This window comes from Specibacter cremeus, assembly GCF_003946885.1.
GTDB lineage: Bacteria > Actinomycetota > Actinomycetes > Actinomycetales > Micrococcaceae > Specibacter > Specibacter cremeus.
This window is the reverse complement of the sequence record NZ_RWKQ01000010.1, coordinates 1-100,149: the sequence shown is the minus strand read 5'-3', so window position 1 is coordinate 100,149 and position 100,149 is coordinate 1. Positions and strand designations below refer to the sequence as shown.

The window sequence follows — 100,149 nt, the reverse complement described above, 5'->3', positions numbered from 1 at the left end:
GCCGCCCGCCCGGCTCCAAAAACAGACACCAGGCAGTCATCCACCCCGTCGGCAAGCAACGGCAGGAGGTTAAATAGCAAGCTCAGGAGTTACGGGTCCCTGAAGGAAACGCCTACATGCTGGGCAGCCCAGAGAACGCCCGGCGCCTGCCGTCGGCCATCGACAACCTGGAGGCCGGCCACGGCCGTAAGACCCACAGGATCCCAGGTGGCAAGGTACGCTCAAGTTTCATAAGATTCACAAGTTTCATAGGTTTCATAGAGGTTCACAGGAGGTCGGGTGCAGAATCCCTTTCGGGCAACCGCGGGAGCGCCACCGCCCCAAGTCATCGGTCGTATAGGGGTGCTCGACGAGTTCGACTATGGACTCACCCTTGGCTCTGGCGCACCTAGCCTATTGACGATTTTCACGGGTGCACGAGGTATCGGCAAGACGGTGATGCTCGGTGAGGCCGGTGCCGTCGCCGAGTCGCACGGGTGGGTGGTCATCTCTGAAACCGCGACCGCAGGTTTCATGGGCCGCATCGGTGCCCAGATGCAGCGTCACCTGCAAGAACTGGGGGAGGGGCCCGCGCGCCGGCGAATCACGGGTGTTTCTGCGGCGGGGTTCAGCATCACCACCCAGCTCCCGCCTGAGCAACAGGTCGGCTGGCGAGAAACGGGAGAGGCACTGCTTCGGCTCTTGGCGTCCAACGGTACCGGGCTTGTGGTCGCTGTCGATGAGATTCATGCTGCCGACCGTGCGGAGATTTCGCAACTGGCCGCCGTCATCCAGCACTTCATCACGGACAGTCTGCCGATCGGAATGCTCTTTGCAGGTTTGCCGGCCGCCGTCTCGGATCTGCTCAACGAGGGCGTTGCCACGTTCTTGCGGCGTGCGGACCGGATCGACTTGCATGCGGTGGCCGTCGGCGAAGTCGAAAGGTCGTTTGCCGAACTCTTTGCCCAAGGAGGGTTCGAGGTTTCGTCCGCGCTCCTAACTCAAGCGGCGGCGGCCACTGATGGGTACCCGTTCCTGATACAGCTGGTTGGGTACTTCTTATGGCGAGAAGCTGAGAAGTCCTCGGGTGTTGTTGACCAAGCGGCGACGACCAACGCCATCACGGCCGCTCTGAGGCGCAACGAGCGGGTTGTTCTCGAGGCGGCGCTGTCGACTGCGTCTGGCCGTGACGTGGACTTCCTCTGCGCCATGGCCCAAGATGAAGGTTCCTCGATAATAGGCGACGTGGCCGAACGAACTGGCATGTCCCCGAGTGCAGCAAGCAACTATCGCCGCCGACTGATCGAAGAGGGCTTGATCCAACCGGCCGGGTACGGGCGAGTCGCATTCGCTATCCCTGGTCTTCGCCAGCACATGCGCGCTGCACAGTGACGTGACTTTGCGGAAGGGTGCAGAATCGCTCCGACCCTGCCGAGCTGACGGCCTCGGCCCACCCCGTGCCACACTGGAAACGATCTGTCCCTGACGTGAGGAAACACGTTGAAGGACCTGCTCGCCGCCTTCGCCTGACCGCTGTGGCCGTCCCGGCGGGTTACCTGCGCCAGCGGCTCGACGCCGGGCTGAGCGATGACGCGACCGTGCTGGATACGGTGCGTTCAGCTGCCTCCTTCCGTGCCGCCGGCGGACGTCCGGGAGCGGCTGGCCTGCTTCCACTTCCGCGGCGCCACCATGGACAAGCCGGCGGGGGCGCCATCCGGTGGCGAACGGTTCCGGTTGGCGTTGGCGCGCATCCTGCTCGCCGACCCGGCTCCGCAGCTGTTGTTGCTGGACGAGCCGACGAACAATCTGGACTTGGACTCGGTGGCCCAGCTCGTCACGGCGCTGGCCGGCTACCGGGGCGCGTTCGTCGTCGTCAGCCACGACGATGCGTTCCTGCCCGAGCTGGGACCGCTGCGCGAGTGGTCGCTGGGCCGGTTCCAGGACAGGGTGGGTGCCGGTGGCTGGGCCCACGACGGCGAGGGCCTCGATGCGAGCTTGCGACCGGTGGGTGCCGTTGGGGACTACGTGTCCACGTCCACTTCCACGTCCACCAGATCGTCGTAGAAGGCAATGAAGCCGGCCAGATCGGCGGCGTCCGTGAATGGCGTCTCGTAGCTCCACGCCACGTCGACGGATGGGTCCGAGGCCAGCGCCCAGTAGCTGGCCCGGCCCTTGTACTGGCAGATCGTGGTGGAATCCGTGCGAACCAGCGTGTCGAAGTCGACGTCGTCCGGCGGCAGGTAGATGCGTGTCTGCAGGCTTGTTTCAAAGACCAGCTTCGGCGACACGCTTTCGGCAAGGCGCAGCCCGTCCTTGTGGATGCGAACATGCTCGCTGCCTTGCCTGACGTCGACGCGGTGGAACGGGTCGCGCGGGTGGCCAATGACCGGTTCGTCCTCCTCGAGCCAGTCGAAGGCGTCGAAATCGAACAGGATGTGGCCGGCCAGGTCGGGGTCGTCAAGGCGGAAAGCCCCGTCGGCTGCCTGGTTGTCCCCGGCGGCGACATCCAGTGACGTGCCGGGGGACATGTGCACGGCGAACGGGATTCCGGCGTGCAGGACGAAGCCCGCCGGCGGTGGCGGCGGCTCACCGGGCGACGGCGCCAGGGTTGCGACGACGTCGTCCACCGGCACGGCGTAGTTGAGAAGCACGCGGCGCGGTTCCCAGACGAGGACGGCGCGCCGCGAGTCGAGGACGACGGCGGGACCCAGCAGGGCCCTGATCCTTTTGGCGGTCGGTTCGAAGCGCAATTCGCGAAGGTGTGAGTTCAACACGGTGGAGAGCTTGGTGGCCATGGTGCAAGCGTAGGCTGATTTCGCCCCGGTGTACCCTTACGTGCATGCCCGAGATTCCATACCCGCTGGTGACCGAACGGCTCGTGCTGCGGCGCTTCACGGCCGACGACCTGGACGCGTACTACGCGTACCAGAAGCTGCCGGACACGGCCCGGTTCCTGCTCAACGAGGCCCGCAGCTACACGGAATGCATGGCCAGGATCGCCCGTTTTGTCGACGCGCCCTTTGCCGGGCCGGGGGACTGGGCCACTTTCGCCGTCGAGTGGCGCCATGCCCCCGGGTTCATTGGCGAGATCGCGTTGAAGTGGGGCGTCGGTGGCCGGGAGGCCGCCGACGGGCAGCCCGTGGAGCGGGTGGGGGAAATCGGCTGGACGGTGGCCCCGGGGGTTCGCGGCCGCGGCGTGGCCACGGAGGCGGCCCGCGCCGTGTTGGATCTGGCCTTCGGCGGGTTGGGGTTCCGCCGCATCGAGGCCCGGCTGGACGCCCGCAACGACGCGTCGGCCGCGATCTGCCAACGGCTCGGCATGAAGCTGGAGGCCGTCATGACGGACAACATGTACCTCAAGGGCGAATGGACGTCCGAGGCCGTGTACGCGATCATCCGGGAGGCCGCCCGGGCGGAGGTGTGACCGCTGCATCACCGTCTGTGTCAGAGGCGGCTCCTATGATTCGAGCAGGGGGAAGGAGTGATTAGGAGCAAGCCATGGAGAACCTCAAGCGCACGACGTGGTTCGGCGCCGTGCCCGAAGACCACGATGCCGAGACACCGGATGGCGCGCCGCCGCGGTACCGGCCGGACCCGGAACCCGAACGCGCCTGGACCCGGGCCGAGCAGGTGGTGCTGCTGGACGTGTACGCGAACGGCGCGGACATCGACGACATCGAGGAGCGGCTGGGCTTCGACCGGCGGGACGTCGCCGTCCGGCTGGTGCGCCTGCTCTTCGAGTTCGACGGGGAGATCGACTGCGCAGCCGCGGCCCCGCGCTTCGGGGAAACGTACTCGCTGCGCGACGACGGTGCCCTCGACGCCATGTTCCAGGCCGGGTGCCAGCTGGAGGAGATGGCCACCACGCTCGGGCGCACCCCGCTGGGCGTGGGCTGGCGGCTGATCGACACCCGCCGGCCTGCCGTCCCGCCCGAGGTCTGGCACCGGCTGCAGCAGTGACCCTCAGGCCGTGGCCATGCCGAGCAACCAGTATGCGGAGCCAGCCACGGCCACTGCGATGACCACGGCGAACGCCGCCAGCCACAGCACGGCCGGGATGGAGGTGGAACGGGCCAGGATGAACGCGTCCGAGGTTGCGAGCCGGTTCCGGTGCCGGGCATGGACGGCGGCCACCTTGAACCAGTCGCGGACGGAACCCACCAGCAGGGCGGCACCCAGGGCCAGGACGATGTAGCCAACGGCCGGCGGCGGGGCGAACACCACCAGCGCCTGCGCGATCGCCGCACTGCACAGGGCCACGGCAATCCCGGCCAGATTGCGCAGGAAGACCAACGTGACGAGCAGCACCAGTGCGCCGATCGACAGCGCCGCGCCGGCCCAGCCGGCGGAGACGGACCACACCAGCGCGGCGCCAACCACGGCCGGCGCCGGGTAGCCCCAGAAACCAGACCATACCGCGCCTCGTCCGCCCCGGCCGCTGCTGGTCAACTGGCCGGAATGATCCAACGCGATCCGCAGTCCGTGCACCACCCGCCCGGTCATCAGCGCGGCGAACGCGTGCCCGAGCTCGTGGACAAAGGTCACGTACAGGCCGAACCACCGCCACGTGGCCCGGGGGATGGTCAGCACCACCACGGCCGCGAGGACGCCGAGCAGAACCGGAGTCGAGACGTGCAGGCCGTCCTGCCGGGCGAAGCCCGCCACCAGGGCGTGCCACCACGCGGCGGCGGCCGCTTCGGGTTGCCCCGCCACATTCATCACGTGGGAAGCCTACGCGACGGGCCTGTGACGCGCCGCTACTCCTCCTCGCTGCCCGGGGCGTCGCTCGGATCATTACGGGACCAGCGGCGCGTGACGCCCAGCCGGCGCAGAACCCGCAGTGGGGTGCGGGCGGCGTCTCCGTTCCGGGAGTTCTTGTGTGGACTGCAGATGGCGCAGCCCTTCTGCCGCTTGTGGGATGAGTGGGCCATGGACCTTCCTTCCGTGACCTGCCCGAGGGCAAGAGAGCCACGTTAGCCGCTGCCATCGAATCGGGCAAGGAATGAGGCCGCGCGCCACCACGGCTGGCGACGCAGGCCGGCCATGCCCCTGCGCCCTGCGTGAAAGTGATTGCACGGGACCGGGCCCACGGCGTTGGCTGGACCCATCGCGAACATCCTCATCCTCGGTGGCACCGGCTGGCTGGGTCGAACGCTTGCCGGCCACGCCCTCGCCGCCGGTCACGCCGTCACCTGCCTGGCCCGCGGCGAATCCGGCGCGTTCGCGCCACGGGCCCGTGCCGTCGTCGTCGATCGCGACGAACCCGGCGCCTATGGTGACGTTGCCGGCCCGTGGGACCTCGTCGTCGAGCTCACCAGTCGACCCGCGCACGCCCGCGGCGCGCTCGGGGCGGTGTCCGCCGCGCACTGGACGTTCGTGTCCTCGTGCTCCGTGTACGCGGACCACTCGGTCCCGGGAGGGGACGAGTACACGGCCCTGCTGCCGGCGAATGCCGGATCGGAGGACTATGGCGAGGCGAAGTCCGCCTGCGAGCGTCTCACGCGTGAGGCGTTCGGCGGTGCCTTGGTGGTGCGCCCCGGCCTGATCGGCGGCCCCGGCGATCCGTCAGGCCGGACCACGTACTGGCCGCTGCGCTTCGCCGACCCACGCGAGCCGGTACTCGTCCCGGTCGCCGACCAGCATGTGCAGCTGATCGACGTGCGCGACCTGGCCGCGTTCATCCTCGCCGCCGGGCGGGCCGGGGCGTCGGGTGCTGTGAACGTGGTCGGCGCCGCCGTGCCGCTGGCCGAGGCGCTGTCGGTCGCCGGGCGGCGTCGGGCCGGACCCCGCGCGTGGTCGACTACCCGCCGGCGCGGATGGACGACGACGGCGTGGCGCCCTGGAGCGGTCCGCGCTCGCTGCCGCTGGTGTTGCCGTTGGGTGACGACTACGCCGGGTTCGCGCAGCGCTCGGACGCGCTGGCCCTGGCGTTGGGCCTGGCCCGGCGGCCGCTGCTGGACACGTTCCGCGACATCATTGCCGCCGAGGCGCCACTGGGCAACCGGGTGCTCGGCGCCGGGCTGAGCCCGGAGGAGGAGGCTGCGTTGGTGGAGGCGGTGCGGTAGCGGACATGCCAAGACACTAGTGGTACAATATTCGGTACCACTAGGAGGTTTGTCATGGCCATCACGGCATCGGAGGCGCGTGCCCGTCTTTTCCCCTTGATTGAACAGGTCAATAGTGATCACGCGCCGGTGGAGATCATTTCCAAGAAGGGCAGTGCCGTCCTCATGTCCCTGGCCGACTATGAGGCGTTGGAGGAGACCGCCTACCTGTTGCGCACGCCGGCCAATGCGGCACACCTCTTGGAGAGCATCGCCCAGCACCGAGCCGGCACCGTTGCCACCCATGAACTGGCCGAATGATCACGGCGTTCACCCCCAACGGCTGGGCTGACTACCAGTATTGGATCAAGACGGACAAGGCCATGCTCCGGCGCATCAACAGCCTGATCGCCGACTGTCTCAGGACGCCGTTCGAGGGCATCGGGAAACCGGAGCCGCTCAAGCACCAGCTGGCCGGATATTGGTCGCGGCGCATCACCGACGAACACCGGCTGATCTACACCGTCGATGACGACCAATTGGTCATCATCACCGCGAGACACCACTATTAGCCGGGGACTTGTCGCGACGAATACCGGGGACAGGTTCATTTCCAGCGCGGTATTGGGCCGTAAAGGACGAGGAATATGCGGTACTGGGGTATCTATCTTGCCGGGTGGGTTTCGCTGGGGACGTGGCCGCCTGGAGTGGGCCGCGCTTGCTGGCGCTGGGAAACCGAGTCTTGGGCGCCGGGTTGAGCCCGGAGGAGAAGGCCTCGCTCGTGGCGGCCATCGACCCGACGTCCTATTTGTCGGGCACACCGGCCAATGCGGACCATCCGGTGGAGGGCATCGTCCAGCACCGGGCCGGGATCGTAGGCTGACACGAACTGAACGAATGCCCCAGGCGCCGGTAGTTTATTTCTGCGTAACGTTGGGTGCCGGCGTTGCGCCACTCGACAAGTGGCGCAACGCCACGGGTCAAACGCTGCGCAGAAGAGCGGGGGTCTCGACGGGCTCGACCACCGGGGTCTCGACGGGCTCGACCACCGGGGTCTCGACGGGCTCGACCACCGGGATTTCGACAGGCTCAATCACCGACCACCTCCGTCGCCCCGAGCGCATCGGCCAGGAACGCGTAGTCCCACGCCCGCGTCTTCCAGCCCTCGTACCGGCCGGACGCGCCGCCGTGGCCCGCATCCATCTCGATCTTGAGCACGACCGGCGCCCCGGACGTCGACGAAGCACGCAATGCCTGCACCCACTTGGCCGGTTCCACATACAGCACCCGGGTGTCGTTGAAGCTGGTCACGGCGGCGATCCTCGGGTACGGCGCCGCGTGGACGTTCTCGTACGGCGAGTACGACTTCATGTACGCGTACACGTCGGGGTCCGTGATCGGGTTGCCCCATTCCTCCCACTCCAGCGCCGACAACGGCAATTCCGGGTCCAGAATGGTGGTCAGCGCGTCCACGAACGGCACCTGGGCCAGGATCGCCGCGTACTTCTGCGGCGCCAGGTTCGCCACGGCGCCCATCAGCAGCCCGCCGGCCGACCCGCCCAGGGCGCCGATCCGGGCCGGGTCCACCCAGCCGGAGCCGGCCAGCCAGTCCGTGGCCGCGACGAAGTCCGTGAACGTGTTCTTCTTGGCCAGCTTCTTCCCGTCGTCGTACCAGCGCCGGCCCAGCTCGCCGCCGCCACGCACGTGCGCGATCACGTACACGATGCCGCGGTCCAGCAGCGACAGCCGGGCGATGCCGAACTCCGGGTCCATGCTGACCTCGTACGACCCGTACCCGTACACCAGCCCGGCGTTCGAGCCGTCCCGGGCCAGCCCCGCGCGGTGCAGCACCGACAGCGGCACCCGTGTGCCGTCGTCGGCCGTCGCCCATTCGCGGGTCGCCACGTAGCCGGACGGGTCGTAGCCGCCGAGCACGGGGGTCTCCTTGCGCAGGAACAGCTCGCCGGCGGTACCCTCTGCCGGCAGCGCGTAGTCGTAGACGCGCGGCGGCGTGAAATACGACGTGTAGATCAGGCGGATCAGCGGCGCCTCGTAGTCGGTGCCGCCCATGGAGGCCGTGTACAGTTCTTCGCCGAAGACGGGTCCGACGGCGGTGCCCTGGTCCGCGGTGCCCAAGCCTGCCAGCGGGGTCACCTGGACGCGCTCGATGGTGTCCTTGCGCAGCGAGACGACCAGGTGGGTCTTGGTGACCGTGGCGCCGTTGATGCGCACGTCGTCGCTGTGCCCCACGACCGTGCGCCACGCCTGCTCGGTCAATGGCTTGGCAAATTCGGCGGGGTCCGCCAGGGAGACCATCGAGTTCACGGCGTCCCGGTTGTGCGTGAGCAGGATCGTCTCGGCGCCGTCCAACAGGAACGGTTCGGCGTCGTAGAGCACGCGTTCGCTGCGCGGGATCAGCGTGACAAGTCCGGCATCAGGGTGGGCGAAGTCCAGCAGCCGGGTCTCGCTGTACTCGGAGCAGCCGATGCCCACGACCAGGTGGCGGCGGTCGGCGGACAGCTCGAAGCCCGTCCACATGGCGACGTCGTCCTCCTGGTGCACGAGAGCGTCGTCGTCCACCGGGGTGCCGAGCACGTGCGCCTTGAGCTGGAACGGGCGCCACGACTCGTCCGCGACCATGTAGTACAGGGTGCCGCCGTCGGGGGAGAAGGCCAGGCCGTAGAACGCCTTTTCGATGACGTCGGGGAGCAGCGCGCCGGTGCGCAGGTCCTTGACCCGCACGGTGAAGACCTCGTCGCCGGCGTTGTCCACGGCGTACGCGTACAGGTTCCCGTCACGCGTGACGGCGGCGCCGCCCAACGCGAAGAACGGGTGGCCCTCCGCCTCGGCGTTGCCGTCGAGGATGACCTGCTCGCCGGGCACATCAACGCCGGGGTCAATGACCGGGGGGCTCCAGTGGGCCAGCCCGTCGCCCGTGGCGGGCACCCGGCAGTGGATGCCGTAGGCCCGGCCCTCCACCATGCGCGAGTAGTACCACCAGCCGTCCTTGCGGTTCGGCACCGACAGGTCGGTCTCCTGCGTGCGGTTCTTGATCTCGTTGAAGATGGCCTGGCGCAGCGGTTCCTGGCCCGCGGTGACGGCGTCCGTGTAGGCCTGTTCCGCGTTGAGGTGGGCCAGCACCGCCGGGTTGTCCTTCTCGCGCAGCCACTCGTAGTCGTCGGTGAACGTGTCACCGTGCTGGGTGCGGTTGACGGGGATCTTCTTGGCGGCGGGCGGCTGGGGGACGGCTGGCTGTGCGGCGGAGGTCATGGGTCCACTGTATTGAATGCCGTGGGCGGTTGTGGACGCGTCCGGGGTGTCGGATCCGGCCCGCCATTGAATCCTACACACCGATGGAATGCGTGTTCCGGGGCCCGCGGGCCCTCAAACGAGCGCTGTTTCGGCCGGGTGAGCCCTGGATTGGTCCCCGCCCCGCGACGCGTTGCGGTTGACCGGTGTCACACACCGTGGAATATTTATAGAACGAACGGTCGGTAATTGGCCGTGGGGCCCGATCGATCAGGGTCGAATCCAGCAGGGTCGAATCCAGCAAAGGGGATGTCCATGGCCGCAGGATCACCGCAGGCTTTTCTCGTGGGCGGGGTGCGCACCCCCGTGGGCCGCTACGGCGGGGCGCTGAGCTCCGTCCGCCCGGACGACCTGGCCGCGCTCGCCGTCAGGGAGGCCGTCACGCGCGCCGGCATCGACCCGGCCGACGTCGACGAGGTCATCCTCGGCAACGCCAACGGCGCGGGCGAGGAAAACCGCAACGTGGCGCGCATGGCGTGGCTGCTCGCCGGGTTCCCGGACACTGTCCCCGGCATCACCGTCAACCGGCTGTGCGCGTCCGGCATGAGCGCCATCACCCAGGCGTCGCACATGGTCAAGGCGGGCGCCGCGGACCTGGTCGTGGCCGGCGGCGTCGAATCCATGTCCCGCGCGCCCTGGGTCATGGCCAAGCCGGAGAAGGCGTTCGCGAAGCCTGGCGCCAGCTACGACACGTCCATCGGCTGGCGCTTCCCCAACCCGCACTTCCTGTCCGGCGAATTCGCCCGCGACGGCAAGATGACGTACTCCATGCCGGAAACCGCCGAGGAGGTCGCCCGCGTCTTCAACACCTCGCGCGAGGACTGCGACGCGTTCGCCGTCCGCTCGCACGAGCGTGCCCTGGCCGCCATCGCGGCCGGCCGGTTCGCGGGCGAGATCGTGCCCGTCACGGTCCGGGGCCGCAAGGGTGACACCATCGTGGACACCGACGAGGGCCCGCGCCCCGGCACCACCCTGGACGTGCTCGCCAGCCTGCGCCCCGTCGTCAAGGGCGGCACGGTCGTCACGGCCGGCAACGCGTCCACGTTGAACGACGGCGCCTCGGCCATCCTCGTCGCCTCCGAACGCGCCGTCGAGAAGTACGGCCTCACCCCCCGCGCCCGCATCCTTGACGGCGCCGCGGCCGGCCTCGCCCCCGAAATCATGGGCATGGGCCCGGTCCCCGCCAGCCGCAAGGTCCTCGAACGGTGCGGCATCGACGTCGGCCAACTCGCCGCCGTCGAACTCAATGAGGCGTTCGCCTCGCAATCGCTGGCATGCATGCGCGAGCTCGGCCTCGACACCGGCACAGTGAACAACGACGGCGGCGCCATCGCGCTCGGCCACCCGCTCGGCTCGTCCGGCTCACGCATCGTCATCACGCTGCTGGGCCGGCTCGAGCGCGAGGCCCACGGCGGCCTTGGGCTCGCCACGATGTGCGTGGGCGTGGGCCAGGGCGCGGCGCTGCTGGTGGAGGGACTGTGATGGCGCCGGATTCAAAGCACGACGCCGGCGCGCGCCTCGATCCCGCCGCGTTCGCCACCCTGCTGGTCACCGAGGCGGACGACCGGGTCGCCGTGCAGTTGAACCGGCCGGCCGTGCGCAACGCCATCGACGCGGCCATGGTCGACGAGCTGCACCGGGTCTGCGCGTACCTGGAGGCCACACCCAAGGTGTTGATCCTCTCCGGGGTCCCCGCCGACGAGGCGGCCGGCACGAAGGGGATCTTCGCCTCCGGCGCGGACATCGCCGAGCTGCGCGAACGACGCCGCGACGACGCGCTCGCGGGCATCAACTCGTCCCTGTTCGACCGCATCGCGAAGCTGCCCATGCCCGTCATCGCCGCACTGGACGGGTATGCGCTCGGCGGCGGCGCCGAACTGGCCTATGCGGCGGACTTCCGGATCGGCACGCGCGCGCTGCGCATGGGCCAGCCCGAGGCCGGCCTGGGCATCATGGCCGCGGCCGGCGCCACGTGGCGGTTGAAGGAACTCGTGGGGGAGCCGGTCGCCAAGGAGATCCTGCTGGCCGGGCGCATCCTCACCGGCGAGGGCTGCCTGTCCGTCGGGCTGATCACGGAGCTCGTGGAATCGGCCGACCTGATGGCCACGGCCCACGAGCTCGCCGACAAGATCGCCGCCCAGGACCCGCTCGCCGTGCGCACCACCAAGGAGGTGTTCCACGCCCCGCGCGAGGCGCACCCGGACGTGGACAACCGGGCCCAGGCGGTGCTGTTTGAATCGCCGGCCAAGTTCGAGCGCATGCAGGCGTTCCTGGATCGTAAAAAGAAGTGACCGGAAGAGGAAATGACCATGGCTGAAACTCCCGGCGTGCTGCCGTCCCGCATCGGTGTCCTCGGCGGCGGCCGCATGGGCGCCGGCATCGCGCACGCGTTCCTCATCAAGGGCTGCGACGTCCTGATCGTGGAGCGCGACGACGACGCCGCCGTCGGGGCCCGCTCCCGCGTCGAGTCGGCGCTGCTGGCGTCGATCGCCCGGGGGCTGAACGGGCCGGCGGAAAGCCACCTGGGCCGGCTGGCCGTCTCCACGTCCTACGCCGACTTCGCGGACCGCGATCTGGTGGTGGAGGCCGTGCCCGAGGTCTGGGACCTGAAGGTCGCCTCGCTCACGGCCGTGGAACGCGAATTGCGCCCCGGCGCCGTGCTCGCATCCAACACGTCCTCGCTGTCACTGTCCGGCCTGGCCGCCGCATTGACCCGGCCGGAGGACTTCCTCGGCCTGCACTTCTTCAACCCCGTGCCCGCCTCGGCGCTCATCGAGGTCGTCATCGCCGAGCGCACACGCCCCGACCTGGCGGCCGCCGCGCAGGGCTGGACGACGGCGTTGGGCAAGACCGCCGTCGTCGTCAAGGACGCGCCGGGGTTCGCCTCCTCACGGCTGGGCGTGGCGATCGCGCTCGAGGCCATGCGCATGGTCGAGGAGGGCGTGGCCGGCGCCGAGGACATCGACAACGCCATGGTCCTCGGCTACCGGCACCCCACCGGTCCGCTGCGCACCACCGACATCGTGGGGCTCGATGTGCGCCTGGGCATCGCCGAATACCTTGCCTCGACGCTGGGGGAGCGGTTCGAGCCGCCGCAGATCCTGCGCGACAAGGTGGCCCGCGGCGAACTGGGCCGGAAGAGCGGCAAGGGCTTCTTCGACTGGGCCTGAGCGTCCGGGGTCAGGCGCGCGCCAGCCCCAGCCTTTCCACGAACGGGAGGAAGTCCCGATCGGAGAACAAGAGGCTGTGCCCGTGCTCAATGCAGAACGAGGCAATGATCACGTCCGCCGTCTTTCGCACCGTGACGCCCTGCTTGCGCAGCTCGCGGTAATTTTCCGCCGCCCGAACCGCCGCGTCCGGCCCGAGTAACGGAAATACCGTCAACGAGAGCAGCGCGTTGCGGGCCTTGGCAAAGTCCCGATCCGATCGAAACCCCTGGAGGACCTCGGTCACGATCAGATCACCGACGGCGATCGGCTCGGCGGCCAGAAGCGAGTAGAGGCGTCCGGTTTCCGTTGAATCACGGCCATTGAAGAAGTCAATCCAGACGCTGGAATCGACGACGATCACGGGTTCACGAGGCGTCGCGCCGCATTGCGTCGAGGTCGCCGTCCCAGCGCAGCTGGCCCCGCAAGGCCCGCAGCTCGGTTTGGCGCCCGAGGCGAACCAGCAGCTCCAGGCCCCGCGTGACCGTCTCCTTCTTCGTCGCCGCACCGGTTACGGCCTGGGCCTCGGTAAGCAGGGCGTCGTCGATGTCAATGTTCGTGCGCATCATGACCTCCTGATGTGTATTATACCGCCGGAACGTACACACGAGTTTGGTCCGGTCGCCGCCTCCCCAGTCCTCGTCACCACGCCGTCGCGAGGAGTTCACCGAGCAGTTCGCCGGCGTCCATCGGCAGCCCGCGTGCGGTGAACCAGTCGCACATGTTCTTGCAGTCACGGGCCAGCAGGTCGCTCGCCTGCAGGTTCCCGGCCAGGTCCACGAGCTGCGGCAGGTCGATCACGACGAGCCGGTCGCCGGCGGCCAGCACGTTGTAGGGGGACAGGTCGCCGTGCGCGAAGCCCATCCGGGCAAACGCGTGCATGGCGTCCACGAGCTGGTCCCGGTAGCCGGCCAGGCGGTCCGGGTCGGGGTGGAGTTGCTGCAGCCGCGGCGCGGCCGCGCCCGGATGGTCCGGGTCCTCGATGAACTCCATCATGATCTCGGTGCCCGAATTCTGCACCGGATACGGGACCGGGACGCCGTGCTCCCACGCCATGCGCAGGTACGTCCACTCGGCCGAGGCCCACTGCATGGCCTCGAACGCGCGGCCGTACGTGCTGCCCTTGGAGATGGCGCGGGCGTCGCGGGAACGCCGGACGCTGCGCCCCTCATTGTAGATGGACGACCGGTGGAACAGCCGGTGCTCGTCCGTGCGGTAGCGCTTGGCCGCGAACAGGGTCCGGCGTTTGCCGGCGGCGCGCTCGATGAGGTACACGTCAGCCTCCTTGCCGGTCTTCAGGACGCCGAGGTCGGTGTCGACGGCGCCGGCGTCCTCGATGATGTACGGCGGGTAGGGCTGCGGCCCGCGCATGAGCTTCTCCAGCTCCGGCCAGGCGGACCAGCGCTGGCCGGGCTCAAGGGTTTCGTCGAGGACGTTCCAGTCCGGGGGACGGTCGAAAGATTCGTGGTGCTGGTGGTCAGCGGGGAACTTCATGGGTGGTACGACTCCTGAGGAGGAACTGACGGGTGTTTTGGGCGTTGAAAGCTGCAATGACACTCATTGGGTCCTCCTTCGGGTCGTTCCACGGGCGCTCCACGGATGATGCGGGCGCGGATTCCATCGCACCACATGACGGCTGTGGCCGTCAATGGGGTCCGGTGTCAGTCCTTGGCGGCGGCGAGGGCCGCGGCCGCGCCGGCGCGCAGGAACGCCAGGTCCGAGTCGACGGCAAGCAGGTGAACCCCCGCCAGGGCGGCCAGCCGCGGGTTGCCGCTGTAGAGCCCGGTCATCTTGCCCAGGCCTCGCGCCGCGCTCAGGGCGGCGTCGATCGCGGCCAAGGTTGCCGGGCCGGCGGCCCCGCCGGGCGCGCCGATGGACAGCGAGAGGTCGTAGGGCCCGACGAAGATCCCGTCTACCCCGTCGACGGCCGCGATCGCCTCCGCGTGGGCCAGGCCGGCGGCGCTTTCCACCATGGGCAGGCACAGCACGTCCTCGCCGGCTGCGCTTGCGCGGAACGACTCGCGGGAAGCCCCCGAGCTGCGGACGCCGCGCGGTGGAACCCGGCACGCGGCGGCGATGTGGGCGGCCTGCTCGGCCGATTCGACCATGGGGACGATGACGCCGGCCGCGCCGGCGTCGAGGGCCCGGCCGATGTCCGCTGTGCCGTGCCCGGCCGTCCTGACCAGTCCGGGGAGGCCCATGAGGTCGCAGGTGCGCAGCAGGGCCGGCAGGTCGGCGCCGCCGATGTTGCCATGCTGGGCGTCGATCCCCACCCAGTCGAAGCCCACGGGGCCGAGCGCCTCCAGGGCGTAGGAGTCGGCGAACGTCAGCCACGCACCGAAGAGCGTGCCGCGTGCGGCCGCCGCCCGAAGAGCATTCGTTGTCACGCTGTTCCTCCGTCCACTGATTGCGGCCGAGCCTACATGACGCGACCCGTTCCCGGTCCGCAACCCGGTCATGTACGCTGTCTTTATTACTGAACGCACGGTCGGTATTTCAAGCGTGGCGCGAGACGCGTCCCGCGGCCGGTCCGGTGCGTCGGCGACGGCTTGAAGGGACGGGTCAGACGATGACCACTGCAACGGCAATTGAAACTGTTCCCAGCTACGTCCAGGACTCCTGGTGGACACCGGATCCCGCGGCCCGCGGCGTGGACGCCCGGGACGCGAGTACGGGCGAACTGCTGGCGAGGGTCTCCACGGACGGACTGGACCTTGCCGCCGTCGTCCATCATGCCCGCACCACCGGCCAACGCGAGCTGGGCAGGCTCACCATCCACCGGCGCGCGCTCATCCTCAAGGAACTGGCCCAATACCTCAACGACCGGCGCGAGCCGCTGTACGAGGTGTCCGCGCGCACCGGGGCGACCCGCACCGACTCCATGGTCGACATCGACGGCGGCATCGGCGTGCTGTTCACGTTCAGCTCCAAGGCCCGGCGCGAACTGCCCAACGCCAACGTGGTCATCGACGGCGCCGCCGAGGTCCTCTCGCGTGACGGGTCGTTCCTGGGCGAGCACATCTACACCCGCATCCCGGGTGTCGCCGTGCAGATCAACGCGTTCAACTTCCCCGTGTGGGGCATGCTGGAGAAGTTCGCGCCGGCGTTCATCGCGGGCGTGCCCACCATCGTCAAGCCGGCCACGCCCAGCGGCTACCTGGCCGCCGCCATGGTGCGCGAGATCATCGACTCCGGCCTGCTGCCGGCCGGGTCGCTGCAGCTGATCTCCGGCTCGGCACGCACCCTGCTCGACGAACTCGACTACCGCGACATGGTCTCCTTCACCGGCTCCGCGGCGACCGCCCGCACGCTCAAGAGCCACCCGAACGTGGTGTTCGGCGGCGTCCGGTTCACCTCCGAGACCGACTCCCTGAACGCCGCCATCCTCGGCCCGGACGCCGTCCCCGGCACGCCGGAGTTCGACGCGTTCATCCGCTCCGTGGTCACCGAGATGACCGTCAAGGCCGGGCAGAAATGCACCAGCATCCGCCGCACCATCGTGCCGAACGGGCTGCGCCAGGCCGTCATCGACGCCATCGGCGCGCGCATCCGCGACCGCGTCGTCGTCGGGGACCCGCGCGCCGAGGGCGTGACCATGGGCGCGCTCGCCTCGCTCGAGCAGCTCGCCGATGTGCGCGCGGCCGTGCAGGCCATGATCGACGCCGGCGGCGAGCTCGCGTACGGGTCCCTGGACGCGCCCCCGGTGACGCGCGCGGACGGCTCCGTGGCCGCCGTCGTCGATGGCGCGTTCATGGCGCCGGTGCTGCTGAGCTGGGCCGACGCCGAGGCGCCGGAGGTGCATTCGCTCGAGGCGTTCGGGCCGGTGTCCAGCGTGATCGGCTATGAGACGCACGACGGCGATGTCGCCGACGCCGTCAGGCTCGCCGCGCTGGGGTCGGGTTCGCTCGTGGCCACCGTGTGCACGAACGACCCCGCCGTCGCCTCGCAGCTGGTGACGGGCATTGCCGCGCACCACGGCCGCGTGCTGGTGCTCAACCGGGAGGACGCGCGGTCCTCGACCGGTCATGGCTCACCCGTGCCACACCTGGTGCACGGGGGGCCGGGCCGGGCCGGCGGCGGCGAGGAACTCGGCGGCATCCGCTCCGTCAAGCACCACATGCAGCGGACCGCCATCCAAGGCTCGCCCAACATGCTCACCGCGGTCACGGGGGTGTGGCACACCGGCGCCGACCGCGTCATTGCCGGCGACCCGGAATTCGGGGCAGTGGCCGGCACCGTCCACCCGTTCCGCAAGTCGCTCGCGGAGCTGCGCATCGGTGACGCCTATGCGTCCGGCCTGCGCCAGGTCACGCTGGCGGACATCACGGCCTTTGCCAACACCACGGGCGACACGTTCTACGCCCATACGAACGCCGCGGCGGCCGAGGCGAACCCGTTCTTCCCGGGCATCGTGGCCCACGGCTACCTGCTGGTGTCCTGGGCGGCCGGGCTGTTCGTGGAGCCGGCGCCGGGGCCCGTGCTGGCGAACTACGGGCTGGAGAACCTGCGCTTCATCACGCCCGTGGCCGCGGGGGATTCGATCCGGGTGACGTTGACGGCCAAGAAAATCACCCCGCGCGTCACCGACGAGTACGGCGAGGTGTGCTGGGACGCCATCCTGCACAACCAGAACGGCGAGATCGTGGCGACGTACGACGTGCTCACGCTCGTGGAGAAGGAGGACACGCTCTACGCGTGACTCTCGCGGAACCGGTGCCGCGCCCCCCTACGGCGCCGGCCGGCAATCGACGATGAATTTCATCAGCGCGGTCGCGTCGGCGTCCAGGTACAGGGTGATCAGGTGCTCGTTGAACTCGAGCCGGCGCAGGTATGGGATGGAGATGGCGTCCCGCCCTGCCATCATCAACTGGCCGTTCATCATGAGCCGGGACGTCCGTTTGTTGCCATCGAAATAGAACTGGTGCCGGGTTCCAAAGCAAAAGTACGCCACGGCCCGTTCGACGGGGTGTTCCAGTGCTGACAGGAGATTTGTTCCCTGCCGGTATTCGGTGCGGAGGGCCGCTCCGGAGTCCTCGCAGCCGGTCGCTGTGAAGACGCCGTATTCGCCCAGGTTCACCGTGCCGCCACCGCGGGCCCGACCCTCCCCGCGAAAGTGCCCGGCCTCGATTGCCTCATGCGGTGCGACGATGCCGTGCAGGCGGTCGGAGATTTCCTTGCCGACCGTGTAGCCGCCGTCCCGCACCAGATCACGCACCGTTCGAGTCGATTCGGCCAGTGCCAGCACCTGGCGCTCGTCCTCGAGCCTGTGGCCGCCCACGGTCACGCCGTCCAGCAACGTTTGGACCTCGGGAAGGGTGTACGGGTTCCCTTCCAAAGCGGCCGCGTCCCAGACATGGCCGGCGAGTTGGCCCTCGAACCGGGCCACGGCCCGGGGAACGGGCATGGTGGGCAGCAGGTTCCAGTCGATCGCGGCGGAATCCCAGCTGAATCCCACTCGTGCCAGACGCTGGGCAGCTGACGGTTCCAGACCCTTTTGCGGTGATGCCGACTTCCTGGCACGGCCGGGCCGTTTCTTGTATCGATCGGGGTCAACGCCCCAGCCAGGCGGGTGGGTCATGCGGCACGTTCCCAATCCGTGGTGAGGGCCTCCGCCTGCCGCACGCACGCGTTCAAGCCAAAGCAGTCGATGATGACTTGGATCGGATCGGCCCACACGATGCCGCCGTCGTTCCAGGCCCCCGATTCGCTGAACCCGTCAAACGGCAGCACTATGACGTCCTGCGAACCGGTGTCGGTGTGGTTGACCGTGGCGGACAGGCGTGCGGCTTCTTCCGCATACAGGACTACCGGACCCGCCCCCGCCGACGCTCCGATCCTTGCCGCCGCCGGAGCGCCGCTGACAGCCCAGCCCTTGCGGGTGGCGGCGGCCGCCGAGAACAGCCGCAGCGGCTCCCAGGCGGTGGCGAATCGGATGGCGCCGGGACGGCACGGCGGCGGTGCCGCGGCGCCGGCCTCGCGCGCCAACGATCTCGGTCTTGGCGCGCCGTCCGGGCTGGCCCAGCGCATGAGCGTTTTCACCCACGCCTCGTCGTCGGCGCCGGCGGGAGCGCCGCCGAGGATGCTGCGAGCCGCGCGAACCGCGGCCGGGTCGCACAGCGGTGCCGGCGTGTCCGGGAGCTGGAGCCCGGCGGCCGACAGGATTCGGGCTGCCGTGCCCATGGTTGGATCCATGACGCCCTGCTCGATGCGCGTGATCGTGGACGCGGATACGCCGGCACGTTGCGCCAACTCCCGGCGGCTCAGCTGTGATGTCCGCAAGGCGATCCGAACAATATTTTGCATATACGCAATTATGTTCCTTGATTTGCGGATACGCAATGGGAGATCGTCAATCGGCCCGGCGCATACCGGGCCATCGGCGTCTGCGCGGCGTAAAATATTCGGGGTAGGAGGTGGCGCCATGACCCTGGCACTAATGAAAGCCACAACCATCCTGCCCGTCGATGACGCAGCCCGCGCCCGCACGTTTTATGCGGACCAGCTCGGGCTTCCCCGCATCGGCACGGCATCCGATGGAAGCGATTGTTTCGGCACCGAAGGCGGCCCCATGCTGCAGTTGATGCCCGTCAGTGACGGTGTGCATTCCGAGCACACGGCCATCAGTTTCGAGGTCGATGACATCGAAGGCGCGGTCCGGGACATGGAGGCCCATGGCATCCGGTTCCAGGACTACGACCTGCCGGATTTGAAGACCGATCATCACATCTGCACGACCGATTCCGAAAAATGTGCCTGGTTTATGGACACGGAGAACAACATCCTGTGTGTCCATGAGAGCCTCGGCGCACGCGTGGAGTACACCCTGTAGGGGCTCCCGCGTTTTTTCATGCACGACGACGGCGCCCGGTTGGCCTTGAAGGTCACCGGGCGCCGTTGTCGTGTTGGGCTCACCCGCTGGGCGCCCTGTCCTCCACAGATTAGAACACATATCGTGGATAGATCTGTGGATATCTCGGTCGATGATCAGCTAAAACACTGGGTAGAACGGGATTCATCGACAGAATTGATGAAACAATTTTGTTCGATACTATTGACACGATTTTGCGCATCAATGAGAATAGGTGTATGAGTATCCCGGTGATCGACCCCGGGGGTCGCGACTGTGACGGGCCGGCAATCGCCGGCCTGGCGGTCCTGGACGCCGCCGTCCGGGCGGTTCGGGTGGGGCGGTTCCGATCACCATGATCCCCGCCGCCACCGACACCGAGGAGTGCCCGCCGCCGCTGCTGGATGAGAACGGGGTCCGCGAGGCGCTGGAGGACGTCCTGCGGGAGGTCGATCCTCGCGGCCCCACCCCACCCGAGTTCGCGGACCGGCTGGCCGCGGCCCGCGACGCGTACGACGCCACGGTGGCGGCCCTGGGGGACCTGCGCCGGGTCGAGGACGCGGTGGCGGCGCTGAGGGTGGACTTGGTGGAGCGGCTGGATGCCGCCGGCCACGCGGAAGCCTACGCCGAGGGGCTGGACCCGTGGCAGGCCAAACTGGCCGGGGTCGGCACCCGCAGCGAACTCGCCGCCGTGCTGCACCTGCCGGCGCAGACCGCCGCGGCCTTGACCGACCGGTGCACGGCGCTGGTCCGGGAACGGCCCCGGCTGCACGCCGCCTTGCGGGAGGGCCGGATGGACTGGGCCCAGACCGTGGCCGTCCTGGACCAGGTCCGTCTGGCCGGGTGCCGCGGGCCGGAACGGGTCGCCGACGTGGACGCGCTGGAAGCGCACCTGATGCGGGTGGCCGCCTCCGGGGTGACGGCCGCGAAACTGGACCGGCTGGCCAGGGTCGAACGCGCCCGCCGCTTCCCCGAGACCGTGGAGGCCGCCGCGCGCCGCGCCCGGGCGACTCGCCGGCTGAGCCTGCGCACCCTGGACGACGGCATGTCCTATCTCGGGCTCTGCGTCCCCTCGGCCACGGCCGAGGCCATCCACAACCGGCATACCGCGATCGCCCGGGCCCTGGCGCACCCGGACGAGAAACGCACCCTGGCCCAGCGCCGCGCCGACTCGGCCACCCAGGCCCTGCTGGGCCAGGGCGTGCCCCGGCGCATCGGCGGCGACCCGGCCCCGTTCGATCCCGGGCACCTGGCCCACAACGGGAAAGAGACCGTCTCCGAGAACGCCGCCTCCCCGGACCCGGCCACCGACCCGGGTCCCGGGGAGGGCTGGTTCACGGACCCGGACGCCGAAGAGGCCGCCCCGGCAGATCACCGCCGGTTCGGGCCCGAACCGTTCTGGGCCACCGACCCCGCCGGCGGCAGGGAACCGTGGGAGCAACGGTTCGACGAACACACGAAGGGCGAGGACGCCGGCGGCGGCAGCGTGGTCGCCACCGGCGACGGCACCGTGGTCGACCCGGACCTGGGACCGCTGCCGCGAGCCGACATCCTGGTCACCGTGCCGCTGCTGACCCTGCTCGGGGCAGGCGAGGAGCCCGGCCGGATCGGTGGCGGCGGGCCGATCCCGGCCTCGATCGCGCGCCGGCTGGCCGCCGAGGCGCCGAGCTTCCTACGCGTCCTCACCGACCCCGTCACCGGGGAGGTGCTGGACCTGCACCCGGACCGCTACCGGGTCTCCACCGTGATGCGGGCCTGGTTGCGGGCCCGGGACGGCACCTGCGCGTTCAAGGGGTGCTCGGCCGCGGCCACCGTCACCGAGATCGACCACATTGTCGCCTGGGAGGACGGCGGGGCGACCGTCATCGAGAATTTGCACTGTCTGTGCACAGCCCACCACCTACTCAAACACCTGGCCGACCGCAAGGACAACCACGGCCACCGCCCGCCCGGCGCCGCCGACCAACCCGCCATCCGCGCCTGGACCCCGGACCCTGCACCGGGAGGGCACACGAAACCCGGCTGGACCGCACCCTCCGGACGGCACTACCCGCCAGACCCGCCCGAAACCAGCCCGCCCCTGGTCCCGGGCTGGGTGCTGGACGCCCTCAACCACCAAGACCAGGACGAGGCCGGCACCCCGCCGGTGGCGGGCGAAGACGACGTGAACCAGGTCAATGTCACCGAACACGACGACGACATCCTCGGCCGCATTCGCCACGCGACCATCGACGGCATCGACGTCAGCGTCCTCGAGGACACCATCATCGAGTACCGCCCCGGCGGCACTGTCGAGGTGGAACCTGGTCGGTAGATCTACCGGTGCAGGCCGTGGAAGGCCAACGCGACCACGTCGTCGGCCAATTTGACGGCTGATAGCACACCGCCGGGCTTGTACCACTCGACGATCGAGTTGATCGTGCCAAACAGCAGCCGGGTGATGGTACCGGGGTCGATGTCGGAACGCATCGAGCCGGACTCCTGCGCGGCGGCGACCAATTGCGCCACATTCCGGTCGAACGCGCGGCGGCGCACCAGGGCGTCGCGTTCCATCTGGGTGTTCCCGCGCAGCCGCAACAGCAGCGTCACGAACGGCAACCGCTCGACCAGGACGCCGATCGTGCCCCTGACTACGAACTCAAGGCGGGCGTCGGGCGCGCCGTGCGTGGCGCCGTCGTCCGTCAGCACCTCCTCCAACCCGCCCAGGGCCTCCTCCAGTGCCAGCCGGAGCAGTTCCTCCTTGGACGGCACGTGGTGATAGATGGCCGACTTCGAAATGCCCAGGTTCTCCGCCAGGATGCCCATCGACGTGGCCTCGTAGCCGTGCCGGTTGAAGACCTCCACCGCGATGCGCAGCACCGATTGCTGGTCGTAACCGGGGCGGCCGCGCTTCACGGGGGTCTTCTGGGAGGTGGGCATGGGTCCTAGTTTCTCACGGGGTCCGGGTCGGGGATTTCGACAGGCTCAATCACCGAGGATTTCGACAAGCTCAATCACCGACAGGCTCGGTCTCGACAGGCTCGACCACCGACCGGCTCAATCACCGGCGGTCGTAGATGCGCCGCAGCTTGCCGCTGGAGCGTTCCAGCGACCCGGGTTCCGCAAGGTGCACGGCGCAGCTCGAGCCGATGTGGATCTTGATCTGCGATTTCAGCTCCGCGGCGGCGGCGGCGCGGGCTTCCGCGGACGTGTTCTCGCGCGGTTCGATGTGGATGGTCAGCGAGTCCATGCGGCCGGACCGGGTGAGCTCCAGCTGGAAATGCGGGCTCAGCACCGGGATGCGCAGCGCGATCTCCTCGATCTGCGACGGGAACATGTTCACGCCGCGCAGGATGATCATGTCGTCGCTGCGCCCCGTGATCCGGCCCATGCGCCGGTGTGCCGGGCGCGCCGTGCCGGGCAGCAGCCGGGTCAGGTCCTTGGTGCGGTACCGGATGATCGGCAGCGCCTCCTTCGTCAGGGCCGTGAACACGAGCTCACCGGGCTCGCCGTCGGGCATGACCGTCGTATGGTCGAACGGGTCGATGATCTCGGGCCGGAAGTGGTCCTCCCAGATCGTGTTGCCGTCCTGGGTCTCCACGCTTTCACCGGCGACGCCCGGGCCCATGACCTCGGAGAGCCCGTAGATGTCACAGGCCTTGATGCCCAGGCCCGCCTCGAGTTCGTGCCGCATCTCCTCCGTCCACGGCTCCGCACCGAGCACGCCGAACTTCAGCGACGTGGCACGCGGGTCGATGCCGCGCTGCGCCATGGCGTCCATGAGCGTGAGCAGGTAGGACGGCGTGCACATGATGACGTCCGGCTCGAAGTCCTGGATCAGCTGGATCTGCTTCTCGGTCTGCCCGCCGGACATCGGGATGACGGTGGTGCCCAGCGCCTCGGCGCCGTAGTGGGCGCCCAGCCCGCCGGTGAACAGCCCGTAACCGTAGGCGACGTGCACCTTCATGCCGGGGCGCACGCCGGAGAGCCGCATGCACCGGGCCACGAGCGAGGCCCACACGTCCAGGTCGTGCTTCGTGTAGCCGACGACGGTGGGCCGGCCGGTGGTGCCGGAGCTGGCGTGGATGCGCGCGATCTTCTCCTGCGGCACGGCGAACATGCCGAACGGGTACTCCTGCCGCAGGTCCTCCTTCGTCGTGTACGGGAATTTCGCCAGATCGGCCAGCTCCCTGAGGTCGCTCGGGTGGACGCCGGCGTCGTCGAACTTCCGCGTGTACAGCGGAACGCGCTCATACGCGTAGGCGACCGTCTGCCGGAGTCGGGCCAGTTGCAGGGCCTCCAGCTCGTCGCGGCTCATCAGTTCCGCGGCGTCCGGCTGCGACGGGTCCTGTGGTGTCGGTTCGGTCGTCATCGAAGGGTCTCCCTTAGTGGTTCTTGTGGCTCTTGTTGCGAATGGTCCGGCTGCGCCCGCGAAACTCGGCCACGACTTCGGTCCTGCCATCCTCGCCCGGCAGCAGGACTTGGACGTCGTAGATGCCGCTGCGGCCCTGCTGGCTGCGCCGGTTCGCGACCGCCGTGATGCGCTGGCCGGCGTGTGTGGCCCGCAGGAAGTCGGCGTCCGCGCCGGAGGCGACGGTGATGGTGCTGCCGTCCCCGTCGACCGGGTTGCAGGCGAGCGCGAACGCGGTGTCCGCGAACGCGAAGATCATGCCGCCGTGCGTGATCCCGAACCCGTTCATCATCTCCGGGCGCAGCGTCATGGCGACCGTCGCATGGCCGTCGGCCAGCCGGAGGACCTCCAGCCCCAGCCACTCGGAGGCCGGATCGTTGGCCAGCATGGGATGCGGCTCACCCGTTTCCGTCGCACTCATGTGTCGCCCTTCACTTTTCCAACCGAATGTTCATTAGGTAATACCGTCCGGGGGTGTTCTGTCAACACGGGGGAGTGATTGACGGCACTGTGCCCCGGCGATATCCTGAACGAACGGTCGGTAATTAATGCGAAGGAGCAATCATGGGCCAGAACGTGCCGGACCAGGCTGCCAGACCCGCGGACGCATCTGACGATGATGTTGCGGGGGAGGCATATTTCGATGCCGTCATCGCCCAGGATTCGCGCATCGAGCCGCGCGACTGGATGCCTGCGGCGTACCGCAAGACGCTGCTGCGCCAGGTCTCCCAGCATGCGCATTCGGAGATCATCGGCATGCAGCCGGAGGCGAACTGGATCACGCGGGCACCGAGCCTGAAACGCAAGTCCATCCTGATGGCCAAGGTGCAGGACGAGGCCGGCCACGGGCTGTACCTCTACTCCGCGGCGGAGACGCTGGGCATGTCCCGGGACGAGATGACGGAGCAGCTGATCGCCGGCAAGGCCCGCTACTCGTCGATCTTCAACTACCCCACGGTGTCGTGGGCGGACATGGGCGCCATCGGCTGGCTCGTGGACGGCGCCGCGATCTGCAACCAGGTGCCGCTGTGCCGCGCCTCCTACGGCCCGTACGGCCGGGCGATGGTGCGCATCTGCAAGGAGGAATCGTTCCACCAGCGGCAGGGCTTCGAGATCCTGCTCGAACTCGCCAACGGCACCCCCGGGCAGAAGCAGATGGCCCAGGACGCGATCAACCGCTGGTACGCGCCGTCGCTGATGATGTTCGGCCCGCCCGATGACGACTCGCCCAACTCCAAGCAGTCCATGGCCTGGAACATCAAGCGGTTCAGCAACGACGAGCTGCGGTCCCGCTTCGTCGGCATGATCGCCGAACAGGTCAAGGTCCTGGGCCTGACCCTGCCGGACCCGGAGGTGCGCTTCAACGACGAGACGCAGAAATGGGAGCACGGCCCGCTCGACTGGGACGAGTTCAAGGACGTCCTGGCCGGGCGCGGGCCCTGCAACGCCCAGCGCATGGAACGCCGCCGCGCCGCCCACGAGGACGGCGCCTGGGTGCGCGAGGCCGCAACGGCCTACCAGGCAAAGCAGGCTGCGAAGCAGCGCGCCCGCATGGAGGTGGCCGCATGAGTGAGGAAGCGAAGGAACCGATGGACAGCACGACGCCGGCACGCACCGACACCGACCAGGTCGCCGCCGCGCCGGCGGACGGTGGCGGCTGGGCACTGTGGGAGGTATTCGTCCGCTCCAGCCGCGGCCTGAGCCACGTGCACGCCGGCTCGCTGCACGCCCCCGACGCCGCCATGGCCTTGCGCAACGCCCGCGACCTGTACACGCGCCGCAACGAGGGAGTGTCCATCTGGGTGGTCCCGGCCGACGCCATCGCCGCCTCCGATCCCGACGCGAAGGGATCGTTCTTCGAGTCCCCGCAGGGCAAGGACTACCGGCACGCCACCTACTACACGAAGAGCGAAGGGGTGAAACACCTGTGATCCCCACCGGCTCCCAACCCTCGCAAGCTCGGGTCGGGTCCCTCGCCGTCGGGGCCCCAGAACAGTCCGCATCCGCCACGCGCATCACGCCCGGCAACGCCCTCCGTCCCGAGGACATCGCGCTCGCCGCGGCCCGCGGGGCGGCGAAACCGTCGCAGGACGTGGCCGAATACGCGCTGCGCCTCGGCGACGACGGGCTCATCCTGGCCCAGCGCCTGGGCCACTGGATCTCCCGGGCCCCCGAGCTCGAGGAGGATGTGGCGCTCGGCAACATCGGCCTCGACCAGCTCGGCCACGCCCGCTCCTTCCTCACCTACGCCGGCAGCGCCTGGGGCAAGACCGAGGACGACCTGGCCTACTTCCGCCGGGAGCACGAGTTCCGCTCCGCCCACCTGTTCGAGCAGCCCAACGGCGACTTCGCCGTCACCATCGCCCGGCAGTTCGTGGCCAGCCACTACCAGTTCGAGCTGTACCGCCGGCTCGTTCATTCCACCGATGAGACGCTGGCGGCCATCGCGGCGAAGGCCGTCAAGGAGGTCGACTACCACCGCGACCACAGCGTCCAGTGGGTGTTGCGGCTGGCCGGCGGCACGGACGAGTCCCGCCGGCGCATGATCGCCGGGCTGGCCCTCATCTGGCCCTACGTGGGCGAGCTGTTCGTGGACGACGCGCTGACCGCCCGACTCGGGGACGCCGCCGTCGTGCCTTCCACGCTGCGGGCAGACTTCGACGCCGTGACCGGCGCCGTCCTCGCCGAGGCGGAACTGGACGTGCCCGCCGTGCCGCCGGCCGTCGGCGGCGGCCGGGAAGGGCGGCACTCGGAGCACCTGGGGCCGCTGCTGGCGGAGATGCAGGTGCTGGCGCGCGAATTCCCGGGGGCGAGCTGGTGACCGCCGTGCTGAGCGAGGTGGACGAGGTGGCGTGGGCCGTCGCGTCCACCGTCGCCGACCCCGAGATCCCGGTCCTGTCCATCGCGGACCTGGGCATCCTGCGCGACGTGCACACGTACGACGACGGCGGGCCGCTGCCGGCTGTGAGCGTCACCATCACGCCGACCTATTCGGGCTGCCCGGCCATGGACGCCATCCGCGAAGACCTGGGGCACGCGTTCACGGCGGCCGGCTACGGCACGGTCGGCGTGAACATGGTGCTCGCCCCGGCCTGGACCACCGACTGGATGACGGCGGACGGCAAGGCCAAACTGGCCGAGTACGGCATCGCCGCGCCCGCGGCCCGGGCCGGCGGCAAGGTCACACTGGCGTTGAGCGTCAAGTGCCCGCGCTGCGATTCGCTGAACACGCGGGAGATCACCCGGTTCGGCTCCACGTCCTGCAAGGCGCTGTACACGTGCCGGGACTGCCTGGAACCCTTCGACTACTTCAAGGTGCACTGATGAGCGTTCCCGTCGATGCCGCCGCCCGCCGCCGGGCCGCGTTCCACCACCTCGAGGTCTCCGCCGTGCGGCGGCTGACCGAGGACGCCATCGAGGTCACGTTCGGCGTGCCCGCCGAGCTGGCCGGCCACTACGACTACCTGCCCGGGCAGTACGTGGCGTTGCGCATGAACATGCCCGACGACGCCGGGGTGGAGCGGGAGGTGCGGCGCAGCTACTCCATCTGCGCGGCGCCCATGGCGTTCGAGGACGGCAGCTCCGAGATCAAGGTCGCCATCAAACGCGACCTCGGCGGCGAGTTCTCCACCTGGGCGAACGCCGAATTGACCGCGGGCATGAGCATGGACGTCATGAGCCCCATGGGCGCGTTCATCTCCAAGCACGGACGGAACGGGGACGCCGGCATGCACAACGTGCTCGCCAGCATGAACCACCCGGAGGAGCTGGCCGGCCGGGCCGGCACGTTCGTGGCCATCGCCGCCGGGTCCGGCATCACGCCCGTCATGGCCATCGCCCGGACGCTGCTGGCCGGCAACCAGGACACCCGGCTCGACCTGATCTACGCGAACAAGGCGTCCATGGACGTCATGTTCCTGGAGGAACTGGCCGACCTGAAGGACAGGTACCCGGCCCGGCTGGCATTGCACCATGTGCTGTCCCGCGAGCAGCGCATCGCCCCGCTGCTCAGCGGCCGGATCGACGCCGCCAAGCTCGAGACGCTGCTCAATACGGCCATCCACACCGACGACGTCGACGAGTGGTTCCTGTGCGGCCCGTTCGAACTCGTCCAGCTGTGCCGCGACGTGCTGGCCGCCCGCGGCGTGCCGAAGGACAGGATCCGCTTCGAGCTGTTCTCGACCGGCCTCCCGGACCGCCCGGAGGGGCAGGCCGGCCGCGTCGTCGTGGCCGACGAGTCGGCGGAGTCGTACAAGATCACGTTCACGCTGGACGGGCTCAAGGGCGAGGTCGCCAGCCCCACGCACGCCCGCGAGTCCATCCTCAACGCCGCGCTGCGGGTGCGCCCCGACGTGCCGTTCGCGTGCGCCGGCGGCGTGTGCGGCACCTGCCGGGCCAAGCTGGTCTCCGGCTCCGTGGACATGGAGGAGAACTACGCGCTGGAACCGGACGAGCTGGAAAAGGGGTACGTGCTCACCTGCCAGGCGCACCCCACGACGCCGGCCGTCACCGTGGATTACGACGTGTGATCCGGTGGTCGAGCCTGTCGNGCTTGTCGAGACCCGACGGTGGTCGAGCTTGTCGAGACCCGACGGTGGTCGAGCTTGTCGAGACCCGACGAGCTCAATCACCGACAAGCTCGACCACCGACCTCTTCTAGGAGCAGCCATGATTGACCTTTCCATCGCCGATTCCGTCGCCGAGGTGGTGCTGGACGCACCGCAGAAACTCAACGCACTCGATGAGCGTGCGTTGGGCGAGCTGGCGGCCGCGTACGACGACGCCGCTGCCGCCGCCGCCGCCGGCAGCGTCCGGGCGCTGCTGCTGAGAGGAACGGGACGGGCGTTCTGCGCTGGGCGGGACATCGCCGGGATCGAGGGTGCGAACGGCTCCGCTGACCCGGGGGCGCGCGCCTACCTGGAGGACCTGCTCGCCCCGCTGCTGCGCAGCATGTCCGGGTTTCCGGCACCCACGTTCGCGGCCGCCCAGGGTGCCTGCCTCGGCGTGGGGTTGGGGCTGCTGATCGCCACGGACGTCGTGTACGTGGCGGAGAACGCGAAGATCGGCTCCCCGTTCGCGAACCTGGGCGCCACGCTCGATTCCGGCGGGCACTGGCTGTTCACCGAACGGCTGGGCCCGCACCGGACCCTCGACCTGATCTACACGGCCGAGCTGATGAGCGGGGCGGAGGCCGTGCGGTCCGGCCTGTTCAGCCGGGCACTGCCCGCCGAAACCCTGCTCGAGACCACCCGGGCGGCGGCCGTGAAGGCCGCGACCGGCCCCACCCGGGCGTTCAACGCCAGCAAGGGCCTTGTCGCGGCGATCCGGGACCGCCGGCTGGGACTGTGGGACGCCGTCGTCCGTGAAAACCAGGCCCAGGCAGACCTGTCCGGCACGGCCGACTATGCCGAGGGATTTGCGGCGTTCAAGGCCAAGCGGAAGCCGGACTTCACGGGTCGCTGAGCATGGGTTCGAGTCCCACCTCGGGCACGGTGTTTGTGCCGGTCAGAAGAGGTTATTAAGCGATTTACCCGCTGTGGACAGTGACCGCACTATCTATGCAGTGGCTTGGGTGGTCATCCAGCGCTGGCTTGGGGCTGTGGCGGTGGCCGCTCCTGTTCTGCCCGGCTGGCTGGTCCAGTCGTTGCTTCCTTCACTTGTTCATCGGTGGCCGGGCAGCTTGCGAAATGAGCGGATCTGGGCGTCGTCGTGCCGTGTACCCGATCATCGGAATTTTCGTCCGTGACGGCCGACCGGCCCCAGTGATGACCCGCTCCGGGGGTTCTCTGGTGACGTTTGTGGGGGAGTGGGCTGCGTCACGACACCGGCTTGGGCCGAGTGTGGTCATGACCTGGGTGTCCCCGCACGGCCGGCGGGTACCACTTCGCCCCGCTCACGGAGGTGCATCCGCCACGCGTACTGCATCCGTTCCGTGAGGTCCGTGGGCCGAGCGGGACGGTAGTGTCCACGCCGGGTGGCCTGCTCTTGCATATTCGGGCCGAGTGCGAGGACTTCGGTTTCGAGTTCGAACGGCTGCTATTGGACGCCCTCGGCGACGCGATCACGATGGCCGACGAGGTGAGCGGCTTCCGCTGCTTCGATTCGCACGACCTACTCGGTTTCGTGGACGGAATGTCGAACCCCACCGGTGGCGACGTGTGCGGCGCCGCTACACACGCCAGTTGTGGGTGATCGAGCGGATGATCCAACGGATGTTCGTCGGTGAACGGGAGGGCAGCCATGACCGCCTCCTTGACGTATCCACCGCGGCGACTGGGACCGTCCTCTTCGCCCCAACCGGCAAGTTCCTGGAGTCCGTGGCCGGCTGAACGCCGCCGACTCCTGAAAAGGACAGTGAACACGTTGAGGAGTGTCTTGTGAACGCACGTTATTGTTCATTGATTCCGGGCCGGTGTGCCGGGTAACCCTTGCTGCCGTCCAGCACACCGGCATCCTTGGCGGCCCGGGTCAGCCTGTGATGGCGGGATCCAGTCCTTCTTCGATTGCGTCGGGGCTCTGCGAGGAATCAATGAACTGCGGGGGTGAGAGCTTGTAGGCCCCGTAGTACAGGGCGGCCGCCAGGACCATGGTGATCACGGGTGTCAGTTGGGAGATGACCGGCAGGGCCGTCTGCTCCGTCAATGCGATTCCAATGCCCGACGCCAGCACCCAGGCAATGGCTCCCGGGCTGATGGCCTTCAGCCTGGCGGGCCGGATGTCCGGGACAAGGTGCGTCTTCTTCCAGTTCAGCGCGATGTAGACCAGGGCGATGGCCACCCAGGCGGTGACGAAGACGCCCTGCCAGGCCAGCGCCTTGAGCAGGTAGCTGAGGACGTCGGTGAGCATGAGCAGGAATGCCAAGACTCCACAGACAATGACCCACACGAAGCGGGGCAGATTGAGGCGGAACACCCTGCTGGCAAAGGCGGAAAGGTTTTCTGATGCCAGGAAGTAGTTCGCTGAGTTGATGCGTGTCTGCGATACGAGGATGACCAGGACGCCGCCGAGACCCAGGGAGGAGATGAATGCCTGGACCACCCCGGTTTCGGACGCTGCTAGTTTCCAGGCGCTCATAATGTAGATGCCAATCAGGCCGTTCAGGCCAAAGGTGAAGGCATAGAAGACCCAACCGAAAGTCACGGTTCCGAGGAACTTTTTGTCTTTTTGCTGGCCCAGGCGTGCATAGTCGAATGTGTACATCATCATGATGTACACGCCCATGTAGATAAGGTACGAGGTCAGCCATCCCGGCAGCGTTGACGCGGCCGCAGCGTGGCCGAGCCAGTCTGTCGGCACGCCCCGGATGAGGGTGGCGGCGATAATCACGGCGATGAGGCCGGCCACATAAAACGGGAGGAGAAAGCCATTGAGTTTGTCCAGCCAGTTCTGTACGCTACCCATGGCCAGGGGGATGGCGTAGAGGACGACGACGGCGTACCAGAGCACCATGGTGCCGCCGAAGAACTCGTGGAAGGCGACGGCGATGATCGACCCTTCAAAGACCGCATAGTAGATGGCCGTGGCCGCGAAGATCAGGGAGGCAAGGGCCGAGCCAACCAACCCGAAGAGTGTTCGGGAGAACAGGCTCACGGTCAGCCCGGTCCTTGCCGCGTAGCGGGACAGGGCAAGGTTGATGGCGCCGTACGTGGCGACGGTCAGTGCCATGCCGATCACGGTGTTGACGACACCGACGGCCCCGGCCGATGCGACTGCCACGTAGATCCAGAACATGGCCGAGAAAAGCGCCCACCAGGCCATCGTGAGGGACCATTTACCGGCACGTTTTGTAGCGGGTAGGACATAATTTGAGTACGACAAAGTTCCACCTCTTAGGTGTTGCAAATAAATGAACGGAACCGGCGACCGATGCCGCCGGCAATTTGCCCTAGTTGCCCCAAAGCCGATGGCGGAGGGCCTTGAGGTCGGCCCGCGCACGGAGCGCGTCTTTCATGGTGACCGCACGGAACCGTGTTTGTGTTCCGGGGGCGCTACGGGCCAGCAGATCCATGTCGGCACTGATGACCGTTGCCACCATGGCGTAGCCACCCCCGGAAACGGCGTCCCGGTGCAGGGCGATGGGTTCATTGCCGCCGGGAATCTGGATGGAACCCACCGCGTACCCGGCATCGACGATGTTGGAGGGGTCGGAGCCGGCGCCGAAGGGTTGTTGGCGCGGTTTCCATTCGATGGCGGGGCCCGAGTAGCGCAGGCCCGTCCTGTCGGCCACCGGTGTGAGGGTCCAGGTGGAGGACAGCAGTGTGTTCATTCCTGCCTCGGTGAGCCGGTGGTCGTAGAGGCCGCAGACCACGCGGATGTCCAGCTCCCGGGTGTAGGTGGGCCGCAACGCCGGATCGATGCCGCCCAGGCCCTTGTTTCCCGCGGCGGAAGGACCAACCGGCACTACATCGCCGGCTTCAAGCTTGCGGCCCTTGAATCCGCCCAGCGACCCGAGGGTGTAGGTCGAGCGGCTGCCCAGCACGAGCGGGACATCGATGCCGCCGCGCACGGCGATGTAGAACCGTGTCCCGCCCTGCAGGAAACCGAACGAAACCTCGTCTCCCGCGGCCAGCTCAAGCCTGGTCCATTGTTCCCTGTTCTCGCCGTTGACCTTGACGTCCACAGGTGCACCACCGACAGCAATGACGGCGGCCTCCGTGGTCCGGAAGCGCGGCCCGAGGTACGTGCATTCGAGGACCGCTTCCGCGGCGGTGTTGCCCGCCACGGCGTTGGCCAGCTCGGCCGACCACTGGTCCATCGAACCGCCCTGGGGAATGCCGACGTTGTAGTAGCCAAGCCGGCCACGGTCCTGGACCGTGGTGGAGAGCCCGGGTTCCAAAATTTCAAACGACATTGAGGCGCTCCAGAATCTCTTGGTTGTACCGCTGCGGATCTTCCAGCGCTTCGGCGAGGTCAAAGGTCACAGGGGCCTGGCGGTAGACGAAGGTGCCGTCCTCGACCTGCCGTTGGATCCGCTCATACTCGTCTTGGTCAATGGGCCGGAAGGTGACGATGTCGCCGGGTTTGAAGAAGATCATGAAGTCCGTGAAGTCCTCAAGCCGCTGCGCGGGGTCGAAGATGGGAGCTGCGGCGAGGCCGAACATCTGGTAGCCGCCGGCACCCCGGACCGAGTAAATGCAGGCGAAACAGCCGCCGTGTCCGACCGTCAAGGGTGGTGTGTCGGTCCGAGGGCTCAGATACTTGGGGACCTCCAGCTGCTGCTCCCGGGGAACCATCTGGAACATGAAGGGCAGGCCCGCCACGAAGCCGACCATGGACACCAGCCACGGGCTGCCGTGGTGGCGGCTGATGAATTCCGCCGCGGAGGCCAGTCCGTTGCTCTCGGCGGCGAAGTCGAGATCTGTGCCGTCCGGGCTCTGGTGTCCGCTGCGGAACCGTGCCCCCGTCTCGCGGGTGAAAGGATCGTCGTACCAAACGGGAACCTCCACGATTCGGGTTTCAAGGGTCTGGTGTTCCGCGGCGTCGACCTCCACCTCGATGGCTCGGGCCACGGCTTCGAGTTCCTCCGGGTCTAGAACGTCCGGATTGAACCGGATCAGCAGGGAGGCGTTGGCCGGGCAGACGTCGGAGATCCCGGACAGTGCCCGGGCCGAGAGCATGCCGGCCATGGAGTTGGCCTTGAAGTTCGCGGCCAGGCTCATCGCTTCGTCGATCTCGATGAACAGAAATTCATCGCCGCCCCAGGTGTAGCGGGCCTTTCCCTTCAGCCGCTCGCTCTCGGCGCTGTGCGCACTCATGCTGGCAGACCAAGCAGTTCGGGCGCGGTTTCGATGAACTTGGAATGGTGTTCGACGGCGCGTAGCTCGGGCCGCTGGCTCAGGGCCATGAGCAACGGAATCGTTGTCGTGACACCCTCGACGGTGATCTCATCGAGGGCGCGTCCCGAACGGACGATGGCCTGGTCGCGGGTCTCGTCCCAGACGATCAGCTTGGCCAGAAGAGAGTCGTAGAAGGGCGCCACGGTGGAGCCGCTGACGAAGCCGGAGTCGACGCGGATGCCCGGGCCGCCGGGCCAGTCGAGGCGCTTGATCACCCCGGGGCTCGGCATGAAACCGTTGGCCGGGTCTTCGGCGTTGATGCGGAATTCGAAGGCATGGCCGCGGAAGACGATATCTTCCTGCCTTAGTCTCAGTTCCGCGCCGTCGGCCACCAGCAGCTGTTCCCGGACCAGGTCCAGGCCCGTGATCATTTCGGTCACGGGATGCTCCACCTGGAGGCGGGTGTTCATCTCGATGAAGGCAACCTCGTGGTTGCGCGGGTCGTAGAGGAATTCGATAGTGCCGAGCCCGGAGTAGCCGCACTTCTGCCCGAGGTGCACGGAAGACTCCAGCATCTGCCGGCGCACCTCCTCGGGGAGGTCCGGGGCGGGCGCCTCCTCCATGACTTTCTGCTGCCGGCGTTGCATGGAGCAGTCGCGGTCCCCCAAGTGGATGACGTTGTGCCCGTCGCCCAGAATCTGGACCTCAACGTGCCGGGCACGTTCGACAAAGCGTTCCAGATAGACCGCGGAGCTGCCGAAGGCGGCGGCCGCCTCGGCCTGGGCGACCTCGACGGTGGCGAGTAGCTCCGCCTCCGTCACGATGAGACGGATGCCGCGGCCGCCACCGCCCGCGGCGGCCTTGACCACCAACGGATAGCCGATGTCCCGGGCGATCGTCACAATGTCTGCGCCCTCGGGGACGGCGCCGTCGGTGCCGCGCAGCGTCGGGACGCCGGCGTCCATGGCTGCCTGTCGGGCGCGGGCCTTATCGCCCATGAGTTCGATCGATTCCGGGGCCGGACCCACCCAGATCAGCCCGGCATCGCGCACGGCCCGGGCGAAAACCGCATTCTCGGACAGGAACCCATAACCGGGGTGGACGGCATCGCAGCCGTGGTCTAGGGCCGCCTTGAGCACTGCCTCGTGGTCGAGGTAGCTGCGGCTCGCTGGCGCCGGGCCGACGACGGCGCATTCGTCGGCGAGTTGGGCGGCGAAGGAATGGGCGTCGGGTTCACTGGCCACGACAACCGTAGTGATGCCGAGTTCGCGTGCCGTACGGATGATGCGGACGGCGATTTCGCCGCGGTTGGCAATCAGCAGTTTCTTCACGGTCCCACCTCGATGACAGCGATCACGTCGCCGGGGTTGACGGCACCGAAATCTTCGACCGCAAAGCTGGTCAGGGTGCCGGCGACGTCGGAGCGGATTTCGCTGAACTGCTTCATGATTTCGATGACGCCGATGGTCTGGCCGGACTCGACGCGGTCGCCTTCGGAAATATAGGCGTCCTTGCCGGGACCGGGCTTTCGGTAGAACAGGCCGGGGAGTGGGGAAACGATGTTATGGGACACAGTGGACCTTTCGCAGTGGTTGTCTCAGGTGCAGCGGGTTAGGAACCGGCGGCCTGCCGGACGGCCGCAGCTACGGCTGGGGAATTCGGGGCGTCGGAGTGTACGCAGATGCTGTCGAAGTCAATGGTGATCAGGGAGCCATCGGAGGCTTCGACAACGCCTTCGCTGCGCACCCTGCGCACGCGTTCGGCCGCCGCGGCGGGATCCGTGGGTTCGGGGCGCCGCTGGATGAGCAGCTGCCCCTCGGGGCCGTAGTTCAGATCCACGTACAGTTCGCCGAGGAAGGGAACGCCCATCTCCTGGCACACGCTTTGGTGTGCGGTGCCAGCCAATCCATAGATGGGCACGTCGTAGAGTTTGGCGACGTTGGCTGCACCCCTCATCAGCTCGGGGTCGCGCGCCAGCATTCCGTACAGGGATCCGTGGGGTTTGATGTGGTTCAGTTCCAGTCCCACCTTGTTCAGGAAACCGGTCAGGGCACCCACCTGGTAGAGGATCAGGGACTCGACCTCCGCCGGCGTCAGTTTCATCTCCCGGCGGCCAAAGCCCACGATGTCCGGCAGTCCCGGATGGGCGCCGACCTTCACGCCGTGGTCCTTGGCGGCCTGCACCGTCACCTCCATGGTGTCCGGGTCTCCGGAATGGAATCCACACGCGACGTTTGCGACGTCGATGATCTGCATGAGCTCCAGATCGTTCCCAAAGGTGTGCAGCCCCAAGGCTTCACCCATGTCCGAGTTGATCTCAATTCCGCTCGTGACGCCGTTCACATTGTCTTGTTGCATGTGTGAAACCCTACGGAGACTTCAGGTCACATCCCAGTGTGCGTTTGCCCACTACATTGGTGTCTAATTGTCGTAGTTGCACACTGGGATGCGATCCAGACCAGGCCGTCAAGAGGGAGAGCATGAAAGTCGCCGATTTGCTGGCCGAGGATACTTTGCAGTTGCGTTTGCACACACCCTCTTCGAGGCAACGATTGGCCCGATCCATCAGCTTCTGCGCCCAGGCAGAGTTCCTGGACCCAACACCCTTTCTCAGCGCCAGCTGCCTCCTGATCACCAATGGCATCGGATTCAACTTTTCGGACGACCGCATCTGGGACGCCTACGTCGAGCGGCTTGCGGACGTTCCGGTGGCCGCCCTCGCGTTCGTCACCGGCGCCGCCCACCGGCTGATCCCACCGGGCCTGGTCAGAGCCGCCACGAACCATAACGTCCCACTCCTGGAAGTACCGCACGTTGTGCCCGCACTCCAAGTACAGCGTTTCGTCACCAGCGTCTTGGAGGCGGAACGCTTCGCACTGACCAAACAGTCGTGGGCACTGGCCGACCGGTGCGCAAGAATCGCCGGGGCCGGGGGCGCCTTGCGCGGGTTGCTGGCCGAGATTGCCGACGCCACCAAAGGCCAAGTCGCGATCTTCGATGCCATCGGCGACGTGGTGGCTTCCTGGCCGAAGGGCTCGGGCTGGACCCACGAAGACCTACGCCGGGCCGCTGCGGGAACCCAGGCTTCGTCCTTCGAACTGCCCATGGGCGGGACGGAGACCTTCCATCTTGTTGCCCGCGGGGGACTCTCCCGCGAGCCGCTGACAACGCTGCTCGGTCCAGCCTCATCCATCCTCGCCGTTCAACTCAACAACGTGCTCAAGGCCTCGGGGCAAAAAGCGGCACGAATGACGGCACTGCTGCAACAATTCGGCGATTGGGAGGGAGTCGCCACCGACGAACTCACCCGGACCTTTCGGGCGGCGGGGCTCGACCCCCAGGCGGCGACGTATCTGGTGGTCGCCCGCCCAGGTCCCGACGACTCAACCCATCCGTGGAAAATCCGTCTGGCGGTTCAGGAGTTGTTCAGCCGTGTCCAGATGCACTCCTGGCAAGGCAACCTCTTCGCCTTTGCCCAATCCAGCTCGCTCACCGGGGAGCCCCCGGAGTCGATCACACAACAGTTGCTGGAATCATGCCGCCAAGTGGCCGGGACGGTGCCGATTATCGTCAAAGGACCGGCCGACAGTGTGGACGAATTGCGGCTGGGCGTCGCGGACGCACGACACAAGGTCTTACACGTTTCGGAGCCGGTGATTCCAGCGCCGCTCAATCTCCAATCACTGATCGCGGCCACCGCCGGCGGCGGCGCCCGCGCGGCAGCCCACAAGCTCCTTGCTCCAGTGCTCGCGTACGACCATGACCACGACAGCGCGCTCCTGCAGACCCTGAAAACCTATCTGAAACACAACGCACAGCCGTCCCAAACATCCCGAGACCTCTATATTCACCGCAACACCCTGAGCAAACGCCTGCGACTGCTCTCGGAGCTAATGCGGCTGCCCCTGGACACCCTGGACGGACAGGCAACCTGTCTAATGGCCCTGAGAATTACGGACCTCTAGACCCAGACCCTGACCTGCGCCGCAAGGTGACGGCCGGGCAGAACAAGGGCCAAGCGCGCGACACCTGCGGGTGAGTCAGAACGGGGTGTCGCGCATCGAGCACGGTGATATTGAACGTGCCCAGGTAGGACACCCTGCGGAAGTATGTCGAGGCCGTCGGCGAACGGCTTCGCGTGGTGGTTGAGTTCGGGTACGAGCGCATCCACATGGCCTAAGGCCGCCGACGTGCAGCGGGAACTACCGGTGGCCGCGAAGCGACTGGTGATGGCCATGCTGCGGTGCCCTGGACGGGTGTGGACATTATCCACACTTTTGCCGTTGGACTGGGCCGGGCTGCGGCTTTCGGGCCCCGGATTCCGCACGTTTCCGCGGGTGCCCAGTGTTTGTGCGGGTGAATATCCGGTTCGGGCCCGGTCACGCGGCGCCGGGAATCGTTGCCTCCTCCTCGACCACCACGGTGTTGATCATGTTGCTGATTTCGTCGGCCGACAAGGCGACATGGACCGCCCAGTAGTAGATGATGGCACTGAAAACCGCCGTGGCCAGGATGTCCCAATAGAGCGGGAACCAGGGGTGCGCCAGCGGCCCGAAATCGCTGAGAAACACGATCAGGCCCATGCCGACCAGGTAGACGGGCAGCCACTGGGCGGCCTTCCAGTCCATCTGGGGTTTGGTCGGGTTCAGGTTGAACAGCCGGTTGCCGACAAGGATCACGTAGCCGATCAGGATGGCAAGTCCCAGCTTCCAGTCCGTGCTCCAACCCGACCACAGGATCAGCAGGTTGGCGACGACAAACGCCAAGGGTGACATGACCGTGGCCGCGGGGAGTCGGTACGGGCGGTCTTCATGGGGCAGCCTGTTGCGGAACACGCCCAGGGCCAGCGGGGCGCCGGCGTACATGAGCACGCTTGCGCTGGTGATCAGGCCGACGATCGACTGCCACGTCGGGAAGGGCAGGAAGCAGATGCAGCCGATGATGAACGCCGTGATCAGCCCAACCCAGGGGACGCCGGCCTTGTTGGTCCGTTCAAACACCACGGGGACGTAGCCGTTGCGGCTGAGCCCGTAGGACACCCGGGACGATGCCGTGATGTAGATCAGCGCGGTTCCCCCGGGGGAGATGATGGCGTCGATGTAGAGAACCGCGGCCAGCCAGCCAAAGCCCGCCAGGGTGGCGATGTCAGCAAAGGGGCCCGTCATGGCGGTGTACAGGCCGTTCTTCCAGGTGGTGCCGAGCTGCGACGCCGGCAGTGCCACCAGGAAGGCGAACTGCAGCAATAGATAGATGAACACGCCAATGATGGTCGATCCGATGACGGCCCGCGGAATGTCCTTTTTCGGGTTGCTGCTTTCACCGGCCAGCTGGTCGGCCTGCTCAAAGCCCAGCAGCGCGAACACGATGCCGCCGGTGGAAACGGCGGACAGGATGCCCTTGACCCCGTCCGGATCAAAGCCGTTGGCGGCCGTGAAATTGCCCGGATGGAAGTTGAAGACCGCGAGCATGAAGATGGTCAGCAGCGGCACGCCGACCTTCCACCACGTGGCGGCACTGTTGACGTTGGCCAGCTTCTTGATGCTCAGGAAATTGATGGCCGTGACGGCTGCCATGAGCAGGATGGCGACCGTCAGGCCGCTGCCGGTCAGCGTGGGCTGCGGCCCGGCCGCGGTCTGCTTGATCACCAGCCAGGACTTGGCAAATGTGTAGTGGCCCGCATAGTTGATCATCGCCTGGACCTCGATGGGGGCGACCGTCGCGGCCTGCAGCCAGGAGAACCAGCCGAACGACGCGCCCACGGCGCCACCGAACGCGTAGTGCGGGAAACGGGCGGTGCCGCCCGAAACCGGGTACATGCCGCCCAGCTCGGCGTGCGGCAGGGCCAGAATCAAGATGCAAATGCCGCCAACCACCCAGGAGATGATGACGGCGGGGCCGGCAATCTGCAGGGCGTCCTTGGCCCCGAAAAGCCACCCCGATCCGATGATGGAACCGGTTGAGGCCCAGAGAAGCCCGATAAACCCGATTTCACGTTTCAAACCGGGTTTGGTGCTTTTGGGCGGAACAGGTACCTGCACGTTTGTCATGATGTGCTCCCATGCTCTCAATCCTCCGCACCAGAATGCGCCCGGTCCGGAAGAACGTCAATGGGGCACGGATTCACCGGGTGTCCAGGTCCTCGAAGATCAGGAACGTCTGGGTGTCCAGCACGCCGGGCATGGATTGCAGCTGGTCGAAGATGACCCGGCGCAGGCCCACGTTGTCCTCGGCCCGGACCAGCAGGATGACATCGAAGTCCCCGCCCACCAGGGCGATGTGCTGCACTTCCGGGATCCGTGAGAGGTCCTCCTTCAGCTGGCGCCACGAGTGCTGGCTGACCTTCAGGGTGACGTAGGCGGAGGACCGCAACCCCGCCTTCACGGGGTCCACCACGGCCGTGAACCGTGTCAGCACCCCATCGCCGGTGAGCCGGGCAATCCGCGAATAGGCGTGCGCCCGGGAGATGTGCACGTTCGCCGCCACCGTGGTCACCGACATGCGCCCGTCGCGGGTCAGCTCGGCGATGATGCGCCGGTCCGTCTCGTCCAACGGCACCGGCTGGTGGTCGCTCATGCGGGTTCCCTTCCGGACGGTTCGTGCAACTGTCGCCGTAACGTGGCTCACACAGCATTTCTGTCTTCAAGACTACGGAAACTGGTTCCAAAATTCCAGATTTTGCCGAAGGTCTGGATACAAAACGAGCACCGAATCCATACTGAAGTGACGGAACATCTTTCAACTTTGGAGGGGCGCAGGCTCATGACGGAACACCCCGAGCGGTCGGCCCAGGCGGGCGGACGCGGCACCACCTTCCTGCTGCCGTCGGTCGACGTCGTGCAGCTCATCACCGCCGACGGCGCTGCCGCACCGGCGGGCGACCACAAGGCCGACTACCCGATGCCCAATCTGGAAACCCTGTTGGCCGGTTACGAACAACTCGTGATCGGGCGCCGCGTCAACGATCAGGCCGGGGCGCTCGTCCGGCAGGGGCGGCTGGCCGTATACCCGTCGTCGCACGGCCAGGAGGCGTGCGAGGTGGCCGCCGCCATGTGCCTGCAACCGCGCGACTGGCTGTTCCCCACGTACCGCGACATGGTCGCCGTGCTGGCCCGCGGCGTCGACCCGCTCGAGGCGTTCGCGTCGCTGCGCGGGGACTGGCACAGCGGCTACGACCCGCACGAACACAACGTCGCCACGCAATCGACACCGCTGGCCACCCAGCTGCTGCACGCCGTCGGCGTGGCGCACGCGGCGAAACTGCGCGGCGAGGACACCGTGGCGTTGGCCATCTGCGGCGACGGCGCCACCAGCGAGGGCGACTTCCACGAGGCACTGAACTTCGCCGCCGTGTTCCACGTCCCGGTCGTCTTCCTCGTCCAGAACAACCAGTACGCCATCTCGACCCCCCTGGTCCACCAGAGCGTGGCGCCGTCGCTGGCGCACAAGGCGATCGGCTACGGCATGGCCGGCGAACGCGTGGACGGCAACGACCTGGCCGCGTTGCTGGCCGTGCTCGGGCAGGCGGCCGAGCGCGCACGCAACGGCGGCGGCCCGGCGCTCGTCGAGGCGCACACGTACCGCATGCAATCGCACACGAACGCCGACGACGCCACCCGCTACCGGTCCGACGGCGAGGTGGCGCAGTGGGTGCTCCGGGATCCGCTGGTGCGGCTGGAGAAATACCTGTCCGACGCCGGAGCGCTGGGCGCCGCCGACAAGGACCGGATCGCGGCGGCCGCCGAGACGCTCGCGAAGACGCTGCGCGACGGCCTGAACGCCACCACCACCCCCGACCCGCAGGACCTCTTCCGGTTCGTCTACAGCACCCCGACACCGCAACTGGACGAACAAGGCCGGTCCCTGGCCGCCGAACTGGCCGCCACCCCCACAGGAGCCACATCATGACCACCGTGTCCCAGACGCCGCACGGCGTGACATCCCGCAACGAGTTCGCCGAGCTGCACGGCGTCCAGACGCTCACGTTCGCGAAGGCGCTGACGCTGGCCATGGCGGATGCCATGGCCGCCGACCCGTCCGTCGTCGTGTTCGGGGAGGACGTCGGCACGCTCGGCGGCGTCTTCCGCGTCACCGACGGGCTGACCCGCACGTTCGGCGAGGACCGCTGCTTCGACACGCCGCTGGCCGAATCCGGCATCGTCGGCATGGCGACCGGCATGGCCATGAACGGCATGCGCCCGGTCGTCGAAATGCAGTTCGACTCGTTCGCGTACCCGGCGTTCGAGCAGATCACCAGCCACGTGGCCAAGATGGGCAATCGCACCCGCGGCCGGGTCCGGCTGCCACTGGTGATCCGGGTCCCCTACGCGGGCGGGATCGGCGGCGTCGAGCACCACTGCGACTCCTCCGAGGCCTACTACGTGCACACGCCCGGGCTGACCGTCCTCACGCCGTCGACCGTGGCCGACGCGTACACCATGCTGCGCGACGCCATCGCGTCACCGGACCCCGTCGTGTTCCTGGAACCGAAGAAGCTGTACTTCGCCAAGGACACGGTGGACCTGGACGCCCTGCGCGCCCGGCACACGGCCGCGGCGCCGTCGACGATCGGCCGGGCCGTCATCGCCCGGGACGGCACCGACGCGACCCTGATCGCCTACGGCCCGTCCGTCGCCCCCGCGCTCGCGGCCGCCGCGACGGCCGAGGCGGAGGGCCGGTCGCTGCAGGTCATCGACGTGCGCTCGCTGGTGCCGTTCGACGATACGACCGTGTGCGCGGCCGTGCGCCGCACCGGGCGGGCCGTGGTCGTCGCCGAGGCGCCCGGTTTCGCGTCCATGGCGTCCGAGATCGCCGCTCGAATCCAGGAACGCTGCTTCCATTCGCTCGCCGCGCCCGTGCTGCGCGTGACCGGCTTCGACATCCCCTACCCGGCGCCGAACCTGGAGAAGTACCACCTGCCGGGCGTGGACCGCATCCTCGACGCCGTGGACGAGCTGCAGTGGGAGGACGCATGAGCCTGCAAGTCTTCATGTTGCCGGACCTGGGCGAGGGACTCACCGAGGCCGAGCTCGTCACGTGGCTGGTCGGGGTCGGCGACGCCGTCCACGTGGACCAGCCCGTTGCCGAGCTGGAGACCGCAAAGTCCGTGGTCGAAGTGCCGTCCCCGTTCGAGGGCGTCGTGGCCACGTTGCACGGGGCCGAGGGGGAGACCCTGGCCGTCGGGAAGCCGCTGATCTCCATCCGGGCCGAGACCCCGGTGGTCGAGCCCGTCGAGACCCAGACCCCGGTGGTCGAGCCCGTCGAGACCGATTTCGACAAGCTCAATCACCGCGAGCCCGTCGAGACCGATTTCGACAAGCTCAATCACCGCGAGTCCGGTCACGTGCTGATCGGCTACGGCACCTCGGGCGAGGCGGGGCCCGGCCGCACGCGGGCGCCGCGGAAGCCCGTCCCGGCGGCACCGGCCAACCATGCGCCGGAACCCGCCGCGCCCCTGGTGGTCTCGCCGATCGTGCGCAAGCTCGCCCACGATCACGGCCTGGCCCTGGCGGCCATCCGCGGCACGGGGCCCGACGGACTGATCCTGCGCAGCGACGTCGACGCCGCCATCCGCGCAACCGAACGCGAGCCGGGCACCCGGGGCGGGGACGTCGTCGTCGTCCATCCACCCACGGGAATCGACCAACGCACCGGGCTGGGCGTGCGCGCCCGCACCCCGTTGACCGGCATGCAACGGGCAGCGGTCGCCGCGTTCTCGCGCAGCCGGCGGGAGATCCCGGAGGCCACCGTCTGGGTCGACGTGGATGCCACGAAACTGCTCAACCTGCGCCGCAAGCTCAAGGAGCGCGACGGCACCGCACCCGGTCTGCTGGCGTTCGTGGCGCGCTTCGCGACGGCCGGACTGGCCCGGTACCCGCAGCTCAACCGGCAGTTCACGGACACCGCCGACGGCGGCGAGCTCACCGAGTTCGACGGCGTGAATCTCGGCTTCGCCGCCCAGACCGATCGGGGCCTGGTGGTGCCCGTGCTGCGCGGCGTGCAGGGGTTGGGTGCCCGGGAACTGGACGCGCGGATCCGCGAGCTGGCCGGGACGGCGCGTGCGGGCAAGGCCGGCCCGGCGCTGCTGTCCGGCGGCACGTTTACCATCAACAACTACGGCGTGTTCGGCGTCGACGGGTCGGCCGCCATCATCAACCACCCCGAGGCCGCCATGCTCGGCCTGGGCCGCATCATGCCCCGGCCGTGGGTGGTCGGCGGCCGGCTGCGCGTGCGCCAGGTGGCCGAGTTGACGCTCGCGTTCGACCACCGGGTCTGCGACGGTGAGGTGGCGGCCGGGTTCCTGCGCTTCGTCGCCGACGCGATGGAGAACCCCACGGCGATGCTGGCAGAATTGTAGTGCCGCCGGGCGGTAGGGTTCTGGCATGGAATGGCGTGATCTGGGTGGCAACACGTATGTGCTCGGCAGCCAGGGCGTGCCCGGCGTCCGGCTGAACACCGGGCTGGTCGTCGGCGCCGAGCGGGCCATGGTCGTCGACACCGGGTGCGGGCCGCGGCACGGGGCGCAGATCCTGACCGCCGTGCGCGAGCTGACGGAGCTGCCGCTGGTGGTTGCCACCACGCACGCGCACTGGGACCACTTCTTCGGCAATGCCGTGTTCAGGCACGACGGCGCCACCGAGTTCTGGGCGCACGCCGCCGCCGCGCGGGCGATGGCCGCCACGGGTGAGTCGCAGCGTGCCTTCGTTGGCGGCACCGAACCGGAGATGGCTGCCGGCACCGGGGCGCTCACGGAGATCGTGCCGCCGACGGCGCTCGTCGAGGACCGGCCGGTGCTCGTGGACCTGGGCGGGGTGAGCGTGACGCTGTTCTGGCTGGGCCGGGCGCACACCGACGGCGACCTGCTCGTCGGCACGCCCTCCACGCTGTTCGCCGGTGACATCGTCGAGGAGGGCGCCGACCCGTCGTTCGAGGATTCGTTCCCCGCCGACTGGGCGGATGTGCTGCGCCAGCTGGTGGGGTTGCGCGACCGCTACGACTTCCTGGTCCCGGGCCACGGGAAGCCGGCCTCGAGCGGGTTCGTGGCCGGCATGGCCGACACCATGACCCATGCCGTCCGGCAGGCGTCCGACGCGCTGGCCGACATGCCGGACCTGGCCACGAAGGCCATCCCGATGCTGCCCTACGGGCCGGACGAGGCGCGGCTGTTCCTGTCCCGATTGCGGGCGACACAGCACTGACCCCCGGTGGTCGAGCTTGTCAGACCCGGGGTTTCGACAGGCTCAACCACCGATGGTCGAGCTTGACAGACCGGGGTTTCGACAGGCTCAACCACCGGTGGTCGAGCTTGTCGAGACCCGGGCGCTACAGTGGTGCGAGTGAGCAATCCCGCCCCTCCCACGATGCGAGCCATCGCCGTCCCGGTCTTCGGGCCGACACTGCTGTTCGGGGTCGCGCAGGGCGCCATCCTGCCGGTGATTCCCCTAACGGCCCGGGACATGGGTGCGTCCCTGGCCGCGGCCGCCCTGGTCGTGACGCTCATGGGGCTCGGCTCGCTGGTCAGCAACATCCCCGCCTCGCTGCTGACGGCCCGGTTCGGCGAGCGCATGGGGCTCGTGGGCGCCTCGGTGCTGACACTCGTGGCGTTGCTGTTGTGCATCCTTGCCCACGACCTGTGGCTCTTCGCGCTTGGCGTGCTGCTGATCGGTGCGGCCAGCGCCGAGTTCAACCTGGCCCGGCAGAGCTACCTGACGGCCGCCGTCCCGCCCACGCTGCGCGCCCGGGCCATGTCGACGCTGGGCGGGGTGGGCCGGATCGGCATCTTCGCCGGACCGTTCGTGGGCGCCCTGGCCATCCACCTGGCCGGGCTGGCCGGCGCGTACTGGGTGGCCGCCGTCGCCGTGGCCGCGGCCGGCGTGGTGGTGTGGACGCTGCCCGACCTGGAGTCCCGACCGGGCCGCGCGGGGGCGGCGGCGGGGCCGGCTCCCACGGTACGGCACCTGCTGGGCAGCTACGGCCGGCTGTTCGCGACCCTGGGCGTGGGTGTGGTCCTGGTCAGTGCCGTCAGGTCCGCCCGGCAAGTGGTGATTCCCCTGTGGGCCGACAACCTGGGCCTGGACGCCACAACCACATCACTGATCTACGGGCTCTCCGGCGCCGTCGACATGCTCGTGTTCTACCCGGCCGGGAAGGTCATGGACCAGAAGGGCCGCAGTGCCGTGGCCGTGCCATCCATGGCGTTGATGGGGCTCGGCCTGCTGGCCATGCCGTTCACGCACGGGGCGGGTTCGTTGTTGCTCGTCGCGCTGCTGGTGGGCCTCGGCAACGGGATCGGTTCGGGGCTCATCATGACGCTCGGCGCGGACCATTCACCCGCGCTGGGGCGGCCCCAGTTCCTGGGTATCTGGCGGTTCCTGTCCGACGTCGGCAACTCCGGCGGGCCGGCCCTGTTGTCCGCCATCACGGCCGTGGCGACGCTGTCGGTGGGGATCGGGGCCACCGGGGCGCTCGGCCTCGTCGCGGCCGCCGTGCTCTGGTACTGGATCCCGCGCAGCGCGCCGGCGGCGCGCACCTAGACGACGCCGCTGGCACCCAGCCACGATCCGACCAGGAACGTGGCGAGCAGGGCCACGGCGCCGCCGACGACCACCCGGACCGTGGCTCGCGGAACCGGCGCCCCGCCGATCCGCGCGCCCGTCGCCCCGGTCAGCGCCAGCGCGACCAGCACCACGAGGAACGTCACGGGAACACGCCACTGCGGGGGCGGCAGCAGGATGGCCAGCATGGGCAGGATCGCCCCGATGACGAAGCTGACGGCGGAGGCCAGGGCCGCGTGCCACGGGCTCACGATGTCGTCCGGGTCGATGTTCAGCTCGGCCGACAGGTGCGCGGCCAGGTCGTCGTGGGCGGTGAGCTCCGCGGCGACCAGGGCGGCCGTCTCGGTGGAGAGTCCCTTCGCCTCATACAGGGCGGTGAGTTCCGCCAACTCCTCCTCGGGCATGTGCGCCAGCTCCCAGCGCTCCTTCTCGATCAGCGACCTCTGGCTGTCGCTCTGGCTGCTGACCGAGACGTATTCCCCCAGGGCCATGGACACGGCGCCGCCGACAAGGGCGGCCAGGCCCGCGGTCAGGATGGTCGGGAGGTGGCCGGTGGCGCCGGCCACGCCGACAACGACGGCGGCCACGGAGACGATCCCGTCGTTGGCGCCCAGCACCCCGGCGCGCAGCCAGTTCAGCCGCACTGCCAATCCTCCGTTGTGCGGCTCGTCGTCGTGGAACGGGGACTCGGCGGGCCCGTCAGCGTCCATGGGACCAGCGAACCACAGTTGCGGGCCCTCGGCTAGCGGGCCCGGCGTCGTGCCTGCGAACCGAGCAGCAGCGCGCCGAACATGGTCAGCGCGTAGCCGCACGCGGCGATCAGCGCGGCGCCGGCCAGGAAATAGGTGATCCGGCTCGTCTGCGGGTGGGCGGCCACGGACGCCACCGCCGTGTATGCGCCGACGATGGTCAGCACGGCCAAGCCGGCGGCCCCGATGGTCCACCACGCGGAAGACGCCCAGTGTTCGCGCGGGCCAGCCCACACGTTCCAGGCGTTGCCGGTGCGCATCACGGCCAGCGCGGCCAGCGCGCCCCAGAACGCGACGACAAAGAACGCCGCCAACACGTCGGCGGGCCGGTGCCACTGGTTGACCAGCGTCGAGACGCCCGACACGACCGCGTACGTGCCGCCCAGGAATCCGGCGGCCGGCCGCCATCGCGGCGACACCACCAGGAACACGGCGACGGCGGCCGAGGCGGCCAGCGTGCTGTGCCCGGACGGCAGCGAGTTCAGCGACAGGGTGTCCACACCCAGGTCCGGCCGGTTGGGCAGCGCGGCCTTGATCAACTGGGTGCTCAGGTTCGCCGCGCCCATGGCAAGCAGGGCGATGCCGGCCGCCTTCCAGCGGCGGCGCGCCAGCGTGACGAACAGCACGACGAAGGCGGCGATCACCACGCTCGTGAGCGGTAGGGCATCCAGCCATTGAGACGCCTGGACGCCGAGATAGTGGCGTGCCACGGCGGCCTCGGTCAGCGCGGACTCGTCGATGAACTGGCCCTCGGTGCGGTTCACGAACAGCTGGTACGTGGCCACGACCCCGGCCAGGGCGATCAGCGCGGCAAGGATGAACGGCAACGCGTGGGGGGCGGCGGCCCGGCGGCGTGCATGCCCGGATCGGCTCCCGTACGTAGTCATCCCGTCTAGGTTGCCACACAAACTTGGGAAGAACCCTAGAGTGGGGCGCATGGACTCCGTTCCCGCGCTCGACGACCTGCTGGCCCGCGCCCATGTGGTGACCGTTCCGATGCGGGTGACGTTCCGCGGGGTCCTGGACCGCGAGGTGTTGCTGCTGGACGGCCCGGCCGGGTGGGCCGAGTTCTCCCCGTTCGTCGAGTACGACGACGCCGAGTCCTCCCGTTGGCTGGCCGGTGCCATCGAGGCGGGCTGGGACGGATTCCCCGCCCCCGTCCGGGATGTGGTGCCCGTCAACGCGACCGTGCCCGCCGTGCCGGCCGCCCGGGTGCCGGAGGTGCTCGCCGCCTTCGACGCCGTCCACACCGTGAAGATCAAGGTGGCCGAGCCCGGCCAGTCGCTGGCCGACGACGCCGCCCGGGTGGGGGCCGTACGGCACCTGCTGCCGGAGGCGCGCATTCGCATCGACGCCAACGGCGGCTGGGACGTGCCGCAGGCCGTGAAGGCGGTGCGCATGTTGTCCGTTTTCGGACTCGAATACGCCGAACAGCCCGTGCCCGGCGTCGACGGGCTCGCCGCCGTGCGCCGCGCCCTGGACGGTTCCGTGCTGGTCGCGGCGGACGAAAGCGTGCGCAAGGCCACCGACCCGCTCGCCGTGGCCCGGGCCGGCGCCGCGGACCTGATCATCGTGAAGGCCGCACCCCTGGGTGGGGTGCGCCGGGCGCTGGCGATCGTCGCGGAGGCGGGGCTGCCCGCCGTCGTCAGTTCCGCGCTGGACACCTCAGTGGGCATACGGGCCGGCGTGGCACTGGCCGCGGCGCTGCCCGAACTGCCCTACGCGTGCGGGCTTGGGACGGTCTCGCTCATGGCCGGGGACGTCGTCGCCGAGTCGCTGGTGGCAGTCGACGGCGGCATCCGGGTCCGCGACATCGTCGCCGATCCGGGGCTGCTGGCGCGGCACGCCGCCCCGCCCGGCCGGCGCCAATGGTGGCTGGACCGGCTCGCCCGGTGCCACGCCGTGCTGGCCGCCGGGAACGACGTCGAGCGCCCGTCCTGAGTCCCTGTTTCTGGGCTGGCGGTCCGTGTAATGTCGGGACTAAGCCGCCTCACTGTCTCGTGGCGGCGCACCTGCCGGGCGGCAGGGAACCGTGAGGGAGGGCGCGATCCATGTTGCACATCGATATCCCGGGCAAGGCCGAGATCCAGGCCCTTGCGGCCGCGAGGGACGGGCTGGCCGTCACGATCTACCTGCCGACGAGCCCGGTCCCTGCGGACACCGAGAAGAGCCGGATCGACCTGAAGAACCTGGTGGCGGAGGCCGCCACCCAATGGACCGCCTCCGGGGGCGAGGCGCGCGCGTTCGAGCCGATCAGCACCGCCATCGCCGAACTGGTTGACGACCGGGTGTTCTGGTCGCACCAGTCGAACACGCTGGCGATCTTCGCCACGACAGGCTCGCTGGCCACGTTCCGGCTGCCGAACCGGCTCAGCCGGCACGTCCAGGTCGCGGACCGGTTCAAGGTCAAGCCGCTGATGCGGGCCACGACGTTCCCGCAGGCCTCGTATGTGCTGGCCCTGGCGCAGAACTCGGTCCGCCTGATCGAGGTCGCCGCCGACGCCGAACCGCAGGAGGTCCAGCTCCCGGACATGCCGGCCGACGCCGCGGAATCCGTGGGCCTGGACGCCGTCACGCGCCGGGACCCGTCCGGACGGCTGCACGGCTCCGAGGGGCAGAAGGTGCGTCTGCGCCAGTACGCGCGCGCCGTCAACCAGGCCATGCGCCCGTTCCTGGCCGGCCAGGCGCTGCCGTTGATCCTCGCGGCCACGGAGCCGCTGGCCGGCATCTTCCGGTCCGTGAACACCTACCCCCACCTGGCCGCCGAGGGGATCGCCGGCAACCCGGAGGAGACCAGCAACGGCGACCTGGCCGCGGCCGCGCGGCTCGTCCTGAACGGGCTGTACGCCGGTGAACTGGCCGCGCTGACGGAGGAGTTCGAGCGGTTGCGCACCGCCGGGCGGGCGGTCAGCGACCTCAGCGACGTGGCCCGGGCCGCGACGTTCGGGGCGGTTGGGACGTTGTTCGTGGACATCGATCACAGCGTGCCCGGCACCGTCGACGCGGACAGTGGCGTCATCACCGTGGACGGCACGGCCGACGCCAACAACTACGGCGTGGTCGATGAGGTGCTGCGCCGGTCGTTCCTGGCCGACGCCCGGATCCTGGCCGTGCGCGCCGAGGACGTGCCCGGCGGGGGACCGGTGGCGGCCATGCTGCGCTTCGCCGTCTGAGGGTGCCCAGACTACGAGGTGGGTTGCCGGTTGATGAATGCCGCCATGCCGGGCACCGTGAAGGCGATGACGCCGTGCTCTGGTGCGTACACGAGGCCCTTGGCAATCAGGTTTGCCCGGATCGGGCCAAAGCTGGTTGCGCGGCGGCCGAGCCGGTTGGCGATCTCACCCGAGGAACTGCCGTCGTCGCCGTCTTCGGCCATCGCGCGCAGGTACTTTTGTTCGGCGCGGGTTGCACGGTCCCATCGAACGCGGAAGAACCCGGTGTCGAGCGCGCCCCTGCCGGTGGCCACGCCGACGCGGGCGTCGTCGTACGTGATGCGCGAACCGCTGGCGGCGTTCCACGTGTCTTGCCCGAACTGCTGGAGAAAATACGGGTAGCCGGCGCTTTCCTCGACAACAAGTCCCACGGCCGCCCCGTCCCAGGCGACACCGTCGTCTGCTGCGGGCTTGGTCAGCGCATCCGCGGCCACCGAGCCGCGAAGTTCTTTGACCAAGTGGTAGTTGAACCGCTCGGCGTATGACTTCGCCTCGGTCAGCACCCGTGGAAGACTTGGCAGGCCGGCCACGGCAAAAAGCACGTGCCAGTCGTCCTGCGCTGCCGCGTGGGCAATGGCACAAAGAGCCACCAGTTCCGCTGGGTCAAGGTCCTGCGCCTCGTCGATCAAGATAGCCAGTCCGACGCCCTCTTCGTCGGCGGCGGCAGCCAAGTCGTGGACGAGCTTGCGCAGATCAGTTTCGAGGACGCCGGTGTCAGCGCCGCCACCGGGGGCGCCGGCCACATCGACCCCGAAGTTCCACGTTCCTGCAGGGTCATAGGATGCCTTGAAGCTGAGCGCGGTCTTGAGGGCACTTGCAAGGCGACGTCCCGCGGAGGGACGGGCGAGGTCAGCCAAGGGAGCGTGCAGTGTCTCGCCCAGCGCCTGCCGCAGTGACTTTCCGGCGCCGGCCTCCACTTGGGCCACAATCCACCCACGGTCAGCGGCCGCTCGCCGGAAGTCCGAAAGCAGAACCGTCTTGCCGACGCCGCGTAGCCCGTACAAGACGAACGGCTGGGCAGACCTGCCTATTTCCACGCGGTCCAACGCGACCTGCCAATCGGTGCGTGGTTGGTCTCGTCCGACCAACGCCGCCGGTTTACGGCCGGCCCCAGGCGAGTAGGGGTTGAGAACCGGATCCAACGCTTCCTCAATTCTACGAATATCTAGGTATATATAGCAGAATACTAGGCTTGTCTATACTTTTGTAGATGCCCGGGTGATTAGATGGAGGCGTGACTTTTCTGAGCTCCATGGACGCCGCCCGACGCGTGGTTGACGCGCTGGAATCGGCCGGCGTCCGCAACGTCGTCGTCGCCCCCGGTTCGCGCAGCGCCCCCATGGTCTACGCCCTGGCCGAGGCGCAGGGGGACGGCCGGCTGGACGTCGATGTTCGCGTCGACGAGCGCGTGGCCGGGTTCACGGCCCTCGGCATGGCGCTTGGCGCGGGAGCCCCGGCGGCCGTGCTGACCACCTCGGGCACGGCAGTGGGGAACCTGCTGCCGGCCGTCATGGAGGCCAACCATGCGGGCAAGCCGCTGATCGTGCTATCCGCGGACCGGCCGGAGGAGCTGCGCGGAACGGGCGCCAACCAGACCACCAGCCAGTTGGATCTCTTCGGCGAGCACGTCCGTTTCGCCACCGACATCGCGGCCGGCACGGACCCGTCCGGCGCCGTCGCCACGGCGTTGAGTGCCGCGCAGGGCCGGCTGCCGGGGATCCCGGCCGGACCCGTGCAGTTGAACCTGGCGTTTCGCGAGCCGCTCACCCCGGAGCTGGACGGGAGCGGGTGGCTCACCCGCCCGGGAACCGAGGCGGTGGCCGAGCCTAGGCCGGTGGTCGAGCTTGTCGAGCCTGTCGAGACCCAGGCCTCGACAAGCTCGACCACCGATCACCTGCCGTCCAACGAGCACCGGACCGTGGTCGTGGCCGGGCACGACGCCGGTCCCGCGGCGGAGTACTTTGCCCGTCTGCTGGGCCTGCCGCTGCTGGCCGAGCCGTCGTCGAACGCCCGCTTCGGGCCCAACGCAATCGGCCCGTACCGGCTGCTGCTGGACCACTTCGGCCCCGTCACGGCACGGCCCATCGAGCGGGTGGTCGTGTTTGGCCGGCCCACGCTGTCCCGGCCGGTCGCCCGACTACTGGCCTGCCCCGAGCTGGAACGGGCCCTGTACGTGCCGCGTCCCGTCGCCTGGTTCGAGCCGGGCCGGCGCCCCGAGCTGGTGCTGACCCAGTGGGAGCAGCTCGTCGGCTTTGCCGGTCGCGGTCCGGACGGCTGGCTGGCCGCGTGGCAGGAGCGGGCGGCGATCGCCGAGCGAGAACTGGAGGCGGTGCTCGCGGATGGCACGGACGCCACCGGTGTGGCGCTGGCGCGCGACCTGTGGCTCGCCGGCAGGAACCATCCGGGCACCAATCTGGTACTCGGTTCGTCGAATCCGGTCCGCGACGTCGACTTGGCCGGCCGGCCCGGCGCGGGCCACCACTACGCCCGGGTGTTCGCCAACCGCGGTCTGGCCGGGATCGACGGAACCGTGGCCACGGCCACGGGCATAGCGCTGGCCACGGGCCGCCCGACGCGCGTGCTGCTCGGCGACCTGACCCTGCTCCACGACGCCGGTGCGCTGCTCACCGGGCCCGGGGAACGCGCCGCGGATCTGCAGGTCGTCGTGCTCAACGACGACGGCGGCGGCATCTTCACGACCCTTGAGCACGGGCGGCTCGGCGAGACACCCGTGTACCGGGCCGCCGTCGAACGCTTCTTCGGCACGCCCCACCAGGTCAACCTGTCCGCACTGGCGGTCGCGTACGGTTGGGCGCACCGGGCCGTCACGCCGGGGGCGGAGCTCAGTGCCATCCTTGACGCACCCGTCACGGGCCGCAGCATCGTCGAGGTGCGTGCGAAACGCACCGACCTGCGTGCCCTCCACGCCCGCCTCGCGGAGGCGTTGGCCCCGTAACGAGAACCGGTGGTCGAGCTTGTCGAAATCATCGGTCTCGACAAGCTCGACCACCGGTTCGGTGATTGAGCCTGTCAGTAATCAACCGGAGTCTCGACAGGCTCGACCACCGGGGGACAAGCTCGACCACCGGGGATCAGAGGACGCGGGAGAGGAATTCCTTGGTCCGGCGGTGTTGCGGGTTGGCGATGATCTCGCGGGGGTTGCCGCTTTCGACGACGACGCCGCCGTCCATGAACGTCAACGTGTCGCCGACCTCGCGGGCGAAACCGATCTCGTGGGTGACCACGATCATGGTCATGCCCGACTTCGCCAGGTCCTTCATGACGTTCAGCACGTCGCCGACGAGTTCCGGGTCCAGCGCGGACGTGGGCTCGTCGAACAGCATGAGCTCCGGTTCCATGGCCAGCGCCCGGGCGATCGCCACGCGCTGCTGCTGACCACCGGAGAGCTGCGACGGGTAGTGGTTGGCGTGGTCGCTCAGCCCCACCATTTCCAGCAGTTCCAGCGCCCGGACGCGCGCGGCCGCCTTGGACTGCCGTTTCACCTGGGTAGGTGCCTCGATGATGTTGTACAGCGCCGTCTTGTGCGGGAACAGGTTGAAGCGCTGGAACACCATGCCGATCTCCCGGCGCTGGGCCGCGATCTGCTTGGCGTTCAGGTCGTGGAGCCTGCCGTTGACCTCCCGGTAGCCGATCAGCTCGTCGCGGACGCTGATGCGCCCGGCGCTGATGGTCTCAAGCAGGTTCACGCAGCGCAGCAGCGTCGACTTGCCCGACCCGGACGGGCCGATGATCACCGAGACCTCGCCCTCCTTGATGGTCATGTCGATGCCGCGCAACACGTGGTGTTCGCCGAAGTACTTGTGCACGCCCTCGATCCGCACCAGCGGCTGGACGAGGGTGCCCTGTTGCGCTGCCTGCTTGGCTGTCTCGGTCATAGCTTGCCCGTCGTTTCAGTGTTTCCGTCGGTCGGTTTCGGGTCGCCTGCGTGCGCCGCGGCTACTGCGGCCGTGGCCTTGACGGGGGCCTTGGTCACATTGTCCACGCCCTTGCCGAAGTGCCGTTCGATGTAGTACTGGCCCACCATCAGCACCGACGTGATGAACAGGTACCACGCGGCGGCGACCATGAGCAGGGGGATGGGCTGGAACGTCCGGCTCGCAAGTGTGTTCGTCACGAACGTCAGGTCCAGCGTGAATGGTACGGCCAGCACCAGCGACGTTGTTTTCAGCATGCCGATCGTCTCGTTGCCGGTCGGTGGGACGATCACGCGCATGGCCTGCGGCAGGATGATCCGCCACATGATCTTGGACCTGCGCATGCCCAGCGCCTCGGCGGCCTCCATCTGGCCCGTGTCCACGGACTTCAGGCCGGCGCGGAAGATCTCTGCCAGGTAGGCGGATTCGTTCAGGCCCAGTCCCACGATCGCCGCCACCGTGTACGTGATGACCTTTTGCGTATCCAGGGCGAACCACGCGGGACCGAAGGGGACGCCCACGACGATTTGCGGATACAGGACAGCCACCGAACCCCAGAAGAGCAGCTGGGTGTAGACGGGAGTGCCCCGGAAGAACCACACCCACGTCCATGAAACGTACCGGAACAGCGGATTGTCGGACTGTCGCATAAACGCCAGCAGGATGGCCAGCACGATGGCGATGATCATCGATGTGACCGTCAGGATCAGGGTCCACCCGACACCTTGGACCACCAGGACGTCGAACAGGTAGGTCCGGAAAACGTCCCAATGGAAGTTCTGGTTGGTCACCACTGATTGTCCGGCGATGGCCAGGGCCAGGAAGATGATGACGGCGCCCGCCCACCGGCCCGGGTGCCGGACCGGAACCGCGCGGATCAGTTCCGGCTCGGCATCCCTGCCGGCCGCGGGTGCGCTGGTGGCTGTCCTGCTCAACTGCCGGCCGCCGGGTTCATGACGGCCTTCGGCAGGGCGCCTTCGGAGTTGTTCCAGTCCTTGAGGATCTTGCCGTAGGTTCCGTCCTGGATGAGCTTGTTCATGACCTTCTCGATGACTTGGGCGAACTGGGTGTCAGCTTTGGCAATGGCGATGCCTTGCTGCGCCGAGTCGTAGACGGCACCGAGCGTCTCCAGTTGGCCGTTGGTCTTGGCCAATGCGTTGCGGGTGATCGGCGAGTCAGCGCTCATCGCGTCGATGGTGCCTCCCACGAGCCGGGTGGTGACATCGGTCTGGTTCTTCAGCGACACGATCGTGATGGCGGGCTTGCCCGCCTTGACGCAGGCAGCCGACCGGCCCGACACATCCGGGTTCTCCTCAACGGTGCCCGTCTGCACGCCGACCGTCTTGCCGCACAGGTCGTCGAGGCTGATCTTCTTCGGGTTGCCCTTCTGCACCGCCCAGAGCACGCCGGCATTGAAGTAGCTGACGAAGTTCACGGCCTTGGAACGTTCCGGGTTGATCGTGAAGGATGAAATGCCCAGATCGTAGAGGCTGCCGAGCTTGGGCAGGATCGTGGAGAAGTCCGCGGTATGGACCGCTGCCTTCTTGCCCAAGGTGGCGGCGATGGCCTTCGCCAAGTCGACATCGTAGCCGATGGGGGTCTGGCCGTCGGTGGCCAGGAATTCAGCAGGCTCGTACGACGTGTCAGAGCCGACGTCGAGCGTGGCCTTGGACTTGAGCGCCGCCGGGAGCATGGCGATGAGGGCGTCGTCCTTGGCGACGGATGACGGGTCGAAGGTGGCGGACTCGGTTGAGCCCGCGCCGGCCCCTGTCTGTTGCGATGCATTGGTGCAGCCGGTCAGTGCCAGTGCGCCCACGGCGGCGACGGCCGCGAGCCGGACGGTCAGCCTTGTCGAGATATGCATTTCCTACCCTTTGGTTTGAACGGGAGTGGTTGAAAGCCAAGTGTATAACCGCTGTGATTTGCATCACGGTAAACTACGTTTCACTATTGAACAACTTTTGCGGGAGATGTTCAAGGCCCCGTTTCCACCCCCAGTCTGGGATGCCGGATTCTGTCGCGGGGTGTCCGGGGTGCCGTGCGGCGTCAGCCGCGCAGCCCCAGCGCCTGCAGCATGGGACGGAACTTGGCCCACGTCTCGGCCAGCTCGGCGGCCGGATCGGACGCGGCCACGATGCCGGCCCCGGCATACAACCGCACGGTGGTGGGGTCCTCGATGACGGCGCCGCGCAGCGCGATGCCCCACTCGCCGTTGCCCGCGCCGTCCAGCCAGCCGACCGGCCCGGCGTAGGGGCCACGATCCATGTGCTCAAGCTCCAGGATGAGTTTCCCCGCGGATTCCCGCGGTGTACCGCACACGGCGGCCGTGGGATGCAGCGCCTCGACGAGGGCCAGCGAGGTCGGCAGGTGCCCGTCGTTGTCCGCCAGGCGGGCATGGACGTCGGAGGCCAGGTGCCACACATTGGGCAGTTCCAGGATGAACGGTTCGGGTGGGAAGGACAGGTCCGTGGCGAACGGCGCCAGCTGCCGGGTGAGCGACCTGACGGCGAAGTCGTGCTCACGCCGCTGCTTGTCGGAACCGGCCAGCACGGTGGCGGCGAAGTCGGGCACGCCGTCGGGCGCGTCCTCGCGATCCAGGGTGCCGGCGAGCACGCGCGCCTTCGCCATGTCGCCGTCCACCTTGATCAGCATCTCGGGTGTGGCGCCGACGAGCCCGTCGACCCCGTACGTCCAGCACTCGCTGTATTGGGCGCTCAATCGTTGCAGAATCGATACCCGGCAGACCGGTGCGGCCAGCCGGGCAACCACGTCGCGGGCCAGCACGATCTTCTCCAGCCCGGCGTGGTCCAGCCCGCCCGTCGCGATCGCGGCCACGCCGGCGGCCACGGACTCCTTCCAGGCCGCCTCATCCAGCGCACCCGCTTCCACCACACCGGTGACGGTCCGCGCGGAGCCGGGCCCCGCCGTCGTGAATTCACCGGAAGCGGGGGCGAGGAAGGCACGCAGCTGGCGGTGCGCGTCGCCGGCCGTCGGCGCGGCGCCGTTCATGGTGAGCTGGGTCAGCCACGCGGTGCCGTCGCGGAAGCCGACCAGCAGGGACGGGACGATGAGCGTGGACGCGTGCGCGCTCGTCTTGGAGAACGCGAACGACCCGAACGCGGCGGCGCCCGTGCCCGGCAGCCGCAACGGGTCGGTGACACGGGCGGCGGCCAGCACGTCCCGCCACCACTGCTCGGCGTCGGCGAATCGGTCCGGGCCGGTGCCGGTGAAGCGGGCGGCCTCGCCCAGGCCCACCAGGCCCTGGCCGCGGCGGATCCAGCACAGCGGCTCGGCTGTGCCATCCATGCTGTCTCCTGCTCGGGCAAGGACATCGGCCGGTCCGGTGAGGGAAAGTCCGCCCAATGCCGCGGCATCCAGGACCGTGGTGAGGGCGCGCAGGGTTGCAGTCATGATGGATCAAGATTACTCGCCCGCACCCACTGCCCGCGGGGTGTCCTGGCCCACAGGGGCGCGGGTGTTTGGGACGCCGACGGCAAAGTTTGAGACACTGGGGACGTGAACCGTGCATCCTTGGAGAAGCGTCCGGACGAAGTCGCCGCCATGTTCGACGACGTCGCCGCGAAATACGACATCGTCAACGACATCCTGTCCATGGGACAGACGCGCCGGTGGCGCCGGGTCGTCGTCGATGCCGTGGGCGCCGTGCCCGGCCAGCGCGTGCTGGACCTGGCCGCCGGAACGGGCACCTCGAGCGAACCGTACGCGGACGCCGGCATCTCCGTCGTCGCCTGCGACTTCTCCGTCGGCATGCTCAAGGTCGGCAAGCGCCGCCGCCCGGACATCGACTTCATCGCCGGTGACGCCACCAACCTGCCGTTCGCGGACAACTCCTTCGACGCCTCCACCATCTCCTTCGGCCTGCGCAACGTCATCGACCCGAAGAAGGCGCTGGCCGAGATGCTGCGCGTGACGAAGCCCGGCGGCAAGCTGGTGGTGGCCGAGTTCTCGCATCCCACGTTCGCGCCGTGGCGGACCGTCTACACCGAATACCTGATGCGGGCGCTGCCGGCCATCGCCACGAAGGTGGCCTCCAACCCGGACGCGTACGTGTACCTGGCCGAGTCCATCCGGGCGTGGCCGAACCAGGACGCGCTGTCCGCATGGCTCACCGGGGCCGGCTGGACGGACGTGGCGTACCGCAATCTCAGCGGCGGCATCGTGGCTGTGCACCGCGCTGTCAAGCCCGGTGCGGCTAAGCCCAGTGCCGTGAAACCGGCGCTCTAGCTGACGTGAAAGTCCTCGTAGTCGGGGCCGGCCCGGCCGGATCCACCGCCGCCTATTACCTGGCCAGTGCCGGGATCGACGTCACGGTCCTGGAGAAGACCGCATTCCCGCGCGAGAAGGTGTGCGGTGACGGCCTGACCCCGCGCGCCGTGCGCGAGATGCGGCTCATGGGCCTGCCGCACGAGGCCGCCGACGGCTGGCGGCGCAACAAGGGCCTGCGGCTGATCGCCGGCGGGCGAACCGTCGAGGTGCCGTGGCCGTCGCTGGGCGCGTTCCCCGACTACGGGCTGATCCGCACCCGGCTCGGCTTCGACGAGGCGCTGGCCCGGCACGCGCAGGCCGCCGGTGCCAGGATCCTGGAACGGCACTCCGTGACGAGTGCGTTGACGGACGACGCCGGTCGCGTCGTGGGTGCCCGGGCGGCACTGGTGGACGGGGCCGGGCGCAAGACCGGTGAAACGGTCGACTTCCACGCCGACCTGGTGCTGGCCGCGGATGGCAACTCGACGCGCACGGCCGTCTCGCTCGGGCACGAGAAGCGCGACGACCGTCCGCTCGGCGTGGCCTACCGGACGTACTTCGCCTCGCCCCGGCACGACGACGACTGGATGGAGGGCTGGCTGGAACTGCCCGATAAATCAGGCAACCCGCTGCCCGGCTACGGTTGGGTGTTCGGCGTGGGCGACGGCACCGCCAACGTGGGCCTGGGCATCCTGAACTCGTCGAAGGAGTTCGGCAAGCTCGACTACCGCCAGGTGCTGCGCGACTGGACGGCGGCCATGCCGGCCGAGTGGGGCTTCGCGCCGGAGAACCAGGTGGGGCCCATCCGTGGCGCGGCACTGCCCATGGGCTTCAACCGCACCCCGCACGCCTCGCCCGGACTGCTGCTGCTCGGCGACGCCGGCGGCATGGTCAGCCCCTTCAACGGGGAAGGCATCTCCTACGCCATGGAGTCGGGACGGTACGCGGCCGAGTTCATCGAACGCGCCGCGGCGGCCGGTTCCGCCCGCGCCGCCGACCACGCACTGGCCGGCTACGCGGACCATGTGCGCGCCGCGTGGGGCGGCCACTTCACGCTGGGCAGCGTGTTCGCCGGGCTGATCGGCAAGCCGCAGGTCATGAAGGTGGCGCTGCGCACCGGCATGCCCATCCCGGTGCTGATGCGCTTCGTGGTGCGCCTGATGGCCAACCTCGCCGAACCCGGCGGAGCGGGATTTGAGGATAGAGTAATTCATCTATTGGAGCGGCTCGTCCCTGCCGCAACCAACCAGGGCAGCACCGCAGGTCAACCGTCCACGCCGACAGTAAAGTGTTAATTCGTGACTTCTTCCGCAGACCACAGCTGGACCCATGCCGGCCACGGCCTTCCGCCCTCCACCGACCCGAACCCCAGCACCATGGCCATCGCCACCGGCCTGCAGCTGCCCAAGGGATTCTCCGCCATTGCCGAGGACTCGGAGCTGGGTCCGTCGATCGCCATGAGCCTGGCCAGGGTGGAGAAGGAACTGCGCCTGGCCATCGCCAATTCCGACCCGTTGGCCGATGCGACGAGCCGGCACCTGGTCGAGGCCGGTGGGAAGCGCATCCGCCCGTTGCTGACCCTGCTGGCCGCCCACCTCGGTGACGCGAGCAACCCGGAGGTGGTGCGTGCCGCCGTCGTTGTTGAGCTGACGCACCTGGCCACGCTGTACCACGACGACGTCATGGATTCGGCACCCTTCCGTCGCGGCGCCCCGACCGCGCACGAGGTGTGGGGGAATTCGGTGGCGATCCTGACCGGCGACCTGATCTTCGCCCGGGCGTCCATCCTGGTCTCCGAGCTCGGTGCGCGGGCGCTGGGCATCCAGGCGCGAACGTTCGAGCGGCTGTGCCTGGGCCAGTTGCACGAGACCGTGGGGCCGCGCCCGGACGAGGACCCGGTGGAGCACTACCTGTCCGTGATCGCGGACAAGACCGGGTCCCTGGTGGCGGCGTCCGGCCAGTTGGGCGCCATCTTCGCCGGGGTGGAGGACGGGCTCGTGGACGTGCTGATCGAGTACGGCGAGAAGGTCGGCGTCGCGTTCCAGCTGGCCGACGACGTCATCGACGTGACCGGGTTGAAGCAGGTGTCCGGCAAGTCCCCGGGAACCGACCTGCGCGAGGGCGTGCCGACGCTGCCCGTGCTGCTGCTGCGCAAGGCCGCGGCGGACGGCGACGCATCCGCGGCCCGCGTGCTGGCCCTGGTGGATGGCGACTTGACCAGCGACGAGGCCCTGGCTGAGGCCGTGGCCGCGCTGCGCGAGCATCCCGTCACGGCGGAGTCGTGGGCCGTGGCCCGGCAGTGGGCGGCCGACGCGGCCGCCGCCCTGGCGCCACTGCCCGAGGGCATGGTCAAGACGGCGCTCGCCAGCTTCGCCGAGGCGGTCGTCGCCCGCGACGTGTAACGGCCCCGGTGATCGAGCTTGTCGGTGATCGAGCTTGTCGGTGATCGAGCTTGTCGAGATCCCGGGGTTTCGGCAGGCTCAACCAGCGGCTGGTCCGGTGATCGAGCTTGTTGAGATCCCGGGGTTTCGGCTGGTGTCCCATGTGGTTCAGCCGGGGAGTCTGTCCCGGCGAATCCCGGACCTCGCCGAGTCAGTCATCAGGTCGAACATGGTCGCCGCTCTCCGCTTCCGCCAAGTCCGCCAGGATGCCGTCCTCAATGCTGACCATGACGCTGCTGTCGCGAGCGTCGAAAAAGTGGATGGTGACCCGCCGGCCGTTCACGGTCCAGATACACGGCGGGGTCTTTTCGCCGTGCCACGGCTCGGTGGGCTCGCCGTACAGCGTCGTCAGGAGAAATCTGACCTCGTCATAGCCGCGGCGAGTGTCCGGATTGCGCGGTGTCGGCGCGTTGTATACGTGCACGCAAACGCCCATGAACCGCTCGCGGTAGCTGTCCCACGAGCCGAAGACGCCGCCGTGCAGGGCCGTCTCCATCCGGAAGAGCGTCGTCGGGCCGCCAGCCGGCTGCTCGACCGCGCCCTTGGACACAAGTTTGAGGCGCTGGAACAACTCGACGCGGTCGGCTTCCGTCCGGGGCCACGGCCCCTCGACCAGGTTCTTCACCAGTACCACGACCGCTGCGGGGTCTGGCAGCAGATCGGCCCGGGGGTTCTCGGTGGACATGGGGCTACGCTATCGTCTCAGGCCGCACGGGACCCCCGGGGTCTCGACAGGCTCGACCCCCGGGGTCTCGACAGGCTCGACCCCCGGGGTCTCGACAGGCTCGACCACCGGGGTCTCGACAGGCTCGACCACCGGGGTCTCGGCAGGCTCGACCCCCGGCTAGTCCTTGTCTTCGTCTTCCTCCGTGAACACCCAGTCGAGCATGTCCAGCACGAACTCGCTGAACGTGCCCTCCTCGCAGATCCAGTTGCCCTTGGCGTTGTTGCGCCGCCACACGATCGGATCCGGGACGTCCAGCTGGTCGGCGCGCAGGCCCCACGTGTAGGCCTCGTCCGCGTCCTCGAGGAACAGCAGGTAGCCGTCCTCGATCTCCAGCTCCTCCGGATCCCAGAAGTAGTAGTAGGCTTCCATGAGCTCCTCGCAGTTGGCGAGGGCCAGGAAGAAATCGCGCATGGCCAGCGGGATGCTGACCTGCTGCTCGACGAGGATCGCGTCCAGTTCGTCGGCGGCGATGCCGTCCGCCTCCTGCCACGGCTCATCCAGGTACAGCTGTACCAGGGCCTTGAACTTGTCCACGAACACGTCGCTCATCTGACTCTCCCCGGTAGGTTGCGGCTCGCCTTCAATCCTAGTCGCGGCGGAAGGCCCGGCGGCGCCGGGACAAGATCCAGGACCGGGCGGCCAGCGGCGAATGCCAGCCGAAGCGCAGGGCCAGCATCCGCAACATGAACACGGCGACCACCACCACCGGCCCCGTCACCAGGTTCAGCCAGCCCAGCGACCACAACCCGGCCGTCAGCACGGCACCCACCATGGCCGGGATCGCGTACAGATCGTGCGGGTCGAACAGGCGGGGCACCTCGTTGGCGGTGATGTCGCGCAGGACGCCGCCGCCCACCGCCGTGGTGACGCCCAGCAGCACGGCCGCCACCGGGTTCATGCCGGCTTCGAGCGCCTTGCGCGTGCCGGTGAGGCAGAACAAGGCCAGCCCGCTGGCGTCGAACGTCAACAGCAGCCGGCTGCCGCGCTCCACGCTGCGCGGCAGGAAATACACCAGCGCCGCAGCCAGCAGCGGCGGCAGCAGGTACAACGGGTTGGAGAACGCGGCGGGTGGCCCGGCCGCGAGGATCACATCGCGGACCACCCCGCCGCCCAGCCCCACCATGGAACCGAGCAGCAGCGACCCGATCATGTCGAAGCCCTTACGGGCGGCCAGCAGCGAGCCGGACACGGCAAAGAAGAACACGCCGACAAGGTCGAGCAGCACGGCAAGGTCAAGGTTCACGGTGCGATCCCCTGTAAGGTCGACGACGGCGCGGGCTAGAAGCCTAGCAGCCTCCCCAAACTCGCTTCGCTCGTTTGGGGCCCCTCGGCCGTTAGGCTTGGTGCCATGACTTCCGTCACGGGGTCCGCCGGGCCGCTGATACACATCAAGGATTTCAGGATGCGGTTCGGCGACCAAACGGTCATCGACGACCTGTCCTTCGACGTCATGCGAGGGGAGACGTTCGGGTTCCTCGGCAGCAATGGCAGTGGCAAGACCACCACCATCCGGGCGCTGCTGGGCATCTACCGCCCCACGGCCGGGACGCTGCACGTGGGCGGCCGCGTGTTCAGCGACGACTACGGCGCCCGGCTCGGCTACCTGCCGGAGGAGCGCGGGCTGTACAAGAAGGAATCCGTGCTCGACGTCATGACCTACTTCGGCCGGCTCAAGGGGCTGGCCAAGCCCGCGGCCCGCGCGTTCTCCCTCGACTACCTCGACCGGGTCGAGCTGGCTGGCAAGGCCGACACCCGGCTGGACAAGCTTTCCGCCGGCGAACAGCAGAAGATCCAGCTCGGCGTGACCATCATGAACGACCCCGAGCTGCTGATCCTGGACGAGCCCACGAAGGGATTCGACCCCGTCAACCGGCGCCTGCTCATGGACCTCATCGAGGAACGCAAGACCGCCGGCGCCACCGTCATGATGGTGACGCACCAGATGGAGGAGGTCGAACGGCTCTGCGACCGGATCGTGCTGCTCAAGGACGGCCGGGCGGAGGCGTACGGCACCATCGACGAGGTGCAGAACCAGTACGGCGGGCGCACCGTGCGCCTGCGCCACACCGGCCGCGTCCCGGACTCGCCGCTCTACCGTGTCATCACCCGGGAGACGAACTACGCCGAACTGGTGCTGGCCGACGACGTCGACGAGGCGGACGTACTGCGCTCGCTGGTGTCCGCCGGCGTGGCCGTGCGCGGATTCACGGCATCCAAGCGCAGCATGGAGGACATCTTCATCCAGGTGTACGGGGCCGCCGCGCTGGACGGGAAGGCGGCATAGCCATGGCCCGGCACAATCTTGGCACGGTGGTCGAATTCGAGTTCGTCCGCACCGTGAAGAAGCGGAGGTTCTGGATCGCCACGCTGGCCATTCCCGTGCTGTTGGCCGTCGTGTTCGGGCTGGTGTTCCTGAGCAGTTCCGCCACGAAGAACACGGCCTCGGAACAGAAGAACGATCGCATCCCGTTCAGCTACACGGACGCCTCCGGGCTGGTGAACCCCGCCGTCGCCGCCGCGCTGGGCGGCACCGTGGAGACCGACCCGGCGACCGCCGTCGCACGCGTGCGCGACGGCAGGCTGCAGGCTTTCTTCGCCTACCCGGCGCACCCGGCCACCGAACCGGTACGCGTGTACGGGGCCGACCAGGGCATCTTCAAGAACGGCGCGTACACGGCCGTGGCCACCCAGGTGCTGGCCCTGTCCGCGGAGAAGGCGATCGGTTCGCCGGCGCTGTCCGCCGCCGTGCAGGGCAACATCCAAACCGACGCCGCCACATTCAGGGATGGGCAGGAATCGGGCGGCATCGGCACCCTGGTGCCGCCACTGTTCTTCCTCGTGATCTTCTACGTGGTCATCATCCTGCTGGCCAACCAGATGCTCAACTCGACACTGGAGGAGAAGGAGAACCGGGTCACCGAGATGATCCTGACCACGCTCAACCCGACCACGCTGGTGGTGGGGAAGGTCATCTCACTGTTCCTCGTGGGCCTGGTGCAGATGCTCGTGTTCGCCACCCCGATCGCGTTCGGTTACACGTTCTTCCGGGACAAGTTGAACCTGCCGGCGTTCGACCTGTCCCACCTGACCTTCCAATTCTGGCCCATGCTCGTCGGCGCACTGCTGCTGGTGGGCGGGTTCGTGCTGTTCACCGGCGTGCTGGTGGGGATCGGCGCCGTCATGCCCACGGCCAAGGAGGCCGGCACCGTGTTCGGGCCCATGATGGCGCTGATCTTCGTGCCGTTCTACGCGGTGGCACTGGTGGTCAGTGACCCGCAGGCGCTGATCGTGCAGATCTTCACGTATTTCCCGCTGTCCGCGCCGGTCACGGCCATGCTGCGCAACGCGTTCGGTTCGCTCAGCCCGGCCGCCGCCGTGATCGTCATCGTGGAACTGTTCGGATTCGGGTTCCTTGCGCTGCGCGTGGCCGTGTACCTGTTCCGCTACGGCTCCATCGAGTATTCGCGCAAACTGTCGCTGCGGAACGCATTCTCGCGGAAAGGCTGACGCCATGGAGCTTACGGGCAGCGGGCTGCAACGGCGTGTGCTGTGGGTGGCCATCCTCGCCTCCTTCGTGGCCTTCCTGGACGGCGCCATCGTCAACGTCGCCCTGCCCGCCATGACGGCCGAACTGGGCGGGGGACTGGCCACGGCGCAATGGGTCGTCGACGCGTACCTGCTCACCCTGGGCTCGTTGATCCTGCTTGCCGGGTCCATCTCCGATTCGTTCGGCCGCATCCGGATCCTGCGCGCCGGCCTGCTACTCTTCGGGGCTGCGTCGCTGGCCTGCGCCCTGGCCCCCACCGGCCTGCTGCTCATCGCCGCCCGGGCCGTGCAAGGGGCGGGCGCCGCGCTGCTGGTGCCCAGCTCGCTGGCCCTGATCACGGCGACGTTCAGCGGCCCGGCCCAGGCCAAGGCGATCGGGACGTGGACGGGCTGGACCGGGACTGCCTTCATCGCCGGCCCGCTGATCGGCGGCCTGCTGGTCGAGTTCGGCAGCTGGCGGTACGTGTTCGCCATCAACGTCATCCCGATCGCCGGGACGCTGGTGCTGCTGTCCCCGCTCAGGCTGGAGAGTCCCGACGCCACCCCGCGACCGCGCATCGATGTCCCCGGCGCGGCGCTGGCCGCGGCCGGCCTGGGCGGCACGGTGTTCGCGCTGATCGAGCAGCAGCGGCTGGGCTGGGCGAGTCCCGCCGTGTTCGCACCCTTCGTCCTGGGCGTCGCCGCCTTGGCCGTCTTCCTGTGGTGGGAGGCACGGACACCGCAGCCCATGATGCCGCTGCACCTGTTCCGGGCCCGCAACTTCGGCGTGGGCAACCTGGCCACCGTGGCCGTCTACGCCGGCGTCTCGCTGGGGCCGCTCATGGTGGTGTTGTTCCTGCAGGAGGTGGCCGGGTTCACCGCCGCCGAGGCGGGATTGGCCACGCTGCCGGTCGCCTTGCTGTCGCTGCTGCTGGCGGGGGTGTTCGGCGGGCTCGCGGGGCGGCACGGTCCGCGGTGGTTCATGGCGGCGGGACCCGTGGTGGCCGGGTGCGGCTACCTGTACATGGGCCTGTTCACCGGCGCCCCGTTCAACTTCTGGACCCAGCTGCTCCCCGGGCTGCTCCTGTTCGGACTGGGCTTGGCCATCACGGTGGCCCCGCTGACCGCGGCCATCCTCGGGGCCGTGCCGGCGGCGCAGAGCGGGATCGGATCGGCCATCAACAACGCCGTCGCCCGCGTTGCCGGGCTGGTCGCCGTGGCCCTGGCCGGCATCATCGTCGGCAGCGGCGGTGTCCTTGACACCGACTCGTTCCGCCGCATCGTCCAGGTCGTGGCGTTGCTGCTCATCGCCGGCGGCGTCATCTCCGCGGTGGGGATCAGCAACGCGGACGCGTCCAGCACGCAGGCCACGGCCGACGCCGTGGCGAATTGCCAGGACCGGCCCGCCGGGGCCGGTGTCCGGCCACACGAGTGAGCACCGTTCCCGGCAACGGCTATCCGGCGGAGAGCAGGGCATCCCAGGCGAAGCTGGCCAACCAGTGGCTGGACATGAACTCCTCGGTCATGACGGACTCCATGCCGGCGGCCAGCAGCGGCCCCAACGCGTCCCCCAGAACGTCGACGACGGCGCCCGTGGCAGCCGTGTCCGCGGCGGCGCAGAGGGCCTTGCGGATGCGGATGATCTGCCCGGCCCGGGTCAGGTTCAGACCGTTCAGGTGGGCCAGGTAACCGTCGGATTCGTCCGTGACGGTGGCCTTGGCCAGGATGCGGGCATCCACGGCCAGGCCCGGCAGGAACCCGGCAAACCAGGCGGCAAACGCCTCTGCGCCAAGTATGCGGGCCATGAGGTCTGCTTCGCTGAGGCCGGGGGAGAGGAAGTCCTGGCCGCTCATTTCCCACTGGCCCGGCCATCCGGCGTCGTTGTTGAACCAGCCCAGGGCCGCCTTCTCGCAGACCGCCGCGGCCTCGACCCGGCCCAGCACGCGGAATGCGTCCAGCATCATGCCCAGGCCGAAGGCGGCGTTGGTGTGCAGTCCGTGGCGGACAGGGAACTCGGCCTTGGCGGTCCAGCCGGCCACCAGCGACGCGACGACGTCCACGAGAGGGACCAGGGACGCGCCCCAGCCGCGGATCTGCCCATCCCTTGACGTGCCGGCGGCGGCGGCCAGGCGCGCCAGCCAACCCCAGCCGTACGGGCGCTCCCAGCTGGGGTTGGCCAGCAGGTAGGCGCCTTCCACGGCCAGGTTGTCCGCCGTCAGGTTGGCGTCCAGGGCGGCACGCAGGGCCGCGTCCCGGCCGGCGTCGAGCCCGTGCTCCAGCAGGCTCACGCCCAGCCAGGTCATGTGTACGCAAGAGTGCCAGTCGAAGGACGTGTGGAAGGCCGGGTGCAGCTCCTGCGGGCTCGGCCGGTCCTGGAGCGACGTCTCCACGTGGTGGGAGGCGTAGGGGTAGGGCCGGGACAGGTTGTCCAGGACGATGTCCGCGTACCGGTTGGCCAGTGCGTCCATCTGGGCGGCGTCGAATGCCGTGGCGTTCATGGGGTCTCCTTGCAGTTCTCGAATGCCGGCTAGTGGAAGGCCAGGAAGTACATCAGGACAATGTTGGCGCCCAGCAGCGGAACCCCCGTGGCCATCTGGGCCTTGATCACGCCGTACTTGTTCTTCATCTCCAGCAGCGCGGCCGGGACCAGATTGAAGTTGGCGGCCATGGGCGTGCAGAGCGTTCCGCAGAAGCCGGCCAGCATGCCGATCGCGAAGACGATGGCGGGGTTGCCGTGGAATGTCTGCACCAGCACCGGCCAGCCGATGGCGGCGGTCATGATCGGGAAGGCGGCAAAACCGTTGCCCATCAGCACGGTGAACAGGAACATGCCCACGCAGTAGACCACCACCGCGGCCAGCAGCGATCCGGCGGGCAGCACGCCCTTGGCCAGGATGCCGACGGCGGTCCCCACGCCGGCCTTGGTGAACAGGATGCCCAGCGTGGAGAGCATTTGCGGCAGCAGCGCGGCCCAGCCGATGGATTCCAGGATGCGGCGGCCCTCGAACACGGGGGCCAGCTTCTGCTTGGGGCGCAGGATCAGCACGGCGACGACGGCGGCCGCCACGGCGCCGATGGCCAGCGCCACCAGCGTGGTGTTGGCGGGGTCGATGAGGGGTTTCCCGCCGATGGCCAGCACCGGTGCCAGCAGTACGACGACGACGGTCACCACGGGGATGGTCAGCGCCGGAATGAACAGCTTGTTGCCGAACTTGGCGGCGAATTCGGTGCGCTTTTCCACGCTGGTGGTCTTGGACTTGCCGTCCCCGAGCATGCCGGTGCTGGCCAGCGCCACCAGAACCAGAACGGCGATGCCCAGAATCCACGCCGGAGCGGTCTTGGCCTGGACCCAGGTGCCGTAGAAGAAGCACAGGCCCAGCAGGCCCCAGAAGGCGGAACTGCCCCAGCGCTTGGGGTGGGTGGTCTCGCGGGCGATCAGGAACGCCCAGGCCACGAAGAGGATGCCAATCAGCCAGAAGACGGCTTCAACCTTGATCATGCGTTGCCTCCGGTGGTGGCGGTCTGTGCGTGCTTCTCTTCTTCCAGGGCGGCCTTGACGTCATTGTCCAGCTGGCGGTCAAGGCGCAGCAGGCGGAACCCGTGGATCAGGAAGGCGATGACGGCCGTGGGGATGGCCCAGATGGCCAGTTCCAGCGGCTCCAGGTGCAGGCCGTAGGTGGTGTCCACAAAGGTGGTGATCAGCAGGATGGAGCCGACGGCCACAAAGATGTCCTCGCCGAAGAAGACGCCCACGTTGTCCGCCGCGGCCGAGTGGCCCTTGATCTTTTCCTTGACCCTTTCCGGGACACTGCCGTAGCGGCGCAGCGCGGCGCCCTCGGCCATCGGGAATACCAGCGGGCGCACGGTCTGCGCATGCCCGCCGATGCTGGTCAGGCCCAGGGCGGCGGTGGCCTGGCGGACCAGCAGGTAGCCCAGCAGCACGCGGCCGGCGGTCAGCTTGGCCAGCTTGGAGATCAGCGTCTTGGCCTGCTCCTGCAGGCCGAAGCGCTCAATGATGCCGATCACCGGCAGCACCACCACAAAGATGGTCACTGAGCGGCTGCTGGCAAAGCCGGAGCCGAAGGCGTTGAGGATTTCCACCGGTGAAAGACCGCCCAGCAGGGCCGTGACGATGCCGGAGACTGTGACAACAATCAGTGGGTTCAGGCGGATGGCGAAGCCAACAATCACCAGCAAGACCCCGATGAGTACGAGCATGATTATCCATTCCCGCGTGGACCAGGACTGGTCTGCGGACGTGTGTGGTTGTTCAGGCACGGCCAACGGCCTGGGATGGAGTGGGTATCCCCGGACAGTGGTGCCCATCACTGTGAGTCACAGCATATACTTTTGTTCAACAATCTGGCAAGACTTGGGGGGCGCCAATGGCGGCGGCCTTCGCCGTCGTCCACGGTCGGACCGGAGTCGGACCAGTCTAGTGGGCCGTTGGGGCCGGCCTTTGGGCGGCCATTGCCTCCAGCAGCTGGGCCTCGGCGCGGTCAAGGTAGCCCCGCATGAACTCCGCCGCAGTGGCATTGTCCCCGGCCGCCACCAGCTCGATCAGCTGCAGGTTGTCGGCCACATAGGGCTCATGGAAGGCCGGGTCGGACCCCATGGCGTGGAACACCAGCCGCATCTCGGCCAGCACCTGGGCCATGAGCGCGTCCAGCCGCTCGCTGGCCGCCCGGGCCACCACGGCGCGGTGGAATTCCTGGTTGGCGGCGGCCATGCGGTCGATGTCCCCGCGGGACCGGGCCAGCTGGCCCTCGGCAACGATTGCTCGCAGATCGTCCACGGACGACGGCGCCTGCCACATGATGGCCGCCGGCTCCAGGTAGCGGCGTACCCGGTAGATTTCACGGACGTCCTCAGCGGTAGGCTGGGCGACGAACACGCCCCGGTTGGGGATGCGTGTGATGATGTGTTCGGCATGCAGGGCTGTGAAGGCCTCGCGGAGCGTATTGCGGCTGACGCCCAGCGCCTCCCCCAAGGCCTGCTCGGACAGCTTGGTGCCCGGAGTCAATTGGCCGGCCGAGATCCGCTGGCGCAGCTGGGTCGCCACCCACAGGCCCGTGTGTGCATGGGTTGCACCCTTGGCCAGCCGGCGCAATTCCTCCAGTACCGCCTCAAACGTCATGGCTCAAGCGTAGGCTGTGGCGGGCCGCGACCACGCAGCCGCCGGGTGGCACATGCCACCTGGACGTGATTTCTAGTCGATGGTGCCGAGCACGGTGCCCAGTACAACGGCGGCGCCGGCGACCGCCTGCGGCTCGCCGAGCACGCCGTCGCGGTGGGCGCAAACGGTGGTCTCCATCTTCATGGCCTCCAGCACCAGCACCGGCTCGCCAGCGGAAACGGATGCGCCGGGCTCGGCCAGCCACTTCACCACGGAACCGGCCATGGTGGCGCGCAGCTCGGCCAGGTCGGCGGCACCGGCGGCACCGGCGGCACCGGCGGCACCGTCGTCGTCGTCGTCGGAGAACGACGCCGGCATGGCCCCTGCGCGCAGGCCGTCCAGCAGTCCGGCGGGCAGGCCCAGGGTCATGCGCTTGCCGTCGAGTTCGATGCTGATGGTGCGGCGTTCGCCCGCCGGCGCCTTGACGCTGAATTCCGGATCCGCAGCCAGGCGCTCGGTGAACTCGCTCTCGATCCACGTGGTGTAGACGCCCATGGCGTCCGGGTTGGTGAAATCGGCGTCCCGGACCACGGCCCGGTGGAAGGGCAGCACCGTGGCCAGGCCGTCGATGCGGAACTCGGCCAGGGCGCGGCGGGCGCGGCGCAGCGCCTGCTCGCGGTTGGCGCCCGTCACCACCAGCTTGGCCAGCAGGGAATCGAAGGTGCCGGGCACCACGGAGCCGGTGCGCACGCCCGAATCCACGCGGATGCCGGGGCCGGTGGGCACAGTGAATCCGGCCACGGTGCCGGGCGAGGGCAGGAACCCGCGGGCCACGTCCTCGGCGTTGATGCGGAATTCGAACGAGTGCCCGCTCGGCTGCGGGTCTGCGGTCCACGGCAGTGGCTCGCCGGCGGCGATGGAGAGCTGGGCGGCCACGAGGTCGATGCGGGACGTTTCCTCGGTGATGGGGTGCTCCACCTGCAGGCGGGTGTTGACCTCCAGGAAGGACACGGTGCCGTCGGCGGCCACCAGGTACTCCACGGTGCCGGCGCCGGTGTAGCCGGCCTCGCGGCAGATGGCCTTGGCGGAGGTGTGGATGCTCTCCAGCTGGGCGTCGGTCAGGAAGGGCGCCGGGGCCTCCTCCACCAGCTTCTGGTGGCGGCGCTGCAGGGAGCAGTCGCGGGTGCCGACGACAATGACGTTGCCGTGCGTGTCGGCCAGCACCTGGGCCTCCACGTGGCGGGGGCGGTGCAGGAACTTCTCCACAAAGCACTCGTCGCGGCCGAAGGCGGCTTTGGATTCGCGCACGGCGGAGGCAAAGGCCTCCTCGATGGCGTCCATCTCCCACACCACCTTCAGGCCGCGCCCGCCGCCGCCAAAGGCGGCCTTGATGGCCACGGGCAGCCCGTGGACCGCGGCAAAGTCGCGCACCTCGGCGGCGGAGGCCACCGGCCCGTCGCTGCCCGGGGCCAACGGGGCTCCGGCGCGGACGGCGATCTCGCGGGCGCTGACCTTGTTGCCCAGCGTGCGGATGGCGTCCGGGGACGGCCCGATCCACGTCAGCCCGGCGTCCATGACAGCCTGGGCAAAACCCGCGTTCTCGGACAGGAAGCCATAGCCGGGGTGCACGGCGTCGGCGCCGGAACGGGCCGCTATGGCCAGCACCTTTTCGACATTCAAATACGTTTCCGCGGGGCTGTTGCCGCCCAGTGCGTAGGCCTCGGTGACGGCGTCAACATGCAGCGCATCGGCGTCGACGTCGGCATAGACGCCCACCGTTTCCAGGCCGACGTCGTCGCAGGAGCGGGCGATCCGGACGGCGATTTCGCCGCGGTTGGCAATGAGGACCGTGTACATGGGTGATGCCTTGGTCAAAAAAGTGCAAGAACCAGAGCTAGAGAACAGGCGCGGCGGAAGCGTCCGGGACAAAGCGGACCCGGGCGCCGGGCGGCAGCTGGGCCGCCTTGTCGAGATCGGCCGCGGCCACCACGCCGATCACCGGGTAGCCGCCGGTCACCGGATGGTCGGACAGGAACAGCACAGGCTGGCCCGACGGCGGCACCTGGAGGGCGCCGCGGACGGTGCCCTCGCTGGCGAGCTCGCCGTCGCGGCTGCGTTCCAGCGCCGTGCCGGATAGGCGCAGGCCGATCCGGTTGGACTGCGGGGTGACGGTCCACTCCCGCCCGGCGAAACCGGTGACGACGGCGTCGTCGAACCAGTCTTGGCGCGGTCCGGGCACCATGCGCAGCACGGTGACCTCCGGGGCATCGGCGGCGGGCAGCTCCGGGTTGCCCACCACGGACCACGGCGGCGCCGCGATGACGCCCAGCAAGCTGCCGGCGGCCAAGGGGGCGGGGCCGATGCCGGACATGGTGTCCGTGGAGCGGCTGCCGAGGACCAGCGGCGCATCCAGCCCGCCGCGCACGGCCACATAGCTGCGCAGGCCCCGATGCGGGGTGCCGAGTTCCAGGGTTTCGCCGGCCAGCAGGGCGAACGGCGCCAGCATGGGCACCTCGCGCTCACCGCCGTCGGGGTCGGTGATGGTGAGGTTCAGGGGCGCGCCGGCCACGGCCAGCACCTGGTCCGCCAGCGCGGCAAGGGCCAGGCCGCCGTGCAGCACCTCGATGCCCGCGGCGGCTGCGGGATTGCCCGCCAGCCGGTTGGCCTGGCGCAGCGCGCCGCTGTCCATCGCACCGGAGGCGGTGACGCCCAGGTCCGCGCTGCCCGGGCGGCCCAGATCCTGGATGGTGGTCTGGAGCCCGGAACGGACGACGACGAGGCCGGGGGCGGGGCCCACAGCAGCAGCGCCGGCCGCGGGGGCGCCTTTCGTAGCAGATGTTGAAGCGGGGGCCAGCGCCGTCGCTCGCACGGCGTTGAACTGCACGCGGTTGCCGGGCCGGATCAGCGCCGGGCTGCTGCGGTCCAGGTCCCAGAGGACGGCGTCGGTGCGGCCAATGAGCTGCCAGCCGCCGGGCGTCTGGCGCGGGTAGACGGCCGAGTAGGCCCCGCCCAGGGCGACGGCACCGGCCGGCACGGCTGTGCGCGGCGTCGCACGGCGCGGCACCTCCAGCCGGGCGTCGCCGCCGGCCAGGTAGGTGAAACCGGGGGCGAAGCCGCCAAAGGCTGCGGTCCACACGGAACCGGTGTGGGCTGCCACCACACCCTCCGCCCCCAGGCCGGTGAGCTCGCCCACGGCGGCGAGGTCCTCGCCGTCGTACACCACCTCGATGGTGACCAGGGCGGCGTCAATCTCGGGGCGCTGGCCAAGGTCCAGCGTGCGCACATGCGCGGCAATCCTGCGGGCGTCCTCGCTGGACGCGGCGGTGACCAGGACGGTGGAGGCCGCGGCTACCACGTCGATCTGCCCCGCCAGCGGGTGCGCCTGCAGGGCCGCCTGCAGGCTGAGCACCGCGGCCAGCGAGTCCAGTTCCACCAGGATGGCGCGGTCCCCAGCGGGGAGGATGGCGCGGACGCCGGCGTCGGTCATGGCCGGCACTTACGCGAAGCTTTCAATGCTGACGCCCTCGGCACGCAGCGCGGTGTGGACGGCCTGTGCCATCGCCACGGCGCCGGGGGTGTCCCCGTGCAGGCAGATACTCTCGGCCACGACCTCGATGACGGTGCCGTCGATGGCGGTGATGGTCCCCTGGGTCACCAGCTGCAGGACGTGCTCGACGACGGCGTCAGTGCTGTGCAGGACGGCGCCGGGTTCGCGCCGGGAGACAAGGGTGCCGTCGGCATTGTAGGCACGGTCGGCAAAGGCCTCCGCCACCGTGCGCAGGCCGGCGGCGCGGGCGGCGCGCTGGATCTCCGAGCCCGGCAGCACCATCAGCGGCAGCGCGGGGTCCACGGCCAGCACGGCGTCGACGACGGCCCGGGCCTGGACGGCGTGGTGCACGATGGTGTTGTAGAGGGCGCCGTGCGGCTTGACGTATGTGACGGAGGTGCCGGCGGAGCGGGCCAGGCCCTGGAGGGCGCCGATCTGGTAGATGACGTCGTCCGTGAGCTCCCGCGGGGCCATGTCCATGAAACGGCGGCCGAATCCTGCCAGATCCCGATAGCCCGGGTGGGCGCCCACCGTGACACCGGCGGCGGCCGCGGCGGCGCAGGTGGCGCGGATGCCGCTCGGGTCCCCGGCGTGGAAGCCGCAGGCCACATTGACGCTGGATACGCTGGCGATGATGACGGCGTCGTCGCCAAACGTCCAGTTGCCGAAGGACTCCCCGACGTCGCTGTTTAGGTCAATGGTGGCCATTGTGATCCCAGTCTCTAGCGGTGGTGTCCCTCCAGAATGACGCATTAATCCAAATTGTTCAACAATATTCATGGGCGGGAAGTGAGCGCCGTTCTGCGCACAACAGGGTGCGAACAGTGCGCAGCAGGGCAAGGTGCGCCACTTTCGCCTCGAAGTGTGCGCGGGACGGCAAGCCGGACCGGTACATTGGGCCACATACGGTATTGGCGGAAGGGTATGCAATGACCGACACGGAAATGCCGGTCCTGATCGCCTGCGCCCACGGCACGAATAACCCGGACGGCAGGCAAAGGATCAATCGGGTCAGGGCTCAGCTACGCGAAATGCGCCCCGGCCTCGACGTGCGGGAGGCCTACGTGGACGTGCAGGAGCCGGCCCTGCCCGACGTCGTGGCGGCGCTCACGGTCGATGAAACGGCCGTCGTCGTGCCGCTGCTGCTGACCGTGGGGTACCACGTCAACAAGGACATCGCCGACGCCGTGGCGAGCCGGCCCGGGCTCGCGGCCGCCCGGCCGCTGGGCCCCGATCCGCGCCTGGCCAAGCTTTTGCACGAACGCCTCGGGGCGCTGCCGGACGGGTGGGGCGTGGTGCTGGCCGCCGCCGGGTCGAGCGAGGCGGCGGCCGCCGAGCAGATTGAGGTGCTCGCTGCCGACCTGGCCGTGCTGCGCAAGGAACACATCATGGCCGCGTACGGGGCCAGCGCGGCGCCGTCGGTGCCGGATGCCGTGGCGGCGCTGCGGCAACGCGGCGCAACCGGGGTGGCCGTGGCGGCCTACCTGCTGGCCCCCGGCTACTTCCACGACCAGCTGGCCGCGGCCGGCGCCGACCTGGTCGCGGAGCCGCTGCTGCCCGCCACGCTGGTGGCCGAGCTGGCGCTGGAACGCTACGACGCCGTCGTCCATTCCCCTTCATGGGGGTAGCCGCAACCGTGTGACGAAATATTGCCGCCTGTGACCTGGCGTTGCGCGCGCCATGCGGCGCCGCGCGGCGCCCACCTAATCTCGATGCATGACCCAGACAGCAGTGGCCGAAACGACCGACCCGACCGCGGCGCCGCAGCGGCCCGTCCGCGCCCGCCCGGCGGCCAAGCCGCACGGTCAGTGGAAGGTCGACGGCACGGCGCCGCTGAACGGCAACGAGGCCTGGAAGCAGGAGGACGACGGGCTCAGCGTCCGCCACCGCATCGAGACGATCTACGCCCAAGAGGGTTTCGACTCGATCACCGACGACGACCTGCACGGCCGGTTCCGCTGGTGGGGGCTGTACACGCAGCGCAAGCAGGGGATCGACGGCGGCAAGACGGCCACGCTGGAACCGCACGAGCTCGAGGACCGCTACATGATGCTGCGCGTGCGCATCGACGGCGGCGTGCTCACCACGGAGCAGCTGCGCGTCATCGCCGGCATCTCCACGGAATTCGGCCGCGACACGGCGGATTTGACCGACCGGCAGAACATCCAGCTGCACTGGATCCGCATCGAGGACGTGCCGGAGATCTGGCGCCGCCTGGAGGCCGTGGGCCTGTCCACCACCGAGGCCTGCGGCGACGTGCCGCGCGTCATCCTCGGCTCGCCGGTGGCCGGCATCGCGAAGGATGAGATCCTCGACCCGACCGGCTTCATCCGCGAGCTGCATGAGCGTTTCATCGGCAACCCGGCGTTCTCCAACCTGCCCCGCAAGTACAAGACGTCCATTACCGGTCACCCCAGCCAGGACACCGTGCATGAGATCAACGACGTCTCCTTCGTGGGCGTGCGCCACCCCGAGCTGGGCCCCGGCTACGACCTGTGGGTCGGCGGCGGGCTGTCGACGGCGCCGCGGCTGGCCGAGCGCGTGGGCGTGTTCGTGCCACCGGAGCACGGCGTGGCCGTGTGGGAGGGTGTGACGAGCATCTTCCGCGACTACGGGTACCGGCGCATGCGCAACAAGGCCCGGCTGAAGTTCCTCATCGCCGACTGGGGCACCGAGAAGTTCCGCCAGGTCCTGCAGGACGAATACCTGGGCTTCACGCTGCCGGACGGCATCGCCCCGCCGCGCGCCACCGCCCCGGGCGACCACATCGGCGTGCACGAGCAGAAGGACGGCAAGTTTTTCATCGGTCTCAGCCCCACCGTCGGCCGGCTCTCCGGCACGACGCTGGCGAAACTGGCCGACATTCTCGAAACCCACGGCTCGTTCCGTTTGCGCACCACCCCGCACCAGAAGGTGCTGGCCCTGGACATCGCCGGCGAGGACGTCGAATCGGTCATCACCGAACTGGACGGGATCGGCCTGTCCGCCCGCCCGTCGATCTTCCGCCGCAGCACCATCGCCTGCACCGGCATCGAGTTCTGCAAGCTGGCGATCGTGAACACGAAGGACACGGCCGCCGCCACGATCGACGAGCTGGAGGTCCGCCTCGCCGACCTGGTCGATTCCGGCACGCTGACCAGCCCGATCGGCCTGTACATCAACGGCTGCCCCAACTCGTGCGCCCGCATCCAGACCGCCGACATCGGCCTGAAGGGCATGATGCTGCCAACGGACGACGGCGGCACCACCCCCGGTTTCCAGGTGCACCTGGGCGGCGGGCTGGCCTCGCACGAACGCGACGAGGCCGGGCTGGGCCGCACGGTCCGCGGCCTGAAGGTCACCGTGGACAACCTCACCGACTACGTGGAGCGCGTCATCCGCGGCTACGTCGCCGACCGTGCCGACGGGGAGACGTTCGCCGAGTGGTCGCACCGCGTCGACGAGGGGCTGCTGCAATGAGCGAGACCCCGGTGGTCGAGCCTGTCGAGACCCCGGTGGTCGAGCACGTCGAGACCCAGGTTTCGACGGGCTCAACCACCGTTCGCACCCGCGACGAGCTGCGCGTCCTGGCGGCGGCCGGTGCGGCGGAACTCGGCTGGGACGCGCCCGCCGCCGACGTCATCGGCTGGGTGGCGCGCAACTTCGAAACGCAAGCCACCGCCGTCGCCTGTTCCATGGCCGATTCCGTCCTGCCGGCGCTCGTCGCCGACCAGCTGCCCGGCGTGGACGTGCTGTTCCTGGACACCGGCTACCACTTCGACGAAACCTATGCCACACGTGACGAGGTGGCGGCGAACCTGCGCGTTACCATCGTCGACGTGCTGCCCGAACACACCGTCGCGCAGCAGGATTCGCTGCTCGGCAAAGATTTGTTCGCCCGCGACCCCGCCCAGTGCTGCGCACTGCGCAAGGTGGCGCCGCTCAGCAATGCGCTGGCCGGGTACGAGCTGTGGTTCACCGGCGTGCGCCGGGACGAGGCCCCCACCCGGACCAACACGCCGCTGGTCACGTGGGACGCGAAGAACGGGCTGGTCAAGGTCAACCCGGTGGCGGCGTGGACGTACGACGAGTTGATGGCCTACGCCGAGGACAACCTGCTGCCCGTCAACCCCCTACTGGGCCAGGGCTACCCGTCCATCGGCTGCGCCCCCTGCACGCAGAAAGTGGCCCCCGGCGCGGACCCCCGCTCCGGTCGTTGGGCCGGAACCTCCAAGACAGAATGCGGACTACACGTATGAGCACCCAGACAATTGACGAATCGGTGGTTGAGTCGGTGGTCGAGCTTGTCGAGACCCCTGACCTTGTCGAGACCCAGACCCACGGCCTGACCAGCCTGGACCTGCTCGAGGCCGAGGCCATCCACATCATCCGCGAGGTGGTGGCCGAGTTCGAGCGCCCGGCGCTGCTGTTCTCCGGCGGCAAGGACTCCGTGCTGATGCTGCACCTGGCCACGAAGGCGTTCTGGCCGGGCAAGGTGCCGTTCCCGGTGCTGCACGTGGACACCGGCCATAACTTCCCGGAGGTCATCGAGTTCCGCGACCGCACGGTGGCACGTCTGGGGCTGCGGCTGGAGGTGGGCTCCGTGCAGGAGTTCATCGACCGCGGCGAGCTGGCCGAGCGCGCCGACGGCACCCGCAACCCGTTGCAGACCGTGCCGCTGCTGGACGCGATCGCCCGGAACCGGTTCGACGCCGTGTTCGGCGGCGGCCGCCGGGACGAGGACAAGGCCCGGGCGAAGGAGCGCATCCTCTCGCTGCGCGACGAGTTCGGCCAGTGGGACCCCCGCAACCAGCGCCCCGAGCTGTGGAACCTGTACAACGGCCGGCACACCGTGGGCCAGCATGTGCGGGCCTTCCCGATCAGCAACTGGACCGAGCTGGACGTGTGGCGGTACATCGCCCGCGAAAACATCGAGCTGCCGCCGCTGTACTACGCCCACGACCGCGAGGTGTTCGCCCGCGACGGCATGTGGCGCGCAGTGGGCGAGGTCTCGCAGCCACGCCCCGAGGAGGAAGTGATCGTCAAGCAGGTCCGCTACCGCACGGTGGGGGACATGTCCTGCACCGGGGCCGTCGCCTCCGACGCGGCGACCGTCCATGACGTGGTCCGCGAAGTGGCCGCGTCCACGCTGACCGAACGCGGCGCCACGCGCGCCGACGACAGGATTTCCGAGGCGGCCATGGAAGACCGCAAGAAGGACGGGTACTTCTGATGAGCACTCCCAATGCACCGGCGGTCGAGCTTGTCGAGACCCAGGTCTCGACAAGCTCGACCACCGGCACAGGCTCAACCACGGCCGGTACGCTGTTTCGCTTCGCCACGGCCGGGTCCGTGGACGACGGCAAGTCGACGCTGGTGGGCCGGCTGCTGCACGATTCCAAGGCGATCCTGGCCGACACGCTCGACGCCGTCGCCCGCACCTCCGCGGACCGCGGCTTCGGCGGCGACTCGGCGAGCGGGCAGAAGATCGACCTGGCGCTGCTGACCGACGGCCTGCGGGCCGAACGCGAGCAGGGCATCACGATCGATGTGGCCTACCGCTACTTCGCCACGGACCGGCGCTCGTTCATCCTGGCCGACTGCCCCGGCCACGTGCAGTACACCAAGAACACGGTGACCGGCGCGTCCACGGCGGACGCCGTCGTCGTCCTCATCGACGCCCGCAAGGGCGTGCTGGAGCAGACCCGCCGGCACCTGTCCGTGCTGCGCCTGCTGCGCGTGCCCAACGTTGTGGTGGCCGTGAACAAGATCGACCTGGTCGACTACAGCGAGGCCGTGTTTGCGGCGATCCGGGCCGACGTGCAGGCGGTGGGCACCGAGCTGGGACTGGACGGCGTCGCCGTCGTGCCCGTGTCCGCGCTGGAGGGCGACAACGTGGTGGACCGCTCCGCGCACACCCCCTGGTACACGGGGCCCACGCTGCTGACGCTGTTGGAGACGCTGCCCACCACGGACGAGCTGGAGCGCGGGCTGGAGCCGTTCCGGTTCCCGGTGCAGCTGGTGATCCGGCCGCAGGGTGCGCTGGCGCCGGAGCTCGCCGCGGACGACGGCGGTGCCGCCTTCCGTGATTACCGCGCCTATGCGGGGCAGGTGGCGTCGGGGTCCGTGTCCGTGGGGGACGCGGTCACCGTGCTGCCGTCGGGGCGTTCCACGGTTGTGACGGGCATTGACTTCGCCGGCCGGTCGCTGGAGACGGCCGTGGCGCCGCAGTCGGTGTCGCTGCGCCTGGCCGACGAGATCGACATCGCCCGCGGCGACCTGGTCGCGGCCCGCGGCACGTTCGGCGAGCCGTCGCAGGACGTGTACGCCGAGCTGTGCTGGCTGTCGACGAAGCCGCTGCGCGAGGGCGCCAAGGTACTGGTGAAGCAGGGCAGCAAGACCGTGCAGGCGCTGGTCCGTGCCGTCACCGGCAAGCTGGACCTGGATACGTTCGCCGAGGCGCCGGCGTCCGGGCTGGACCTGAACGACATCGGCTCGGCGCAGCTGCGCCTGGCCTCCCCGCTGCCCGTGGAGACGTATGCGCGGCATCGCCGCACCGGGGCGTTCCTGGTGATCGATCCGCAGGACGGCAACACGCTGGCCGCGGGGCTTGTCAAGGACCACCCGGGCGACCACGAGGACGAGCGCTACGTCATCTGACGCGCCGGTGGTCGAGTTCGTCGAGACCCCGGACCCGCCGGGGTGCTCGTGTCGCCCTCGTCCAGGATGCGCTCCGCTTCGGCCAGGTCCGCTAGGTGTGGGTGCCCAGTCGGCGGGAAATCTCGCGGGCGCAGCGGCTCACCTCGGGTATCCACTGCCTGGCAACGTCTTCGATCCGCATCGCCCGTTCCTCGGCCGTCTCCGCATCCTTGGTCCGGCTCCGAGTGCCTCCGGGAAAGGCTCGGTTGGGAACTGTCAACGTCACGCTGGCCACGGGGTAGCGCCCCCGATCGAGGACGGCGACGGCGACGGAGGAGAATCCCTCCGTGATCTCGTCCTGTTCCCACGCATATCCGAGTGTCCGTGCCCTTGACAGCAGGTTCTGCAGCGCCGGCAACGATTGCGGCCCCTTCTCGTTTCGGGCCGTGAAAGCCTCGGAACCGGGAAACAGTGCGGCCACTTGGGCGCGATCCATTTGCGCCATCATCGCCCGGCCGCTGGCCGTCAAGTGGGCCGGCAGCCGGATGCCGGTGTCCGTTACCAGCGGCCTTTGCCGCGGCGCGCGTTCGACGATGACGTAGATGACGTCCCTGCCGTGCATCACCGCGAGATGGGCCGTACGCTTGGTCCTGCTCACCAACTGGGTCAGCGGATACCGAGCAATGCGCTGCAGCGGAGCCTGCCTCGAGTATCCCGTCCCCAGTTCGTGGGCCGTCACGCCGAGCGCGTACTTGCGCTCCTCGGGCAGGTGCACGAGAAAGCCGTCGTCGATCAGGGTCGTGATCAGCTGGTAGGTCGTGGACCGGGGCAGCCCGACGTCACGCGCGATCACCGACGCGCCAACCGGGGCAGCCTGTTCGGCCACGAACCTGAGTATCGCAAGCACCTGTGCGGCGGCGGGGGCCTTGGAGCGCGCCAGCGGGCTATTCATGCTGCAAGAATACGCCGCCCCGCAGTCCGGTATTCCGGACGGGGTGCACGAGTTCCTGCCGGTGTGCTGGCCGGTTCATCGTGTTTCTTGCAACCGTGTTGAGGGCGCTGGCGTCTGGTCGGCGGCTGGCGGGTACGGAGATCTGGCCTCCGGGGCCATGACCCGGTAGCCATGCCGGTGGCTGTAGCCGTGGATTTCCCGTGTGTCGAGCGCTGCCATGAAGTCCAGGATGGGCAACGTGATGATCTGGCCCGGGACAAGGACGGGAAATCCCGGCGGGTACGGGGTGACGAATCCGGCGGAGACGATTTCCTCTCCCGCCTTGACGCGGCGGACGATCTCGCTCCCGGCGAGGTAGGCCGTCGCGTCATTCCGGTAGGTGTCGAAATGAGCGGCGCGGATGTCCCCATCCGGCGTATCGGCCCCGCTGCGGTAGCGTGCCGCAAAACGGCTGAAATCCGGCAGCGGGGGAGGGGAACTGGTCAGGGCCCTCACGCGAGACCTGTCTGCCTCCTGGTCGGCCGGGCTCAGGGACGCGCGATCCCGTTCGAAGGTTTCCGCGAGTTTGACCAATACCTCGATGAGGTACGCCACCGAACTGCGTGAGGTTCCGATGTTGGTCATGAGCAGGACGCTGTTGCGCGACGTCTTGTTCACCTGAATGCCGAACCGGTCCATGAGGTGGACGTGTTTGAACGTGTCCCCATCAATTCCCGTCAGTCCAATGTCCAGCGTGAGCCTGCACGGATCGACGACGAATTCGTCATTGCGCCAGACATCGTCCATCGCCGCCAATCCTCCCCGCAGGGGGGCAGCCAGGCGGCCGCGCCGGTACTCGGCAGGGATGAGATCGCGGGTGGTCAGGACCTTGAAGTACTTTCTCAGCAGGGGATGTCGGGCGACCGTCTGGGCTATGCTGACGGCCAGGTCGGCCTGGCGCTGGATGAGTTCGTATCCTTCGAGTTCGGCTTGGCGGCGCCCGATATCCAAGGATGCGAGGATCTGGTAGTTCGGGGAGGTGGAGGTGTGCGTCATGTAGGCCTCCCTGAAGGCGTCTTCGTTGCGCAGGGAGAAATCCTGGTCGTAGACGTGGATCATGGAGCCCTGCCGAAGTGATGTCAGGGTTTTGTGCGTGGACTGGGTTGCGTAGACACGCAGCCGGGCTTTGGCCGGGTCCGGCACCAGCCGGGCGGCCAGCCATTTTTCGTCCGAGACAGGCTGTCCGGTCTCCTGGTCATGGAGGGCCCGCGCTTGTTCGGCGTGCCGTTGCGCATAGGCGGCTTGCTGGAAGTCCTGTTCCATTTTCCGGGACGCGGCCATGGCGGTGCGTCGGCGGTAGAGCGGGTGGAATCCCGCGAAGGCGAACCACGCTTCGTCCCAGAGGAAGACCAGGTCGGGCTTTATGGCAAGGCATTCTGACATGACGCGTTCGACGTCATAGACAATTCCGTCGAACGTGCAGTTGGTCAAAGTGATCATCTTGACCTCGTGCAGGCGGCCGGCGCGGCGGTAGTCCAGCAGTGTCTGCTTGATGCTGCGGAGGGGGACTGCTCCGTAGAACGACTGCTCGTTGAGCGGGTAGGCATCCAGGTAGGCGACCCGGGCCCCCGCCAGCATCATGGCGTAGTGATGGGACTTGTGGCAGTTGCGGTCCACCAGGACGACGTCGCCGGGGGCGATGATCGATTGATGAACGATCTTGTTCGCCGTCGACGTTCCGTTGGTGACGAAGTATGTTTTTTGGGCGCCGAAGGCCCGGGCCGCCAACTTCTGCGCATCTCTGATCGGGCCGTGCGGATCCAGGAGCGAATCGAGGCCGCCGGAGGTGGCCGAGGTTTCCGCGAGCAGCAGGTTCAGACCATAGAACTCCACCATGTCTTTGATCCATTTGGAGTTCACCACCGACCCGCCTCGCGACACGGGCAGGGCGTGGAATACGCCGGCAGGCCGTTTGCTGTAGTGCTGCAGCGCAGTGAAGAACGGGGTTTCGAAGCGACCGGCCACGCCGCGGAGCAGGGACAGGTGGATTTCCAGTCCGTCCTGCCGGGCGAAGATGCGGCGAAAGTGGCTGGTTAGCGACCCAGCGACCTTTTCGATCGCGACGCCGGCGACCAGGTAGAGATCGAGTTCAGGGCGTAGTTCGCAAAGTTTCTTCGCGAGACGGAGGATGCGTTGGACAGGATGCCGCGGCTCGGGGCCATCGCCCGTGAAGGCGTCCAAGTAACGGCGCAGGTCATGTCCAAGGCGCTGCCGGGACGTCTGGGCGAAGCCAGGACGGATGACGCAGGCCTGAATCTCCGGGTTGAGCAGCACGGCAATGAGGGCGTCCTCGAAGCTGGGAACGATATTGACGTCATAGACAAACTCGTCATCGTTGCGGCGCCTGCCGAGCAGGTCACGCTTAAAGGCTTCTTGGTTCACTGGGGACAGGTCATCGATGACCAGGACTTCGAACCGCCGCCGGGAATCCGTCGCAGTGGCCGGGTGTGGCACCGTTTCCCAGGCCTCGGGTGCCACCGGGGGATCGGGATTGACGGCGGCAGCATCGCCCAGGCCGTCCCGGACGGCGTCAATCAGTTCGGCGGCCAATCCGAAGTCCTTGGCCGTCAGGCTCATGCGCAGATCCGCCATGTGCGAAAGCCCGGGGGAGGCGAAGTACAGCTCGATGGAGTCAAGGATGTCCAGCAGCCGGAAGGATTCGGCCAGCAAGACGTCCAGGCCGTTTTCCTTCGTCGCAGCGGTCAGTTGCTTGGTGGTGTAGGCCAGAAAATCCCAACTGTCGGTGCGAAGGCGCCATGCGCTGCTTGGCGTACCCACGGCGGGGCGCGTGGCTGCAGCGTGGATGCGTTGCAGTGGTCCGCTTTCGGCGGCGGGGCTTGGGGCGACGGCGGCGTTCATGAAGTCCTTCGAGCGGTTCATCAAGTCGGGTTCGAGATGGTGGCCGGGTTGGACAGCTTGGGGAAGCTGCTAAACCCGGCCACGCACCGGATTAGCTGTGTTCCTGCATGGGGATGCGCACGCCGCGTTCCCGGGCCACCTCGACCGCCCGGTGGTAGCCGGCGTCGACGTGGCGGATGACGCCCATGCCGGGGTCGTTGGTGAGCAGGCGTTCGAGTTTCTCGGCGNTCGGCGACGGAGACCTGGCCGGCGTGGATGGAGCGGCCGATGCCGACGCCGCCGCCGTGGTGGATGGACACCCAGGTGGCGCCCGAGGAGGTGTTGAGCAGGGCGTTGAGCAGCGGCCAGTCGGCGATCGCGTCGGACCCGTCGGCCATGGCCTCGGTCTCCCGGTAGGGGGAGGCGACGGAGCCCGAGTCGAGGTGGTCGCGGCCGATCACGATCGGGGCCTTGACCCTGCCCTCGGCGACGAGCCGGTTGAACAGCGCCCCGGCCTGGGCCCGCTCGCCGTAGCCGAGCCAGCAGATGCGGGCCGGCAGGCCCTCGAACTCGACGTGTTCGGCCGCGGCGTCCAGCCAGCGGTGCAGGTGGTCGTTGGCCGGGAACAGGTCCTTCAGCGCCGCGTCGGTGACGGCGATGTCCTCCGGGTCGCCGGAGAGGGCGACCCAGCGGAACGGGCCCAGGCCCTCGCAGAACAGCGGGCGGATGTAGGCCGGGACGAAGCCGGGGAAGGCGAAGGCACGGGTGTAGCCGCCCTTCCGCGCCTCGTCGCGGATTGAGTTGCCGTAGTCGAAGACCTCGGCGCCGGCGTCCTGGAATTCCACCATGGCCGCCACCTGGACGGCCATCGCGTTCTGCGCCTTCTTCGTGAAGCCGGCCGGGTCGTCGGCGGCCGCCCGCGCCCACTCCCCGACGCCGTACTCCGGCGGCAGGTAGGAGAGCGGGTCGTGCGCGCTCGTCTGGTCCGTGACGATGTCGACGGTGAACTCGCCGGCCCGGTGGCGGGCCAGGATTTCCGGGAACACCTCGGCGGCGTTCCCGACGATCCCCACGGACAGGGCCCGCTGCTCGGCCTTGGCGGCGAGCACCGTGGCGAGGGCGACGTCGAGGTCGGTCTCCACGACGTCCAGGTAGCGCTTGCCCGCGCGGCGGCGAAGTCGTTCCTCGGACACGTCCACGATCAGGCAGGCTCCGCCGTTGAGCGTCACGGCCAGCGGCTGGGCCNAACGTCTCGAACGTGCCCTGCAGGATGCCCTGGGTGCCGATGTAGATCCAGGACCCGGCCGTCATCTGGCCGTACATCATCAGCCCCTCGGCCTCGAGCCGGCGGAACTCCGGCCACGTGGCCCAGTCCCCGACCAGGTTGGAGTTGGCCAGCAGCACCCGCGGCGCCCACGCGTGCGTGCGGAACACGCCCACCGGCTTGCCGGACTGCACCAGCAGGGTTTCGTCGTCCTCGAGCGTCTTCAGCGTGGCCACGATCGCGTCATACGCCTCCCAGGACCGGGCGGCCCGCCCGGTGCCGCCGTAGACGACCAGGTCCTCCGGGCGTTCGGCGACCTCCGGGTCGAGATTGTTCATCAGCATCCGCAGCGGCGCCTCGGTCTGCCACGACTTGGCGGACAAGTCGGTGCCGCGGGCGGCACGAATCGTGCGGGCGCCGGTGGTGAAAGCGGTGGATGTCATGGTGGTTCCTTTGCGTGCCGTTCGTACGGGGGTGCTTCTAAGTAAGCGGCATTTTCACCGCCCCGGCCAGAGACACGGCCTGGAACTCGTCCGGTATCCCGGACATCCCGACCGCGCCCCCAGCCCCGAGCATCTTGGTCTCGTCAGGGACTTCGCAGGCCTGGATGGCCGCGGCGTCGTGGTGGGTGGGGTGCTTCGTCTATGTGCGACGACTACACGAGGTGCTCCTGCCGCGTTTCGGGGGCCCACGCTATCGTCACCACGGCCCCGAGCGCGAGGACTCCGGCCAGCCAAAACATCGAGAGGGGGATTCCCCAGGCGGCCAGGCTCAGGGGGAGGAAGAATGTTCCGACGGCAGAGGCGATGCGGCTGACGGCGTTGACGAAGCCGACCCCGGAAGCCCGAATTTCGGTGGGGAACAGCTCGGGCGGGTAGACCTGCGTGATGTTGGATGCTCCGGACATGACGAAGGTGTAGATCGCAAACGGGACCATGATGAAAAGCGCTGGCATATTGGCCATGGCACCGAGTGCGGCGAGGGAAACCGCCAAGATCCAGAAGGTCCAGATCGTGAAGGCGCGTCGAGGCATTCGCTGGACGAACCAGAGCCCCACGACCCCGCCAGCAAGGAGGAACAGGTTGATGACCAGGTTCTGGAGGTCGGCGTCGTCGATTTTCAGCCCCGCGAGGATGGTGGGCACGAAGGTGTAGATGGCAAAGTATGGCAGCACCTGGGCGCTGTAGAAGAGCGAGCCGAATGCTGTCCGCTTCCACATTTTCTTGCTGAACAGATCCCGGTAGTTCCCGGAGCCGGGCGCAATTTCGTATTCCGCCGGATCGAGCTCGGCATTGAGATGCTTTCGGACAATCGCCCGCGCCTCGTCAATCCGGCCCTTGCTGATCAGCCAGCCGGGGGATTCCGGAGTCCCGATGCGGACGATCAGCACGATCGCGGCCGGAATCACGCCACTGGCGAGCAGCCATCGCCAGGCGTCCGGCCCGGTGTTGGCGTAAGTGCTCAGCACGTTGGCCACCACATAACCGACCGTCCAGAGGACGGTGAGGGAAGCCAGCATGAGGCCCCGGTGCTTTCTGGGGGCGAATTCGGACAGCAGCGTCGGGCCGACGGCATAGTCGGCCCCGAGACCGAACCCGATGAGAAGGCGGAGGACGAACAGCACTTCGATGTTCGGTGCCCAGAACTGGGCCACAGAGGCGGCCGCGATCAGGGCGAAATTGAGGACGTAAACCCGCTGGCGGCCGATGATGTCGCCGACGCGCCCCAGGCAGAGGCTGCCGAAGAACAAGCCGATGAGCGCCGAGCTGGCGATCATGCCCTGCCAGAAGCCGTCCAGGTGCATCTGGCTCGAAATGGCGGGCAGAACCCCGCTGATGATGCCAAGGGCGAATCCGTCGGAGAAATTGGCCCCAAAAGTCATCGCAGTGACCTTGAGGTGGAAACGGCTCAGGGGGACTTCGCCCAAGTTCTTATAGAGACCGTTGGTCTTGGTGTTCGACACGATCAGCTCCCGGAAACGGTGGTTGTGGTGATGTACTGGATGGCGTTGGCCAGGTAGTCGCTGAGCGACCGGTCGCCCAGGTCGTCGGTCCCGAGGAGGGGCACGGCCTCGCGGAAGCATCGGCCCAAATCGGTATCAGGCCGCGGTTCCCGCTTCTGCAGGGTCAGGGCCCGGACCCCGGCGATGAGCTCACAGGCGAGGACGACGGATGCCGCTTCAAGACACTGCCCCAGCTGGTCGACGGCCTGGGTGGAGAAGCTGGCATGGTCTTCGGTTCCGCGGGAGATCACGACAGAAGCGAGCGACGACGGTTGGGCGGCAGTGCGCAGTCTGGACAGCGCGGCGGCCGCGTTGTACTCCAAGAGCATGATTCCGCTGCTGCCGGGCTCCCCGACGGAGAGGAAGGGTGAGAAACCGGTCATGGCCGGATTGGAGAGGTCGTTCAGGCGGGCCAATGACAGGTGCGCCGCGCTCGACAGTGCCAGCTTTGTATGGTCGACCGCCAGGGCCAGTTCAATGGTGTGGAAATTGGCGTTGTGGAAGACGTCGCGACTTTCGATGCTCACGAAGGGGTTCTCGGCAGCTGAATTCAGCTCGGTCTCCACGGCGCGCGTCTGCAGCTCGATCGCGTGGGCCAGTGCGCCGGCGACCTGCGGCAGTGCGCGGAACCCGTAGGAGTCCTGAACGCGCTCGCTTTCCCAGCGCTCGTCGGACAGCAGACGATTCATGGTCCGCGCGACGGCCAGCTGTCCCGGGTGCGGGTGCGCGTCGTTGGCCGCGGGAGCGAAGGGCTCCATCGAGCCGTGGACTGCCATGAGGGACATGGCGCCCACTCGCGCATAGCGCTCGAGCCACTCTTCGAGCCGGGCCGTGAGCAGACCGCCCTTGGCGATGGTCATGGCGTTCGTGGAGATGAGAGGCAGCGCGTCCCCCTCGTGCGGTTGCCACGTGGTGTGGGCAGTCCCATCGTCAAGCTGGGCCTCCCCCATCAGGCCGAGCGCGATCTCTCCGAATGCGCTGAGGTCGCCGGTCCCAATGGACCCGTGGGCGTGGACTCTGGGGAGCGTTCCCCCATTCAGCGTCGCCACGAAGGCGTCGACGATGTCCTGATGCATTCCGGAGCCGCCCAGCAGCAGTTGGTTCAGTCTCACGATCATGGCGGCGCGGACTTCGGCCGACGGGAGCCAGGGGCCCGATCCCGTGCCATGGCTGCGGAGGAGTCTCACATCGGTGCCCTGCCGGTCGCCTTCGACCGCGATGCTCCGATTTGCGCCGACCCCGGTGGTGCGGCCATAGACGGGGCGGTTCGTTGCCGCGCTGGCGATGGCGGCGTGTGACTGGGCAACGCGTTCCACGGCAGCCGTATCCACGTCGATAGGCGCCTGCGTCCGCACCAGATCTGCCAGTCGGTGGCAGGTCAAGCCGGTGCCTTCCAGTCTTGTCGCCTCCCGGGCGAGCGTCTGATGATTGTTCATCCTGATATGTCCTTGCTTGTTTTGGTGGCTAGATAATTCGAAGAAGCGGCCATAAAAATGGAATGCATGCCAATCCGAATAGCGCACCTGATTGAGGAAAGGCGAACTGGACAGAAGGTGGCTGGTCGATTTTCGTTAGTGCGCCCCGTTTGGAGTGATATTCACCCCGAATTTGCCGGTTGGTGTACGCGGTCATTCAATTGTGAACTGCGTCATGTAGCAATTGAACACTGTGCGCGGCACCGGTGGAACCCTCTGCGCGGGTTAGCTGTCTCAGAGATGAGACTGCGGAGGCGACTTCAGCTGCCGGCGCGAGCTGCGCCGAGGCGTCTGGCCAGCTCTTGGGCGCATTCGGTGACCTGCGCTGCGTACCGCTGGCCCAGGAGTTCGATCTGCAGCTGCGGATGTCGCGGTGAGACCGGAGCCGAGTGCCCTTTCAGGCTCGGCCCCTCCTGTTGGATGAGGGTGTGGGCGGGAACCGTGAGCGCGACGCTGGCGACCGGATGATTTGCCCGATCCAAGACCGGCGCCGCGATGGAATAGAGGCCTTTAGTGACCTCTTCCGCCTCCCAGGCGTAACCCGTCTGGCGCATCCGGTGCAGCAGATCAATCAGCTCGGGGACCGATGTGGGGCCCCGTTCCTGGCGGCGAGCCAGGATGGGCCGGTCCGCATAGATGGCCGATACCTGCGCGGGCGTCATCCAGGCCATCATGGCCCTGCCACTGGCGGTGAGATGCGCCGGGAGTCGGACGTCCTTGTCTGTCACGAGCGACGGCTGGCGCGGGGCTCGATGCTCGATGATGTAGATCACCTCGTGGCCGTGCATCACACTGAGATGCGCGGTGTTCCTGGACCGCTTGACGAGGGTGGAGATGGGGTGTTGGGCGATCCGCTGCAGGGGAACCTGGCGTGCGTATCCCGTTCCCAGCTCGTAGGCCACCGCTCCCAAGGCGTATCGGTGCTCCTCCGGCAGGTGGGTGACGAAACCCTCCCTGACCAACGCGGTCAACAGGTGATAGGTCGTCGAGCGCGGCAGCCCAACCTCGCGGGCGATCGTCGAGGCCTGCACCGGCCCCACCTGCGTGCCGATGTACTGGAGGACGGCCAGGACCTCGTAGGCCGACGGCACTTGCGGCGACGTGCGGGAGGTGGCCATGGCCCCATTATCCTCCACCGGGTGGCCCCCCGACGGTGCCTCGAAGGGCCACCACCAGGCGCAGCGCAGACGACGGCGGCCGCTCGCCTCCGCGGGGAAGGCGACCGGCCGCCGTCGTGCCTTTCCGGCGGCGCGGGCGAGCTCTCCTGCCACGTGCCCCCGTTGACGCCCGCACGGCGGCCGTCAGATCACGCGGTGCCCGGCACGCCAGACGGCGTGGGTCAGCGGCATTCCCGGCCGGTAGGCCAGATGCATCCTGACCGCGCCCCGGCAGACCACGCCACACCGGGGGAATCCGCCCCGTCACGAAAGGTCCCGCACCCCGCCCCGGCTTTATCCGACCAGCAGCCCGTCGTCGAAGGACTTGAGCACGCGTTCCAGCCGGTCCAGGCGCTCGACGCCGAACAGGTCGTCCGGGCCCGTGGGCGCCAGTTCGCTGTACGGGGATGCGTACAAGGCGCCGATGGGCACGTGGCCGTTCTCGCTCAGCTGGGTGGTGAGCACGCCGAGGAAGTCCAGCTGGGCCGCGTTCAGGGTCGAGTTGGAGATGAACTCGGACAGCGCGTCCTCGACGGCTGCGCGGTCCAGCCCGACCAGGGAACGGACGAAATGCGCCAGACCCTCTGAACGTGCCCTCGCCAGGTCCTCGTCGGACCCGGCCCCGCTTTCCTGCAGGATCCGCTCCAGCTCGGCGAGGTCCAGGGCGGTCAGCGGCTTGTTGCGGCGCAGGCGCTGGATCGTGGCGAGATCCAAATGGGCGCGCAGGTACGCCTGGGCCTTCAGCCGGTACCGCTTGAAGTCATTGACCCCCGAATGGACGCCGTTCAGCGACACTTCCTGCAGGTCCCCGAGTTCGTCCGCGAAGTTGGTGTAGACAACGTTGCGGCGCTTCTTCTCGATCAGGTGCACCAGGCCCCGCAGCTTCCGGCGCACGGATTCCAGCCACTCGACGGACACGGACTCCCATTCATGGTCGTCCGCGATCTGTTCCAGCAGCGTCAGCTGCGGCGCGATGGCCGGGTTGTTCGGCTGGTCCGCCAGGGCGGCGGCAATGTCCTGGATCCGCCGCCGCCACGTGTCCAGCGCGCCCGGATCCTCCAACGCCGCCAGTTGCGCGTTGAGCACGATCAGGTCGAAGCGCCTGGCTTCCTCGCTCTCCACCGGTGCGCCCAGGCCGGCGATGCGCGCCAGGCCCGTTTCCAGTACGGACACATCCGCCTCGGTCAGCGAATCCCAACTCGATGGCACAGCGTACTTCTCCGCGGCCTGCCGGTGCGGCTTGACGAGGAAGTTCTCGAACGGCAGCCGCGAGACCTGGCCGGACACGGTGGAAATCAGGTCCGAGACCAGCGATGAGGCACCGGCCAGGCGGGCGGAGCGGATCAGCTTCGCCCGGGCCGCGAACGTCGCCTCGGCCAGGGACCGGCCGAGCGAGCCCTCGTTGCCCGGCATGTCCGCGTTGAAGAACTCGGCGTTGCGGCACAGGTCGAAGATGAAGAAGTCCCGCTTGTCCTGGCCCGGGCCGTACAGGTCGGGGCACAGCCGTGTGCCGCGTCCCACCATCTGCCAGAACTTGGTCTTGGACCGCACCATCTTGAAGAACACCAGGTTCACGACCTCCGGCACGTCGATGCCGGTGTCCAGCATGTCCACGGAGACGGCGATGTGCGGATCGTCCTCCCGGCGCATGAACGACTCGATCAGGCTGGACGCATAGTTCACCTGGTAGGTGATGACCTGCGCGAAGTGCCCCTTCAAATGCGGGTAGTTCTTGTCGAACTGGGCGGCGATGAAGTTGGCATGGTTGTTGTTCTTGGCGAAGATGATGGTCTTGCCCAGCCGGTCCCCGCCGGCCACCTTGTGCCCGCGCGTCATGAGCACTTCCAGCGCCTTGTTCACGGTGTCGGTGTTGAAGAGCCAGCTGTTGACCACGGCGGGGTCGACGGCGTCGGGGATGTCGCCGTCGTCGTTCCATTCCAGGTCATCCCACTGGTCCTTTTCCGCCTCACTCAGGTCGTCGTAGCGGATGCCCTCGTACGGGAACTTGAGCGGGACCGGGACCACGCGCGGCGGAACCAGGTACCCGGCGTCGATGGCCTCGTCGAGTTCGTAGGCGAACGTGGGCACGTTGTCCTCGATGTCGAACAGGGCATACGTGTTGCGGTCCACCTCGGCCTGCGGCGTGGCGGTCAGGCCCACCAGCAGCGCGTCGAAGTAGTCGAAGATCGTCCGGTACTTCTGGTAGATCGACCGGTGTGCCTCATCCACGATGACCAGGTCGTAGTAGCCGACGCCGAACGGCCGGTTGTGTTCCTTCGTCCCGGATCCCTGCTGCTGGATCAGGTTCATGATCGTGGGGTAGGTGGCGACGTGGATGCGGCTCTCCGCCTCGGCGTCGCGGCCCAGGATGGCCGGCGCACTGCCGGGCAGGTGGGTCTTGAACGCCTTGGCGGCCTGCTCCACGAGGGCCACCCGGTCGGCGAGGAAGAGCACGCGCTTGGCCCAGTTGGCGTTCATCAGCAGTTGGGAAAGTGCGACGACGGTGCGCGTCTTCCCCGTGCCGGTCGCCATGACGATGAGGTGCTTGCGCGACTCTTTCTCGAGCGACTCGGTGACGGCGCGGATGGCGGCGTGCTGGTAGCCGCGCTCCACGATGGCGTTGTCGATGGGTTCCGCGGCCAGCGCCCGGCGCGTGTGCCGGCGGGCGATCATCAGCTCCAGCTGGTCACGGGTGTGGAAGCCCTGGACTCGGCGCTCGGGGTACATGGCGTCGTCCCACAGCCAGTGCTCGTAGCCGTTGGAGTAGTAGATGACCGGGCGCCTGTTGAAGCGTTGCTCCAGGCAGTCGGCATAGAGCTTGGCCTGTTGCTTGCCGTTGTGCGGGTCCTTGGTGGTGCGCTTGGCTTCGACGACGGCTAGCGGCAGCCCGTCCGCGCCCCACAGGACGTAGTCTACTTTTCCGATGCCGGCGGCGTTGGGCATGCCGGAAACCTCGAATTCGCGGTCCTCTGGGCGGTCGAGCGCCCAGCCGGCCTCGTGCAGGTCCGCGTCGATCAGGTAGGCGCGGGTCAGGGCCTCGTCGTAGTCGTGGTGGTCCGGGATCGCTTCGTTGCGGGGCTTGGCGGCCCGGACCTGGGCCTGGAGCTCGGCGACTTGCCGTTGCAGCTCCGCGGATTCCTGCTCGGCCTGTGCCAGGGCCTTGTCCTTGGTTGCCAGCTCCTCGGCGAGTTTGTTGACCTGTTCGGCCGATTGGGGCTTGGGTGCGGGTTGGCCGGCCTTGAGTCTTGGTTCCAACAGTGCGGCGTTGAATCGCAGCCCGTCCGGCGGGAGGTTGGCGGGATTGACCGTGTAGGTGCGGGCCAGCCAGTAGCACACGTGGAACAGTTCGGTGACGGCCTGTTGGGCCGCCATGGCGGACGGGTCCGCCTTGTCATGGACGGCCCGGTTGCCGGCCTTGCGGATGGCGGTGAGCTTGTTCAGGATCGTGGAACCGACCGCGGCCTTGAATTCCGGCTGGTTGGTCAGCGCGTTCAGGTCCGGCTGGTAGGGGACCGGGATGGACGGCTCAGCCTGGTAGATCCAATCCACCAGGTGCTCGGCGGTGTGGCGGGCGTAAAACATGGATGTGCGCGGGTCGATGCGCGCGAACTGTTCGGCCCTCCGGGCCCGCTGCGCCAGCTGCGGCCACTCCGCACGCATGAATGCGAAGTTGCTCTCTACTTCCCCCAACGTTGCTCCCGTTCATTCGACCCTGAGACCTTGGATTCATTGAACCACGGCGGGCGGACAGGACCCAGATGACTACCCAATCACCAACGGGAGTTTCTTCAGCATGGAAATCAGATCGTCGGCAACGTGTTGGGCAGCCTCGCCTTGCCCGTCGGCCATCGACCTCCCCGACTCGAACGCCGCAACAACGCCTGTCCGGGTGGAGTCCACGATCTGGGCCGCGTCGTCGGCGGACAGGCCAAAGCGACTACCGAGGGCAGCCAGTTTGATTACGCTGATGCGGTCCAGGCTGTACTCGCCGCCGACGCTCATCGAACTGTCGATGCGCGAGGTCCCGTCCCAATAGGCGGCGTAGCTGGCCAAGTCGTACAGCGGGGCCAGGCGCACGCTGTTGCCGTCGAGCAGGAACGAGTAGTTTTTGGCGTGCGCATCGGTGCACCCCGCCACGATGTTGAACACGAAGGCGCGGTAGAACTTCCTTCCCACCTCGCGGCGTTCGGACTCAAACGGGAACGTACGAACCAGCGAGGCGATGTCGGCAGCACCCGGACCGCCGTCCCGGTGCTGGTATTTCTTCGACGGTGAGACCGCCAACGCCTGACACAGGTCTTCCTGGTGTGTTCGCCGCCAGCCGTCCTTGGCCAGCACGCGGTCGTACCGTTTGGTGACAAAGACGTCCCACTTGCCGAAGCGCACCAGCTCAGACTGTGCGACGTCATTTCCCAGGGCCCTTGCTGCGTGCATGGTCATTTGTTCCACGACGTCCAGCCTGCTGAAGGGCCCGGTCGCGGGCTTGAGGATGTGGGTGGTCGGGGTTGCATCCTCCGGGACGCCCCACGCCCCGTCCGGCAGCTGGTGGAGGGCGATTTTCGGTTGGGCGCCGGCGAGGCTGAAGCGCCCGGCGGCATCCGAGTACGGCGTACCTTCGGCGTATTCATCGACCACATGGTCCAGCATGAGGGCCACTTGAGTGTCGGTGACCGCCCGTACGTTTTTCCGGGACAGGGTCTCGTCGGTGGGGTTCACGCCTGGTCGCACTATTTGAACCGCTCCGGCCACATCGGAGCCTATCTGCTCCAACATCGCAAACGGACTGTTGACCGACACTCCGAAGCGCCGCGCGATAGCACGAAGCGCCTCCTCGTTGTCCGGCAAGAGACCCTGCAGAAACGGCAAGATGCTCCGCTTCTTGTGAACTGCCACCGACAATGGCATGGACAACGACAGGGGCGTGGGATCGGGGAGTTTCCGGTACGGCTCGTCGTACCGGAAGGTCAGGTTTCCGCTTGGTGTTTGCTCAACGGCCCCGCAAAGTGTGCCGTCCAAATAGAGGTTCAACGCCTGGGTACTCACCACCGCACCGCACCCGTCTCGCGGTTGCGGATGGCGATCTCATAGCCCAGGGCCTGGAAGACATCCATGAACTTCCACGTTTCCACCGTGGATTTCCCGGCCTCCAAGTCAATGAGGAACGTTCTGGACACGCCGGCCCGGTTGGCAAGTTCTGCCTGCGTCCAGCCGTGATCTTCGCGCAATTCACGCACCAGCGGGCCTGCCTCGCGGACGGTGAACATTGACACTCCTGTCGTCGTACGGCAACTTTCTACATTGTCGCCGTATGGCAACTTTAGCATTTGTCGTCGTACGGCGACAGGGGAGGGGCGATCGCCCCTGTCCAGGCGCTCAATGCGGTGGAGGACGCAGGTGCAGCAGGAATGTTCCGAGCCGGCCTGTCCCGGGCCGAGTTCGAACGCCGCAATCGTCGTGACCGCAAGTGGAGAACCTTCGGCTGATCAGTCGAGTCAGCAATCAGGTCAAAGACGCACCGCGTTCCGCTGGCCGCGGTCAACTTGGCGTCCGACGTGATCAGACGCCCGCCGAGCCGCTCGGCAAGCGCAACGTGGGCGCCGTCATACGGAGTGACGTTCTCGCGCAGCTCCCACATGCAACCCAGTAGCGGGGCCAGGGCCATCCTCCGTATCGGAAACGCCGCAAGATGCCGAAGCGCCACGGGCGCTGCCGCGCGCACCACTTCGCTGTGTCGTGCGGGTCCGCGCAACGCGGAGACAACTTCGGCGTCCACGTGTGCAAGGGCGAACAAGGCGTCGCCGGAAGACAGACGCGGTGCCACCGCATCGCGACGCGGGTCATCGGCCGCGTAGAAGACGGCGAGCACGGAGGCGTTTATCACGGCCAGGCTCACGAGGCGTCTCGCACCTCCCGAACGGCCGAGGTCGCATCGTCAAGCGTGATGCCACTGCCACTCGGTGGCTGGTAGGCCCCGACGTAGTCGGCGAGTCGCGCCACCTGGGCGACCTCCGTTAGGCGATCCACCACGAACGTGGATAGCGACTGCCGATTTGCCGCGGCGGCCTCGGTGAGCGCGGTGTAGACGTCGTCAGGCACGTCGCGGAGATTCATTCGCTTCGTGGTGCCACTTTGGCACCAGATTCGCGTTGAAGTACGGCTGCGTCAATGGACAAAAGGGAACTCGTTCATTCAGTGCAGGGCTGCTCGAAGAAGTCCTCGTCGCTGTGAATCACCCAAGGCTGGACTGCGTGGAGAGTGCCCACAAATGCCCGGCTCGATCTGCTCCGCCGGGGCCAACGGCGTATCAGGAAGTGGCTCAGGGACGACGTCGGGCTGGCCCGTTGCGTCCGACGGTCACCTCGGCGCGCACCAGCAGTGGCGCGGCACTACATCATTCCGACGACCTGTTTCTTGAGGCCGTTGCCCCAGTTGAACGATTTGATCGCGTCGTGCTGGAGTCGGCCAACGACGATTCCCGGCGCAATGCCAATGTCGGCAGCGAGGGTCTCGACATCCCTCAGAGACACCGTGTGGACCAGCCTGCCGACGAAGCCCGGCGGTATCAAGGCTGTTGCGGCGTATGCGTCCGCGGCCATTTCCCGGGGATCGTCCTTGGTGTCCGCAGGACCCTGCAGCAGGAGGTCCTCGTGCGGATCCTCGAGGACGTGATGCACCTCATGCATCAGGCTGAACCAGAACTCATCGTCGCGCTTGCCGCGACCGGACAACTGGATCACGGGATGGTTCTTGATCCAGCGAGTCACGCCGTGGGCGCGACAGCCGGGGACCTCCGGTACGAACACCACGGCGACGCCGACTGATCGGAGCCTCTCCGTGACTTGATGCTGGTAGTCCGCCGGGTCGCCGGTGCTGAGCTGCGGCAGGGACGCCGCCATTTCGCGAAAACGAGCCGCGTCGTAGGCCGGAAGGCCGGCCTGCGCGTCCTTGAATTCAAGCTCGCCAACGCGTAGCCACGCGGACACGGCCTGCCAGTCGACGTCGTGGACCAACTGCTGCCGGAATGCGGCGGCGGGTCGTTGGAAACGCGCGAAGAGTGCGTCCTTGGTTGCCACGCCATAGAACGCGAGCACTTCGGCAACCATGGCGCCGGGATTTTTCATCGTGTTGTGGATGAAGCCCTGGGCCCTCAAGTACGTGGTCACCTTCGGGGAAATGTCAGCGGCGCTCTCCGCGAGCCGCTGTTCTTGCGCGATGCGGGCCTTGTCGGCCCGGTACTGGGATTCGATCTTCATCCACCAGCGGGCCGAGTAGCCCGTCACCAGGGCGAGCTTGGCCGCAATCTCGGGAGACAGGGAGGCCCCGGCCAGTAGGGTGTTGACATGCTTCCGGCTGACCCCAAGATCATCGGCCAGTCCTTGCTGCGTTGTTCCGGTTTCCTCCAACCAGTCCCGCAAGAACTCGCCCGGGGGAACTGCGTAGTCCGTTTCGGCGCTCATGGCTCTCAATCCCTAATGGTAGTCGTCTATCTTCTCGATCTGGACGGCCGTGATCTCGGCCGCCGCCCCATTGCCCAAGGGCGTGACGAAAATGCGGAAGTTCCCGGAAACCTCGCCCGCCCACTGGGGTGCGAGATTGCCCACGAGGGGATGCCAGTGTCCAGGTCCTTCCTGCAGCTCAGCCATGTTCTCCGCCGCCTGGAGCTCCTTCATGCGCAGCCGGAGCTTCTTGACCCACTGGTCGCTGTAGGTTTTGCGCATCACCTTGTCCTCGGTGAGTTGTCTTTCCAGCTTGTTGCTGGAGAAACTGAGGTCCATATCATGTAACCAGACTGGTTACATGATATGCGTGCCGGATGGCTTCCGTCCAGCGCCCGAGTTCGGTCATGGCACTTCTCCTTGATTGCGTCTGCCCCAGATTGGATGGGGGCCGACCAGGCTCCGGTGTCCCTTGCATGGTCAATTCATGCTGAAGTGCGCCAGTGTCTTCTCCACGAGGCGTTCGCGGCGGTCCAGGATGTGCTGCTCCGTCCATGCGGTCTGCGAAACCACGTCGTCGTTGATCGACAGGTTGTTCTTCAGGCCGACGGCCAGCCCGTTCCCGTCGGTGACGGACAGCTTCTGCGCGAACGGCTTGTTGCTGAGGTTCGAGTTGAAGCGCGTGATGGTCAGGTTGCCGAGCGTGTGGACCAGATTCGCCTGCACCGCCTTGGCGGACTCCGCATCGCCGCCCATGGCGTCCACCCACGCAGCCGGGATGTTGGCGCCCTGCGGGAAGATGTGCTCCACTGACCAGGCCCGACGCGTCCTGTCGGCCATGGCCCACAGGTTCACCCGGGTTTCGTCGGTCATGGTGGACTCCGCCAAGGACGCGAGGATGAACCGGGCCATGTCGCGGGAATCCTCGTACAGGTGCCCGCGCAGCTTTTCGCGGAAATGGTCGTCGGAGGTGGACAGCGCGGTGAGCCGATCTCGCAGGAGGCCGTGCACGGAGCCGGTCCCGTCCTCGCCCAGTTCCCGGGTGATCGCCATGAACGTGCGCTGCAGTTCGTAGGTGGCCGGCAGGCCGGTGACATTGCGCCGTACGAAGAAGGCGACCAGCAGCCGGCAGATGTCCGCCAGATCCCGGGTGGAGAGTTCCAGCCGTTGCTGGTTCGTCATGAGGTACATCAGCAGGAGGTACGACGGCGACCCCTGGGCCCGCCGCACGCTCGCCAATGCCCGGTCGAGCACGGTGGCTTCCTCGTCTGTGTCGAGGGCGATCCTGCTGTAGATCTCGGCGGCGTTGATCAACCGCGCCATGAGCCCGTCGGAGCCGTGCTCGATCAGCTTCTCGTAGATCCTGATCAGGTTGGATTTGGTGGCAACCGCCTCATTGACGATCCCCTCCAGCTCCGGCTTGAACGCGTTGTAGTACTGGCGGAAGAACCGCTCCTGCTGGGAATAATCGTCCCCCAGCAGTTCGATGACGCGGCGCCAATCGCCGAAGACCTGGTCGACGGCGTCGGCGTCCTGGCCGTGCGTGGTGGCGAGCAGCTTGTTCTTGATCAGGTCGATGGGCGTCAGCTGTGCTCCCCGGTTGTTCAGCGATTCGAACAGGACGTAGGCGTCGGAGTGCGTCTTGACCTCGATCTTGACCAGGACTGCGGCGGAGACCAGCTCCACGAACTCGAAGAGGCGTTCGGCCACGCTCACGCCGGGTTCGCCGGCACGCACGGCCAGCTGCTCCCGGAAGTAGCGGAAGGCCTTCATGATCCGCCGGTTGCCCAGGTTGGCCGGATTGGGCCGTGCCGGGATGACGCCGGCGGCGGCCAGGACGGCCTCGTAGTCGGCGTTGTTGTTGCTTTGGCGTTGCGGGCTCAGGCGCACATGGTTCTTCGGGGACTTGAGAACGAGTTTGCGCTTGAGGTTGGACAACTCGGTGTTGTCGTCAAGGTCAAACGTGTCCGCGTGCTCGGCCAGGCTGGCGTACAGGGCGGCGAGGAGGATGGAGAGTGTGGTCACGCGCTGCTGGCCGTCCACCAGTTCCAGGGTGGCGACGTCCGTGGCGTCCCGCTGCTGGTTGATGCAGATGATCGAGCCCAGGAAGTAGCCGCCCGGGGAGTCGAGGACATCGTCCAGCAGATTCTCCCAATTCGGTTTGTTCCACGTGTACTCACGCTGGTACGGCGGGATCAGGTAGACGATCTTGTTGTCCACGCCGAGCAGGCTGGAGACGGCACAGGCCTTGACGGAATCGATCACGGGTGGTGCTCCTGGAATCTAGAGTTGGCCGCTGAAGGCGCGGTGTTGGAGGGAGGCGAAGAAGGTGTCCAGCTCGGCCAGCTGGGCGCGGTGCTGCTCCTTCAAGCGTTCGACGGCGGCCACTCGCGTTGCGAAGGTACGCTGGAGTTCCAGCGGGGGGTTGAGAATCTGAATCAGTTCGATTCCCTGAGCGGATAGTCGCTTGGTTCCGTGTGCAGACGTTTCAATGAGGCTAAGAACGTGCTGCTTTTGAGCAACGAGAGCGGCAAGCAGGAACTCAGGGTTGAAATCCATCTTGAGTCGGATCGCCTTGAGATCTTGATTGATCGTCGCCTCGCTCGTCAACATGGCCACTGGGAACGAATGAACCAAGATCATTCCTCGAACCACGAAAACGATTGGTAACTGGTCAGGTGGTGGTGGGGATCCAGGGTTGGCCGGTGGCGAGTCGGGTGAGTGCGTCGAGTGCCTTGATGCCGTGTT

The 100,149-nt window shown here is 68.0% G+C and carries 92 protein-coding genes and 3 pseudogenes; 42 read left to right on the top strand and 53 right to left on the bottom strand.

Annotation, left to right across the window (positions count from 1 at the left end):
• Positions 1-342 precede the first annotated feature (342 nt).
• Positions 343-1,371: an AAA family ATPase gene (locus EJC77_RS05640; RefSeq protein WP_240629821.1), complete on the top strand. Its 1,029-nt coding sequence runs from the start codon at positions 343-345 to the stop codon at positions 1,369-1,371.
• A gap of 158 nt (positions 1,372-1,529) precedes the next feature.
• Positions 1,530-1,887 (top strand): annotated as a pseudogene (locus tag EJC77_RS21675) (ATP-binding cassette domain-containing protein); the annotation flags it as partial.
• Between the two features lie 113 nt (positions 1,888-2,000).
• On the opposite strand, the gene EJC77_RS05630 reads toward EJC77_RS21675, so the two are convergent.
• Positions 2,001-2,774, bottom strand: a complete 774-nt coding sequence (locus EJC77_RS05630) for a DUF427 domain-containing protein (protein ID WP_125610593.1) — start codon at positions 2,772-2,774, stop codon at positions 2,001-2,003.
• 44 nt (positions 2,775-2,818) lie between these two features.
• On the opposite strand from EJC77_RS05630, the gene EJC77_RS05625 reads away from it, so the two are divergent.
• Positions 2,819-3,403, top strand: a complete 585-nt coding sequence (locus EJC77_RS05625) for a GNAT family N-acetyltransferase (RefSeq protein ID WP_125610592.1) — start codon at positions 2,819-2,821, stop codon at positions 3,401-3,403.
• 74 nt (positions 3,404-3,477) lie between these two features.
• Positions 3,478-3,939 (top strand): hypothetical protein, encoded by a 462-nt coding sequence (locus EJC77_RS05620; RefSeq protein ID WP_125610591.1) that lies wholly within the window; start codon positions 3,478-3,480, stop codon positions 3,937-3,939.
• 3 nt (positions 3,940-3,942) lie between these two features.
• On the opposite strand, the gene EJC77_RS05615 is transcribed toward EJC77_RS05620, so the two are convergent.
• Complete coding sequence (locus EJC77_RS05615; protein ID WP_125610604.1) at positions 3,943-4,698, bottom strand: M50 family metallopeptidase; 756 nt, start codon at positions 4,696-4,698, stop codon at positions 3,943-3,945.
• A gap of 38 nt (positions 4,699-4,736) precedes the next feature.
• A complete protein-coding gene (locus EJC77_RS20290) occupies positions 4,737-4,910 on the bottom strand; it encodes a hypothetical protein (protein ID WP_164520323.1) in 174 nt (57 codons plus the stop codon).
• A gap of 163 nt (positions 4,911-5,073) precedes the next feature.
• On the opposite strand from EJC77_RS20290, the gene EJC77_RS05610 reads away from it, so the two are divergent.
• The 4 genes from EJC77_RS05610 (at position 5,074) to EJC77_RS05595 (ending at position 6,906) form a co-directional block, all read left to right on the top strand.
• Positions 5,074-6,003 (top strand): NAD-dependent epimerase/dehydratase family protein, encoded by a 930-nt coding sequence (locus EJC77_RS05610; RefSeq protein WP_240629819.1) that lies wholly within the window; start codon positions 5,074-5,076, stop codon positions 6,001-6,003.
• Between the two features lie 95 nt (positions 6,004-6,098).
• Entirely contained in the window at positions 6,099-6,344 is a 246-nt protein-coding gene (locus tag EJC77_RS05605) for a type II toxin-antitoxin system Phd/YefM family antitoxin (protein WP_125610590.1), read from the top strand.
• Positions 6,341-6,595 (top strand): Txe/YoeB family addiction module toxin, encoded by a 255-nt coding sequence (locus tag EJC77_RS05600; protein ID WP_125610589.1) that lies wholly within the window; start codon positions 6,341-6,343, stop codon positions 6,593-6,595. Before EJC77_RS05605 ends, EJC77_RS05600 begins: the two co-directional genes overlap by 4 nt.
• A gap of 122 nt (positions 6,596-6,717) precedes the next feature.
• Positions 6,718-6,906, top strand: coding sequence for a hypothetical protein (locus EJC77_RS05595; protein WP_125610588.1), 189 nt, complete (start codon positions 6,718-6,720; stop codon positions 6,904-6,906).
• Between the two features lie 206 nt (positions 6,907-7,112).
• On the opposite strand, the gene EJC77_RS05590 is transcribed toward EJC77_RS05595, so the two are convergent.
• Positions 7,113-9,293: a S9 family peptidase gene (locus tag EJC77_RS05590; protein ID WP_125610587.1), complete on the bottom strand. Its 2,181-nt coding sequence runs from the start codon at positions 9,291-9,293 to the stop codon at positions 7,113-7,115.
• Between the two features lie 294 nt (positions 9,294-9,587).
• On the opposite strand from EJC77_RS05590, the gene EJC77_RS05585 reads away from it, so the two are divergent.
• Genes EJC77_RS05585 through EJC77_RS05575 form a run of 3 tightly spaced genes read left to right on the top strand, consistent with a single transcriptional unit; the run spans position 9,588 to position 12,502 of the window.
• On the top strand, positions 9,588-10,814 hold the full coding sequence (locus EJC77_RS05585) for a thiolase family protein (RefSeq protein WP_420820298.1): 1,227 nt from the start codon (positions 9,588-9,590) through the stop codon (positions 10,812-10,814).
• Positions 10,814-11,623: an enoyl-CoA hydratase/isomerase family protein gene (locus EJC77_RS05580; RefSeq protein ID WP_125610585.1), complete on the top strand. Its 810-nt coding sequence runs from the start codon at positions 10,814-10,816 to the stop codon at positions 11,621-11,623. Before EJC77_RS05585 ends, EJC77_RS05580 begins: the two co-directional genes overlap by 1 nt.
• Positions 11,624-11,635: 12 nt before the next feature.
• The gene (locus EJC77_RS05575; RefSeq protein WP_125610584.1) at positions 11,636-12,502 is read left to right on the top strand and encodes a 3-hydroxyacyl-CoA dehydrogenase family protein; all 867 of its coding nucleotides are present in this window, start codon (positions 11,636-11,638) and stop codon (positions 12,500-12,502) included.
• A gap of 10 nt (positions 12,503-12,512) precedes the next feature.
• Here EJC77_RS05575 and vapC read toward each other — a convergent pair whose 3' ends face one another.
• From vapC to EJC77_RS05555, 4 genes are all read right to left on the bottom strand, one after another.
• The gene (gene vapC, locus EJC77_RS05570; RefSeq protein WP_125610583.1) at positions 12,513-12,902 is read right to left on the bottom strand and encodes a type II toxin-antitoxin system VapC family toxin; all 390 of its coding nucleotides are present in this window, start codon (positions 12,900-12,902) and stop codon (positions 12,513-12,515) included.
• A gap of 4 nt (positions 12,903-12,906) precedes the next feature.
• The gene (locus EJC77_RS05565; protein ID WP_125610582.1) at positions 12,907-13,104 is read right to left on the bottom strand and encodes a type II toxin-antitoxin system VapB family antitoxin; all 198 of its coding nucleotides are present in this window, start codon (positions 13,102-13,104) and stop codon (positions 12,907-12,909) included.
• Positions 13,105-13,180: 76 nt separating this feature from the next.
• Positions 13,181-14,032, bottom strand: coding sequence for a serine protein kinase RIO (locus EJC77_RS05560; protein ID WP_125610581.1), 852 nt, complete (start codon positions 14,030-14,032; stop codon positions 13,181-13,183).
• Between the two features lie 167 nt (positions 14,033-14,199).
• Entirely contained in the window at positions 14,200-14,925 is a 726-nt protein-coding gene (locus EJC77_RS05555; RefSeq protein ID WP_164520322.1) for an HpcH/HpaI aldolase family protein, read from the bottom strand.
• 182 nt (positions 14,926-15,107) lie between these two features.
• Here EJC77_RS05555 and paaZ point away from each other — a divergent pair, with 182 nt between their 5' ends.
• On the top strand, positions 15,108-17,237 hold the full coding sequence (gene paaZ, locus EJC77_RS05550) for a phenylacetic acid degradation bifunctional protein PaaZ (RefSeq protein WP_125610579.1): 2,130 nt from the start codon (positions 15,108-15,110) through the stop codon (positions 17,235-17,237).
• 27 nt (positions 17,238-17,264) lie between these two features.
• Here paaZ and EJC77_RS05545 read toward each other — a convergent pair whose 3' ends face one another.
• A complete protein-coding gene (locus EJC77_RS05545) occupies positions 17,265-17,993 on the bottom strand; it encodes a Fic family protein (protein ID WP_125610578.1) in 729 nt (242 codons plus the stop codon).
• Between the two features lie 119 nt (positions 17,994-18,112).
• Complete coding sequence (locus EJC77_RS05540; protein WP_164520321.1) at positions 18,113-18,841, bottom strand: helix-turn-helix transcriptional regulator; 729 nt, start codon at positions 18,839-18,841, stop codon at positions 18,113-18,115.
• A 118-nt stretch (positions 18,842-18,959) separates the two neighbouring features.
• On the opposite strand from EJC77_RS05540, the gene EJC77_RS05535 reads away from it, so the two are divergent.
• Together EJC77_RS05535 and EJC77_RS05530 are read left to right on the top strand one after the other, a co-directional pair.
• Positions 18,960-19,367 carry a VOC family protein gene (locus tag EJC77_RS05535; protein WP_125610576.1) on the top strand — a complete coding sequence of 136 codons (408 nt, stop codon included), beginning with the start codon at positions 18,960-18,962 and terminating at the stop codon, positions 19,365-19,367.
• Positions 19,368-19,740: 373 nt separating this feature from the next.
• Complete coding sequence (locus tag EJC77_RS05530) at positions 19,741-21,699, top strand: HNH endonuclease signature motif containing protein (protein ID WP_125610575.1); 1,959 nt, start codon at positions 19,741-19,743, stop codon at positions 21,697-21,699.
• 2 nt (positions 21,700-21,701) lie between these two features.
• On the opposite strand, the gene EJC77_RS05525 is transcribed toward EJC77_RS05530, so the two are convergent.
• The 3 genes from EJC77_RS05525 to paaI form a co-directional block, all read right to left on the bottom strand.
• A complete protein-coding gene (locus tag EJC77_RS05525; protein ID WP_125610574.1) occupies positions 21,702-22,304 on the bottom strand; it encodes a TetR/AcrR family transcriptional regulator in 603 nt (200 codons plus the stop codon).
• Positions 22,305-22,425: 121 nt separating this feature from the next.
• A complete protein-coding gene (gene paaK, locus EJC77_RS05520; protein WP_125610573.1) occupies positions 22,426-23,736 on the bottom strand; it encodes a phenylacetate--CoA ligase PaaK in 1,311 nt (436 codons plus the stop codon).
• 13 nt (positions 23,737-23,749) lie between these two features.
• The gene (gene paaI, locus EJC77_RS05515; protein WP_125610572.1) at positions 23,750-24,196 is read right to left on the bottom strand and encodes a hydroxyphenylacetyl-CoA thioesterase PaaI; all 447 of its coding nucleotides are present in this window, start codon (positions 24,194-24,196) and stop codon (positions 23,750-23,752) included.
• Between the two features lie 143 nt (positions 24,197-24,339).
• On the opposite strand from paaI, the gene paaA reads away from it, so the two are divergent.
• From paaA to EJC77_RS21420, 8 genes are all read left to right on the top strand, one after another.
• Entirely contained in the window at positions 24,340-25,344 is a 1,005-nt protein-coding gene (paaA, locus tag EJC77_RS05510; RefSeq protein WP_125610571.1) for a 1,2-phenylacetyl-CoA epoxidase subunit PaaA, read from the top strand.
• On the top strand, positions 25,341-25,706 hold the full coding sequence (gene paaB / locus EJC77_RS05505; RefSeq protein ID WP_240629817.1) for a 1,2-phenylacetyl-CoA epoxidase subunit PaaB: 366 nt from the start codon (positions 25,341-25,343) through the stop codon (positions 25,704-25,706). The genes paaA and paaB overlap by 4 nt, the downstream gene beginning before the upstream one ends.
• Positions 25,706-26,596, top strand: a complete 891-nt coding sequence (gene paaC / locus EJC77_RS05500; RefSeq protein ID WP_240629826.1) for a 1,2-phenylacetyl-CoA epoxidase subunit PaaC — start codon at positions 25,706-25,708, stop codon at positions 26,594-26,596. Before paaB ends, paaC begins: the two co-directional genes overlap by 1 nt.
• Positions 26,593-27,099 carry a 1,2-phenylacetyl-CoA epoxidase subunit PaaD gene (gene paaD / locus EJC77_RS05495; RefSeq protein ID WP_205786908.1) on the top strand — a complete coding sequence of 169 codons (507 nt, stop codon included), beginning with the start codon at positions 26,593-26,595 and terminating at the stop codon, positions 27,097-27,099. Before paaC ends, paaD begins: the two co-directional genes overlap by 4 nt.
• A complete protein-coding gene (gene paaE / locus EJC77_RS05490) occupies positions 27,099-28,304 on the top strand; it encodes a 1,2-phenylacetyl-CoA epoxidase subunit PaaE (protein WP_125610569.1) in 1,206 nt (401 codons plus the stop codon). Before paaD ends, paaE begins: the two co-directional genes overlap by 1 nt.
• A 139-nt stretch (positions 28,305-28,443) precedes the next feature.
• On the top strand, positions 28,444-29,238 hold the full coding sequence (locus EJC77_RS05485; protein WP_125610568.1) for an enoyl-CoA hydratase/isomerase family protein: 795 nt from the start codon (positions 28,444-28,446) through the stop codon (positions 29,236-29,238).
• 498 nt (positions 29,239-29,736) lie between these two features.
• Positions 29,737-29,967, top strand: coding sequence for a Dyp-type peroxidase domain-containing protein (locus tag EJC77_RS20930; protein WP_240629815.1), 231 nt, complete (start codon positions 29,737-29,739; stop codon positions 29,965-29,967).
• 8 nt (positions 29,968-29,975) lie between these two features.
• Entirely contained in the window at positions 29,976-30,104 is a 129-nt protein-coding gene (locus EJC77_RS21420) for a hypothetical protein (protein ID WP_338069462.1), read from the top strand.
• Positions 30,105-30,243: 139 nt separating this feature from the next.
• Here EJC77_RS21420 and EJC77_RS05475 read toward each other — a convergent pair whose 3' ends face one another.
• The 6 genes from EJC77_RS05475 to pxpA all read right to left on the bottom strand — a co-directional run bounded on the left by EJC77_RS05475 (position 30,244) and on the right by pxpA (position 35,909).
• Positions 30,244-31,491, bottom strand: coding sequence for a purine-cytosine permease family protein (locus tag EJC77_RS05475; RefSeq protein ID WP_240629813.1), 1,248 nt, complete (start codon positions 31,489-31,491; stop codon positions 30,244-30,246).
• Positions 31,492-31,660: 169 nt separating this feature from the next.
• Positions 31,661-32,626 carry a 5-oxoprolinase subunit C family protein gene (locus EJC77_RS05470; RefSeq protein ID WP_125610566.1) on the bottom strand — a complete coding sequence of 322 codons (966 nt, stop codon included), beginning with the start codon at positions 32,624-32,626 and terminating at the stop codon, positions 31,661-31,663.
• Positions 32,616-33,530 (bottom strand): 5-oxoprolinase subunit B family protein, encoded by a 915-nt coding sequence (locus EJC77_RS05465; protein WP_125610565.1) that lies wholly within the window; start codon positions 33,528-33,530, stop codon positions 32,616-32,618. Before EJC77_RS05465 ends, EJC77_RS05470 begins: the two co-directional genes overlap by 11 nt.
• Positions 33,527-34,882, bottom strand: coding sequence for an acetyl-CoA carboxylase biotin carboxylase subunit (locus EJC77_RS05460; RefSeq protein ID WP_125610564.1), 1,356 nt, complete (start codon positions 34,880-34,882; stop codon positions 33,527-33,529). The genes EJC77_RS05465 and EJC77_RS05460 overlap by 4 nt, the downstream gene beginning before the upstream one ends.
• Entirely contained in the window at positions 34,879-35,124 is a 246-nt protein-coding gene (locus EJC77_RS05455; RefSeq protein WP_125610563.1) for an acetyl-CoA carboxylase, read from the bottom strand. The genes EJC77_RS05460 and EJC77_RS05455 overlap by 4 nt, the downstream gene beginning before the upstream one ends.
• A gap of 38 nt (positions 35,125-35,162) precedes the next feature.
• Positions 35,163-35,909, bottom strand: a complete 747-nt coding sequence (gene pxpA / locus EJC77_RS05450) for a 5-oxoprolinase subunit PxpA (RefSeq protein WP_125610562.1) — start codon at positions 35,907-35,909, stop codon at positions 35,163-35,165.
• Between the two features lie 122 nt (positions 35,910-36,031).
• Here pxpA and EJC77_RS05445 point away from each other — a divergent pair, with 122 nt between their 5' ends.
• A complete protein-coding gene (locus tag EJC77_RS05445) occupies positions 36,032-37,516 on the top strand; it encodes a helix-turn-helix domain-containing protein (RefSeq protein ID WP_125610561.1) in 1,485 nt (494 codons plus the stop codon).
• Positions 37,517-37,930: 414 nt separating this feature from the next.
• Here EJC77_RS05445 and EJC77_RS05440 read toward each other — a convergent pair whose 3' ends face one another.
• Both EJC77_RS05440 and EJC77_RS05435 read right to left on the bottom strand, forming a co-directional pair.
• Complete coding sequence (locus EJC77_RS05440; protein WP_125610560.1) at positions 37,931-39,598, bottom strand: APC family permease; 1,668 nt, start codon at positions 39,596-39,598, stop codon at positions 37,931-37,933.
• A gap of 73 nt (positions 39,599-39,671) precedes the next feature.
• Positions 39,672-40,124 (bottom strand): Lrp/AsnC family transcriptional regulator, encoded by a 453-nt coding sequence (locus EJC77_RS05435; RefSeq protein ID WP_125610559.1) that lies wholly within the window; start codon positions 40,122-40,124, stop codon positions 39,672-39,674.
• A gap of 186 nt (positions 40,125-40,310) precedes the next feature.
• On the opposite strand from EJC77_RS05435, the gene EJC77_RS05430 reads away from it, so the two are divergent.
• The 5 genes from EJC77_RS05430 (at position 40,311) to EJC77_RS05410 (ending at position 46,081) form a co-directional block, all read left to right on the top strand.
• On the top strand, positions 40,311-41,456 hold the full coding sequence (locus EJC77_RS05430; RefSeq protein ID WP_125610558.1) for a thiamine pyrophosphate-dependent dehydrogenase E1 component subunit alpha: 1,146 nt from the start codon (positions 40,311-40,313) through the stop codon (positions 41,454-41,456).
• Entirely contained in the window at positions 41,453-42,523 is a 1,071-nt protein-coding gene (locus EJC77_RS05425; RefSeq protein WP_125610557.1) for an alpha-ketoacid dehydrogenase subunit beta, read from the top strand. The genes EJC77_RS05430 and EJC77_RS05425 overlap by 4 nt, the downstream gene beginning before the upstream one ends.
• A complete protein-coding gene (locus EJC77_RS05420; RefSeq protein ID WP_125610556.1) occupies positions 42,520-43,905 on the top strand; it encodes a dihydrolipoamide acetyltransferase family protein in 1,386 nt (461 codons plus the stop codon). Before EJC77_RS05425 ends, EJC77_RS05420 begins: the two co-directional genes overlap by 4 nt.
• A gap of 25 nt (positions 43,906-43,930) precedes the next feature.
• Positions 43,931-44,746, top strand: a complete 816-nt coding sequence (locus tag EJC77_RS05415) for an MBL fold metallo-hydrolase (protein WP_125610555.1) — start codon at positions 43,931-43,933, stop codon at positions 44,744-44,746.
• 162 nt (positions 44,747-44,908) lie between these two features.
• Positions 44,909-46,081, top strand: coding sequence for an MFS transporter (locus EJC77_RS05410; protein ID WP_125610601.1), 1,173 nt, complete (start codon positions 44,909-44,911; stop codon positions 46,079-46,081).
• Here the strand turns inward: EJC77_RS05410 and EJC77_RS05405 are convergent.
• A complete protein-coding gene (locus EJC77_RS05405) occupies positions 46,078-46,812 on the bottom strand; it encodes a VIT1/CCC1 transporter family protein (protein ID WP_125610554.1) in 735 nt (244 codons plus the stop codon). The genes EJC77_RS05410 and EJC77_RS05405 overlap by 4 nt on opposite strands.
• 359 nt (positions 46,813-47,171) lie before the next feature.
• A pseudogene (locus EJC77_RS21510) lies at positions 47,172-47,417 on the bottom strand (phosphatase PAP2 family protein); the annotation flags it as partial.
• Between the two features lie 370 nt (positions 47,418-47,787).
• Between EJC77_RS21510 and EJC77_RS05395 the strand changes: the two are divergent.
• Together EJC77_RS05395 and EJC77_RS05390 are read left to right on the top strand one after the other, a co-directional pair.
• Complete coding sequence (locus tag EJC77_RS05395; protein ID WP_125610552.1) at positions 47,788-48,792, top strand: o-succinylbenzoate synthase; 1,005 nt, start codon at positions 47,788-47,790, stop codon at positions 48,790-48,792.
• A 110-nt stretch (positions 48,793-48,902) separates the two neighbouring features.
• Positions 48,903-50,024 (top strand): baeRF11 domain-containing protein, encoded by a 1,122-nt coding sequence (locus tag EJC77_RS05390; protein ID WP_125610551.1) that lies wholly within the window; start codon positions 48,903-48,905, stop codon positions 50,022-50,024.
• An 11-nt stretch (positions 50,025-50,035) separates the two neighbouring features.
• Here EJC77_RS05390 and EJC77_RS05385 read toward each other — a convergent pair whose 3' ends face one another.
• Entirely contained in the window at positions 50,036-51,205 is a 1,170-nt protein-coding gene (locus EJC77_RS05385; RefSeq protein ID WP_125610550.1) for an ATP-binding protein, read from the bottom strand.
• Between the two features lie 110 nt (positions 51,206-51,315).
• On the opposite strand from EJC77_RS05385, the gene menD reads away from it, so the two are divergent.
• Positions 51,316-53,019, top strand: coding sequence for a 2-succinyl-5-enolpyruvyl-6-hydroxy-3-cyclohexene-1-carboxylic-acid synthase (gene menD, locus EJC77_RS05380; protein WP_125610600.1), 1,704 nt, complete (start codon positions 51,316-51,318; stop codon positions 53,017-53,019).
• A 136-nt stretch (positions 53,020-53,155) separates the two neighbouring features.
• On the opposite strand, the gene EJC77_RS05375 is transcribed toward menD, so the two are convergent.
• The 4 genes from EJC77_RS05375 to EJC77_RS05360 form a co-directional block, all read right to left on the bottom strand.
• On the bottom strand, positions 53,156-53,959 hold the full coding sequence (locus EJC77_RS05375) for an amino acid ABC transporter ATP-binding protein (RefSeq protein ID WP_125610549.1): 804 nt from the start codon (positions 53,957-53,959) through the stop codon (positions 53,156-53,158).
• Positions 53,956-54,933 (bottom strand): amino acid ABC transporter permease, encoded by a 978-nt coding sequence (locus tag EJC77_RS05370; RefSeq protein ID WP_125610548.1) that lies wholly within the window; start codon positions 54,931-54,933, stop codon positions 53,956-53,958. The genes EJC77_RS05375 and EJC77_RS05370 overlap by 4 nt, the downstream gene beginning before the upstream one ends.
• The gene (locus tag EJC77_RS05365) at positions 54,930-55,862 is read right to left on the bottom strand and encodes an ABC transporter substrate-binding protein (RefSeq protein ID WP_125610547.1); all 933 of its coding nucleotides are present in this window, start codon (positions 55,860-55,862) and stop codon (positions 54,930-54,932) included. Before EJC77_RS05365 ends, EJC77_RS05370 begins: the two co-directional genes overlap by 4 nt.
• Positions 55,863-56,044: 182 nt before the next feature.
• Positions 56,045-57,409, bottom strand: coding sequence for an isochorismate synthase (locus EJC77_RS05360; protein WP_125610546.1), 1,365 nt, complete (start codon positions 57,407-57,409; stop codon positions 56,045-56,047).
• A 105-nt stretch (positions 57,410-57,514) separates the two neighbouring features.
• On the opposite strand from EJC77_RS05360, the gene EJC77_RS05355 reads away from it, so the two are divergent.
• From EJC77_RS05355 to EJC77_RS05345, 3 genes are read left to right on the top strand one after another with little or no spacing between them, the layout of a single operon-like run.
• Positions 57,515-58,243 carry a demethylmenaquinone methyltransferase gene (locus EJC77_RS05355; protein ID WP_125610545.1) on the top strand — a complete coding sequence of 243 codons (729 nt, stop codon included), beginning with the start codon at positions 57,515-57,517 and terminating at the stop codon, positions 58,241-58,243.
• Positions 58,244-58,248: 5 nt separating this feature from the next.
• Positions 58,249-59,559, top strand: coding sequence for a geranylgeranyl reductase family protein (locus EJC77_RS05350; protein WP_125610544.1), 1,311 nt, complete (start codon positions 58,249-58,251; stop codon positions 59,557-59,559).
• Between the two features lie 3 nt (positions 59,560-59,562).
• Positions 59,563-60,666: a polyprenyl synthetase family protein gene (locus EJC77_RS05345; RefSeq protein WP_125610543.1), complete on the top strand. Its 1,104-nt coding sequence runs from the start codon at positions 59,563-59,565 to the stop codon at positions 60,664-60,666.
• Positions 60,667-60,856: 190 nt separating this feature from the next.
• Here the strand turns inward: EJC77_RS05345 and EJC77_RS05340 are convergent, their stop codons facing one another.
• The 3 genes from EJC77_RS05340 to EJC77_RS05330 all read right to left on the bottom strand — a co-directional run bounded on the left by EJC77_RS05340 (position 60,857) and on the right by EJC77_RS05330 (position 62,675).
• Positions 60,857-61,390, bottom strand: coding sequence for a hypothetical protein (locus tag EJC77_RS05340; RefSeq protein ID WP_125610542.1), 534 nt, complete (start codon positions 61,388-61,390; stop codon positions 60,857-60,859).
• Between the two features lie 159 nt (positions 61,391-61,549).
• The gene (locus tag EJC77_RS05335) at positions 61,550-61,981 is read right to left on the bottom strand and encodes a hypothetical protein (protein ID WP_125610541.1); all 432 of its coding nucleotides are present in this window, start codon (positions 61,979-61,981) and stop codon (positions 61,550-61,552) included.
• Between the two features lie 37 nt (positions 61,982-62,018).
• Positions 62,019-62,675, bottom strand: a complete 657-nt coding sequence (locus EJC77_RS05330) for a trimeric intracellular cation channel family protein (RefSeq protein WP_125610540.1) — start codon at positions 62,673-62,675, stop codon at positions 62,019-62,021.
• A gap of 105 nt (positions 62,676-62,780) precedes the next feature.
• Here EJC77_RS05330 and EJC77_RS05325 point away from each other — a divergent pair, with 105 nt between their 5' ends.
• The 3 genes from EJC77_RS05325 to EJC77_RS05315 are packed head-to-tail and all read left to right on the top strand — an operon-like array spanning position 62,781 to position 66,392.
• Entirely contained in the window at positions 62,781-63,716 is a 936-nt protein-coding gene (locus EJC77_RS05325; RefSeq protein WP_240629811.1) for an ABC transporter ATP-binding protein, read from the top strand.
• A 2-nt stretch (positions 63,717-63,718) separates the two neighbouring features.
• A complete protein-coding gene (locus EJC77_RS05320) occupies positions 63,719-64,939 on the top strand; it encodes an ABC transporter permease (RefSeq protein WP_125610539.1) in 1,221 nt (406 codons plus the stop codon).
• A 4-nt stretch (positions 64,940-64,943) separates the two neighbouring features.
• Positions 64,944-66,392 carry an MFS transporter gene (locus EJC77_RS05315; RefSeq protein WP_125610538.1) on the top strand — a complete coding sequence of 483 codons (1,449 nt, stop codon included), beginning with the start codon at positions 64,944-64,946 and terminating at the stop codon, positions 66,390-66,392.
• Between the two features lie 19 nt (positions 66,393-66,411).
• Here the strand turns inward: EJC77_RS05315 and EJC77_RS05310 are convergent, their stop codons facing one another.
• The 7 genes from EJC77_RS05310 to EJC77_RS05280 form a co-directional block, all read right to left on the bottom strand.
• Positions 66,412-67,455 (bottom strand): DUF2891 family protein, encoded by a 1,044-nt coding sequence (locus EJC77_RS05310; RefSeq protein ID WP_240629809.1) that lies wholly within the window; start codon positions 67,453-67,455, stop codon positions 66,412-66,414.
• A 29-nt stretch (positions 67,456-67,484) separates the two neighbouring features.
• Complete coding sequence (locus EJC77_RS05305; protein ID WP_125610537.1) at positions 67,485-68,456, bottom strand: DUF979 domain-containing protein; 972 nt, start codon at positions 68,454-68,456, stop codon at positions 67,485-67,487.
• A complete protein-coding gene (locus tag EJC77_RS05300; RefSeq protein ID WP_125610536.1) occupies positions 68,453-69,175 on the bottom strand; it encodes a DUF969 domain-containing protein in 723 nt (240 codons plus the stop codon). The genes EJC77_RS05305 and EJC77_RS05300 overlap by 4 nt, the downstream gene beginning before the upstream one ends.
• Positions 69,176-69,392: 217 nt before the next feature.
• On the bottom strand, positions 69,393-70,094 hold the full coding sequence (locus tag EJC77_RS05295; protein WP_125610535.1) for a GntR family transcriptional regulator: 702 nt from the start codon (positions 70,092-70,094) through the stop codon (positions 69,393-69,395).
• Positions 70,095-70,166: 72 nt separating this feature from the next.
• Positions 70,167-71,930, bottom strand: a complete 1,764-nt coding sequence (locus EJC77_RS05290) for an acetyl/propionyl/methylcrotonyl-CoA carboxylase subunit alpha (RefSeq protein ID WP_125610534.1) — start codon at positions 71,928-71,930, stop codon at positions 70,167-70,169.
• A gap of 37 nt (positions 71,931-71,967) precedes the next feature.
• Positions 71,968-73,560 (bottom strand): 5-oxoprolinase subunit B/C family protein, encoded by a 1,593-nt coding sequence (locus EJC77_RS05285; protein ID WP_125610597.1) that lies wholly within the window; start codon positions 73,558-73,560, stop codon positions 71,968-71,970.
• A 9-nt stretch (positions 73,561-73,569) separates the two neighbouring features.
• On the bottom strand, positions 73,570-74,328 hold the full coding sequence (locus EJC77_RS05280; RefSeq protein ID WP_205786900.1) for a LamB/YcsF family protein: 759 nt from the start codon (positions 74,326-74,328) through the stop codon (positions 73,570-73,572).
• A gap of 221 nt (positions 74,329-74,549) precedes the next feature.
• Between EJC77_RS05280 and EJC77_RS05275 the strand changes: the two genes are divergently transcribed.
• The 5 genes from EJC77_RS05275 (at position 74,550) to EJC77_RS05255 (ending at position 80,259) form a co-directional block, all read left to right on the top strand.
• Positions 74,550-75,248, top strand: a complete 699-nt coding sequence (locus EJC77_RS05275; RefSeq protein ID WP_240629807.1) for a sirohydrochlorin chelatase — start codon at positions 74,550-74,552, stop codon at positions 75,246-75,248.
• An 88-nt stretch (positions 75,249-75,336) separates the two neighbouring features.
• A complete protein-coding gene (locus EJC77_RS05270; protein ID WP_125610533.1) occupies positions 75,337-77,079 on the top strand; it encodes a nitrite/sulfite reductase in 1,743 nt (580 codons plus the stop codon).
• Complete coding sequence (locus tag EJC77_RS05265) at positions 77,076-77,858, top strand: phosphoadenylyl-sulfate reductase (protein ID WP_125610532.1); 783 nt, start codon at positions 77,076-77,078, stop codon at positions 77,856-77,858. The genes EJC77_RS05270 and EJC77_RS05265 overlap by 4 nt, the downstream gene beginning before the upstream one ends.
• Positions 77,855-78,832, top strand: coding sequence for a sulfate adenylyltransferase subunit CysD (gene cysD, locus EJC77_RS05260; RefSeq protein WP_125610531.1), 978 nt, complete (start codon positions 77,855-77,857; stop codon positions 78,830-78,832). Before EJC77_RS05265 ends, cysD begins: the two co-directional genes overlap by 4 nt.
• On the top strand, positions 78,832-80,259 hold the full coding sequence (locus tag EJC77_RS05255; protein ID WP_125610530.1) for a sulfate adenylyltransferase subunit 1: 1,428 nt from the start codon (positions 78,832-78,834) through the stop codon (positions 80,257-80,259). The genes cysD and EJC77_RS05255 overlap by 1 nt, the downstream gene beginning before the upstream one ends.
• A 91-nt stretch (positions 80,260-80,350) precedes the next feature.
• Here EJC77_RS05255 and EJC77_RS05250 read toward each other — a convergent pair whose 3' ends face one another.
• The 15 genes and pseudogenes from EJC77_RS05250 to EJC77_RS05180 form a co-directional block, all read right to left on the bottom strand.
• Positions 80,351-81,190 (bottom strand): IclR family transcriptional regulator, encoded by an 840-nt coding sequence (locus EJC77_RS05250; protein ID WP_125610529.1) that lies wholly within the window; start codon positions 81,188-81,190, stop codon positions 80,351-80,353.
• 75 nt (positions 81,191-81,265) lie between these two features.
• On the bottom strand, positions 81,266-84,088 hold the full coding sequence (locus EJC77_RS05245) for an aminotransferase class I/II-fold pyridoxal phosphate-dependent enzyme (protein ID WP_125610528.1): 2,823 nt from the start codon (positions 84,086-84,088) through the stop codon (positions 81,266-81,268).
• Between the two features lie 91 nt (positions 84,089-84,179).
• A pseudogene (gene hutU, locus EJC77_RS05240) lies at positions 84,180-85,774 on the bottom strand (urocanate hydratase).
• Positions 85,775-85,986: 212 nt separating this feature from the next.
• Complete coding sequence (locus EJC77_RS05235) at positions 85,987-87,294, bottom strand: MFS transporter (RefSeq protein ID WP_205786898.1); 1,308 nt, start codon at positions 87,292-87,294, stop codon at positions 85,987-85,989.
• Between the two features lie 2 nt (positions 87,295-87,296).
• On the bottom strand, positions 87,297-88,769 hold the full coding sequence (locus EJC77_RS05230) for an aromatic amino acid ammonia-lyase (RefSeq protein WP_125610526.1): 1,473 nt from the start codon (positions 88,767-88,769) through the stop codon (positions 87,297-87,299).
• Positions 88,770-89,068: 299 nt separating this feature from the next.
• On the bottom strand, positions 89,069-89,926 hold the full coding sequence (locus EJC77_RS05225; RefSeq protein ID WP_125610525.1) for an IclR family transcriptional regulator: 858 nt from the start codon (positions 89,924-89,926) through the stop codon (positions 89,069-89,071).
• A gap of 333 nt (positions 89,927-90,259) precedes the next feature.
• Entirely contained in the window at positions 90,260-93,625 is a 3,366-nt protein-coding gene (locus EJC77_RS05220; RefSeq protein ID WP_125610524.1) for a DEAD/DEAH box helicase family protein, read from the bottom strand.
• Between the two features lie 102 nt (positions 93,626-93,727).
• Complete coding sequence (locus EJC77_RS05215) at positions 93,728-95,008, bottom strand: HipA domain-containing protein (RefSeq protein ID WP_164520320.1); 1,281 nt, start codon at positions 95,006-95,008, stop codon at positions 93,728-93,730.
• Complete coding sequence (locus EJC77_RS05210) at positions 95,005-95,229, bottom strand: helix-turn-helix domain-containing protein (protein WP_125610522.1); 225 nt, start codon at positions 95,227-95,229, stop codon at positions 95,005-95,007. Before EJC77_RS05210 ends, EJC77_RS05215 begins: the two co-directional genes overlap by 4 nt.
• Before the next feature lie 53 nt (positions 95,230-95,282).
• Positions 95,283-95,858, bottom strand: a complete 576-nt coding sequence (locus EJC77_RS05205) for a type II toxin-antitoxin system VapC family toxin (protein WP_125610521.1) — start codon at positions 95,856-95,858, stop codon at positions 95,283-95,285.
• Complete coding sequence (locus EJC77_RS05200; protein WP_125610520.1) at positions 95,855-96,076, bottom strand: hypothetical protein; 222 nt, start codon at positions 96,074-96,076, stop codon at positions 95,855-95,857. Before EJC77_RS05200 ends, EJC77_RS05205 begins: the two co-directional genes overlap by 4 nt.
• A gap of 275 nt (positions 96,077-96,351) precedes the next feature.
• Entirely contained in the window at positions 96,352-97,422 is a 1,071-nt protein-coding gene (locus tag EJC77_RS05195; protein WP_125610519.1) for a helix-turn-helix transcriptional regulator, read from the bottom strand.
• A gap of 12 nt (positions 97,423-97,434) precedes the next feature.
• Complete coding sequence (locus EJC77_RS05190; protein WP_125610518.1) at positions 97,435-97,740, bottom strand: type II toxin-antitoxin system RelE/ParE family toxin; 306 nt, start codon at positions 97,738-97,740, stop codon at positions 97,435-97,437.
• Between the two features lie 141 nt (positions 97,741-97,881).
• The gene (locus EJC77_RS05185; protein ID WP_125610517.1) at positions 97,882-99,666 is read right to left on the bottom strand and encodes a DUF262 domain-containing protein; all 1,785 of its coding nucleotides are present in this window, start codon (positions 99,664-99,666) and stop codon (positions 97,882-97,884) included.
• 18 nt (positions 99,667-99,684) lie between these two features.
• Positions 99,685-100,149 (bottom strand): restriction endonuclease subunit S domain-containing protein (locus EJC77_RS05180; protein WP_205786896.1); only part of this gene is annotated, 465 nt, incomplete at its 5' end.

What these genes read in the sequence shown, in the direction of transcription:
- EJC77_RS05630 (WP_125610593.1), bottom strand. Translation starts at nt 2,774, where the DNA reads ATGGCCACCAAGCTCTCCACCGTGTTGAACTCACACCTTCGCGAATTG.
- EJC77_RS05625 (WP_125610592.1), top strand. Translation starts at nt 2,819, where the DNA reads ATGCCCGAGATTCCATACCCGCTGGTGACCGAACGGCTCGTGCTGCGG.
- EJC77_RS05620 (WP_125610591.1), top strand. Translation starts at nt 3,478, where the DNA reads ATGGAGAACCTCAAGCGCACGACGTGGTTCGGCGCCGTGCCCGAAGAC.
- EJC77_RS05615 (WP_125610604.1), bottom strand. Translation starts at nt 4,698, where the DNA reads ATGAATGTGGCGGGGCAACCCGAAGCGGCCGCCGCCGCGTGGTGGCAC.
- EJC77_RS20290 (WP_164520323.1), bottom strand. Translation starts at nt 4,910, where the DNA reads ATGGCCCACTCATCCCACAAGCGGCAGAAGGGCTGCGCCATCTGCAGT.
- EJC77_RS05605 (WP_125610590.1), top strand. Translation starts at nt 6,099, where the DNA reads ATGGCCATCACGGCATCGGAGGCGCGTGCCCGTCTTTTCCCCTTGATT.
- EJC77_RS05600 (WP_125610589.1), top strand. Translation starts at nt 6,341, where the DNA reads ATGATCACGGCGTTCACCCCCAACGGCTGGGCTGACTACCAGTATTGG.
- EJC77_RS05590 (WP_125610587.1), bottom strand. Translation starts at nt 9,293, where the DNA reads ATGACCTCCGCCGCACAGCCAGCCGTCCCCCAGCCGCCCGCCGCCAAG.
- EJC77_RS05585 (WP_420820298.1), top strand. Translation starts at nt 9,588, where the DNA reads ATGGCCGCAGGATCACCGCAGGCTTTTCTCGTGGGCGGGGTGCGCACC.
- EJC77_RS05580 (WP_125610585.1), top strand. Translation starts at nt 10,814, where the DNA reads ATGGCGCCGGATTCAAAGCACGACGCCGGCGCGCGCCTCGATCCCGCC.
- EJC77_RS05575 (WP_125610584.1), top strand. Translation starts at nt 11,636, where the DNA reads ATGACCATGGCTGAAACTCCCGGCGTGCTGCCGTCCCGCATCGGTGTC.
- EJC77_RS05565 (WP_125610582.1), bottom strand. Translation starts at nt 13,104, where the DNA reads ATGCGCACGAACATTGACATCGACGACGCCCTGCTTACCGAGGCCCAG.
- EJC77_RS05560 (WP_125610581.1), bottom strand. Translation starts at nt 14,032, where the DNA reads ATGAAGTTCCCCGCTGACCACCAGCACCACGAATCTTTCGACCGTCCC.
- paaZ (WP_125610579.1), top strand. Translation starts at nt 15,108, where the DNA reads ATGACCACTGCAACGGCAATTGAAACTGTTCCCAGCTACGTCCAGGAC.
- EJC77_RS05540 (WP_164520321.1), bottom strand. Translation starts at nt 18,841, where the DNA reads ATGCAAAATATTGTTCGGATCGCCTTGCGGACATCACAGCTGAGCCGC.
- EJC77_RS05535 (WP_125610576.1), top strand. Translation starts at nt 18,960, where the DNA reads ATGACCCTGGCACTAATGAAAGCCACAACCATCCTGCCCGTCGATGAC.
- EJC77_RS05530 (WP_125610575.1), top strand. Translation starts at nt 19,741, where the DNA reads ATGATCCCCGCCGCCACCGACACCGAGGAGTGCCCGCCGCCGCTGCTG.
- EJC77_RS05525 (WP_125610574.1), bottom strand. Translation starts at nt 22,304, where the DNA reads ATGCCCACCTCCCAGAAGACCCCCGTGAAGCGCGGCCGCCCCGGTTAC.
- paaK (WP_125610573.1), bottom strand. Translation starts at nt 23,736, where the DNA reads ATGACGACCGAACCGACACCACAGGACCCGTCGCAGCCGGACGCCGCG.
- paaI (WP_125610572.1), bottom strand. Translation starts at nt 24,196, where the DNA reads ATGAGTGCGACGGAAACGGGTGAGCCGCATCCCATGCTGGCCAACGAT.
- paaA (WP_125610571.1), top strand. Translation starts at nt 24,340, where the DNA reads ATGGGCCAGAACGTGCCGGACCAGGCTGCCAGACCCGCGGACGCATCT.
- paaB (WP_240629817.1), top strand. Translation starts at nt 25,341, where the DNA reads ATGAGTGAGGAAGCGAAGGAACCGATGGACAGCACGACGCCGGCACGC.
- paaE (WP_125610569.1), top strand. Translation starts at nt 27,099, where the DNA reads ATGAGCGTTCCCGTCGATGCCGCCGCCCGCCGCCGGGCCGCGTTCCAC.
- EJC77_RS05485 (WP_125610568.1), top strand. Translation starts at nt 28,444, where the DNA reads ATGATTGACCTTTCCATCGCCGATTCCGTCGCCGAGGTGGTGCTGGAC.
- EJC77_RS21420 (WP_338069462.1), top strand. Translation starts at nt 29,976, where the DNA reads ATGATCCAACGGATGTTCGTCGGTGAACGGGAGGGCAGCCATGACCGC.
- EJC77_RS05470 (WP_125610566.1), bottom strand. Translation starts at nt 32,626, where the DNA reads ATGTCGTTTGAAATTTTGGAACCCGGGCTCTCCACCACGGTCCAGGAC.
- EJC77_RS05465 (WP_125610565.1), bottom strand. Translation starts at nt 33,530, where the DNA reads ATGAGTGCGCACAGCGCCGAGAGCGAGCGGCTGAAGGGAAAGGCCCGC.
- pxpA (WP_125610562.1), bottom strand. Translation starts at nt 35,909, where the DNA reads ATGCAACAAGACAATGTGAACGGCGTCACGAGCGGAATTGAGATCAAC.
- EJC77_RS05445 (WP_125610561.1), top strand. Translation starts at nt 36,032, where the DNA reads ATGAAAGTCGCCGATTTGCTGGCCGAGGATACTTTGCAGTTGCGTTTG.
- EJC77_RS05440 (WP_125610560.1), bottom strand. Translation starts at nt 39,598, where the DNA reads ATGACAAACGTGCAGGTACCTGTTCCGCCCAAAAGCACCAAACCCGGT.
- EJC77_RS05435 (WP_125610559.1), bottom strand. Translation starts at nt 40,124, where the DNA reads ATGAGCGACCACCAGCCGGTGCCGTTGGACGAGACGGACCGGCGCATC.
- EJC77_RS05430 (WP_125610558.1), top strand. Translation starts at nt 40,311, where the DNA reads ATGACGGAACACCCCGAGCGGTCGGCCCAGGCGGGCGGACGCGGCACC.
- EJC77_RS05425 (WP_125610557.1), top strand. Translation starts at nt 41,453, where the DNA reads ATGACCACCGTGTCCCAGACGCCGCACGGCGTGACATCCCGCAACGAG.
- EJC77_RS05420 (WP_125610556.1), top strand. Translation starts at nt 42,520, where the DNA reads ATGAGCCTGCAAGTCTTCATGTTGCCGGACCTGGGCGAGGGACTCACC.
- EJC77_RS05415 (WP_125610555.1), top strand. Translation starts at nt 43,931, where the DNA reads ATGGAATGGCGTGATCTGGGTGGCAACACGTATGTGCTCGGCAGCCAG.
- EJC77_RS05410 (WP_125610601.1), top strand. Translation starts at nt 44,909, where the DNA reads ATGCGAGCCATCGCCGTCCCGGTCTTCGGGCCGACACTGCTGTTCGGG.
- EJC77_RS05405 (WP_125610554.1), bottom strand. Translation starts at nt 46,812, where the DNA reads ATGGACGCTGACGGGCCCGCCGAGTCCCCGTTCCACGACGACGAGCCG.
- EJC77_RS05395 (WP_125610552.1), top strand. Translation starts at nt 47,788, where the DNA reads ATGGACTCCGTTCCCGCGCTCGACGACCTGCTGGCCCGCGCCCATGTG.
- EJC77_RS05390 (WP_125610551.1), top strand. Translation starts at nt 48,903, where the DNA reads ATGTTGCACATCGATATCCCGGGCAAGGCCGAGATCCAGGCCCTTGCG.
- menD (WP_125610600.1), top strand. Translation starts at nt 51,316, where the DNA reads ATGGACGCCGCCCGACGCGTGGTTGACGCGCTGGAATCGGCCGGCGTC.
- EJC77_RS05375 (WP_125610549.1), bottom strand. Translation starts at nt 53,959, where the DNA reads ATGACCGAGACAGCCAAGCAGGCAGCGCAACAGGGCACCCTCGTCCAG.
- EJC77_RS05365 (WP_125610547.1), bottom strand. Translation starts at nt 55,862, where the DNA reads ATGCATATCTCGACAAGGCTGACCGTCCGGCTCGCGGCCGTCGCCGCC.
- EJC77_RS05360 (WP_125610546.1), bottom strand. Translation starts at nt 57,409, where the DNA reads ATGACTGCAACCCTGCGCGCCCTCACCACGGTCCTGGATGCCGCGGCA.
- EJC77_RS05340 (WP_125610542.1), bottom strand. Translation starts at nt 61,390, where the DNA reads ATGTCCACCGAGAACCCCCGGGCCGATCTGCTGCCAGACCCCGCAGCG.
- EJC77_RS05335 (WP_125610541.1), bottom strand. Translation starts at nt 61,981, where the DNA reads ATGAGCGACGTGTTCGTGGACAAGTTCAAGGCCCTGGTACAGCTGTAC.
- EJC77_RS05325 (WP_240629811.1), top strand. Translation starts at nt 62,781, where the DNA reads ATGACTTCCGTCACGGGGTCCGCCGGGCCGCTGATACACATCAAGGAT.
- EJC77_RS05320 (WP_125610539.1), top strand. Translation starts at nt 63,719, where the DNA reads ATGGCCCGGCACAATCTTGGCACGGTGGTCGAATTCGAGTTCGTCCGC.
- EJC77_RS05315 (WP_125610538.1), top strand. Translation starts at nt 64,944, where the DNA reads ATGGAGCTTACGGGCAGCGGGCTGCAACGGCGTGTGCTGTGGGTGGCC.
- EJC77_RS05310 (WP_240629809.1), bottom strand. Translation starts at nt 67,455, where the DNA reads ATGAACGCCACGGCATTCGACGCCGCCCAGATGGACGCACTGGCCAAC.
- EJC77_RS05305 (WP_125610537.1), bottom strand. Translation starts at nt 68,456, where the DNA reads ATGATCAAGGTTGAAGCCGTCTTCTGGCTGATTGGCATCCTCTTCGTG.
- EJC77_RS05300 (WP_125610536.1), bottom strand. Translation starts at nt 69,175, where the DNA reads ATGCTCGTACTCATCGGGGTCTTGCTGGTGATTGTTGGCTTCGCCATC.
- EJC77_RS05295 (WP_125610535.1), bottom strand. Translation starts at nt 70,094, where the DNA reads ATGACGTTTGAGGCGGTACTGGAGGAATTGCGCCGGCTGGCCAAGGGT.
- EJC77_RS05290 (WP_125610534.1), bottom strand. Translation starts at nt 71,930, where the DNA reads ATGTACACGGTCCTCATTGCCAACCGCGGCGAAATCGCCGTCCGGATC.
- EJC77_RS05285 (WP_125610597.1), bottom strand. Translation starts at nt 73,560, where the DNA reads ATGACCGACGCCGGCGTCCGCGCCATCCTCCCCGCTGGGGACCGCGCC.
- EJC77_RS05280 (WP_205786900.1), bottom strand. Translation starts at nt 74,328, where the DNA reads ATGGCCACCATTGACCTAAACAGCGACGTCGGGGAGTCCTTCGGCAAC.
- EJC77_RS05275 (WP_240629807.1), top strand. Translation starts at nt 74,550, where the DNA reads ATGACCGACACGGAAATGCCGGTCCTGATCGCCTGCGCCCACGGCACG.
- EJC77_RS05270 (WP_125610533.1), top strand. Translation starts at nt 75,337, where the DNA reads ATGACCCAGACAGCAGTGGCCGAAACGACCGACCCGACCGCGGCGCCG.
- EJC77_RS05265 (WP_125610532.1), top strand. Translation starts at nt 77,076, where the DNA reads ATGAGCGAGACCCCGGTGGTCGAGCCTGTCGAGACCCCGGTGGTCGAG.
- cysD (WP_125610531.1), top strand. Translation starts at nt 77,855, where the DNA reads ATGAGCACCCAGACAATTGACGAATCGGTGGTTGAGTCGGTGGTCGAG.
- EJC77_RS05255 (WP_125610530.1), top strand. Translation starts at nt 78,832, where the DNA reads ATGAGCACTCCCAATGCACCGGCGGTCGAGCTTGTCGAGACCCAGGTC.
- EJC77_RS05250 (WP_125610529.1), bottom strand. Translation starts at nt 81,190, where the DNA reads ATGAATAGCCCGCTGGCGCGCTCCAAGGCCCCCGCCGCCGCACAGGTG.
- EJC77_RS05245 (WP_125610528.1), bottom strand. Translation starts at nt 84,088, where the DNA reads ATGAACGCCGCCGTCGCCCCAAGCCCCGCCGCCGAAAGCGGACCACTG.
- EJC77_RS05230 (WP_125610526.1), bottom strand. Translation starts at nt 88,769, where the DNA reads ATGAACAATCATCAGACGCTCGCCCGGGAGGCGACAAGACTGGAAGGC.
- EJC77_RS05225 (WP_125610525.1), bottom strand. Translation starts at nt 89,926, where the DNA reads ATGGCCACCTCCCGCACGTCGCCGCAAGTGCCGTCGGCCTACGAGGTC.
- EJC77_RS05220 (WP_125610524.1), bottom strand. Translation starts at nt 93,625, where the DNA reads ATGCGTGCGGAGTGGCCGCAGCTGGCGCAGCGGGCCCGGAGGGCCGAA.
- EJC77_RS05210 (WP_125610522.1), bottom strand. Translation starts at nt 95,229, where the DNA reads ATGTTCACCGTCCGCGAGGCAGGCCCGCTGGTGCGTGAATTGCGCGAA.
- EJC77_RS05200 (WP_125610520.1), bottom strand. Translation starts at nt 96,076, where the DNA reads ATGAATCTCCGCGACGTGCCTGACGACGTCTACACCGCGCTCACCGAG.
- EJC77_RS05195 (WP_125610519.1), bottom strand. Translation starts at nt 97,422, where the DNA reads ATGAGCGCCGAAACGGACTACGCAGTTCCCCCGGGCGAGTTCTTGCGG.
- EJC77_RS05190 (WP_125610518.1), bottom strand. Translation starts at nt 97,740, where the DNA reads ATGGACCTCAGTTTCTCCAGCAACAAGCTGGAAAGACAACTCACCGAG.